Genomic DNA, 115,343 nt, shown 5'->3' on the forward strand with positions numbered 1-115,343 from the left:
GGGAAGCCCGCCCGTCGCGACGAATCGATCGACCGGAACGCCTCCATCGCGAAGCAGTTCTACGATCCACCGCAGCCCCATCGCCGACGCTTCCATCAACGCCAAATACAGATGCTCCGGCCCGTGATCCAGACTCAGCCCCGTGAACGCTCCACGCAGGGCTCCGTCCATCAACGGCGTTCGGCATCCGTTCATCCAATCCATGCACAACACACCATCCGCCCCCGGCGGCAACTTCATCGCGGCTTCGGCCAGCTTGTCGAACGAATCCAGTCCCAACAGATTTCGCAACCACGCAAACGCATCCCCGACCGCCGCCTGTCCGGTTTCGTAACCGAACAAATCGGGCAGGATGCCGCCTTCGACAACGCCGGCGACGCCCGGCACATCCGCAAACTGGGTCGCGTTCAGCATGTGACAACTGCTGGTCCCCATCACCATGACCATTGTCCCCGGGTCTGCCGCTCCTACGCCCGGCACCGCCGAATGAGCGTCGATGATGGCGGTCGAAACGGGCGTACCCGGCGCCAATCCCATGCGTTCCGCCATCGCCGCACACACCCCACCCGCACTCTGTCCGGGCGATCGCATCACACCAGGCAAACGATGGGCAATCGCTTCGGCAAGCTTCGAATCGACGGCCTCGAAGTAAGCCGACAACGGGTAACCCTCCGTCGCCGACCACATCGCTTTGTAACCCGCTTGGCACGTCGAACGCGTCAACGCGGCCGCATCACACCCGACCAATTGCCACACAAACCAATCACCGGCTTCGATCCACACCGCGGCAGCGCCGGCAACCTGCGGCGCGCACTGGATCGTTTCCAACATCTTTGGGAAGAACCATTCCAATCCGATCGTTCCGCCGTAGCGTTTTAAGAACGACTCGTTGCGATCACGGGCGATAAGGTTCATACGTTCTGTTTGCGAGATCGCGCCGTGATGTTTCCACAACTTCGGCCACGCCATCGGTTGATCGGCAAACTTTGGCAACTCGCACAGCGGAGTGCCCTCGATCGTCGTCGGCAACATTGTACAACTGGTGAAGTCGACGCCGACGCCAACAATTTCACGACTAACAATGCCGGCCTGCTTGATCGCAGCGCGAGTGGCGGCGATCGCAGCATCAATCCAATCGGCCGGCGATTGCAATGCGAATTTTGGCGGCAAGCGTGCGCTCGATCCGGGCAGCGACTCGGTGATCTGTCCGTGCTTAAAATCAACCGCAGCCAAACCCCGTTGGCGTCCCGTCGCATCGACCAGGATCGCCCGTACGGACTCGGTTCCAAAATCTAGTCCCAGTGCGATCGCAGTCATATTAAAGGTCTCGTCAAGAAACGTGGCAAGTGAAACGTCCGCCGCCCGCCGCGGATCAGTTTATCGACCGCAGCGTCGCCCGTCATTGCGATTGAACGGGGCCAGACGTTTGCGTCACGACTTTGCCCAGACCGATGATCATGATCGGCCCCAAGACGATCACCAACCAGGGATGAAACGGGCTGACGAACGATGCCAATGAATCGGGCCAGTACGTGGTTTGCGAAATCGACATCCACGCGATCAACACCATCCCCGCGACCAGCGCCGCGATCGCCCGCCGCCCATGAATCGTCGGCACAACGACTCCCAACAAAAACAAGCCGATGATGCCGGCCCCCAGCACTCCCGACAATAACCACCACACGTCAAGGATGCTGTCGGACAATCGGACCAACGTCAACGACATGCACGTCCCGAAAATCCCCCAAGCGACCGTCGAGATCCGCAAAACCCCGACGTGATCAGCGTCGGTCGAATCGGGTCGATACAAACGCTTGTAGAAGTCGCTCATCACTAAGGTTGCCGACGAATTCAACGATGTCGAAACGGTACTCATCGCCGCCGCAAACACCGCCGCGATCAACAGCCCTCGGGCACCCTGCGGCAGATGCGCGGCGATGAAGTGAGGAAAAACACGGTCGCCTAAATCGGTTTCCGACAACGACGCCGCTTTCGCATCGCGTTGGGCCACGTAGTCCGGCGCTTCGGTGTCCACGCCGGCTTGCATCAACCGTTGTTCGGCGACGATCTGGCGAACTTCGGCCATATCGGTCGGATGGGTGTCATAGTACGCGTACAGCGACGAACCGATGAACAAAAACATCGCGCTGACGGGAACGTACAACAACGCCCCGAACCAAACGCTTCGAGCCGCATCGCGATCGGTGCGCGATGCGATGTAGCGTTGGACATAACTTTGGTCGATGCCGAAGTTGCGCAAGTTGTCGAACAAACCGTACGCGAAAACAATCCAGATCGTCGGTTCCGAAACCGTCAACAGCGACGGACTTCCGAGCGAAAACTTACCGGCATCATTTGCCACGAGAATGACTTCCGACGGCCCGCCCGGCATTCCCATCAGTAGGATCACCAGTGCCAACAACGCGCCGGCCAACAACACCACCGCTTGAACTGCGTCCGCCCAGATCACAGCAACGATACCGCCGACGAAAGAATACAACGTCACCACAACGCCCGTGACGACAATCACCACACGGATGTCCCATCCGAACAAGATCGCCATTGGCAGCGCCATCAAGTACATGACGACACCGATCCTGGCGATCTGATAAAGCAAATAGAACCCGCTAGCGAACAAGCGCGCCCACAACCCGAAACGGACTTCCAACAACGAGTACGCCGATACTTCACCCGACCGGCGATACAACGGCAAGAAATATCGCACCGCGATCGCGGCCGCCGGTGGAATCGCCAGCGAGTACATGAACACGTTCCAGTTGGCGACGAATGCTTTTCCCGGCAGCGCTAGATAACTGATGCTGCTCAAGTAGGTCGCAAAGATGGAAAGCCCGCACAACCATCCCGGCAACGAACGACCCGCCGCCGAAAAATCGTCAGCCGACTGATTGCGTCGCCAGAAATAAAACCCCAATCCCATGATGCCGACGAAGTATCCGACCAAGACGGCATAGTCGATCCCATTGAAGAACATCACCGCCAACGGGGATCCGTGCGAGTTGAAAGGCATCACCAAAACCAGAAAAGGAACTCGTCAAGTCGGGGAAAGCACGATTCTATCGAGTTCATCCGGCTAAGATATCGTTTTCATCACCTCGATACCGTGCTTGAATCCGAAGGAGTCGCTTGTGAACCGCGTCAATCTGGCAGCTCTATTTTGCGTGGTGCCCATGTGCATCGCGATTTCCGCCTTCGTGACACGGCCTGATGCCGTCGTTGCCGCCGAACCGCCTTTGGAAACCCGTCCGAACATCGTCTGGATCATTCCCGATGACATGTCGGCCAATTTTTCGTGCTACGGCGAGACGGCGATCGTCACGCCCAACGTCGATCGCTTGGCCGACGAAGGCGTCAAGTTCACCCGCGCTTTCGTGACCGCGCCGGTCTGTTCGACGTGTCGGTCTGCGTTCATCACGGGAATGTATCAAACGTCCATCGGTGCACATCACCATCGCAGCGGGCGCGGGGCACAGAAGATCGCATTGCCAGCCAACGTAAAAATGGTTCCCAAACTGTTCCAAGACGCCGGCTATCACACGTCGATTTCGGGTTGGCCCGTCAACGGAAAGCTGGGCAAGACCGATTACAATTTCGCATGGAACCCCGACGTCTACGACGACAACGATTGGTCGTCGCGAGCAGAGGGTCAACCGTTCTTTGCACAGATTCAAACGCAAGGCGGCAAACTTCGCGGGAAAGATGCCAAGGGTTGGGACAAGACGGCCGCATCGGCGAAGGCCGCCTACGGTTTGCCAACTCCGATCGAATCGGTCCGACTGCCGCCGTACTACCCCGATCACCCCGACATCGTTCGCGATTGGGCCGCGTATCTTGATTCAGTACGATTGACCGACATGATGGTCGGCGAAGCGATCGAGCGTCTTAGCGCCGAAGGCGTGCTGGAAAACACGCTAGTCATCTTCATGACCGATCACGGGATCAGTCACGCGCGAGGAAAACAGTTTCTATATGACGAGGGGATTCACGTTCCTTTGGTGATCCGCGGCCCGGGAATCGAGGCGGGTTCGGTACGAGAAGACTTGGTCGAACACATCGACATCGCGGCAGTCTCGTTGGCGGCGGCCGGCATTGAGATTCCGTCGAACATGCAGGCCACGAATTTGTTGGCGAGCGACTACAAGCCTCGCAAAGCCGTCTTTGCCGCTCGAGATCGGTGCGATGAAACCGTCGATCACATTCGTAGCGTCCGGACGCAAGACTACAAGTACGTCCGCAACTTTCTGCCGCAACGTCCGTACTTACAACCCTGCGCCTACAAAGATGCCAAAGCGATTCTGATTGCGCTACGACAATGGCACGGCCAAGGGAAACTGAACGAAGTGCAACAATTGCTCTTCCAAAAGGTTCGCCCAAAGGAAGAGCTTTACGACTTGGTCATCGACCCGTACGAGACCAACAACCTTGCTTCGGATCCCGATGAATCGGCAACCTTGAAATCGATGCGCGGGATGCTTGACCAATGGATGAAAACGACAGGCGATCAAGGACGCCAACCGGAACCCGACTCGATGTACGACAGCGACATGGAAGTGTACTTGAAGTCGCTGCGCCGCAAAGGAACGGATTCGAACTTGAAAGAAGTCGAACAAAACATCGCGTTGATGAAACAGTGGGCCGCGGACGGAAAATGATGACTCCTATGCTTCAGCGAACAGCGATGCGATTCGTCACCGCGTTGATGGTTGTCCTGACCATCGGCCCGATGTCGTCTGCCGGGGCCGACGGTTGGCCTCAGGGCCCCGGCCCCGAATCGAACTTCCGTCGCCGCGACGCCAAAGCGCCGACCCTATGGAGCGCCGTCCGGAACGAGAACATCCGCTGGCGAAAGACGCTGCCCGAGACCGGACAGAGCAGTGTCGTCACGTGGGTCGACCGCATTTTCTTCACGACGATGCAACCCGTTACCCGGGACGCCACATTGGGTCAAAACATCGTCGGTTGGTGCTGTGACGCGGATACGGGCGAAACAGTTTGGAAACGGACAGTCACCGCCGATCATCCGCTGCAGCTTTCCGGCTGCTTCAGTGACAGCAGTTCGCCGTCGCCTGTCACCGACGGGTCAACCGTTGTGTTTTTCAACGCATCCGGGTCCATCGCGGCATTCGACTTCGACGGCAATCCTATCTGGCAACGGTTCGTCATGCCGGTCGGACGAACACAGCCGACGATCGTCGACGGAACAGTGCTGTTCATTCGCCAGACTTATCTGCCCGACGACCACGGACACTTCACTCACGACCACGCCGATGCGCCCGTTGATCAATGGACTCAGGTGCAAGCGATTGACTTGCAGACCGGCGCCGACGCGTGGAAGTCGTCATGCGGAGCCAACATGGGTTGCGTGCCATTGTTGTTGGATCGGTCCGACGGACGACGCGTCTTGGTGGTCGGTCGCGGCGGCGGACACTCGCCGCCTGAAAAACCCGAAGGGGTCTCGATGATCGACGCCACCGACGGCAAGACATTGTGGACTTTGGAACTGCCGGGCTTCATGAGCACGATGACGTATTCCCAGTTCGGCGACGACGTGTTGGTGTTTCACGCGGACAAGCATTTATGGGTCGACGCGGTGACGGGCAAGGTCAAGCGAGAAGTCTCGATCATGGAAAACGTACCGGTGCGGGCGCACGTCGATGGCCAATGGGTCGATCGACGAGAATCGCTCGATACCGAATCCGTCTCTCGCGCGATCATTCAACAATCCAACCTGCTGGTCGGAAAGTACCACTACTTTCGTTCCTACACCCAGCCATGGATCGGCCGGGTGAACTGTGCTAGCGGCGATGTCGAGTATCTGCAACTGCCGGTTCAATCCATGCCCGGCGTCGACCGCGCGCGTGACACGTGGCTTTGGGATCCGTCTGGCATGGATCCCGCCCTGGTTCAGCAACTTCTCGCCTCGGGGCGCAAGAGGAACAAACAATTGCCCATCACCCAGTGGGCATTCGCGCCCAATGACATGCTCAATTCACAGGGTTTTCGCGTGGCCGGTGACAATCGTTCGGAAGGCAACGGGTGGGGCCATCACGCGTCGGCGATCCCCACGGTCGTCGGCGATGCGTTGTATGTGTCGACGATGGCGGGAACGGTTTACGTGATCGATTGGAATGCCGAAGCACTGACAGAATCGGCGATCAAAGCGATAAACGATTTGGGCGTACCCGGCCAATCATGGAATCGCGCCAGCATCACGGCGTCGCGTGGCCGGCTATACGCCCACACGATCCACGAAATTCTGTGCATCGACGCACCGATGAAAACAATCTCGCCTCATCCGTAAAACTAAAAGCCTGGAAATCCGAGATTATGGCCCTCCATTCGCGCATCGCGAGAACCATTTTCTTACAATCGAACCCGCTTTCCCTTCGGTAGGCCAGAGTCAGACGTAGACGGCTCGCGAAAATCGAAGGCGTAAATGTGACTAGGGGATTTAGATGGTTCGTTTTTTTCTGTTGCTCGTGGCTTCCTTAACAACAATCTCATCATCCTACGCGGCAGTCGTCTTTGGGCTCGACGGAAACGGCAGCCTAAGCGGCGGTTCTCGTTGGAATGCTGCCCCGCGAACATTCTCGACCTCGCAAGGTTCGATAGAACGATCGCTGGACGGTGGCCTAAGGTTTTCGGTCTCCGGCGGAAACTACGAAGCGTTCCGGGATCAGTTCAACTGGTCGGTAACGCCTAGCGTTCTAGCGTTACGGATGCGTTTATTCCTTGGACGGCAACGGACCCGGTTACTGGCCTGGGAACGTCACTTTCTTTCGTTGAAGATCTCGGTACCGCAGTGAATTCCGGCATCGAAGCAAACGTTCGACTCGGTGCGGAGATCGATCTCTTTTCGGGCAACATTGGCACCGGATTTCGAGGCCAAGCCTACTTCAACGGAAGCAGCTCGGGCAGTGTAACGTTGACAAGCGGCGTTTCCGGATACTCCGGGTACTCGATCACCGGTGCGGACATCACGATGAACAACAACAACGTGTCATGGAACCTGAATACGTTTCAGACCATTCTTACGCACGAGATCGGGCATGCGATCGGGCTGGGCGACGTCGAAGATACTTTTGGCAACGGATTCATCGATAACAACTTCGACATAAACGACCCGCTGACGACGTTAACAGACTCATGGGCTAATTTGGTCAATCCGCTTGATCCTGGTAACTCGCCCGGCCTAGCACTTTACAACGTCCCAAATTCTTCGTCCGGCATCGATCGGGCTGGCGTCGATATTTTGATGGAAAGCGCCATACCGAATACCTTTTTCGTGAACGGCGCAACGCTCCAAAACGACGACTTTGGCGGGCGACAATTTTTGTACCCGCACGTGATGGCGGTTCCCGAACTTTCATCGCTCGCATTCGTTTCGTTCGGCGCAGTCGTGGCGCTGGGCTATCGACGCAATCGAAGGCGATCGATTCTATCGCATGGACCGATAGCGACGGATCAGTTGATTCGTTGAACTGTCGTGCTTCAGGTCCGATTTTGATTTCGGGTCGAGTTCGGGGATGATGTTCTTGGCCAGTACTTTGCCCAGCTCGACGCCCCATTGATCGAATGCGTCGATATTCCAAATGATGCTTTGCACGTAGACGCTGTGTTCGTACAACGCGACCAGTTTGCCAAGGATGGCCGGCGACATCACATCGGCGAAGATGGTGCTGGACGGTCGGTTACCTTCGAACGCACGGTGCGGCACCAGCCACGCCTCGGTGCCTTCGGCGGCAACTTCATCGGCCGTTTTTCCGAACGCCAGGGCTTCGCTTTGTGCCAACACATTCGCCATCAGAATGTCTTGGTGGTCGCCGATCGGATTGAGCGACTTTCCGAATGCGATGAAGTCGCAAGGAATCAAACGCGTTCCTTGATGGATCAATTGATAGAACGAGTGTTGGCCGTTGGTGCCCGGTTCGCCCCAGTAAATCATGCCAGTGTCGTAAGTGACTCGGTCGCCATCGGTCGTCACATACTTGCCGTTGCTCTCCATCGTCAACTGTTGCAGGTACGCGGGGAATCGCTTCAGGTATTGTTCGTAGGGCAGCACTGCCGTCGTCTCGCAACCGAAAAAGTTCGAATACCAAACCGCCAACATACCCATCAACACGGGCAGGTTTTCGGTCAACGGCGCGGTGCGAAAGTGCTGGTCCATTTCATGGAAACCGTCAAGCATTTCGCGGTAGTGCTTCGGTCCGATCGCCAACATCGTTGACAGTCCGATTGCCGACTCCATCGAATAGCGACCGCCGACCCAATCCCAGAACTCGAACATATTTGCGGTATCGATGCCGAACGCCGATACTAATTCGGCGTTCGTCGACAACGCGACGAAGTGCTTAGGAATCGCCGCTTCGTCGCCACCCAATCCGGCCAGCAACCACGTGCGTGCGGTGGTCGCGTTGGTCATCGTCTCGATCGTTGTGAACGTCTTCGATGCGACAATGAACAGCGTCTCGGCCGGATCCAAGTCGACGGTGGCTTCGGCAAAGTCAGTCGCGTCCACGTTGCTGACGAACCGCATGGTCAAGTTGCGATCGCTGAAGTGCTTCAGCGCCTCGTAAGCCATGACCGGACCAAGATCCGATCCGCCGATGCCAACGTTGACGATGTTGCGGATCCGCTTGCCCGTGTGCCCCTTCCAATCGCCGCCGCGGACGCGATCACAAAACTTGGCCATCTTATCAAGCACCGCGTGGACATCGGGAATCACATTCTCGCCGTCGACCATCACCGTGGCGCCCTTGGGTGCTCGCAGTGCTGTGTGCAATACGGCGCGGCCCTCCGTCAGGTTGATCTTCTCGCCCGTAAACATCGCTTCGATGCGACCTTGTACATCCGCTGCTTCGGCCAGTCCGACTAGCAAGCCCATCGTTTCTGCGGTGACTCGGTTCTTTGAATAGTCCAGGTACAAACCGGCAGCCTCGACCGTCAACGTTTCGCCTCGCGATGGGTCGTCGGCAAACATTTTCCGCAGATGAACGTCTCGGATGGCGTCGAAATGCTTGGCGAGCGATTTCCACTGGGGCAGCGACGTCAGGGCGGAAGCCATGGTTGATCCTTGTCGTAGATTGTTTCGGTGTTTCAGATTTGGAGCCGATAGGATAGCGGAAAAACCGATTTCATTGCGAAGGGTAGGGCAACGCGAGATGCGCTGGCGGCGATGCACGGATTCGTGACCTAGGCTTTCCACAGTCGCTGATGCTCGTCGGCGATCACGGGTCTCACAACCGGTTCAACCGGCACGATCCCTTTTCACCGTCCGCACTCGCGTGGTTGCGTCATGAATCCGCCGGTAAAACACGATCTATCGCCCGAAGCCAAACAGACATTCTCGGTCGTTGGTTTGTTGGCGACGGTATTGGTGGTCGGGATCCATTACAAGTCCGACGTCCCCGACCAGCCATTTGCTTCGCTGGCGACCGCGAATCAATTGGCGCAAGAGTTCGTTTTTGGCGGATTGGCTCGTGTTGCCGTACCGATTTTTGCTTTCGCCGCGGGGCTGTTCTATTTCCGAAGTGATGATGGAACCTTTGCCAGCTACAAAACCAAGTTGGCCGGGCGAACTCGCACCGTCTTGATTCCGTATTTCATCGTCGCATCCGTTGCGATGCTATTTTGGTTGTTTGTACGCCGGGCCGAAGGCAAGCCGATCGACGTCACCGCGCCCCAGTTCGTGACAACTTGGTTGTTGCGTCCTCCGGCCGAACAGCTTTGGTTCTTGCGTGATTTGATGATCTTGGTTGCGATAGCACCGGCGATCGGTTGGTTTTGTCGTCGCCCCGTCGCTTGTCGGATTTTTATTGGCGCGGTTGCGACCGCTTGGGTCGTGGATTGGCAAGTGTTTCCGATGTTGGCCGGATGGCGGTCGCTGCAGATGGAAACGCTGCTGTTCTTTTCGCTCGGGTGCATCGCCGTATCTCATTACGACGTGATCGAACGTATCGGCCGATCGCAGACGTCGACGATCGTTGCGGCAGTCACCCTTTGGATGTCGCTGGTGGTCGTCAAGATTCTGGTCCGCGCCAATTTTGACATGTGGTACTGCGACGATCACTCGTTGCCCGACGTGCTCTTGCACCAGGCATCCATCGTTGTGGGTGTGCCGGTGCTGTTTGCGATCGCGTGGCGAATGAGATCACCGTGGTTGGTCCGTCTATCGGGCGGATCGTTCTTTGTCTATTTGGTCCACGAGTTTCCGCTGCGAGCGGTTGCTCATCGCATCAGCGACCGCTTCATCGACCACGACTATTCTTGCTGGATTTTGACACCGCTGGTGTTGGTTGGTTGTTACACAGCAGTCGTTTTGATTAGCCGCTTTTGCCCCTCCGCTATTTCCATGTTGACCGGCGGACGTATCCCTGGCCTGCAAAGCAAGCCCGTTGGAAAGCTATCTCCCCTGAGCGAACCGAACTGATGGAATTTCTAGTCGCCCTATTTACTATCGCCGCTCTTGTGTGGCTGGTGCCCGTTTTGCAGTCCGGTCGATTGATGGCGGTTGCACTGTTGGTGTTGGCCGTGGGGACGGTGTTCGGTCCTGCGTTTTTTGCAATCGATGGCCCGATTCAAATCAGTCTCGACCGTGTCCTTTGGGGCGGCATGTTTGGGATGGCCGCGATTGGTTGGCGGATGGGTAACGTCACTTTCCCAAAAATGACTCGCATGGATTGGATGGTTGTTGGGATCGTCGGCTGGTTCTTCGTTCGAACATTGGGTGGTGGATCGGTTCCCGGCGGTTCGTCGCCGACGGCCCGATGGTTGTTTTACATCGCAATGCCGGCGGGGATGTATGCGATCGCTCGTATTATCAAGATCGATCAGAAAGACGTACGATGGTTGACGTTGGGTGCGATCGGGCTGGGGGTGTATTTGGCAGTGACGGCCCTGTTCGAAGTCTTTGGCTTGCACGCCTTGGTCTTTCCTCGCTTCATCGTCAACGCTGAACAGTGGGAATTTTTCGGCCGGGGCCGAGGCCCGCTGATGAACCCGTCGGGCAACGGTATGCTGATCAGCATCGCGTTGACGGCCGCGTGTTTGCACTTCGTGTACGCCGACCGTCAGATGAAGGTCCTGTACGCGGCGATCGCAGGCGTCTTGCTTTTGGGTGTCTACGCAACTCTGACTCGCAGTGCATGGATGGGCGGAATCGCGGCAGCCGGTTTGGTCGCCATGACGTATTCGCCACGTTGGGTCCGTGTGCTGGGACTGATGACGATTGTCTTGTTGGGCGGCGCGTCGGTGATGGGACTGAAGGAACAACTGGTACAGATGAAACGCGACAAAAACTTGTCGGCCGCCGATGCTCAAAAGTCGATGGCACTGCGGCCGTTGTTGGCGATCGTGGCCTGGGAAATGTTCAAAGACAAACCGATCGCCGGACACGGATTCGGCCACTACTATTCGCACAACGATCCCTATCACAACGACCGCAGCTACGACTTGCCGCTTGAGATGGCGCGCCCGTACAACCAACACAACGTATTCCTTTCCGTCGTGGTCGACACAGGACTTGTCGGCGCGTCCTTGTTTGTCGCGTGGCTGCTAAGCCTTGCCGGAACCGCGTGGCGACTGGCTTATGAACCGGCCAAAAAACCAGAGGCTCGATTCATTGGGCTGATATTGTTGGGCACGATGCTGGCCTATATCGCCAACGGGATGTTCCAGGACGTGTTGATCATTCCGATGGTCCACATGTTCCTGTTCTTCATCGGCGGAGTCGCAGTGACCGCGAAACAAAGCGGTATCCTGGTCACCGTTCCCGAACCGGCGTTCGCCACAGTTACGCGTCCGGCGCTGGCATAGCAGTTTCGATCAGCGAAGCGTTTTTGCTCGCGGAGTCCAGTCGGTGATCGGCGATTGATCGGCCAGCCGAAGCTCGCTTTCGCACTTCATGTCCTCGTCTTCGCCTCGCAGCCGAACGTGAACAATCACGTCCTCGCCGTTGGGTCGTTCGTCTTGCCATTGAATCGGAACATGAAGTCCAACGACCGGGTGTTGGCGAATCAGCGTTTGAACTTGGCCGCGAGTGAAATCCCAGCGACCAATGTTCGCTGCGTCCGCCGGCCGCGACGGATCAAGCACAACGATGGACAGCTCGGCATCGATGTCAAAGTTCGTGATATCCACAGGACGACCTGCCGCATCGATCGCGTTGACAACAATCACAGCTCCATCGACAACGCCATCGGTATGATGAGGCACCGAGAGCGTCGGGTGGATTTGCAGTTTTTCTGGCACGCCCATTTGAGCTTGAATTGCATCGGGCAACATGATCTGGCCGGGCGGCTTTTCGTCTTGGTTGCCCATCGGCGGAGGCAAGACTTCGCCCGGTTCGATCGGCGGAACGAGGGTATCGTTTTTACCCGGCGGCATAGGCCCACCCGGTGCCGGCAACAGTTCGGCGTCGCTGAAGTCATCTTCGAACGGATTCGTTTTCGAATTCGGCTTATCTAACGAACGCGTTGATTTGGACGACTTGGCATCCGGTTTGGGAGCATCGATGGCTTCGGGATCCGTCAACGCATCGGTATCGACGGGCTCGCCCTCGTCGAACATCGGCAAATCGTATTCGTCGGTTTCTAGTCCCTCGCCCAAATCGAATTCGGGCAGATCCGCTTGTGGATCGGCATACGGCGTCGGGATCCGATGGGCCGAATTGTGATCGCTGGGCGAATCGGGGCCGTATGGCTCGGGATGGTCATGGGGGCGAATCACCGACGGCGTCGGAATCCTGGCCTCAGCAACTTTCCGTCGATATTGTTCCAGTTGGTCGCGAAGCACACGGTTTTCGTAGTCGGCTTCATAGAGCTGGTCTTCCAAAACACGCGATTCCGACATCAACCGTTGGTTGTACAAATCGCGGTGAGCCCGGTTGTTGCACCCGATGGAGGCAACGATTAGTCCAAACGCTAGCAAGCACGCAAACTGCGAGCGGATGGGCAAACGGCGGGACTTCCTTGCACGCACCGGCGGAAACGTCAAATTCTTGGAATCGAAGAAAGAAGACTCAAGTCTTTCGATTAACAAGCCGACGTCCCCAACGTCAACGTCGTTTTAGCGAACCGCCACGCCGCGATCGTTCAGGCATTGTTCGTAGAGTTCCAAATGCTGCTGTACCACGCGGTCGCGGGTGAAGTGCTCGACCACTCGGGTTTTCCCGCTTTCGATCATTTGAGCAGTCTTATCCGGTTCCGAAATCACCGCTCGCAGTGCGGCTGCGAAACCTTGACGATCGCCCATCGGAACGACTCGCCCGTCGATGCCGTCGCGGACCACTTCGGGGCATCCGTTGACGTCACAGATCACCACCGGCAACCCCATGGCCATGGCTTCGACCGGTGCGATGGGCAGCCCCTCATAGCGACTGGCCAACAGGAACGTTCCCGTTTCGGACATGATCTTCAGGCCATCGTCGCGACTTTGGTGACCGTACATCCGCACGTTCGTCAGATTCTCGCGGGCGACCTGGGCACGAATCTCGTCCTCCATATCGCCGCCGCCGATCATGTGAAAAACAAAACCGTCGTCGGCCAGCATCGCGGCCAGTTCCAAAATCAGCTCGGGATACTTTTGATGCGTCACCCGCCCTAGCACGGCGACGTTTTTCGGATCGCGCAGCCCGTCGTATTGGGGAATGTCCGACAAACGCAGACCGTTACGAATGACGGTGCTTCGTGACGGATCCGGCACGAACCCCAGTTGCAGCCCGACTTCGCGATCTTTCTCGCAAACGTGAACCGTCTTGTAGACCGATCGGCTGATGTGCCGCTCGGCGCGTTTCCCCAGGAACCGAAGCGGTGCCGGTTTGGTGTAAAAGTGGTAGCCACGGACGGTGTACAGCGACGTCGGAAACCGAGCCTGATTGCCACCCCGCGTCCAGGCGAACGCGGCCCTTCCGCCGTGGACGTGAACGATGTCGGGATTGACCTGCTCGACAACGGCGCTGAGTTCGCGAACGATGCGCCGGTTCAGCCGTCCGCTAAAAAAGTCGAGGCCGTCACAAACTTGAGCGCCCAGAGCCGTTGCTTGCTCGATGGCGTACGAATCACGTTGGCTACAAAAGGCGACGTCGACGGATCGACCGAGCAAGTCTTCGGTCAGGGCCAACACGTTGGTGGTTCCGCCGCCGGGGACACCGTCGGCGACGACCTGTAGGACTTTCATTTCAGTTTCTTTGTTCCCATCCGCAACGGTTAGAGCGATAACAAGTTGGCTTAGGCCTTCTGCCTGTCATTCCGATTTTTGACAGACTAAAAAGCCTATCCTACTTCGACGATCGATCGTCATTTTTTTGTTCGCGAAAAAACGAAAACCCGATATCGGCCATCCCCTGCCAAGACGTATCACCCTTGCATTCCACACAATCAAGCGTCAACGGTAAAGACTGAAAACCAACTGAAAATTTTGCAAAAAAAAGCCGTTTTGACGCCGCGTCGGATTGATCTGCGAGGTAACTCTATGCGGATGAACGATTCCCCATCGCAATTTCGGAAGCCTCCATGAAGAACCTTGATAGTCGCCGAAGCTCGCCGATGGTTCGGCTTGCGTCAACGGATTCTCAAGTTGGTTCAACGGCTTGGGTCGGATGAACCAGACCGTCCGCCAACGCGTGATCGGATTTGCGACTCGCCGTACTCGAGGATCGCGTGAACACGCCCAGGCGTCTGCCGTGCTCGCCGTGGGCTACGTCGCTCAGTTGGTTTTCCAGATGGGCTACTTTCTGGTCCTGACGCGGATGTTGGGGGTCGAGCGTTTCGGTCAGTTTGCGACGGCGCTAGCCGCCATCAATCTGGTATCGCCGTTCGCAGGAATCGGATACGCGGAAGTCGCGCTGGTGCGAATCAGCAGCAACCGCGACGAAACCGGTTTGTGGGCAACCAACTCGGTCGCGGCGACCGTTTTCTTGGGGATTCCGCTCTCGATCGCGTTGGCCCTGGCCTGCTATCTGTTCAACTCGCCGCATTGGATCGATTGGTACTTGATGCTGGGGTTGGCTTTGGGGGAATTAACCCTTGTCCGCGGCTGCAACGTGCTGGCGAGAGTCCATCAAGCCAGACGCGAAATCACTCGGACTTCGATGATTAACGTCGCCATCGCAGCGGTCAAAGCCGTTGTTGCGTTTGGCTTGCTCATCGCCGGTCAGCATTCGCTGCTGCTGCTGATCATTTTCCTAAACATGAGCCTGCTGCCGCTGCTGGTTTATTTGTTCCATTCAATGACCCGATTTGCGCCCTATCACGGCATGAGTTGGTCAGCGCTAAACGCCAACATGGGCCTAGCGTTCTCGTTCACATCGGGCGTGTTTAGCAAAGCGGTCTACACGGACTTGGACAAGCTGTTCTTGGCACGCTGGACCGCACCCGAGATCGTCGGCATGTACGCGGCCGGTTACAAGATGTTGTCGCTCGCATTCTTACCCATCCGATCGATCCTCGAAGCAACCTTTCCGCGTCAAGTCGAACGTGCGGCGATCAGCGGCCGATCATGCGCCACATTTTCCTTGGGGCTGCTGGCAGCCAACGTTGGGCTGGCCAGCATCATGTCGGTCGCAATTTATGTGATGGCACCGTGGGCGCCGCTGATTTTGGGCAGGGACTTTACCGACTCGGTTGCCATCCTGCGAATCGGCTGCATTCTACCGATGCTACAAGCATCGCATTACAGCATGGGAAACTATTTGACGGCGATCGGGCGCCAAACCGTTCGCTCAACAACCCAAATGACAATCGTGGCCGCGTACGTCGTGATCGCGTTTTTGTTGATTCCCACCTATTCATGGCACGGCGCGATCTGGACCAGCTTGGCGTGTGAAGGCCTATTAGTCGTCTTGTTCGCGATCGCGTGTATGACGTTCAAAAAAAAATGACACAAAAGCCTTAGGATCGTGCGAGAACTAAGTGTCAACTATCACTCCGCGAACGTTCGTAAAATCGAAACTTTCGCGGCGCAAAAGACGACGAGAAAACCCCGTCGGTCCTATGCGTGTTTTCCAGTGGCATAAATGTTTTGCAGACTCTGAACGCCGTTTTCGACCGAGAAATCGGATTGTCGAATCAGGTCTAGGCATCGCTGTCGTTGGCGATCGTGGTGACGAAGCCGAATCAGCGACGAATCCCAAGGTTCGCTAACCGAAAGCCAGGTCACAAGTTCGGGTATGGCAACGGATTCTCGCGCGATCGCATCCGACAAGACACAAGGCAACCCCGCCGCCTGCGCCTCAATGATTGCAAGAGGCAACCCCTCGTACTTTGACGGCATGATGAAGACATCCATCGCTGCCGAAAGCAACCTTGGTACGTCGACACGATTTCCCGCGAATCGGACACGCTCGGCGATTCCAAGCTCCTCCGCTCGCGCCTCGATGTCACCGCGAAGCGGGCCGTCACCGAGCAGCAACAGAAACGCTTCGGGAATCTGCTTCACCACTTCGACGAACGTTTCGATCGTCAATCGATGATTCTTCACGTCGACAAACCGCCCCACTTGCCCAATAACCCACGCGTCCCTTGGGATCCCCAATTCCTTGCGTGTTTCGGACCGATCGTGATTTAACGAAAAAGGTTCGAGATCGACACTACAGTGCATCACCTGGCACAAACCTTGCTCCTTCCAGTTCTCACCAAAAAGCGACAATGCTGCTGGAATACTCGCAGCAATCCCCAGCGTCGCGTGCCGAAAAAGCAATCGCCGCATCATCCGCACATACAGCTTTCGACCGATACCGCTTTTTGAGTCGCGAATGGAAGAATCGGTATGTATATGCGCGATTCGGCACGCTATTCGTTGGCGGCTCGCCAACCGCATCACATACCCATTGAAATGGTTGTAGTGACTGTGGACGACATCATAGGGACCGTGTTCACGAAGGATTCGCGTCAACCGACCACCATAGCCCACCGCCGCTCGGTCGCCGGTATAGTAAATTTTGGATCCCAACTGTCTGACTTCTTCGTCGTAGTCGCCGGCCCGATCGCTTTCCAAAACAAAATCGACGGTGAACCGCGTTCGATCGATCGCCCGAAGCATGTGCATCAGCCACGTTTCAATCCCGGCGCGGTTGAGCGTACCCACGAGGTGAAGCACGCGAATTCGTCGTGTTGTCTCTGACGCCTCGGCGTCGTTCGATCGATGCATGATCGTGTATCCCAATTCTAAACGTTTGAACTCGACGATACCGCAGAACCAAACCCGCCGGAAAGCCCATCTTCATCCCAACTGAAAGTCCAAATACATGCAGACAGCGAGCCGACGGCGCTATCGGCGGATTTCGGGTGACGCTATTTTCGGGAAAACCGTGTTCGAATCCGTCGTTATATCCGCCTATGTTTCGACGACGATTAAAGGGCCTATCGGCGCGTTGTAAAGAAAATGTGCAATACTTGCATTGCCCCGACAAGGCTCGAATTGCGATTCCTCACCGTTCCACCGCCAAAGTTCGACTTGGTCTCTCCCATTCAAAGAACGACGCCATGCCTGCGATGAAATTTCCCGAAAGAATCAACGAACATGCCCGGGGTGAAAAATTCGATAACCTCCTGGTGATACCGATCACACAAACGGGCGCCATCAATGGCCGCGAGGATGCAATCACAGCGATGACGGCGGGTAAGCGAATTTTACACGTCGGATGCCTGGATCATATTCCGTTGATCGACGAAAAAATCAAGAGCGGAATTTGGTTTCACAAAATTTTGACGGACAGCGCGGAAACTTGCCTGGGGATCGATATAAATCAAGAGGGAATCGACTACGTTCGCAATTCGTACGACGTCACTAATATCATCAACGCCAATTTGATGACCGGTGAAGGATGCGAGCAATTTAACACCCAGGATTGGGACATCGCGATCTTCGGTGAAGTGCTCGAACATATTGACAATCCCGTATTCTTTCTGTCGCAGTTTCGAAAGTTTAGCCAGGGTCGGGTAAAGTCGATCATCGTGACGGTTCCCAACGCTTTTCGCCGCGCCAATGTCTTGGGCACATTCCGTTCGCGCGAACGGGTCAACTCGGACCATTTTTATTGGTTCACCCCATACACGCTCTTGCGTGTTCTTTTCCAATCGGGCTGGCACACTCGAACCCTCGAGCATTGCCAATTTGGGAAACCGCAGGGAATCATCGGACGTATGAAGTGGGCCGTGATTAGCCGCTGGCCCATGCTCGCTGATGACTTGGTGGCTACGGCCGATCTCGAAGCGATCGATTCAAAGAAACCGGCGGCGGAAGATCGTGGGAGATAACAATTATCAGTGTCACGTTGCGCTCCGGGAAAGTTAGTAGCATCGCAGCTTTCGTGGAGGGAAAGGCGACTTTAAAAAGGGTGCGACTGGCAAAAACCGCATTCTACCTAGTCGTCGTTTAAAACTTTTCGGACGTGATCGGTGTACTGCCGGATGAAGTTGGCGGTCGAAAATTCTTCTGCGTGTTGACGACACACTTGCCAAGAAAATGACGCCGGGTCGAACCGCTCCTGCGCATCGATCAGCGAATCGGGCGTTTGGTCGTCGAAGAACAAGCCCGTCTGGTTGTCGATAACCGTTTCCAAGGCACCGCCGGCTCGCAATGCGATCACGGGCGCGCCGGACGCTTGCGCCTCCACCGGTGTGATGCCGAAATCCTCGATGTCCGGAGGCTCGAACGCATCACAACTTTCGTTTTGTTCTTTCAAGGATGAAAACGGTTGTCGCCGAAGAAACTCGATGTTCGATTTCGCGGACGCTTGAAGTGCTTTCGATTCCGGGCCACCGCCGATGACAACCAACCGCTCGCAAGCGCAGTTGTAGGCATCGACCGCAGTGTCGATCCGTTTATAAGACACCAATTCGGAAATCATAAACCTGCATCGGACAAGCGATGCCCCAGATCGAACAAGGCGGTGAGTGTCGCGTGGAATCGCGTTACTTCTTGCAAAGCCGCAAAGCAAAAATGCGCGAGTTCGCCACGAGCGTACGAAGGCTCTGGCGCTTTGAATCGATTCATTGGGCTCTGGATCTGGATATTGCTTTACCCGATGAATCGAGTCGTATTCGCAGGGAAAACGCGGCCGCAAACGACACGTTCGCGACGGTATATCGTGTCTCTCGTCGAGCAAGACACTTCCAAGCATAGCTTGAAGCGGGAGCGAAAACTTGTCGGTTGGGACACCGACTTTCCTTCAAGAGCTACAGTTCCCGACCAGATTTCGATGCGCCCGCCACGTCCGCCACGCCCTCCCTCCCCCCCGGATTGTGGGGATTGTGTTTTATACTCTCATCATCAAGAGTGATCACCGCAGCTCTTTGGTGACGAGTGCGGCATAAAACAACTCTCGTGGGCAACGAAGAATGAGAATGACGAAGCACTTGAAAAACAGCAAATGTTACAATGATCATGTGTCAGCGAATAGAATGTCAGAAAAGCAAATCAGGAATGCTGCACGGAGATCAGTTCTCAAGTTAGAGTTGCTTGAAAATAGAATCGCCCTGTCGGCGAACTCGCTTCTGAGTATTCCCACCAACCTACCCGAGTCTTCGCATGCTGTAGATTCGACTGAAAACAATATTGTCCGTGACATTGCAACTGACGTGCGTTCTGCGAAAATTAATGCGGATGATTTGGGTGATTCTTATTGGCATCAGGGCGAGCAAATCTCGTTGCTGCAACTTCATGACGAGGTCGTCGTTGGCCTTGTTGAAAAGGAAGAAGATTCGGCGGGTGTCTTCTCACCGGCTAGCCAAAATGTGTACCAGGTAAATTGGGCGGATACTGTATCGCTCGGTCAGGGAAGAAGAATCCTCACGAAAAACCTTAACGTAAACTCGTTTCCTGCTCTTAGTAGGGAGGCAGCCGACGCCAGCTTGGCTTACCAATTGGACGAACGTGAAGATCTTTTGTGGTATGCCCCTGTCTTCTTCTCGCCGGAATACGACTCGAGAGCGGTGATAACGAATGAGGTTGTGGTTGCGCTGAATGATGCCGCAGACGCTAACGACGTTTTTGATACTCGATTTTCGAGTTATAAAAGAATTAGCGGTACTTCGAATCAGTTCGTAGCGATTCTGAAGAATGGGGCTGGGGCGTTAGTGTTACGACTTGCTAATGAGTTGACGATGGATTCCCGGGTAAAATGGGCATCGCCCAAAATTTATTCGGAAATCAAGTCGGCGGCGAGTCCGAATGACCCTCTCTTTAACCAGCAGGTGAACTTGCACAACACCGGCCAGATTGGGGCGGCGGACGGCGCAGATGCCCACCTACTCGAAGCCTGGGACGACACGACCGGGATCGGTAGTGATGTCGTCGTTGCAGTACTTGATACTGGCGTTCAAACTGACCATCCCGATTTAAACATTTGGGTGAATCCAGGCGAGACTCCAAACAGTGGCATTGACGACGATGGGAACGGCTGGATCGACGATCTCAATGGCTGGGACTTTTTTGACAACGATAACAATCCTAACCCGAATGTTTCCAACTCAGGTGGCACGGACAACCACGGCACGTCCGTAGCCGGGGTTGCTGCTGCAATAGGCAACAACAACCTTGGCGTCACCGGGGCTTCATGGGGTGCGCAGGTCATGCCCGTCAAGGTGTTCCGAAATGAAACATTTACGTCGTATACGGACGCGGCGCCTGCAATTTACTATGCAGCCGGTCGAACCAAAGATGCCACAGGAACCTGGGACGCCGCAGATATACTAAACCTGAGCTTTGGTGGCGGTGTACCCGAACAGGGATTCTCGGATGCACTTGCGTGGGCATCGGCGAATGGGAGAGGTGGGTTGGGTACATCCGTTTTCGTGGCGACAGGAAACTCTGCATCCTCGTTTGTGAATTATTCTCACAATCTTGATCGCGCCCATAATTATGCAGCTCAATGGCGGTATAGTGGGGGAGCGTCTGGGGGTGACACCAAATGGCTTGGACAATTTGTTTTTCCTGGAGACGGTTCCGTTGAACGATTTGCAACGAATCAATTACCATTTGGGTGGTCATCCGGGGGTGATTTGACGTGGACGATTGTTGATGATCCAGGTCACAATTATGGCGTCAGCCAGTTTGTCGCGAAAGCGGGGAACGTCACAGGTAGTGGTGTATCCATACTAACATCACCCACGTTTACAGTCGATCCTTTCCTCGGTGGAAGTGAATTGAGCTTCCAGGCATGGACAAACAACTCAGCTTCGTCCGATGACTTGAGTCTTTACATTTCCAAGGACGGTGGTCCGTTTGAGCTTGCGCTGGCACTCAACACTTACGACCCTAATTTTGGTTTAACTACCGCAGTTGCCTATCCGGCTAACCTGACCAGTACGATCGCAGTAGGCGCAAGTACTGATTGGGACTTTCGATCTGATTACAGCCAATATGGATTGGAACTTGACTTTGTTGCACCAAGCAACGGAGGCTTCTCCAATGTAACGACTACCGATAGAACCGGGCTTGTTGGCTACGGCGCCGGTGATTACACATCTCGTTTTAGTGGGACCTCCGCAGCGACTCCGTTAGCAGCTGGCATAGCCGCACTAATGCTTGCAAAAGCCCCCGAGTTGACCGCTTCCGAAATTCGTGAGGTGATGCGGGCATCTGCGGACAAGATTGGTGGCGTGGAATACACAAATGGTTTCAACAACTTTTATGGGTACGGGCGTGTTAATGCCGATTCAGCCCTTCGTCTGATCCAAACTTCTGACGCCTTGGTGAGCGAGCTCGATCCGGTAGCCGACACATTCGCTAGAGGAGGCGCTTATAGCATCGATAACTATGGGAGCGTTAATGGTCTATCTGTAAAGAAGGTTGGATCGCCAGACTTCACCCGCGAAGCATTTTTGAAGTTTGATATTTCGGGGCTCGATTCCGCAGCGTATGCAACTCTTTCGCTTTCGGTCTTGTCGCACGATCTAGGAATCAACCCGTTGGATCATGAACTCTACATCATCGACCCTGTTTGGGGCTCGAACACCGAGTCCGGCTTAACCTGGAGTAACTCACGATCACCAGCACTTCAGGGCACGCTTGCCGCGACCTGGACACTCAGTTCGACCTTGATCGCAAGCGGTTCACCCATTGAGATCAACTTGACCGAAGCGGTTCGGGCTGCACTTGCTGCTGGCCAGAACACGATCGCGTTCCGCATTGCGAGTTCTGGCGCGACGGATCGCGGTGTTATTTACCAGTCGAGAGAGTCCGCGATTGGAAAGCCAACCTTAACAATATACCCAACGCCTCGAAAGCAATCATTGTCGTCGGTTGCCGATACGTATGTTCGAGGAGGCGTTTATAGCACTGATAACTATGGGAGCGTTGATGGTCTATCTGTAAAGAAGGTAGGATCGCCAGACTTCACCCGAGAAGCATTTTTGGAGTTTGATATTTCGGGGCTCGATTCAGCGTCGTATGCAACTCTTTCGCTTTCGGTCTTGTCGCACGATCTAGGAATCAACCCGTTGGATCATGAACTCTACATCATCGACCCTGTTTGGGGCTCGAACACCGAGTCCGGCTTAACCTGGAGTAACTCACGATCACCAGCACTTCAGGGCACGCTTGCCGCGACCTGGACACTCAGTTCGTCCTTGATCGCGAACGGTTCACCCATTGAAATTAACTTGACCGATGCTGTTCAAGCTGCAATTGCTGCTGGACAAGACTCGATTGCCATTCGAATCGCGAGTTCTGGGACAACCGATCGCGGCGTTGCCTATCAGTCAAGAGAGTCTACGACTGGGAAACCGACCTTGAACATTTATCCAATTCCCCAAACGCAAATACTGTCACCAGAAGCTGACACGTTCGTGCGTGGTGGAGTTGTCTATAGCAATGACAATTACGGAAGCTTTAATTACTTGTCTGTAAAAAAGGTGGGATCGGAAGACTACACGCGCGAGGCATTTTTGAAGTACGATATTTCAGGTGTTGGCTCTGCCTCTTACGCGACGCTCTCACTTTCGGTTTTTTCACACGACCTCGGAATTAATCCGCTTGAGCACAAACTCTATGTTGTCGACCCAAATTGGGGATCCAGCAATGAGTCCAGCCTGACTTGGGGTAACTCGCGATCGCCAGCTATGCATGGCATCCTCGCCGCAACGTGGACAGTTAGCTCAGCGTCAATTGCAAGTGGATCACAAATAGAGATCAATTTGAGTGATGCTGTGCAAACTGCAATTGCGGCTGGACAGGACTCGATTGCGTTTCGAATAGTAAGTTCAGGAGCGACGGATCGTAGCGTGAACTATCGTTCCAGGGAGTCAACGAATGGACGGCCGATGTTGAATATCTATTCCTGATCATCTTCATTCGCATCTAACCGATTCGTTATTGAGCCCTGGCACGTATGGCACTCAATTTCAGCTCATTCGTGCGGTTGCCGGAACATATCTTGAACGTGATCGTTGTACTGTTTGAGAAAGTTAGCCGATGAAAAATTTTCGGCGTTGCTTCGGCAGGTCCGCCAGTCAAACGACGACGGATCGAAACGCTCGATCGCGTCGATCAATGAATCCGGTGTCTGTTCGTCAAAAAACAGTCCGGTCTGGTTATCGATGACCGTTTCCAAGGCACCGCCGGCTCGCAATGCGATCACGGGCGCGCCGGACGCTTGGGCCTCAACAGGCGTGATACCGAAGTCTTCGATGCCTGGAAACACGAACGCTTCGCACGTTTCGAAGTGTTCTTTCAAGGATGAAAACGGTTGTCGCCCGAGAAACTCGATGTTCTGTTTCGCGGACGCTTCGAGGGCTTTCTTTTCGGGGCCACCGCCAATGACAACCAACCGCTTGCCGGTACGGTTGTAAGCGTCGACGGCGATGTCAATCCGTTTGTACGACACCAATTCGGAAATCACTAAGTGAAAATCGCCTCGCGGGCGATCGGGAACAAAGTCGTCGGTTGCCACCGGAGGATAAATCACGGTCGATTCACGGTCGTAGTACTTCTTGATGCGGCCGGCGACGAATTTCGAGTTTGCGACGAAGTCATCGACGCTCTCCGACGACTTGCGATCGAACTCACGTAGCGACTGGGCAAACCGATCCAGCGCGATCCGGGCCGCGAACGAGGCTCGTTTGTAGTCCGAACCGAGTTCCCACAGATACCGTGGCGGTGAATGGCAGTAACAGACGTGCTTGGTCGACGGACCTTTCGGAATGCCTTTGATCAACGACGCATCGCTGGAAAGCAGCAGATCCACGTCATCGGGAACGCGCATGCCCGAAATCGCCCAGGGATGCAGCGGCAGCAAGTGACGATACGTACTCTGAATTTTCGGAAATCGGTTCAACCGGCTGGCATGGACCTTGTGTCCGCGCAGCCCCGGCACGTCGACGGTCGGATCGTGTACGAGCGTGTAAACATCGCTAGCGGGAAAGAGACTCGCCATTTGCTCGAGTACCTTCTCGCCACCTCGGTAACCGTTCAACCAATGGTGTGCCAGTGCAACTTTCATCCGAAAAGGCTCGCATATTCTTATACCCGTGGCAATGGCGATGATGCCCCGGAAGAATTGGTGAATTGAAGAATTGGTAGGGCGAGTATCCGCTGGAAAGCCTATGGTGACCGAAACAACACGATCAGGCGATTTTTGCCCGCCTTTGTTAGCTATCACTTTGGGTACCAGATGCCATGTCACGGACAACCGCGCGATTGACGCCTCAGCGAAGTGTCAGAAAATCGGCCGATCCGCGATCGCGTGAAACGGCCCGTTGGCGAGTTGTGATGATGTGGGTCGCCCGCGCGATCGTGATCGGTGCGCTGGCGTATGGAACATGGCTGAACGGAGCGACCGATGCCTCGACGCTTTATCGGATCGCGATCGCCTTGTCGACGGCGACACTGTTGACGGTAGTCGCTTCGATGGGGCAACCTTCGGTCCGGATGCCGCGAATCTTTTTCGCGCTATGGGTTGTTTGGATCGTATATGCAGCCGCACAAACGGCTCCCGTGAATTCGGTGACGCGGTACTTTTTTCGCGGCCCGGCTTCGATTCAGGATGAATTCGTCGAGCCAGGGCTAGCCGATTTATCGATCGATGTCTCCGGCGAAGGCGCTGACGAAGTCGTTGGCGAAGTCCCCGATGAATCGGTTTCCTCGCGATTTCAATATATTCCCAGAGGAACGGTTTCGTTGGACGAAACCCGCCGCGCGATCACGCCATACTTGGTCGGATTCGGGTTTGCGTTGCTGGCGTCGCGGCTGTTCACCACCAGCGCCAGCCGTCGCGTGCTGTTGTGGTGCATCGCGATCAACTGCACGCTGCTAGCGGCTTGGGGGATTCTGCAACGGGCGGGCGGTTCATCGGATCTGCTACCCGGACTGAGCAGCCCCTACTCGTCACCGGCATTTTCAAGTTTCATCTACAAGAATGCGGGGGCCGCGGCGATCTTGCCCGGCGCCGCTGCCGCGATATTGCTGGTCCTGATCAACCGATCTAGCATTCGTTCTCGAGCGGGATACCGAGGAAGCCACCCAATGCTGACGCGGCGAAACATCACATTGATGCTGGCGCTGGCAGTGATGGTGATTGGCCTTACCGTTTCGCTTTCGCGCGGCGCCTGTGTCAGCGCATTCATTGCGTTCGTGGTCGTGGCACTGATTCGCCGACGCGGATACGGACGAGTCGCCAAGTACTCGACCATCTTCTTCGCCGTCATGGTGATTGGTGTGTTTGCAAGTTCTTTCGTGACCGAACGATTGACGGAATCGATGCAGCGTCGACTGGGCGATGTGTCTCTCGACGCCCTATCGACTGACCAGCGATGGAAGCATTGGCAAGACGGGTTCACGACGGCGGTTTCGAACTTCCCGAGCGGCACAGGTTTGGGGACCTACGGCTACGCTACGTTGCCGTACCAAGAAGAGACCTTTCCGTATTGGTTCCGCGAAGCCCACAACCAATATCTTGAAATTTTCACCGAGATGGGTGCCATCGGTATCGTGATCTTGGTCGCGATGATTGTCTGGTTTCTTCGCTTGTGTCGTAGTGGCTTTCGTGACCAAGCAAACGGTTCGACGGTCGAATGGGCTTCCTTCGGCATCGCACTGGCCTTGATGGCCGGAATCCAGAGCGTCGTCGACTTTGTGATCGCGATTCCAGCGAACCTGTTCGTCTATGCCGTCTTTATCAGCACGGTGGCAACGCGATTGAGTTTGACCGTTGATCCGGCCAGCAAAGTGTCCCTGAAGAAAACCGAGCCGCGGAATGTGACCGCGATCGTGCGTCCGATTCTAATGGGCGTCGTCGCCCTAGCGTCGTTGGCACCCGCGATCTCACTGAGTCAGCAACGCGCGATTGCTGACAAGGCTCTCGACGAAACGATCCTATCGTCGGCGAACGATTCTCAAACGATTGAGTTCGCCAACGAGATGCTATCGCGACTGGACAAAGCGATTGTAGCGGCGCCCCGCAATGCCAGCCTTTGGGAACGACGCGCGTGGTGGCATCTAATCGCATATCGCGTCGGGTTGATGGAAGAACTCCAAAATCGCGGCGAGAATGTTGTTTGGACATCAACCGACCCGATCAACATCAACGAGTTCATCACGCTGACGCCAGCGGAAAACCGAGACGCGACACGAAACGTTTTTCGATCAACGGACTCACTTCGTCAATCGCTTGAACAGATGCAATTGAGCGCAAGCGAGGCGATTCGTTTGAATGCTCTGCAAACCAGCAGTTACTATCGGTCCATGCTGGTCGCCGAATTCACGGGCCTGGATCGGTCTTTTTGGAAGGACAAGTCGGCCCGCCTTTCCAACAACGATGCGAGACGCCTATTCGTCAACGGTTTGATGGCCTATTTGTCCAGCGATGACGAGCAGATGATCGACCAGTGGAATCGATCTCTTTCCATCGATGATCGAAACTGGAAGCCGATTATGCAGATTGCAACGACCCGCATGACGCCGCTGAGAGTGGCCGAGCGATTGGTTCCGTCCCGATCGCCGAACTTGATACTGGATCTGGCCGTGGCGAATGTTCCGGATCGTCAGACGGATCCAAAAACAATCCTGCCCACCGAGTTTTTTGATCCCAAGGTGGCTCGGGGACTGATCGAGTATTGCGAGACCGACTCTAGATTCGACAACCGCCTGCGATTCCAGACGCTCGCGCAACTGCATGAAAAGTTGGACGATTTCGCAGCGGCCGGTAAGTACTGGGACATGGCGCTGACCGAGGCGCCCGAAAATCCGGGTTATCGGATCCGTTTGATCGAGGCGTTGATGAAGCAGCAAAAATTCGCCGAAGCGTTAGATCAAGCGATCGTCGGACGATCACTGCATCCGAACGAAAAACGATTCCGCAGCTTGGTTGCTCAGTCACGTTCGGGTCTGGCAAACCAGCACTAGCGGATCCACCGACACAATCTAAACCTACCGCACAACAGGTTTGATTGTTGGAAGCGTGCGTTTTTCGGGGGAAATGGCTGTGGACCGCGAATCGGTCGAAAAACCTAGACGTGTAGAAGCACGTCTAGCTGGACAGCGCCACTTTGGATTAGCCGTCTGGGCGTCAGTCCCGGTTTTCACGGGTAGAACCGTGGCGAACGCCAAAGCGGCTGATGTGTTCGGAAGTGCCACGAATTTCGGTGAAACCCACCCAACGTGGCGCTGTTCAGCTAGTGCATTGTCAATATTTGAACGTGGGGTAGGCATCCTGCCTGCCAATGCGCAGATGTTGGAAATCGCAGGCTGGAAGCCTACGCCACGAAAGTGCCAACCCTAAATTTGAGTTCTGACAAAGCACGAGGCATTTGCACGCCTGCCAACGCCTGAACCGACGTTTCGCCTCCTTCTTGATCCAATGCGAAGTTCACTTATGCGAACGAATTCACCAGACCAACGACCCGGGAAACCGTCCATCGAAATAGATGTTTTCGCAATGCTGCGGCGGCGTTGGTTCCACCTCGTATTGGGAACGTGTTTGGGTATCGCGTTCGCACTATTGTATTTCTATGCGACGAAACCAACCTACGAATCTCATATTGAAATTTTGGTGGGACAGCGCTCCAGCGAATTGACCACCAGCGGAACGATGAGCAATTCGCAGGCCAGTGGCGACACGATCCAAGAAGACTTGCTGGCGACCCACGTTCAATTGCTGACCAGTCGTTTGCTCATCTCCGACGCCATCGCAACAGAGAATCTTGAAAAGCTGCCTTCCATCGGCGCTGTCGTGGCGGGTGGAGACAACGCGGTCGACTACATCATCGAGAACCTTGACGTTGCCCGCGGCGGAAAAGGCGCATCGAAAAACGCGATGGTCTTGTCGGCGACGTTCCGTGACCCGAATCCAGATGATGCAGCGACCATTTTGGCTGCCATCTATGGTTCGTACGAACGGTATGTCGAGAGCCACACCCAGGACACCAGCCGCGAAGCAGCCGAGTTAATCGACGCGGCACGCATCGAAAACGAAAAAGAATTGGATGCTGCCGATCGCGAATACCGTGAATTCATCAGTTCGGTACCTGTCTTGTTGGAGGGCGAACGTGTTCGCGATGTTCACAAGACTCGCCTGGAACAACTCGAGAGCGAACTGAACACCGTCCGCACTTCGTTGGCCGAAGCCAAGTCGCGATTGAAGGTCATCGAAGCGTTCACCGACGAGAACGAAACCTCGGTCAACGACTTCGATAAGCTGGCACTGTTAAGCCAGAAAGACGTCACGCGATTGAAACTTTTCTTGGATATGACACGGGGCGAATCCCAATCGGAAACGTTCCAAGCTGAACAACCTGCTCGTGCCGAGGCCGCGCGAGCCCAATACAGTCGCTTGCTTGACTTGTTGCAAAAAGAACGCACGCTCGTCAGCGTCTACGGAGTCAGCCACCCGTTGATCAAGTCGACGAGAGAAGAAATCGACGTGATCGAACGATTCGTTGCCGCCAACGCACCGGCCGCTCTGGAAGAAGAAAAGAGCACGATGAATCCTCGGACCATGTTGACCACGTTCACCCGATTGCTGAAAAACGACATCGCAGAATACGAAATGCGTGAAGCTATCTTGGTCGAAACCAGTAGCGAAGAATTGCAATTGGCCAAAGACGTCGAAAACGCATTCCTTGAAGGCAACGCCAAGAAGGCGAAAGTGACGCGCGCCCAGATTCGATACGACGAAGTGATCCGACGCCTGCAAGAACTGAATTTGGCGGGATCCTACGCCGGCTTCTCGACGGATTTGTTATCGAATCCGGAACCGGCCAAGAGTCCAGCTTGGCCGCGATTGCCGATCGTGTTGGTGTTGGGGTCGTTTCTCGGTTTCTTCCTGGGAATCGCCACAGGCATCAGCGCGGAACTGTTGGACACAACATTCCGTGACGTCGAGGACCTTGAAACGACGCTTCAGGCTTCGGCCATCGCACACGTTCCTTTGTTCAACCTTCGCAAGTTGCCGATTCCGTCGCCGGACCAGACTCCGCTAGCACCCTCGTTGGTGACGGCGCACTGTCCGCGTTCCGCGGAAGCCGAAGTCTATCGCGTCGCGCGAACATCGTTGATGATTCGTGCCGATGGCAGCGACACCAAGGTGTTGATGATGTCCAGCCCGCACCCTGGCGACGGGAAATCGACGACCATCTCGAACTTGGCCATTTCGTTTGCTCAAGCAGGTAAGCGAGTCTTGCTGATCGACTCGGACCTTCGACGTCCTGTGATCGCGGGCTTGTTTGGTGTCGATGGCGGCCGTGGCCTGGGTGACATTTTGATGGGCGAAGCAACGCTCGAAGACTCAACTGTCGCTTCGTCGGTCGAAAACTTGGACATCCTGCCTCACGGGAAAGCGACCAGCGTGCCCGCAGAACTCTTACAGTCCAATCGCATGAGTGTGTTGGTCCAAGAAGCACGGCGAACCTATGACTTGGTGTTGATCGATGCACCGCCTGTGCTTGCAGTGGCAGATCCTTCGATCGTCGCACCGCTGGCCGATGGTGTCATCTTGACCGTCCGGATTGCCAAAAATGGTCGTCGCCCCGTCGAACAAGCGGGACGCATTCTTAACGACAACGGAATCGTGCCGCTCGCCCTAATTGTTAACGGTGTCGATGCGGGCAAACGATCGTCGTACGGGTACGGCGGGTATCGTGCAAACGAATACGCCTACGTTGGAAAATATCACAACGAATATGCCGCAAGTGAACCTTCGTCGATCTCGACACTGCCTCGAGTGAAGGGCGCAACAAAGTCGGCCACCTCGTCGGGTTCGCCGAATGCCTCGCGTGCGGTGGTCCTTGGATCCGCGACCCCAACCCTGCCTGGCATGGCCAGCCAGAAGGCGGCTTTGGAATGAATTACCAAACTGTCGTAATCGCTTTCACGCTACTGGCAATCTTTGTTCCCCAGTTCGTGATCGCGGTTCCAGAGTTTGGCGATCAAATCAAAACAACCGACTTGTTCGCCGTGCTTTCGGTTCCGGTTGCGTTCTTTGCGTTCATGAATCGACGCTCGATGCAACTGGTTCAAATCGTTGCGATCGCAGTCATTTGCTTTTCCGCAACCGTTGTCATTACGAACATTTTCCAAAGCAGCGACCGTCGTCTCTATCAAGAGAACCTGCCGCACCTAGCGCGACTGTTCTCAATCCATTCGTTGTTATTCTTAGTCGTGGCGATGCCCACCGACAGGCAATTCTTATCCCGCAGCTTGATCGCATTCGGTTGTCTGGCCACATTCGCCAGCGTCTGTATCGCGGTTCTCTATCACTTTGGCAGCGGTGCCTTCGACGCCCACCAAACATTCGAGCGTGACGGTGGTGCGTCGGTTCACCGTCTTGGTGGTTTGGTTGGTGAATCCGGCGCGTACGCATTCAACGCAACGATGGGTTTCCAGCTACTGTTGGCCGGACTGGCGATGGTAAACAAGCGTCGTTTGTACTTCATCGCGTTGTGGATTGTCTTCCCAGTCTTGGTGGCATTGATCTACCACGAGTCGTTGGTTCGCATCTCGCTTCTGATGAGCATTTTGTTCTTTTTGATTTGCGTGACTGTGGTAAACCACTCCGCAACAGCCTTACGCGGTCTTCTCGCCGTCTCGATATTGAGTGTGGTGACCGTTGTCATCCTGATGTCCGCAGCGGGTCATCCGATCGGCGACATACAAATCGACCGCCTTGAATTCGACGGGGATGCGAATCGTCTATCATCTGGACGAGTTGCGAACTGGGTCGAGGCGGCTGACGTGTGGACGAGCGAACCGATGTGGATTCTATTCGGGATGGGGCACCGCGCATCCGACTTCGTCTTGATGCACCCCATCGAAAACATGGCCGTCTTTCATCTCGTGAACTACGGTTTGATTGGATCTGCGTTGTTTCTGATGCTGTACGGTTACATCTTCGCACCGATCTTCAAGCAAGCACTGCGAGGTGACTTTGCCGGAGGTGTCTTTTCTGCATTGATTTTGTCAGTGCTTGTTCAGTGGCAAGTCAACGATATCAACTTGTACTTTCAAACCTTCCCGATCGTGCTGTTCTTCTCGGCCTGGTATTCTTCGAACCTCCGATCGGGAGTCGACTCGTACGAGCAACCAGAATCGGAACCGTCACTCGATTCTCGACACGGTGAAGTTTACGAACTGAGGAACGCTCTATAAGTCTCGCGGACCGGTTCGGGCATCCGATCAAAGCTGCTACAATCGACTTTCCTCTGCTTTCTAAGATTCGTTGAATGGTTTCTTGGAGACGAATTCCGGTATCGCAACGCGCCAAGGAATGTCATGAAGATTGTTGCCTCTGCACTCAGCGATCGCGGATTATTGCGTGATGGGAACGAGGATCAGTATCTTATCGATGAGTCGCTCGGTCTGTATATGGTTTGCGACGGCATGGGAGGACACGTGGCCGGCGAAGTCGCGGCAGAGCGAGCCATCGAGTTTGCTTCGGAACACATTTCGGCACATTCCGAAGTACTCGAGTCGGCGGCAGGACAACCCGACAGGTACGTCCGCATTCAACAAATTGCTGAAGAAGCGGTCCAAACGGCCAGCCAGGAAGTCCACCAACTTTCTAGGTCATCGCCCAAGTACGCTGGCATGGGCACGACGCTGACCATGCTGGTGATCGTCGACGACAAAGCAATCATCGCACATGTCGGCGACTCGCGCATGTATTTGATGCGCGGTGGCGAGATTCATCAATTGACCGTTGATCACACGCTGGCCAATGAAATGTTTCTATGTGGCGGATTGACAAAAGAGGAAGCCGCAACGAGTCGCTATCAACACGTTCTGACGCGCAGCATTGGCCCCCACCAATTCGTCACCGTCGACACGCTGTTGTTTGACTTGATCCCGGGTGATCGACTGCTGCTCTGTTCGGATGGCCTAAGCAACTATTTTGCGGACGAGTCGGTGATCGCAGAATTACTCGCCCAGAAAGAAATCACCGGCCAACCGCAACAACTGATCGAGTTTGCCAAAGAGGCGGGCGGCGCTGACAACATCACGGCGGTCGTTGTTGATACGTTGTTGGATTCGGACGCGGAATCCGAACCGGACGCAGACGAACGCATGGAAGCTCTCCGCAACAGTTTCCTGGGTCGAGGGCTTTCGGTTCGTCGACTACTTTATCTGATCACGACGTCAACGGTGATCCATTGCAATGCGGGAAAAGAGTTTCTTGAGATGGGCGACAGGTGCCCGGGCATGTTCATTGTCCTCGAGGGTTCCTTTCGTTTCACCGATGACGATTCGTTTGAATCCAAATTGGTTAAAGGGGATTGCTTCGGCCAAGGCAATCTGATCTTGCCCGCGAAGTCGCACGCTCGATTGATTGCGAACGAACCATCGCGAATGCTGTTGATCGACCGAGAGAAATTCAACCGTCTTACGAAGCGAATTCCCCGACTCGGAAATGCGCTGCTGCGAAACCTGTCCCAACACCTCAGCAAAGCCATGGTCGCCTCAACCGATTTCAGCCCTGGCCGACGGAAAGATCTGGGAACGTCGTCATGATGCGTGCGACACACCCGCTACTCTCCCTGACTGCCGTTTTGATCAGCTTGTTCGGCGTCGCATCGGACTGCATCCCGCAAGAACCTGTTGACGCAGTAACGCCCGTGTCGGCTGATGCGGACATCCTGCTGAAGGTCGGCACGAAGCAGAGCCCGCCATTTGCGATCAAGCATGCCGATGGATCTTGGACCAGAATCAGCATCGAATTGTGGGAACACTTGGCCGACGAACTGGATCTTGAGTTCGAGTTCCAAGAATTGACGCTGCCAGAAATGCTGGTGGGTTTAGAAGAGGGGCGGTTGGATGCAGCCGTCGCAGCCATCAGCGTGACTTCCGAACGACACGAAAGGATCGACTTTTGTCATCCGCACTATTCCACCGGTTTGGGGATCGCGGTCAGCACTCGCGACCGTTCGACGCCCTGGAAATTGCTGGGCCGCGTCGTCACCAGTCGCTTACTTAAACTCGTCGCTGCGATGATCGTGACCGTGCTGGGTTGCGGATTTCTGTTTTGGCTATTCGAACGCAAATCGAACGCGACCATGTTTGGTGGCAAGAAACGTCACGGTCTTGGCATGGGATTTTGGTGGTCGATGATCCTGCTGCTTGGAAACAAGAGCTTGATGCCTGTCAGCACCATGGGACGCTTGCTTGCGACCCTGGCGATGTTTTCAAGTTTGATCGTGTTATCGATCCTGACCGGCGTGATCACATCCGTACTGACCGTTGGACAACTTGACACGGGAATCCGACGGTCCACTGATCTTTACAATGTTCGCGTTGCATCGGTCGCGGACAGCACAAGCGCCGACTATCTGAGACAACGTCACATTTTCTTCCGCGGCTATGAAAATCCGCGAGCAGCAATGGAAGCGGTCGACGCTGGCAACGCAGACGCATTTGTGTACGACGCGGCGTTATTGAAGTATTTGGCAAGCGACGAGTTTGCCAACCGCATCGACGTGCTGCCGGTGATCTTCAATGTTCAGGAATACGCCATCGCCCTGCCGCAAGAGAGCGAACTTCGGAAACCTCTGAACGAAGAACTGCTTCGCTACCGCGAAAGCGATGCGTGGGACGAACTTGTCTATAGGTATTTAGGAGAATGAGATGACGGAACGGAATCGACTTCGCACGGGATCGATACAAGTAGCCCTACTTTGCGTCGCCGCCTCGCTCGCGATGGCTCAGGACGAATCGCAAAATCCATCGCCGGAAGCTGATTCCATCCGGTTGGATGTACCAGATATGCTGCGCGTCGCCACACGAGAAGTCCCGCCGTTCGCGATGCGCAATGAAGCGGGACAGTGGACAGGAATTTGCATTGACCTGTTACGTGAAATCAAAGCCTCGCTGGAAATCGAATCCGGACACCCGATCGAGATCGAGTTCCGAACACTACCGCTTGCCGAGATGCTAGATGCTGTCGAAGAATCGCGGGTCGACATGGCCGCTGCCGCTATCACGGTGAATTACGAACGGGAAAAGCGGATGGACTTTACGCATTCGTTTCACACCTCCGGACTCGGTATCGCGGTGGGGGCGAGGCTACGCCAATCCGGATGGTCGGGAATCATTGACGCCGTCTTTTCAAAGACTTTCTTCCGCATCGTTTCGGGGCTTGTGCTTGCGATGCTAGCCAGCGCCGTTGGTATCTATCTGTTTGAACGCAAGGCGAATCGAGAGCAATTCGGTAAAGGCTGGGTCTCGGGAATCGCAGCCGGCATGTGGTGGGCGGCCGTGACCCTGACCACCGTTGGATATGGAGACAAGGTACCTCGCACGTTGGGAGGACGATTGATTGGCTTGATCTGGATGTTCGCCGGACTTTTCATCATCGCCGGGTTCACCGCGGCGGTTACCTCAGCACTGACCTTGACGGAGCTAAGAACTCAGATCAACGGCCCGGCCGACCTATCCCGCGTTCGAGTCGCAACCGTCGAAGGTTCGACGTCCGCCGATTACCTGCGATCGCGACACATCTTGTTTGCGAACCATGCCGATGTGGACTCCGCAATCAAAAGCCTGGTAGCGAACCAGTGCGACGCTGTCGTCTATGACGCAGCAATTTTGAAACACCAGACGTACCAAGAATGGTCCGGCAACGCCTACGTACTGCCTGCTTCGTTCGAGCGACAGAACTACGCGATCGCGCTGCCCACCGACAGCCCGCTAACGGAACCCATCAACCAGATACTGTTAAGAGAAACATCCAGCCCAAAATGGGAAGAAGTGCTGGCCACATACTTCGGCGAAAACCTGCCTTAGCGATGATCTTCTTTTCGCTATGCTCGTCGCAACGCAATCGCATTTAAAACTGACGCTTCTTGGATGTGCGTTTTTGCCGTCGACGCTGGAAGATCAATCCGCAGGCCGCTAGGCCGAACATCGCGAACGACGATGGCTCGGGAACGGCTACTGCAGAGACTTGGAAATCAAGCTTGTAAGTCGTCGCTGGTCCAGTCTGTTGGAGATAGACCGTATAGTCGCCGGGCCCCAATGGGCCTTCGGCGGGCAACCCATCCGCCGCGAACCCTCGACCGATGAAGAGATTGTTGTTCCCAATTCGAGGCAACAGATTTGTGCCAATTTGAGCCGCTGTTCCGACCAATAGGCCGCCCAGAAATTCGTCTCCACTAAGTGAATTTCCGTCAAACAACAATGTGTCTTCCGATACGGGAAATGTTGTGTCGTTTTCGATCGCGAAAAACATTCGGTTGAAGTGGGACGAATAGTCCACCAGCAGAATCCCCGTGAGCGATTGACCGGGAACAATTTGAAACCGAAAGACGTCGTTTCCATTCGCTGGGAAACCGCCTTCGACGCGATTGAGCCCCACATCGAACGCACCCAGATCCGTCGGATTGGCGGACTCTGTGCTGAGACTTTCGTTGACTTCAACGTAAGTGACAAGAGCAGACATGGCGGGACTTGCCAGGCTACTTGCGAAAAAGAGAGCGAACGCGGAAAGCATTTTGAGCATGGTATTGAGACGCCAGAATCAAGGTTTGCACGGGTGGCCGTGGGCGGCAAAGACAAGGCCATTAGTATAGCAAGCTCGATTCGCAATTAAACGATACGATGGCGGGGTTTCTTGATTTTCGAGGTTTATTTGGCCTGCTTGGTTCTGCCGCCTTCGCTGTGCGTGCGTGGATTCTCTACCTTTCCGAATTGGACATCCCCAATCGGACGCCGTATGGCGGATGGCTTATGCTCCGCGTGGGGGGATGCGATTGGGCTTCTGAAGCGTGGCGAGAAAGACCGGTACACGCGAGCGATTGGACATCCATCCAAACATCGAGCGGTGGCCGTGCAATGGCCTGCACCAAAGCGGAGCTGCTGCGGTGCCGGCTATGATGGTTGCAATCCGTGTTTCTCCGTGGAGTCGCTACTGTGTCTTCTATCTATATCCATCTCGGTTGCCTCTTCGGATTTTTCTTCGCCGCTGCAACCGCCTGGTCAGTCGAATCCCACACTCGCTGGCAAGCCGGTTTTTCACGTATTGATGTGACGCCCGTCGAACCAGTTCGCACGACCGGATACTCCGACCGTGATCGGCCGAGTGAAGGAGTCGACACGCCGCTGAACGTTCGTGCGATGGCGCTGCGACATGGCGACGAAGCCATTCACGTGCTGGTCACCGTCGACAGCATCGGTATCAGCGGAGTGCAGACGCAACGACTGGCATCCGATATCGAAACGGCTCACGGAATCAAACGCAACCGACTTGTCATCAGCAGCACGCACACTCACGCGGCACCCGACTTGGTAACGGGACTGGACAATATCTTTATGACGCCGCTAAGCGACGATGAATCGGCTGCCCGCCAGCGCTATTCCGAACAACTGGATGCCGCCATCCTGAGGGCCGTCGATGAAGCCATCGATGACTTGGCACCGGCCGGCTTGTCGCATGGCCAGGGGGCGATCGGCTTCGCGGTGAACCGTCGCGTGATCCAGGACGGACGCTGGGTTCAATTCGGCGTTCAAGCCGATGGCCCCGTCGACCAGAGTGTTTCGACGATTCGCGTTTCGGACGCAGACGGAAAAATCCGCGGAGTTCTTTTCAACTACGCGTGCCATTGCACGACGCTTCCCGGAAACTATTTCCGCATCAATGCCGATTGGGCGGGTTACGCGGCGACGCAACTTGAAAAGTCGCATCCGGATTGTGTCGCGATGTGTACGATCGGATGTGGCGCCGATGCCAACCCGGAACCTCGTGGAAAACCCGATATGGCGGCGATGCATGGGCTAGCGCTGGCTGGCGAAGTGAATCGTGTGATCAAGGAAGACATGCGACCGATCGACGAGCCGATCGAAGCCAACTTTGGTTTCGCAGGATTGTCGTTCGACTCGCCAACGACCGACGAATTGGCCGCGCGTGCCGCCAACGATGGGATTCAATACCAACGCAACGCGAAACATCTGCAAGAGACGCTGAAGGAACATGGGCGGTTGCCCGCCACCTATCCCGTACCGATTCAATCATGGCGTTTCGGCGATGACTTGACCATGATCTTCCTGGGGGGCGAAGTCGTGGTGGACTATGCGTTGCGATTGAAAAAAGAACTCGACGATCCGAGTCTTTGGGTGTCGGCCTACTGCAACGACGTACTCGGCTACATCGCTAGCGAGCGCATGCGTGGCGAAGGCGGCTACGAGTTCGATCGTTCGGCCGTCTTCTACAACTTGCCTGGACCGTGGGCGACCGGCAGCGAAGATTTGCTGATTCACCGAGTCCATGAGATTCTCGAATCCGCTGTAAAACCATCACCGCTTACGCCCGACGATGCTCTGAACAGTATCCGTGTTCCCGATGGGTTCGCAGTGCAACTGGTTGCTTCGGAGCCACTGGTACGCGACCCGATCAACATCGCGTTCGGTCTCGACGGCCGGTTGTGGGTTGTCGAAATGGGTGACTATCCGGGAACCAATGACAACGCAGTGCCTCGCGGAAAGATCAAGTTCTTGTCGGACACCGATGGCGACGGAGTGTTTGACGCGGCGACGACATTTTTGGACGGCATCGAGTTCGCCACGGCGGTGCATCCGTGGAAGGACGGCTTGATCGTGTGCGCGGCGCCCGACATCTTTTTTGCTCGCGATACCGATGGTGACGGTGTGGCGGACGAGCGGACGACTTGGTACACGGGCTTTCCGCTGGCGAACCCGCAACACCGCGTCAACGGATTCACTTACGGACTCGAACACGCGTTGCACTGTGCCAGCGGCGACAACCTGGGCGACTTAAAAGCGGTACGGACGGGCGAGACTGTGAACGCGTCGGGTCGTGACGTGCGGATCTGGCCGACGACGGGCAAGATCGATCTGATCAGTGGACGGACCCAATACATTCGCTCTCGAAATGACTGGGGCGAGTGTTTCGGGAACGACAACAGTCGGCCGATGTACCACTACCCCATCGAAGATCGCTATCTGCGACGCAATCCGGCCGCTGCGATCAGCAGTAGCCAGCAGCAACTGTTCAACCCGCCGTCGGCGCCGCCGGTGTTCCCGATCAGCAAAACGGCGGATCGCTTCAACGACCTGTTCGCGGCGAACCGATTCACTTCGGCGTGCAGCAGCGTTGTGTTTCGTTCAAACGGACTGGGGGAATCGCTTGCGGGTGCCGCGCTGGTTTGCGAGCCCGTTCATAACTTAACCCACCGCTCGAAATTGGTATCCGATAGATCGAGCTATCGGGCCGAGCGTGATGCGTCGGAGTTGCAAAGCGAGTTTATCGCGTCCACCGACCCTTGGTTTCGTCCGGTTCGAGCGATCGAAGGAACCGATGGCATGCTGTGGGTTGTCGACATGTACCGACAAGTGATCGAACACCCCGAGTGGATCCCCGAGTCGTGGCAAAAACAGGTGGATTTGCGCGCCGGTGCGGAACAGGGTCGAATCTATCGCGTGGTACCGAAGGGCACGTCGCCGAAAATTGAACTGCCGAATATCGCGGCGACTCCGGCGATCACCGTGGCGGCAATGTTGGATTCGGATTCGGGCGCGGTTCGCGATTTGGTTCAACAGCATTTGTTGTGTCACCCGGAAGCTGATGCCAAAGCGACACAGTGGCTGTTGGAGTCTTACTTGACCCGAGGCAAGACGCCTCAAACGCGACTGCATGCCTTGTGGTGCCTGGCCGAACGCGACGAGCTGACACCCATGCTGTTGAAAATTGCGCTTGCTGACCGCCATTTCGGCGTCGTTCGATCGGCGATCTTGCTGAGCGAGTCGCGTTTGGACGAGCACCCCGATCTGCTGACGGCGCTGGCGAAGCTTGCCGACCACGATGACGCGCGGGTAAAGCTGCAACTGGCGCTCACGCTTGGCGAAACGTCCGATAGCGAGGCAGGCGTCATTTTGGCTGAACTGGTCGACGATGCGACCACCGATGAATGGCTGGCGCGGGCGCTGATCACATCGGCGACGCCGCACGTGGACGTGTTGTTGCAAAAAAGTTTGGCCCGGATTCGCGATGGGTCGTCCGATGCCACCAGCACCGAAACGATTCGTTTGATTTCGCAGTTGATTCAAACGGCCTCGCAACACGGTTCCGGTGAAGCGATCCATCGCGTAACAGAGTCGTTGGATGCGGCGACCGAGGAATCGGAATGGGCGATACCGCTGGCGACCGCTTTGATGGATCGCCGGAACAAATCTTCGTCCGATGGCAAGTGGTCCGAAACGTTGGTCCGTGTCTATCGGCAAGCAGCCGAAACAGTCGCCAGCGACAACGCAAGCGATACACGTCGCTGTCAGGCGATCGGATTGTTGGGCCGAGGTCTCGCCGACGACGATCTCGACTCACAAACGATGGTCGATTTGATTTCGCCTCGCGTGCCGCTTGCGGTTCAGCTTGCCGCCGTCGCGCGTTTGGGGCAGATCGGACACGCGGCAGGCGGCGAGGCGTTGATCGCCACGTGGCCAACGATGTCTCAATCCGTGCGTGCCGCCACGATCCAACAAATGTTGACGAACGGCGAATGGACGACAAAGTTGCTTGCCGCGATGGAACGGGGCGAGATCTCGTCGCAAGAATTGAGTCCGGCCGCGAAACAGACGTTGCAAACGATTGGCAGCCCATCCTCCAAAGCACTGGCGCGGCGGTTGTTGGGCGATGTGGGTGCGACCGATCGCCAAGCGATCGTTGTGGACTACCTTTCAAAATTGAACGACGACGATGCCGATGTGACTCGCGGTGCGGAAGCGTTCAAGCGGATGTGTGCGGCGTGTCACGTCGCCGATGACCAGGGGCGGATGGCCGGCCCGAATCTGGTGAATCTGACGGACCGTTCGCCACGAGCTCTCGTCGAAGCCATCTTGGATCCGAATCGAGCGGTCGACCCGCAATATCGAAGCTACACCGTACTGCTCGAAGACGGCCGCGTGCTCAGCGGCGTGGTCGCCGAAGAAGCGGGCGAAAGCCTGACGCTGGTCCACGCCGACGGGAAACGAACCACGATTTCAAGACGCGATATCGACCAGATGCGAAGCACCGGATTGTCCTTGATGCCCCAGGGATTCGAATCCGAATTGCCGCCACCGCTGATGAGCGATGTGTTGAAATATGTGCGAGAGGCGATGGTGCGTTAGTCACTTTTGAATTCAACGTGACGCCAAGTGTTTTGGCCGTTTACGTCTCTTCCTTTCCCAACGTCGATGTGGCATCGATTAAGGTAGTCAGCAATCACAACCTTCAAGAGCGGATCACGTCGAATGGCCTCACGCAATCTCCGTCGCATTCGCAAGTTCCAACGCGTTTTCGAGTCACTCGAGGCACGCCAACTTCTCACCGCCACCTTGGCCGACGTCGTTACCGTATCTCCGCTGAGTTCGGCGTACGACGATGGCGGTTGGGTACAAGTTGGCTCGGTTGCGAAGCCGGAAATTGATACCGGCGGTCATTCGATCGTCACGTTGGGCGAGAACCAGTACTTTTTCGACATTCCGTTCCAGGAAAGTGTCGACACGCTTTCAACGATGGACCGAATCGCGGTTGACAAGGCAAATCGCTATCGATTGACGGCTGACTCATACGACATAACATCCCGAAAACGATTGCGACTGGGCTACATCGCCTATGACGGAGACGGCTTGCCGATTTCGCCGGCTCACGTTTCTAAGTACGCGGGTTCGACAGACACGGCCCTGCTGGCTCCGGTGCAACCGGGTGATACGTCTATTTTGGTCGGAAACGCCAGCGGATGGAGTCAGTCCGGCACCACCGGCACACGAGTACTTGCGTGGTTCGGATACCAGGATGGCGCTGGCACCGTTCATGCGGACTACACTTACACTCGCAACGTTCTCGGTACATCGATCCAACCGGCGTGGAATTCCGACGCGATCCAGTACGGTGTTGGCGACCGGATCACACTGAACCATCCGTGGTCCGGCCCGGCATTAGCCGCTGGGACTGCGATTCGTAACGCGATGGTCGACGACGGATCGTTTTCGATCCCCTTTGAAGTCACCGAACACGGAAACAATCTGGAATACCGTGTCACCTGGGGTCAGGGCCAGAGCATCCGCTTCGATGCGAGCCTTGGCGGTCGTGCGTGGAACCCAAGTAGTGGTATGCAACGCGGGCTTCCACCAGGAGTCGCTTCGATCTCGATCACATCCAACCTTCCCGTGTTCCGCGGCGTGTTGGTTCAAGAGAGCCCGGCGACGAATCACTCGCCGGTGCCGTTGACGTTTGGCGGACAAACGCGGTTGGTGGGTTCCCAGTCGATGCGAACGTCGGTGTCCGACCAAGCGACCCAGGTTGACCCGGCGATCGCCACGTCGTTGTCGGCAACTGTTTCCGTTCAAACAACGACGTCACAGCCATCTGCCGTCGACGTTCATTCGATTGGCTATCAAGCCTACGACGCCGATGGTTTGCTGATCGAGTCGCAACATAGCCAACGTTTCGGAGCATCCGTCGATACGATTTTGACGGCCGCTTTGCAGCCGGGCGACACACAAATCCACTTGCAGGACGCGACCGGATGGAACAACAACGGCGCCGACCCACGCGGTCGGTTGATTGCATGGTACGGATACACCGACGGCTCGGGCACGGCGCATCCCGATTATTCCTACACGCGCAACGTCGCAGGTGACCCGTCGGCGGGCTTGTGGGATGTGGGCGCGATTGTCGGCGACACGATCACGTTGTCGTCGCCTTGGGCGGGTCCAACGATTGCGGCCGGATCGGCCGTACGAAATACGTTTGCTGGTCAATCGCTGAATCCCGTGATTGCCGACCGATTGGTGCTGCCAACCAGCGCGACGCGAATGCAGTCTCCGTCGATGTCGGGATTCTGGGCCGACGGCACGCCGACCGATCACCAATGGCCGCCCGGAACCGACTCGATACGCGCGGCGGTCGAGTTGAACCAAACAAATTTCACGGCCGATGATCGCGTTGTGGTTGAGTCATTCTTGGTCGCCTCGTCGGTGATCACAACGTCGGTTCCGGTTTCGGGAAGTCACACGTTGACGCTGGACGTGTTGGCCAATGATCCGATCGCGTCGTCGACTGTATCGCTAGTGAACGTGACCGCGCCACGATTCGGGACGGCATCGATCCGACCGGACGGAAGCGTCGACTATCAATCGGCTCCGAACTTTGTCGGCACCGACACGTTCATGTACAAGGCGACAGATTCGGCAACGTCGCTGTCGTATCAAGAAACCGTTGTCATCGAGATCCGCGGCTCCGACGTGGCACTCGATCCGGCGCTGTCCCAAAGCATCGATTCGGCGGGCCAAACGGCATCCCAATCGAACCCACCGATCGCTGTGGATGACAGTGGACAACCAACGTTTCACGTCGTATCCGGTGCGACGCTATTGGCCGACGGTGTATCCATTGAGTCGGTCCTAGCCCACGACGGAACGAACGGACTTGGCCTGAGCGAACCGGTCGCCGTTTCGTTCGTCGACGGTCCTCGTCATGGAAGCCTGCGATTGGCGGCCGACGGAACGTTTACGTATCAATCGGTCGATGGCTTTGTCGGCACCGACTCCTTTCGCTACTCCATTTTCGATGGCGTCGACAGCGATACAGCGATGGTGGTTGTGGATGTTTTGGCGGACGAGGTCAAATTGGTGCTCGCGAATCTAAAGAGACTTGCGACGGCCGTACGCAACTACCACAGCGCCTTCAAGCAGCTTCCCGTTCAGAGCGGTTCGGGTACCGATGACTATTTCGATGCCGATGGCAAGCCGCACCTCAGTTGGCGTGTGCATTTGCTTCCATTCCTGGGTTACTACGACCTGTTTAACCAATTTCGCTTGGACGAACCCTACGACAGTTCCCACAACTTGCCGCTGGCTGCGCAGATGCCAGATGTATTCGGTGACGGGTCGGGAACGGCAACCGATCAAACACGGATCCAAACGATGGTATCGCTGCGGAGCCAGTTCGCATCGAATCCGCTGCCTGCCTGGGGACCAGTTGGCTTTAACCAAGACGAAGCCGGGACTAAGTTTCGAGACATTCTTGATGGGCTTTCAAACACGATCATGTTGATCCAAACGGGTGCCGAAAAGTCCGTTACTTGGACGGCACCAGAGGACGCGACCTTTGACGTCGATGATCCCATTGCCACCGTGGGAACCATCTCGCCCGACGGCGTCAACGTCGTCATGTTTGATGGATTCGGTATTCGCTTGCCTGCCGATATCGACACCAACGACTTCGGTTCTTTGGCGACTCGAAGTGGATGGTCGGACGAACCGCTGGTCAATGTTCGTGAAATCGCTCGCCAGATCGATGCGGTTGCTTACGACTACGGCGGTTCGCAGCAGGATGCGTCGCTATTTCAGATCAATTTAGCCCTTAACAATTACCATTCCGCCTATGCTCAACTTCCGCCCAATAGCGGATGGCCAAGAGACACCAACGGATTTCCGCTATTAAGCTGGCGCGTGTATTTGTTACCGTTCATCGAGCAGCAGCAACTGTATGAGCGATTCAACTTGGACGAACCATGGGACAGCCCGAACAACTTGCCGTTGCTGGACGAGATGCCGGATGTATTTCGCAGCCAGAGTGACGCCGTCGACTCCAACACGACCCGCTTTAAAATTCCATGGGGTGTGGGTGGCGCTTACGACAAGCGTGCCGATGGAAGTCCCGCCGTGCCGAAGTTTAGCGATTTCCGCGACGGTCTGGAAAACACGCTGCTGGTTGTCGAAACGGGAACAGACACCGCGGTTGCCTGGTCCAAACCCGATACGTTCGACTTCGACCTCGCAGACCCAAAGAATTTTCTGGGCAGCCTCCCCGACCCGTTCTTTCGCGCGATCGCCGCCGACGGAACGTTAATCCACTTACCGGCCGACATTGATGACGCGGTTCTATCGGCGTTGATCACCAAGAACGCTCAGACGACCTATGGCAACGGCAACGTACCGACCAGCGAGATCGTCGATGTGGAATCGCTGCGCACGAAATACACCTCGCTCAATTCGCCCGACGTTGCGATAGACCGCTCCAACGACATGAAAACGATCGGGCTGGCAACACACAATTTTCATTCTGCTTTTCGAGCGCTGCCGGTCATTGATTCACCCGAATTTTTTGACGCCGATGGACGACCGCACTTGAGCTGGCGAGTGCATCTGTTGCCGTTCTTGGGTCACCGGACACTTTACGATCAATTTGCCCTTGATGAAGGGTGGGACAGCGCAACCAACTTGCCGCTACTTCAATCGATGCCCGACGTGTATCGTTCGCTGGGCGATTCCTGGGATAGCGTCAAAACACGAGTGCAACGATTCGTCGACGGCGGAACCGAAGAGTTCGGATTTCGTAACGGCGCACCGTTCAGAAGCACCGGTGCCGCACCTCGGTTCCGAGACTTCCTTGACGGTTTGTCGAACACCCTATTGTTTGTCGAATCCGGCCCCGACGTCGCCGTGAATTGGACCCAGCCCGATGACATCACCTTCGACCCGGCCAACCCGTTTGCAAATATGGGTGACGTGGCGGACGGATTCTGGGCGGTCTACGCAGACGGTGCAGTCAGCTTTTTGCAAGATGTCCGTGACGAAGACATGGCACTGTTGATTCGTGCGAATGATCGAACGATTCCCTCGACGACTCGCATGAGGTTCTCGGCGAAGAAAATCGATGTGGTCGAAGGCGGCGGAATTGGTAGCGTCGAAGTCGTTCCCGTCGAAAGATATGCCAGCTCCGTCGCCGTGACGGTGGACGATCCGAGTGCTGTCGAAATTTGGCCCAGTGTGCTGACGTTGACACCCGACGATTGGACGGTGCCGCGATCGATTTCGGTGCGTGCGATCGATGACGCGTTGACGACCGGACCACGAACCGTGACGGTCACTGTCGGCGATCAGTCCTTTGAAGTTCTGATTCATGACGATGACACTGCGACGACGCCGACGGTGATCGCGACCGGCACGGCCTACGGAGGAACGACGGCGGCCTATGGCGAAAACGCGTTCGCCGCGCCACGTGCGGCGTTGCGGCCCGGCCAGGTGTCTCATGCGTCATCGGTCACCAACTACGTGCGTGGAATCAATCGTGTTGTGATCGACGTAGAAGGGCTGTCGGCGACCACGCTTGCGGCCAGCGATTTTGAATTCCGTATCGGCAATGATGACGATGGTTCGACCTGGGTGACCGCGCCCGCGCCAAGCGGTATCGAGGTCTTACCAGGAATCGGTGAATTGGGCACGGATCGAATCGCAATCGTGTGGCCCGATCGTGCGATCAAGAACACATGGTTGCAAGTCACTGTGAAATCCGGTGGTGCGATCGGTTTGCCGGCGGACCACGTCTTCTACGTTGGTAATCAAATCGCCGACGTCGACGGCGCCGCTCCTGGTCAAGCGATTCGCGTCAACGCGTTCGACACGATCGATATCCGATTCAACCAATCCGTCCAACCCAATTCGGCGGGGATCGACAACCCCTTTGACATTGACCGAAACGGTCGTGTCGACGCCTTCGACACCGTGATGGCGAGACTGAACCAAGCCGCGTCGGGAGAACTGCAAATGATCACCGCCCCCATGGTCGCGGGTCCACCGCCAGCGCCGACCGCGCGCGTCACCGCGGCCATCGAAGCGATCCTGACGACGGACGTCGCCATCGTGCCCGTTGCCGACGACCGAATCGTGACCCGCAGCGAGTTTCTGCGACGCAGGGGTGATTTCACAGTTTGGCAAAGAAGCCAGTCGACCGGCGATCGTCGCATCGATCGGACCGAAGCCGCCCAATCACGACGGGCGATCCGCGAGTTCTGGCGATTGAATCACGAAGTCACCGTAACGCAGATGGAAGACTTCTTCGCTTCGCTTCGCGGTGGGACCACGTCAATCGATTGACGTCGCGGCCGTTAGCTTGGATGTCAACAGGTACATCACCGGAGCAAGGACCAGCACGACAAGGGTGCTTAGGCTTAGCCCGAAGGCTAGGCTGGTCGCCATGGGCGATACGACTTGCGCTTCCTTCGAACGCTCTAACAGGATCGGTAACATTCCGGCCACTGTCGTCACCGATGTCAACAACACGGCTCGAAACCGGCGACGACCGCCGTCGATGATGGCATCGTGAACAGATAGCCCTTCGGCGACTCGGCGGTTGATAAAGTCGACCAAGACGATCGAATCGTTCACGACCACGCCGGCCAGCGCGACGATCCCAAAGATGCTGAACAGGGTCAGTTCGATGTTCATCACGATGTGACCCAGGATCGCGCCGATGAAACCAAACGGGATGATCGACAGCACCAAAATCGCTTGCCAACACGAATTGAACTGGATCGTCAGCAACAGAAACATCGCACCCAACACCACGAAGAATCCGATCGTCAAACTGTTGACCGTTTCGGTCGTCTGTTCTTGCTGGCCCGCCCATTCCAATCGGACGTTGGGAAATTCCTCTTCAAAATCTGGGACAAAGTTGTCGCGCATGTCGGCGACGACGTTGAACGCGTTGCCTTGATTTTCGTCGACGTCGGCGACCACCCCGATCGCCCGCATTTGATCGACACGTTTGATTTCGGAGTAACCGCGAGCGACTTCGACATCGGCAACTTCATCGAGCGGACGTTCGGTTCCGTCGCCGTTTCGAATGCGGATGCCGTTGAAGCTGACCAACGTGTTGCGGTCTTCCCGTGGATACCGCACTCTCAGCGGCACTTCGTACCGGCCTCGTTGCAACCGCATGACTTCTTCGCCGTAGTATGACGCGCGCACCGTTCCGGCGACGTCGGCCAACGAAATGCCCATCGCTTTGGCGTCATCGCGGACCTTCATGCGGTATTCCCACTTGCCCTGCCGTGTGTCGGTGGCGATGTCGGAAACGTACGGGTACTCGGACAGCTTTTCTTTGCATCGATTGATCGCGGCGTTGAGTTGGTCCAGATGCTCGGCGCCGGCCATCAAACGCATCTCGATCGGCAGCGACGCCGGACCTCGAGGCGACGCGCCGAACGCGACGGCTTCCGCGCCCGGAAACTTGCCCGCGGCGTCGCGCCACATCGTCACGATGTCGGCGCTGGTCACCGTTCGATCGCCGATGTCGTTCAGTTGGACGAACAGACCGCCCAAATGGCTGGCCGGAGACGAACCGACTTCATCACCCGACGAACCGACCGTTCGCTGGACGGCTTTGACGAAGCCTTCTGGGTCGGTCGTCAGCTGTTCGTCAATCGACTTTTGATTGACGACCATGATCGCGTCGTACAACTTTTTCGTTGCCGCGTCGGTGACCGAAACGGGCGTTCCATCGGGATACGTGACTTGGCACGTGATGAACCCAAAGTCGATCTTGGGCAACAACAAAAACGGCACCATACCCGACCGCACAACGCCGACGGAAAGGATCAACATGCCGGCGGCGGCCGACATGACGATAGCGGGATTGCGAAGCGATATTCGCAAAAGGGGAACGTAAACGCGATCGACGAAACGATTCAAAACTCGGGTTGTTCCGCTGCTAAGTCGCTCGATCAGCCATCCCAACGGACGCAACGGGAACAACACCCACTCGACCGCCGCCAGGAACAGACTGCGGCGATGCGACAGGTGGGCGGGAAGAATCGTCAGACTCTCGACCATCGAAATCATCAGCATGGCGCCGACGCAAAGCGGCAACACCACCGTCAACCGCTTGATGTTGCCTTCCAAGTACATGATCGGCAGGAACGCGATCACCGTTGTCATGATCGCCGTGATCACCGACGGCATGACCTCGGTGGCTCCGTCGATCGCCGCGTCACGGTAACTTTTGCCCATTTCGCGGTGCGCGTAAATGTTTTCGCCCACGACGATCGCATCGTCGACCACGATACCCAGCGCGATCAAGAACGCGAACATGGATGTCATGTTCAGCGTCTGGCCGCCGTAATACATATAGATGCACGCACCCAACAACGACACCGGGATGCCCAACGCGACCCACCATGCCAAACGCATCTCCAAGAACAGGGCCAGCACGATGAACACCAACACCAAGCCCATCCATCCGTTCTTGGTCAGCAAGTCTAGTCGACTCTTCACGCTGGTCGAACGATCACGCATGTGCAGCATCGTATAGCCGTCGGGCAGATTCGCCTTTTCACGATCGACGAACTCGCGAACTTCATCAGAAACGCGGATCAAGTCATCGGCGCTGGTCGTTTCCACCGACACGATCACCGCCGGCCGATCGTTGACTTCGTTGATGGCCGCATCGACCGCAAACTCGTCACGCACCAATCCCAAGTCGCCGACCGTCAACACTGCGCCACCCGGTTCGCTAACTAGCGGGATATTGGCGATGTCGTCACCAAGCTCGCTCTTGTCGCTGCCCCGCAACAGGATTTCTTGCGATCGGCCTTTCAGAGTACCGCCCGGCAATTCGATATTGTTGGCTCGCACGATCTCGGCAACCTGGCGTAGCGACAGGTTGTATTCGCGAAGGGTGGATTCGGGGATTTCGATGTCGATCTGGTAGTCCGGTGCGCCGACCAAATCGACGACCGACACCGATGGCAACGCCAACAAATCACTTCGCACCGACTCGGCGATTCGCCGCAGCGCCAAGGCGGCTTCCGAGACCGCGGCTTCGTTGCGACCTTCGCCCGCACCCGAATTCACGGGTCCCATGACGGCGACGCGGATCGCAGTGACGAAGTTGGTTTGCAGTCGAACGTCGGGTTTCTCGGCCAGTTCGGGGAAGCTTGGGATTTGGTCGATCAGCATCGTGACTTCGGTCAACACCCGCTGGGCGTCGTCTTGAGTCGTATCGCTGTCGAGTTCCAGCATGATCGATCCGAGCCCCTCGCGGGCCGTCGATGTCATCTCGTCAATGCCGTCGACGGTGCGGATCGATTCTTCGATCTTTTCCAAGATCCCTTGTTCGATCTCGTCGGGGCTGGCGCCCGGATAGACGACCGACACGTTCAAAACATACAGCTCGAAGTCGGGCCAAAAGTCACGGCGAAGTTGCGAGAAACTGTACGCCCCCAACAACAGCGTTCCCAGCATGACGACATTCATGGCCTGCCAATTTTTGACCGACCAAGCAACGATCGACTTCATCCGGCAGCCTTCTCGTTGGCGGCGCGCGATTCGTCAGCGACCTTGGATGGCGGCTTTCCGGAGGACAACAATTTCATTCCTTCGCTCGGGTTGCTGACGGGCGATATCACGACCGCTGCGGCCGTGTCGTCGAGCAAAAAGCCTTCGGCGTCAATGATGACACGGTCACCTTCGCGAGCGACGACTTCGATCGGCACGATGTGCAGCTTGCCGTCACGATTGATCCAAATTCGATTTCCCGGGCGGATCGCCATCTCGGGGCAACTGGCCAATGGGCGACGTGATTCCGCCTTCAACATCACCGACACAAACATGCCTCGCATCAAGCGATTGGGCCCGTCGTTGGATGCGGAATTCAGCGGCCGCGTCACCTGTTCCGGTGCATCGACTCGAAACAGACACGGATACGTTCGCGTTGCCGCATCGATTCCGACTCCATCGATGCGTTCCAAAACAGCTTGCCACTGGTACGTTCGCAACCCGAGTCGATACGCGATCGTCGCCGGCACGGGCGGGACTTGATCATCGGCGATCAAGTCGACGTCTTCGTCAATCGGATGCGTCGAGATCGGATGCGTAGGCCGCGCCGCGATTGAATTCCAAACGCGAAACATTTGATCGACCGTCAAGTTGGATCGAACTTCGACAACGGAGATGTCTTCGATTGTCACGAACGACGCACCAGCGCCGACGAACGATTCGACCTCGACCATTGATGCGACGACACGTCCGCGAATGGGTGATTTGATGACGGTCCGATCGAGATCCAGTTGGGCGCGAGCCAGGGCGACTTCGGTGGCAGCGCGTTTTTGAACGATCAGTTCGCGACCGGCGACGAGTTCCCGTTGGCGATTTTCCAGTTCGACCAGCGACGACTTCGCCGTCAACTCGGAACGCTTGGTCACATCGACTTCGGACATCGATGCGGCTTGCCGTTGGACCAGCGAATCGACGCGTGCGCGTTCGTCGGCGGCTAGCTTCAGTTGCTCTTTCGCCAGCGACAACAACTGTTTCGTGTTCTCGATGCTGACGTCAGTGGCCGCCAACTCGGCCGCTTCTTGGGCCTGTTGGGTGACCAGCCGGCGGACTTCCAATTCGTACTCCGTCGGATCCAATCGGACCAGAACTTCGTCGGCGGCGACGGTGCGACCGGGGCGGAGATTTTCTGACTGAAAGACGACGCGGCCAGCGACTTCGGTAGCCAGACGGATCTCACGCAGCGGCACGACGACGCCGTTGGCCGACAACGTGACCGGGCCTTGGTGTGGCAACAGCATCGCGGTCGTCACGACGGTGCCATCGGGCTTTGGCGGTTTCCCGCGGGTGGGCCGTTTGCGTTCGCCCAACAGCGAGTAGCCGAAAAAACAGCCGCCCAGGATCGCTGCCGAGACGATCAAATTCACGATCGCGTGGGTCGATGATCGTGGCGGTGGTTTTGGTGTCACGGGCGTCGTCGATGCCGAATCGGTATGCAAGCACTCACCTCTGGTCTCGGGGGTCGCCCAAGGCTTGGGTGCGACAGGGGAACTCGGTCCAATATTCAACCCCGCCAAGGTGCCGGGAGTTCCTATTGTTATTCGAGTCCGGCAAGATAACAGTGCCAGCGAAGGGGGATTGGCCGTGTTTCCCCGGGGCCGCCCTCAATAATGCGGCGGTTTCTCGTCCAGCGGGTCGCCAGCCGATTCCGGCGACTTATTTTTCAAGTCGCGGACTTGGTTGGTCAGCGTGTCGAGCTTGTGCTGGATCCGATCCGCCCGAAGCGCTTCCTCGGTCACGACTTCGTTGAGTTGTTCGTAGAGGCGTTGCACGTGCGCGATCTGGATTTCCAGCTCGATCAAACGAGCTTTGGCGTCCCGAGTCTCGTCGCTCATGATTTGATGTCGGCGAACGATCGCAGCGAGTAGGGAATGCCGACATAGTCGAGCACGCGACACAGGCCTCGCATCGCGACGCCGAATCCGTCGGGGCCACTGAAGCCGCCAAACTGGCCACCACCTTTGACGTGCGGTTCCAAATCCATGAACACGCCATCGGCACCACGGGCTGTCATCCGCGAATGCAATTCCGGCATGAAGTCCTTCATGTCTCGCAGGATCGCCTCGTGGCCGGTGTCGCCAATGTCGGCGGGCACAAAGTTGCTGAGGCTGGCTTCGTCGACGTGGTCGATGCGACCGGTCGGCGAAGGGTCGTGATAGTCCTTGATGTGGACCCAACCGAGGCTGGGCTTCATGGCCAAGTACTGGGCATACGTTTCGTCGGCCGTGAATCCTTGCGTCACAATGTTGGCACCGTCGAAGATCGTCAACATTGCCGGATGATTGACTTTGGCAGCGATCGTTTTTAGCAGATCGCCGGTTTGGCCGACCAAGTTCGCTTCGACTTCCAAGCCGAACGTCAAACCGCGTGAATCACAAAGCTCCGCGATTTGACTCAACTGGTCCGCGACTTGGTTGATGTGGTCGGCCGGTTCGGTGCCCTTGGGATGATAGAAAGCGAATCCGCGAAGCAACTTTGCACCGAACGCTTCGGCGCGATCGCACGCGGTGGTCACGTCTTGCTTCAAGTACTGGTCGAACGGAATGAACTTGTTGGACGTTCCATCATCGACGTCAAGCAACTTCACCTTGCCGATCGGCGACCCGATGCTGCTGACCTTCAATCCGTAATCACACTGCATTTTGACCAAGTGTTGGATCTCGGGGTCCGACAAATTCATCACGTTCTTGATGCCTTCCCCGGCATCGATGAAACGGATCGAATAGTATCGCAAACCGAGTGCGGCAAAGGCGCTGTACTGCTGGACAGCTTGCTTCTCGTTGGCCGCTTCATCGCTGAAGCCGCTGATCAATACGGGAGGAGTGGTCATGGTCAAAATGGGGTTTCAAGAATCAATGCGGATGGGACGGTATCCACGAGGACGCGAAATGACGGGGTCGTTTCAAGACCGTCGATTGTGCGTCTAGTTCTCGGGATATCGGATGATGATATTACTGTGCAGGCCGCCGCGGGGGGTCCAGCGGCTTTCGACGGTGGCGCTGCGAGGCTTTACGACGGCCAGAAAGTCGTCCATGATTCGGTTCGTGACGGCCTCGTAGAAGATGCCCTCGTTTCGAAACGCCTGCAGATACATCTTCAAGCTTTTCAATTCGACGCATACTTCGTCGGGAACGTAGCTGAAAACGATCGTTCCGAAGTCGGGTTGTCCCGTTTTGGGGCACACCGAAGTAAACTCGGGACAATGGTGTTCGATCGTAAAGTTCCGCGAAGGGCTGGGGTTGTCAAAGACTTCCAGGATTTTGCGAAAAGTATCTGAGTTACTCAATTTTCATATCTCGATTTTAATGACTTCCACGGGCGAAATTCGATTCTCGCACGGCATCGGCGGCCCGACCAGGGGTTCCGATGACGGGGCGCCCGCGGCAACGCTGGGGCTGCGAATCGCCGAGACGTTCGTCAGCCGACAAGGCGAGGGGAAGTTAACGGGCGTGGAGAGCTTCTTCGTGCGGACCAGCGGTTGCAACCTGCGGTGCTGGTTTTGTGACACACCGTATGCATCGTGGAAACCCGAGGGCCCGCGACAAACCGTCTCGACGATCGTCGATTCGGTTTTACAGTCGGGCATTTCGCACGTCGTGCTGACCGGCGGCGAACCCTTGTTGCCGGATGCCTGCGTCTCGCTTTGCCAGCAGCTTCGCGATGCAGGTTTGCACATCACGATCGAAACCGCGGGAACGATTGACCGCGACGTGCCATGCGACTTGATGTCGATCAGCCCCAAGTTGTCCGCCAGCGCACCCGATGCGGGGGATCACCCCCAGTGGCATCAACGCCACCACGATCGCCGCATGCCAATCGATTTGATGCGCCGATTGATCGATCGGTCGGACGACTTTCAAGTCAAATTTGTGATCGATTCACCCGCCGAATTCGACGAATGCGCGGGCGTCGTCGAATCGCTTCAAGTCCGACCCGATGATATCTGGATCATGCCCCAGGGCGTATCGGCCGAAGCGATGGATACGGCGGCAACTTGGCTGAAGCCGTGGTGCGAATCGGCGGGTTACCGATTCTGTGACCGGATGCATCTGCGTTGGTACGGAAATCGACGCGGAACCTAACCACGACTTTCTCCATTCTAAGCTGCTCGCGTGAGCCCAAAGTCTAGCAGCTTACGGACGGGTGCCGATAGTTTTCGAATCTCGGCAACGCGGCAACGCGGATGACCGATCATTGAGCAACGGTTTAAAATCACGGGGCACGCGAATCATGGTGGCTTCCTTGCCTAGGCTTGTAACTGTGGTAAGTCACATTTCTTGCGCAGGGAAGCTGCCTTCACCTCTATCAAACTGCCAGCTCGTAAACGAAAAAAGTCGAGCTTAGGGGGCAACGCCACTATGGAATTGTCGACCGGTGTCGGCCGCGGTCGAGAAACTTCAATTGTCGGTAAATCGATTCGACACGCGGCATCGCGAATCCGGCTTCGGCCGCGGCGCGGATCGGGTTACCCAAGATTGCGTCGATCTCCATCGGTCGAGCGGCCAAAAAGTCCAATCGCATGCTGCTGTCGTAGGGTACCATGACTTTTGTCACATCGATGGTCGTTGCGATGGCTTTTTCAGGGACGTGCACCCCGCATGCCGCGGCACCGGCGTGGACTTCGCGGACGAGTGATTCGGCCAGCGCAAGCGCATCGGGATCGTCAACCAGTTCTTTCGTGGACGCGTCGAGCACGACGGACAAGCCGTTGAACGGGATGTTCCACATCAATTTTTTCCAGCGAGTCTTCGGCAAGTCATCGGTGGTGTGCGCGTCGATTCCGGCCGACTGCATTTCGTCAGCGATACGTTGAACGCGAGAACTGACATCGATCGCACGGTCGCCGTATTCACCGAACACGATCCGGCCTTGGTCGATGTGGCGAATGTGACCGGGGCCGACTTTGTTGCTGCACAAAAAACAGCACCCGCCAAGCACGCGATCAGGACCGACGACGGCAACGCAGGCGTCTTCACTGCCAAGGCCGTTTTGCAGACAAAGCACCAATCCGCCATCGCGAGTCGGTGGGACCAGCAATTCATCGAGCAGATGATTTAGAGTTGTCTTCAAGCCTACGATCGTGACGTCGCACGGCGGCATCGTCGACGCCGACGCGTGGGCGTGAACGTCGGTTAAGTGGAAGTCGCCCAGTTTCGTCTCGACGCGCAATCCATGCTCGACGACATAGTCGTAGTCGCTATGAAATAGAAAGTGGACTTCAAAGCCGGCCCGCGCTAGAAGTCCACCATAAAGACCACCCAGGGCACCGGCGCCGATGATCGCGTATCGAAGTTTTTCCATGCGGCCGATTATATCCGAATCTACAAAACGTTCGGAATCCGAGATCCGCATCTGGGTTTCCCGACCGTCCACGCCAATGCGCGGACGTTCGGCTCATCACAGGGACGGCAGCCTATTCAGCAGCCGGACGATTGGGTCGGTCGCCGCCGGGGCGTCCGCCGCGATCACCACCGGGACGTCCGCCGCCACCTTCACGCATGCGGCTCATTGCCGTTTCCATTTCCGACTTGCTGATAGCGCCGTCGCTATCGGTGTCGACCTTATCGAGCCGGCTGGCAATTTGCTCAGGAATCTCGTCGCCGCTCAATTTGCCGTCACCGTTGGTGTCGCGTTGCTTGAACATGTTGGCGGCGAAGTCTGGACCGCGACCTTCCATGCCACCACGAGCACCATCTTCACCGCGTGGACCACCTCCACCACGCGGGCCACCTTCGCCGCGTGGGCCGCCTTCACGACCACCGCCGGCGAAACTGGGACGCATTTCCTCGGCTGACAGCGATCCGTCGTTGTTCTTGTCAAGCGTTCGCAATGCAACGGCCGCGTTGTCGATTTCGGCCTTGGAAAGAGCTCCGTCCTTGTCGGCATCCAGCGCCGCCAAGACGGGCATCATCCGCATCATCATTTCAGGGCCGCCTTGGCCTCGTTCACCCCCTCGTTCACCCCCACGTTCACCCCCTCGCTCGCCGCCCCGGTCACCACCAGGTCCGCCGGGACCGCGTCCACGTCCTTCGGGTGGTTGAGCCAAAGATGTTGTGGCGATCGCGAGTGTGGCAATCGATGCGGCGAGAAGCGTTCGTGTTGATTTCATCGTGGGGCTCCGGTTTTGTTGGTTTGGAAAAGGCGCGAACTGCGTCTTATTCAAACACCAGCCCCCGGGCCAGGTTTCGGGCCAGGCTCCGCTTGTGATGAAATTTAGTTCAAGACCGGACAAACGTCGAACCATTCGCGCTTTTGTTCTTCCATCCATTCGCTCGCTTCGGTGGGGCCCCAAAGGCCGGTCGGGTAGGTGAACAGGTCCGGGGCCGCGGGGCTCTTCCAGGCCGCGATGATGGGATCGATGATTCCCCACGCCAATTCGACTTCGTCGCTGCGCGCGAACAGGCTGGCGTCACCCTGAATCGCATCCAGCAACAGCCGTTGGTAGGCATCGGGAAGCTCGGTTCCGCTGGCCTGTTGGAAACTGAAATCCATCGTGCTGGTGCGCGTCTTCATTTCGGAATCCGGAACTTTGGTTTCGAAGTGCAACTGGATGCCCTCGGCCGGTTGAATCTGGATCACCAAACGGTTTCCGACGGGCGTTCGCGTTTTTTCGCCAAACAGGATATGCGGCACGTTCTTGAACTGGATCACGATTTGAGTCGTGCGGCACGACATGCCCTTTCCGCTGCGCAGGAAGAACGGGACGCCTTTCCAGCGCCAATTGTCACAATACAGTTTCAAGACCGCGTAAGTCTCGGTTTGGCTTTTTGGCGGGACACCTTCTTCTTTGAGGTAACCGTCGTACTGGCCGCGGATGGTGTTATTGGCAAAATCGCTGCCGACCATCTTTCGGACACTGTGCAGCACTTTCACTTTCTCGTCCCGGACCAACGAAGAATCGTATCGCGCTGGTGGCTCCATTGCCGTGATCATCATCAACTGAAGAATATGGTTCTGGAACATGTCGCGCAGGATGCCCGACGTGTCGTAGTAACCGGCGCGGCGACCGATCACGACCTCTTCGGCCACGGTGATTTGCACGTGGTCGACGAAGTTGCGATTCCAAATCGGTTCAAAGATGCTGTTGGCAAAACGCAGTGCAAAGATGTTTTGGACGGTTTCTTTGCCCAAATAGTGGTCGATCCGATAGATTTGATCTTCGCGAAAGACGCCGTGGATCGAATGGTTCAACGCTTGGGCAGTGGCCAAGTCGGTGCCGAACGGTTTTTCGATTATGACACGGCGATAGCCCTTGCTGTCGTCGGCCAAGCCGGCTTTGCCGAGCTGTCGAATCGCCTCTTCATACAACTGGGGCATCGTCGAAAGGTAGTACACCCGGCCGGAATGTTCTTCTGTTTCGATCGAGTCCAGAAAAGTCGCCAACGATTTGAAGTCGGCTTGGTCTTTGATGTCGCCGGCGTGATAGAAGATGTTCTCGCTGAAGGCTTCCCACGATTCAGCCGTGAAAAATTTGCCGACGAACTTTTCCGCCGCCGTTCGCAACGACTCACGCCATTGTTCGTGTTCAAATTGGCTTCGCGAGACGCCTACGATTTTCGAACCAGCAGCCAATCGTCCTTTGGCGAACAACCGATAGAGGGCCGGAACAAGCTTGCGACTGGTTAGGTCTCCCGACGCACCAAAAATTACGATCGTGTCTGCCATAGCCAGTTCTTCCCCAAGACAAGAATGGAATCAATGCGATTTTATCGTGCTCATGCACCGCTACACAGCTTACGGAAGCGAGGGGGGGACGGCGAGGGGAAGTAGATCAATGCGTCATCAGCTAACAACAAGAGCCGTCGCATGCCCATAAACGGGCAACCCCACGTGGACCCGCGACTCCGCTTGCGGGATGTCAGCTGCAACGCGGCTGACAAAGCGGCTGACAAAGCGAACACACGGTACACCCTGCGACGGCGTCGCAGGGCGACGAAGGTGACGAAGGGTGACCCGAAACCTGAGTCCGTTTGCCACTCAGGATCTCATCCGAGTGAATCCGGCCAACTGCAGTGCCCGGGTCGCCGCTGGGTGCCGCATGAATGCTTGCCAAACGCCGCCCGTTTCCAAATTATTGGCCATCGCCAGTGAGATTCCGGTGTCGATGCCGATCACGTCGGCGCCGATCCAGCCGGTGACGGGGTTGAACGCGTTCACGAATCCGTACCGGCCATAGACTTTTTCGCCATAGCGTTCGTGCTGGAATCTCAGCGTGTGCAGCGCCGCATTGGGCAACACGGCTAACCCGCCGGCCGCCGCGCTGGGGACCACCGTTCCATCGATGCCTCGGTCGGGCTCGAATCGGTCGACTTGGTACGGGCCGCCCCAATCACGATATCCGTGGGCGCTGTCGCTGCTGGTCAAACCCCAAACGTCGGCGCCGTAGTGGCCGAACTGGTTCGGGTACCTCGCGGCCAATTCGGTCATGAAGGCGATCTGGGCACGGTGGGCGCGAACCGAATTGTCCCAGTAGCTGCGGCCGCTCGGTGATCGAACGTTGCGGAAGTCAAAGTACGCCATGGGATACTGATGAACGAACAGCGGCGGATAGCTCAAGAAATCTTCGCCATCGAATCGCAGCACCGGTTCACGTCGCCACGCCTGCCAACACTTTGGCGGAATCGGATTGTTCGGCGCACCGATCGCCAACAACACCAATAGGATCAACTCGCTGTACGAATCCCATTGATACGGAAGCATCCCGCCCTCGGGTGTCCAACCCATGTGGAGCAGGTCGTTCGTGCCGAGCATCCATGTCCAATCGACGCGTTCATACAATTGGTTCGCCATTTCGACGATCTGCAAATCGTCGTGGAAGGTCGATGCGGCGCACATCGCACCGGCGATCATCAAAGCGGTGTCGATGGAGGAAGCTTCCGAGTTGCGGCGTCGTTTGCCATCCTTGCAGCTGAAAAAATGATAGACGAAACCGCGTTGGTGCTCGGCGATGTTCAAGAGCGACCGTAGCAACAGTCGAACGCGATCGACCGCTTCTTCTTGCGTGATGAAACCTCTATCCGCCGCGATCGTGTGCGCCGTCAAACCGAAGCCGCACGCCGCGCTGCTGGCGTACTTGGAAAACCAACTGCCGTCGGTCGATCCACGATCGGGGATCAAGCCGGTACCGGAATCCGCCGAGTCCGCGAAGTATCGATAGCAACGACGTTCCAAGTCATCCAGAAACACTCGATCGGCATCATTGGCTGGTCTGCCGCTCAAGGCATTGGTGATACTCGACATCGGCTCGGCCATTGCGCGTTCTCGCAGGAATTGACTAGCGACCAGTGGCAACGATAGTCCACCACCCAGAAAAGTGCGTCGCTTCATGGCGTGGTTCGAACGCGTCATTGCGCTGACCTAATTTACTGCGTGAAATTTCGTTTAGCGAACAGTCGGCATGCCGGGGGATAGCGGTCGGCGGTTGCCACTTTTGTCAGCACGGGCAACCGAAAGAGAACAGCGAGGTCGAAAATCGAGCAGCTGCTGACAATCCGAAACTTTTTCGCCGGGCATGTTCCGCCATTCTGTTTCGAACCGTCAAAACTTAAATCGACGTTTGTGGCAGCCCTTCGGCACCCTGAACGCGGCGTTCTCATCCAATGAACTATAGTTGGGTGTGTCTGATCGCCATAACGTGAACATGACTGATAGAGCCGCTATTTCAAGGTTTTCCGATTAGACCGTTCGGGCAAGTGCGGAGGGTGTTGGAGGAAACCTTTGGCACGCCGTTTGTTGCTATAGACGCCTGCTCGAAAAGGCGGAACCATGAGGGTCTCGTCTGCTGCTCCTCTTCTCTCTTCAATGTGACTGACTCATGGATTGCCATCCCAACGCAGAGGCTCTGCTCAACCTTTCTTTCCAACGCCACCTCCACCGGGGTGGTTGGCCTCATCCGCCCACATCGCGAAGCCCCCAGTCCATGCAAGCGATGAAAGTGACGGTCGGGTACTTGTTGAAGAGCGGGATGAACCAGAGTGACGCCATTGATGCGGCGAAACGAATCGTTGATATCGCTGCCGAGCGATCAATCTCGGGTGATCGCCGCGATGCCGTGATGGGTTTGGATCGGTTGGCGTTGGAAGTCGCCGTCGCCGCTCGGTTGGAGGCACTCGGCAAGGTTCAAACAGTCGTTCCACAAGAAATCGTTCGCCCGATGACGCAAGCAGCACCGACGCGTTTGGTGGCGCCGTTGCGTGCCGAAACTTGGCGTTCAGCGACGGCGTGGCTTCGCTTGGACCGCCTCTTCAAATTGAACGTGGGTGCGGCCGACAAGTCATGAGACGCCGGTCGATGCTGCGATCGTTGATCATCGCGGGGACTTCGGCGATCACGGTCACGGCTTCGTGGGCGTACACGCGGATCGTTGCCGGCGGCGTCGGTTTGAACGTGTTCGAAGTCGCCAGCATCATCTTATTCGCGTTGCTGTTCGCCTGGATTACGTTTTCGTTTCTGGTCGCAACCGCTGGCTGGATTCGTGTTCTCCGCTATGGGGCTTCTCGCTCGATTTCAACCGAGATTGATGGCCGCGATTCGAGTTCCCGGTCGTCGACGGCCGTGCTGATGCCGGTTTACAACGAATCACCGGACCGAGTGTTCGCCGGTATCCGAGCGATGTTGCGATCACTCGACGAAAACGGCGATAAGACCACGTTTGACTTCTATGTCCTCAGCGATACGACGGACCACGAAGTCTGGTTGTCGGAAGAACAGGCATGGTCGCGTTTGACGGCGGATCTTCCCGATGCGCGCGTCTTCTATCGACATCGACCTGAAAATCACGCGAGGAAAGCTGGCAATATCGCCGATTTTTGTTCGCGTTGGGGCAGTCGCTATTCCTACATGATCGTGCTGGACGCAGACAGTTTGATGGAGGGGCGTACCATGATGTCCATGGTCGATCGTATGGATGCCGATGACCAGATCGGCATCCTTCAAGTGCCACCGACGCCGGTCGGACGAGAGTCGTTGTTTGCTCGGGCGCAACAGTTTGCGGCTGCCGCATACGGGCGCGTGTTTGTCGAAGGGTTCGCCGCATGGACGGGTAGTGACGGCAACTATTGGGGGCACAACGCGATCATTCGCGTGGAACCATTCTTGGATCACTGTGACCTTCCGGTGCTTCCGGGCGTGGCCCCGTTGGGCGGCGAGATTCTCAGTCACGATTTCGTCGAAGCGGCGTTGATGTTGCGCGCCGGATGGAAGATCGAATTGGCGACCGACCTCGGCGGAAGCTACGAGGAATGCCCGCCGACGCTCGCCGACTATGCCGTCCGCGACCAGCGTTGGTGCCAAGGCAATCTGCAGCACGCGCGGCTCGTGATCAGCGAAGGGTTTCATCCTCTCTCACGATTTCATTTCTCGTCGGGTGTGATGGCCTATGCTGCTTCGCCAATTTGGATCGCTTTTACGCTGTTGTGCATCTTGGGTATGGCGGTTGAGCGGATTCGATCGGTGTCCCAGGAATCCATCCCGATCGGCGGTGCGATGGTTCTGTTCGCGTTGTCGATGACGCTGCTGTTGCTGCCCAAGGTGTTTGCGTTGCTTGCGATCACTTTCGATTCGAAACTTCGACGCTCGTTCGGCGGTGTGATACGACTTTGGGCCGGCGGCATGGCGGAAATTCTGATCTCGATATTGCTGTCGCCCATCATGGCAATGTTTCATACGCGATTCGTGCTGTCCGCATTGCGGGGAACGAGCGTGAAGTGGATGGCACAGCAACGCGACGAACATGGTGTGCGTTGGTCGGACGCGGTCAAACAATTTGGCCTGTTTTCCGCCGTCGGTACCAGCCTTGCGATCGCGACCTGGTTGGCGATTCCCAGGATGTTGATATGGTTTTCTCCCATGCTGATCGGGCTGGTGTTTTCGATCCCGATCGCAGTCGCAATGGGCAGCCGGTGGTGGGGACACGCGTTCAAGCGGATCGGGTTGTTGATCATTCCCGAAGAAACCACGATGCCACGTGTGTGTGAATATCAAATCGAATCGCATCGACAATCTTCATCGGTGTCAGATCACAAACACGTTTCGTTGTTTGAAACGGTGATTCGTGATCCCCAGTTTCACCTTCTCCACACTCACATCCAGCTTGCCACGGGTGGAAGCGTCGAACTGCCGATCAATCAATCCAAGGCGATCGAAGCGGCATACGCAGCGAGCGGGCCAAGCGGGATTCCGGTTGCCGTCCGGAGTGACTTGCTCTGCGACTTGAAGACATTGCGATCGTTGCACTTGGAGTCTCAGCGCTAGGGGGCAGACTGCTTTACAGTTCTGTTCCTCGACTTTGTCGCCCTGGCACGCCGTGACAGGGTTCCCAACGGCTTTGCAGTTTGATCGCCGCGCACGGCGTTGCGGGGCCACGTAGGGTTGCCCGAAAGGTTTATTGCGTGCCGAGTTGGCGTTGGCGTTCGGCGAAGCGTGATCGTTGTTCGTCGGTCAATTGACCAGAACAGTGCGGGCACTGGACGCCCGCGATGTAGTCGTCGGTTTGCTGACCGGCGGGCGTTACCGGCCAACCGCAACCGAAGCACATGACGTGGTTTGATTCCTTCAAGTCATGATCGACGGCGACGCGACCGTCGAACACGAAGCAGTCGCCTTCCCAACGCGATTGTTCGGCAGGGACCGTTTCAAGATATTTTAAAATGCCACCACGGAGATGATAAACGTTCTCGAAACCGGCGGCTTTCAATAGCGATGTCGATTTTTCGCACCGAATTCCTCCGGTGCAAAACATCGCGACTTTCTTATGCTTGGCCGGATCCAAATTCGAAGCGACGAACTCGGGAAAATCGCGAAAGCTTTCGGTGTTCGGATTGATCGCCCCTTCGAACGTACCGATCGCAACTTCGTAGTCGTTTCGCGTATCGACCAGCGTGACATCGGGGTCGTCGATCAACGCGTTCCAGTCTTCGGCGTCGACGTAGGTGCCGACGGAATCGAGCGGATCGATACCGTCCACGCCCAGCGTCACGATCTCTTTCTTCAACCGAACTCGCGACCGCCGAAAAGGCATTTCGTCGCACGTTGACCATTTCACATCCAGATCCGCCAGTCGCGGATCCAGACGCAAAAAGTCAAGCAGAGTCTCGATCCCCGATCTTGGACCGGCGACGGTTCCATTGATCCCTTCACCCGCCAGCAACAAAGTGCCACGCACATCAGAGCCGATCATGCATTGCAGAATCGGCTCGCGAAGCTCGACGTGATCGTCGAGCGGCACAAATCGATAAAGCGCGGCAACGGAAAACATCGGGAATAGATATCAGGTTACAGGTGTCAGGTTACAGCTTTGGCGACGTATGACCGTGGCGATGTGCTCGCCTGTAACCTGTCACCTGTTTGCTGTTACCTATGTCTAGACCAGCATTCGCAATGCGGCCATGGCCGCAGCATAGTCGGGTTCTTGAGTGACTTCAGCGACGATTTCTTTGTAGGCGACCTTTCCGTCGGAATCGAGCACGATGACCGCGCGGGTCAACAGCTTCAATTCTTCGATCGTCACCCCATAGCTGGTGCCGAATGCGTGGTCCTTGTAATCGCTGGCAGTTCGAATCTTGATATCTTCCGCACCACAGAAACGTGCCTGTGCGAACGGCAGGTCTCGTGTCACCGTGACGGTGTTGACCTTGTCGCCCATCTTGCCCAACTCTTCGTTGAACTTCTTGGTTTGGATCGCGCACGTTGGCGTATCCAAACTTGGTGCGACGCTGATCAGCGACGGTTTGCCTTTCAAGTCTGCCAACGTCAACGTTTGCAGTCCGTTGTCGGCGTAGGTCAGATTGAACTCGGGCGCGGCGGAACCCACGGCAAGATCGTTGCCTTCGAGTGTCATCGGATTGCCCTTGAACGTAATGACTCCAGTGCGTCCCATCAGTATCTGCTCTCGTTTTAGAGGTCGAAAAAGTTATTTTGCCCCCGAATTATGGTGGCACAGCCTATGAAAGTGAATGGGGTGGCTTAGCGGTAGCCGATGGACGCAATTGCCGGCAACAGGGTCAAGTTGACGAACGTCCCAATTGCAAGCGTCGCTGCCACCAAGGTCCCGAACGTCGCCGTCGGCACGAATTCACTTGTCGTCATCGCTCCGAAGCCGATCACTAGGGCAACCGTCGCCAAAACGACCGGAGCGCCAATGCCGGCCGCCGCTCGGACCGATGCCGCAGATCCGCCATGGCCGCGGCGTATTTGGCGGCGAAAAGCGGCTAAAAAGTGAACGGAACCGTCGATCGACAAACCGATCGAAACAGCCGCGATCATCGCCGCGCCCATATTGATTTTTCCACCCATCATCGCCACGGACGCCAGCACCACAAACACAGGCAGCAGATTGGGCAACAGAGCCGATGTCGCCAACCGCACCGACCGCGTCGCCACAACCAACAGCAGCCAAACCAACACGCCCGACGCGGCAAAGCATCGCCATTGATCACCAACCATTTGGCCCACCAAGCTGGCCATCATCACGTAATACCCGGTGACACGCCCGCCTCGCCCCACATCGCTATCGTTGACGGTCCGACGAACCTGATCAATCAACGCGGTCTTACGCCCAGCGTCGAGGTGCTCTTCGCTTCGCAGCATGATTCGAAATTTGGCCGACTCGTTGTCGTCGGGGTCGGACAACAGGGCCGCAAAAAAGACGGGCATCGTTACCTGCATTCCCGACAATCGCGTCGATGGCGAAACGAGTTTCAAAATTCCGACTTTCAATGCCACCGCATCGGCGTCGGCCAAACTGATGACTTTGGTCAAACGGGCACCGTCGACATCGATCGCCCTCAGTTCCTCTTCCAAATCGCGCACCGATTTCATGTACGCCTCGGTCAATTCATCCGGCGTGTCGAGCACGATGTCCCAAACACCGGCGCCCCCAAAATTCGATTCGACATTTCCGTAATCTTGAACGATCGCACTTTGCGGGCGGAAATTGTTCAGGAAGCTGGTCTCGACCTCGGCGCGCCCCAGTCCGATCACCGACGCGATTGCAATCAAAACGCCGGTTGCGATCACTCCACCGCGATTCCGAACCGACCAGGACGCGATCTGAAATGCCAAACGCTTCAGTCGCTCGCGGCCATGTGATTTTTGCTCGGTCGCGTCGGGCCAACGCGAGCCGGTCATTAAGATCAGCGGCGCAAACAACGCCAGCGAAAGAAAGACGGCGATCGATGCGATAGCAACCATGATGCCGAATTGGGCGACGGGCAAGATCCGCGAAATGGCCAACGCCGCGAATCCTGCGGCATCGGTGGCGCAAGTCCAAAAGATCGGAACCGACAACAACATCATCGCTTTGGTCATTGCGGCCCGTTGTGACATCCCACGCCGTCGTGCCGTGCGGAACGCGACACCCAGATGCAGGATCGCGGTAACGGAAACAACGGTCACGATTGCGGTCAAGATCGTCGACACCAACGAGAGCTCAATCCCCCACCAATGCATGATCGCTTTGGTCAGTGTGACCGACCACACAATCGACAGAGCCGCCAACGCGACCAAACGCAGATCTTGCAGCACGATCAGTAGCACCGCCGACAACAAGACGATCGTGGTCCAAGCCAAACGCGCGCCGTCGCGCTCAATCAAATCAAAGCCGTCGTGAACTAACACGGGTTCGCCGACCAAGGCAACGTTGTGGGATTCCAATTCATCGGACATTTCGCTGGCTAGCGTCCGAAGCGTTTCGATGGTTTCGGGCAAATGGTCCGGTTCCAACATCGCAACCACGGCGGCTCGATCGAGCGCGGACGAATGCGTGTAGCCGGCGAAGATTTCTAAAAAGCCGCGAGCCACCGGATCGCGTTTTCGAAACAGTGCCGCTGATCGGTTGAAGAGCGACGCCGGACGAAGTCTTTCGACCGCGGCGTTCAGTACCGATGGCGAAAGCACGCCCGCGACACCAGGGACGGCGGCCACTTTGGCTGACAAAGCTTCGTTGCGTACCAAGCCATCCGAACTTGCGAATTTGTCGTCTTCGTAGACGATCATGACCACCGCGTTGCCGCCGAACGCCGATTCGAGTTCCTGGTACGCCAACAGGGTTGGGTCGTCGGCAGCGAACATTGCGGAGATGCTGCGATCAAAATCGACTCGATTCGCGCTCGGCCACGCCGCCAGCCCGATGACCAGGCCGGCGACCAGACTGAACCAGCGGTAGCGTATGACCACATCGGAAACTTTCTTTCCGTAAGAGCGTGGGGGTGAGCGATTCACTATGATGTTCGATCTCAGTGGACGAAAACAAGAAACTCTTCGGCGGCGCACATTCTGTGATGATGGCAAGTCGGGCGACTCGTGGCGAGCGGACAGAGAAACCGACAAGGTGGATCTGGTACGTGTTTTTCGCAGCGATCCTGGTGCGTGGCGGCGTCGCCGGTGTCTGTCTTGCTCAATTTCGCGAGGACCCAGATGCCTACCGAGCGATCGCGACGACCCTTTCCCAGTCGGGTGTCTTCGGCCTGACTGGTCCCGATGGTGGCACCCGACCCACCGCATTCCGACCGCCTCTTTACCCTTACCTTTTGTCGTGGACGACGTCGGATGTCGTGCCCGTCGCCGTCCTGCACACGTTGCTGGGGGCCGCGACTGCGGTGATGGTGTTCCTGGCCGCTTTCCATGCGTTCGGTGATCAACGAGTCGGTGCGTTCGCCGCCGCGTGGGTCATCGTCGATCCCGTGTTGCTGCAACAGTCGACATTGGTGATGACGGAAACGCTTGCCGTTGCCCTGGTGTCGGCGACGTTGTACCGCATCAGCGTCGCGGTCCGACACGGTTTCGATTGGAAACAGTCCGTGTTCATCGGCGTCCTGCTTGCGCTTGCCTATCTATGTCGGCCGACGTTTTTGGTTTGGGCCGTGTTGATCATCGCAGGGTTGTTGTGGGCGGGTTATCGTCGGGCGTTTTCAAGCACAAGGACGCGTTGGGTTCCGTCGGTTGTTGTGACGATCATCATAGCGGGCACGATGGGACTTTGGATGATGCGCAACGAGCGCGCCGTCGGTCATCCGATGTGGGCGACGACGCACGGCGGTTACACTTTGCTGCTGGCCAACAATCCGATGTTCTACGACCACTTGCGATCGGAACGATCTCGGCAAGTCTGGGATGCTCAATCGTTTCTGGATGCGTACGACCATCGCTATGAAGGTGATCCGACGACCGAATCATTTTGGAAAGAAAATTGGGCCGCTGCCGGCGATCCGATCTATCCGTCCGATACAACGGAAGTCAACGATGACAGACTGTGCGGTGCTGCGGCGAAGGCTTTGATCGCACGCCAACCGGCGATGTTCGTTTGGTCGTGCTTCGTTCGTGTGTGGAGTCTTTGGACGCCGTTCCCTCACGTCACGCCGACCCGATCGGCCGCCGCAACGTTCGCGATCGGAGGTTACTATTTGGCGTTTGCCGGTGCCGTTTTGGTTGGGCTGTGGCGTTGGCGGCAAAGCAGTGTGCCGTGGCGAACGACTTTGTTTTGGTCCATCGCCGCGATGGTGGTTACGCTATCGGCGGTTCACGCGGTTTACTGGAGCAACCTGAGGATGCGTGCGCCCGCGATTCCCGGACTCGCGATCATCGCAGGCGCGTGTTTGTACGCGGTGGATCGCAACCGCAATCCCGAAGGAGCAAAGACCGATGTGGCCGACCTTTGATGGATTGCGAACGCTCAAGGGCCCCGAGGCGGATCTTGTCCGTGGTGCCGTTGGCACGATGTTGGATCACTTGATTGCCGAATATCGTGATGACGACGCACCATGGTCGTACGGCCTTGATTGGTTCGACATGTGGGAAGCCGACCAACGGATCTGGTTGCTCGAACAAGTCACACGTGGGCTACTGACGCGTCGACGCGAACTGCCGCCAGCCGCAATTTGGGAAGCGACCGTGGACGCAATTTTTTGCGAGACCATCGACTTGATCGAAATCGAAATCGCCGACCCCACGCTAACGACGGCGAAGCTTTCTTGGCGGCAGAGTGTTGTCGAGGTGTTCGAGCGACAACATGGTCGCCCACCGGAAATCGATATCGATTCGCGGGATCTGTCGAAGTGGCGTTCCGTCGTCGCCAGGATTTCGGAGTCGATCCTGGCCACACCGTCGTATCAGAAAGCCGAAGCGTTTCGAGATGCCGACATCAACCGGTTGAAGCGTTTTCTTGCCGAACGTGCACTACCGGAAGACTTCCTGGATCGGATTCCACCGATCCGCAGCGTCGCGGAAACTCAAGCATCGATCGACATGATCCAGAAGCTCGTGTTCGTTGACTAGGTGCGGTCGGCCGACCGGCTTGACGGTCGCTACTGCGATCGCCATTCGATGTATCGGTCGCGGTATCCGTGGTGCATCGACCATTGACGTGTGCCCGACGCGCCGAAGTAGCCGTACGAGTAAGGCGTCTTCCAGGTTTCTTGGCGTTTCGCGTTGGGAATGCTGGCGGTGACGGGTTGAATTTGGTGGTGCAGCCGATAACCGGGATGCAGCGGATGATTCGGCGGGCGATTGGGTGAACCATGGCCGGCCGACGCGCCGACACCATGCCCCAAGATTCCGTGCCCACTGACACCATGCCCAGCACCGCCGTTGGGGTTGGCAGTTGGCTGTGGGGTCGGAGCGGCGAGCACGCGGTGAGGGACTTGGGGTGGTTGCGGCGGTTGATCGCCCATGGCGAACACGTCGCCGACGCTTTCCATCGGTAACGGGGGCTCGGGGTAAGCGATCTCTTCTTGTTGATATTGAGCCTGTTCGACCGTGGCTTCTCTTCTCATACGGACCGGTTCTGGCCAGCGGACTCGCTTGGATTCCAACTCCGCCTGTTCGTCACGTTCCAACGGACTTTCGAATCGAACGGGCTCCCACGCGGGTGTCTGGGCTGCGGCGGGCTGTGGAATCCGTTGGCTTGCCGCAGCGACGACGACCAGGGCTACGATGAGCGAGTGTCCGCAAGTGTCGCGGATTCGCAAGTTTCTGGCGTGGGTCATGGACGGCAACTTTTCGGGTGGACCACAGTGACTAAAAAAACAGTGACTAAGAAAGACGTTGATCAAATCGGACGGTATCGGATGGAGCGTTTGGGCAAACCGTACCGATTCGCACACTTTCCTTCATCGTCGCGGCCATGGGTGCCGAGCCACATTTTCTGGGCAAAAATGACCGTTCGAAAACAAATAAACTGATCTGGAAATCAGTCGCGGATTCTTTGTACCGTCGCAAGTGAACGTTGTCCGATGGGGAGATGCTTGACGTTTGGGTAAGCATGGCGAGCTGGCCACGTTCCAGTCACCGCCCCCATCCTGTGTTGGCGATACAGAAACACGAGGGCGGCTTCGATGCTGCCGTAACCCACGGACAGTCGCAATCGCAAAAGAAGCACGGAAGCTATTCATGAACATTGAACGTCGCCATTTTATCGCGCTCTTCGGATCGCTTTTCGCAACCTCATCGGCAAAGCAAGTCTTTGGCCAAGCTCCACAATTCGTCGAGCCCGTGCATCGCGTGGCGGCGGTTCCAAGTGTTGAGCCGACGCCGGCACCCAGCCACGCGCACCCGTTGGATCGCGCCCTCGAAATCGCTCGCAGCGGGCTGTCGGGCTGTCGCGAGAACGTGACCGACTACACGGCACTGTTGGTCAAACGAGAACGCGTTGACGGAACGCTGGGGCAACACGAATTCATGGAAGCGAAAGTTCGCAACCGCAAAGTTTCGGGTGGCCAACTCATTCAACCGCTCAGCGTCTACTTGAACTTCGTCAAGCCGACCAGCGTCAAGGGGCGCGAAGTCATCTACGTCGAAAACAGAAACGACGGCAACATTGTCGCGCATGAAGGCGGTTTCAAGGGCAAGTTCTTGCCAACGGTCACGATCCCTGCGACGGGGATGTTGGCGATGCGAGGACAACGCTATCCGATGACCGAAATCGGCGTCGAAAACTTGATCGAAAAGCTAATCGAGCGCGGCACACGAGCTCGTCAAGAACCCGATGTACAATGCGAATTCCGAAAGAACGCACGCGTGAAGGATCGCGTCTGCACGGTGCTTCAAGTGACCAGCCCGACGAAGGTCGAAGGCCTTGATTTTCATCAAGCACAGGTCTTCATCGACGACGCATTGAACTTGCCCGTTCGCTACATCGCATACGATTGGCCGACTCGCGAAGGTGCTCCGTTGGAAGTCATCGAAGAATACAACTACCTCGACTTGAAGATCAACGTCGGTCTAACCGATGCAGACTTTGACCCGTACAACAAACAGTACGGCTTCTACAGCTAGGCGTGGCCCCTCAGACGCTGTTCGCGGGGATCGAACTGGAAAGCAGTTCGATCTCTGTCACAGCGTGCCAGGGCCACAAGCGTCACCAAAAACGCTCAGCCCGCATCGAATTCGTGGAACACTTGGTCGCCATCGAGCGCGTCGAACATCCGCGGCCCAAAGTAGGGCGACACGAGTGAGTTCAAGTTCAACTCACCGCGCCCGTACCGCAACTTCGCGTGGCCCGATGTGACTCCGATCGCCACGTACTTTCCGGGACCGGCGGTTTTGTCTTCGACCAACCACGGGCATCCGCTGGCACCGCCACCAAAATTGGTTGCCATGACTGGCGCGAAATCGCCGTCCGGCCCGTTCGATTGACCGAACAGGTATTCGCCTTCGCTCTGCCAAAGCTGTTTCCCGAAATCGAATCCGCTACCGGCCGGATAGCCGACGATGGCGACGCGGTTACGATCAAAGAAGTCGGCCTCGTTGATGACCTGGGTACGAATCTGGGTTCCGATCACATCACCGATATTGCGATCGACATAGCAAATCGCGATATCCAAATTGGTTGCCGGATTGGTCAAGTAATCGCGCGGAATGTAACCGCCCGTCACACGACACTTGGGGCGTTCATCCGCCGCGTAATAGTCGTACCCCGGATGAAACTCCAATGCCCGCGACCATGTACGTGTGGTTGAGTCGTACAAGTTGTGGGCGGCCGTCGCGATTGTGCTTGGACCCGTGATCCAAGCCGAACCCGACGCCAGCGGCAAGCGAGTGTCACCAGAAATCTGGATGAATAGCTTTCCGATCGCCCGCAATTGGTTCGCTTGAGGGCGCGCGACCTGGCGCGTTTGAAAGTACGGCGTTAGCGGCGATTGAGCCAGCGATTCGATGTTTGGAAATGCGGCCGACGGACGAACATTGTGGATCGTCTTGTCCTTGTCCGCCGCGAAGTCGAACGGGTCGATCGCGGATGGGTACGCCCCTGATTCAACCGGATAGACCGGCATCGACATCGGCACGCCAAAGTCATCGCCGCCGCGTCCGAGTCGCTGCAGACGTAAGCCTTTCGCAGTCAAGAACGGGTGTTCCGACTCGCCGGAGGAATGGCCAGCCGAATCGTCTGGGTTGGGCATGGAATCAACCGATCCGCTATCTCAGCGAGATCGCTTCCTGTAACGGTTGAAGCACGCTACTGACCAAGTACTCGTCGACCAAGTCGTGGCAAAGTGCCGCCAACCGTTCGAACTCTTTGGCAAACGTTTCGTCCGCGTTCAAGCTGTCATAGCGGCGAACGGTCAAGTAAACGCTGATTTGATCTTCACCAAATTCGCCCGTCTTGACTTGAAACGCATTGGTCCGGGACTCGAAGCTGACACGGCACTGAGTCTTGCATTCTTCGTCGAGCGCAAACTGGATTGCCGGTTCATTCGACAACAATTTGCCAAACGGCACCTGTAAAAAACGTTCCAACCCGGGCGGCACACCAATCGCTTCGGCCAGGATTTCATTGTGATTCCCTCGGTAGGCGAAGTCGAACCCCGCCATCACGGACAACGATTCACAGTCCAAGGGGCTGATCGACAAATCGTAGGGAACCAATTCTAAGACCGTACGGTGTTGGTCGACCGCCGACTCGTATGACTCGGGGTTCACGACGCCGCTGTTGACACGTTTGGCTTCGACAGATGTCCATCGATAAGCGTTCGCTTCCTTCTCTTCCTCGAGTACGTACTCGCCTTTTTCTCTTGAATAGAAGTTCTGCATCTTGGGATATCGGCGTCGAACTTGCTCGAAATAATGCAGCACCGACTCGCGGCCCTGCGGCACCTCCATTTCGGTGGAGAGGTTCATGTTCAGATAAAAATCGTCGCTGAGTTCGCCGTAAACGCTCATTCAGTCCTCGCTTGGGATAAGGGGGTGACGCCGGTCGGATCGCCTCGGGTGCATTCCGGCACGGGTCGCACCCCAGTATAGACACCGCGCCGACGTGGAAGAACGGGCGCGGATCTCGGAATCTGCTCAGATCCCGTAAAACGCCACGCAAAATCGATCCAATTGGGCTGGCGCGGTGCGGACGGAACATCCGAAAGGCCCGCAAACCCCAACCGCAAAGTCCGCTGAATCCGCTAAATCGCGTCGCCGGGCATGATCGGGTGATCGATTTGACGGCGCGACGCAGTCCACAGCAGCAGCGTTGTCAATCCGGATGCTGCGACGGCGCTTTGCGGCGTCCAGCTAAGAAAGATGCCCATCAGCACCTGGTCGAACTCCATCGCCAAAGCATGCCCAACCGCCATCGCAACGCCGATCAACCCCAACGTGATCGGGACCAGCAGCACGACCCGCCGCTGCCAATTCCAGCGGTGCGGGACCATTGCCAGCCCGACCAAAGCGACCGGACCCAGAGCGTAGATCGCTACCAGCGTCATCGGGTGCACCGCCAGTCGGCTGACCACGGTGGAAGCGATCGCGGCGATCGTCGTCGTGATCATCAGTCCGCGCAGGCTGAATTGAACCGGCGCCGGTTTGCGCGGGACCGCATCCGCCGACGAGGAGCCATCGACGTCCTGGACTTCGACCTCATGAATAGCGCCGTCCAAAAAATCGCTTTGCCAAACCGCGATCGCTCCGATCGCGGCGCCGACCAACATCGCGAACACGATGTTCTTACCCATGTTGGGGTAGTCGGCGAACAAACCGCCGTAGTGATTGCCGGCTTCCCACACGACCCATGGGAATCCGATCGCCGAATTCATCGACTGTGGGCGACCAATCAAGCCGGACCAATCGGACGATCGGAAAAAATAGGACACAGCGTTGACCGATGCGGTCAACAACAATCCGACGGCTAAACCGCGAAGAAACCAACGTTGCTTGGAAGTACGACGTTGTTTGGAAGCGTCGGGCTGATCGCTCGTAGCCATGTTCATCGTAGCCATGTTCATCAAAACGTCTCCAGCGACGGGGAGGTCGTGCAGATTGTTTGGCCGCTCTATCAGGAACGGCCCTCATTGTACGCCGCATCGTTGGCTACGACCATTCCTTTCGTGACGGTGATGCGGGTCGTGTCGATTGCGAAAACTTTCTGGGCAACTCTTTCGTCGAATGCCAAAGCGGCGATTACAAACGGCACCTAGAGTTTCGCGACTGAAAGATCATCGCTTCCCATTCGTAACGCTGCGACTGCTATGAAGAAAACCTACGGAATCGTATTGCCCCGAGAGGCGCATACGACGAGGCCGTTTGAGCACAGGTCGAGGCGAACGCTTCGCAACGGCTTGACCTTTTTTGGTGCGACATTCTTGATTGCAACCGCCGGTTACGTCTTGGCTGGGTGGAATTGGGTCGACTCGATCTACATGGTGACACTCACCATTTTCGGAGTCGGCTACGGGGAAGTCCATCCGATCGAAACGGTGTGGATGAAGTGGTTCACGATGGGAGTGATCTGCGCGGGGTGTTCATCGCTGATCTATGTGATCGGCGGCATCGTACAAATGTTGACAGAAGGCGAAATCGAAGAAATTATGGGCATTCGACAACGATCACGCGAAATCGATTCGCTGATGGATCACACAATCATTTGCGGCTACGGGCGAGTCGGCCAAATGTTGGCAACGGAATTGTCGCTGCAAGGGCAACAGCTGCTGGTTCTCGATTGCGACTCGCATCGGGTCGACCAGGCGATCGCTGATGGATTCTTGGCACTCGAAGGCAACGCCGTCGAAGACGAAGCACTGCAAGACGCAGGCATCTTTCGCGCCGCAACCCTGGCAACGGTTCTGCCTGATGATGCCGCGAACGTCTTCATCACACTTACAGCTCGCGACCTTTGTGAAACGATTTGCATCATCGCCCGAGCCGAATGTCCGACCACGGAACGGAAGCTGATTCGTGGCGGTGCAACGCATGTTGTCATGCCAGCCGCGATCGGTGCGATTCGTATCGCGCAGCTCGCATGCAACGTTGACGGCGGTCGGGAAAACTTGCCCGAAGATCGATACCGGATGTTGAATTCACAGGTGCGCAAAGACGCTTGCAAGGTCATTCTGCCCAGCACAACCGTCGGACCGGAAACCGAATCATCCGTCCAATTGGATGTCGCCGAGCTGGCCGAACTGGCTTCCGGGCTAACCAAGTCGATGGACAAACATGCCACCGATCGAGCGGCAGCAAAGTAGCAGGTCACGTACCACGTGATGGCTACCTTGCCTCGTCAACGACTCGGCATGGGATGCCGATACCGACTTGGTGAACTTTTCCGACGACGGTCGATCCCTCGCCACAGTTGAAGCCGATTTTTGGCGCTACCATGGTGATCGTGTGATCCGCCACGAAGGTTGGAATATTGGCCTGGCCCGTGTCACAATCCAATCCTGTGGGCAAGTCGATCGCGATCCGCATCGCCTCGGACGCGTTGGCGATGCGAACCCAGTCGGCGATCCGGCCACGTGGATTGCCGACCGCTCCGGTGCCCAACAAACAGTCCACGATCACCGAGTACGCGAGGATGGCTTCGGCATTTAGCGAGTCCTTGCGATCGCAGACTTCGATTTCAATTCCAAGATTGTCGGCGATCGTCGCATTGATCTTTGCGTCACCGCCGAGATCGGACAGCCCCGTGGTGGAAAACAGTTTCACTTTGCGACCCACGATGTCCAAATGGCGGGCGATGACGTAACCGTCGCCTCCGTTATTGCCTTTGCCACAAAGAATGGCGATCGATCCGGCCGGAGCCACCGTGTGAATGACTTCGGCGGCCGCCCGACCGGCATTCTCCATCAGGATCAGGCCCGGGATGCCGTACTTTTCGATCGAAATTTGGTCGACGCGACGAACTTGGTCACGCGAGAGCGGCAACGTACTCATGTTTCCAAATCCAACTTCACCAGCGATAATGGAGGTTCGGCGTCGTCGCCGCACGTTATGCTACCCCAACCCACTTTTGCCACCATGCCGCTGTACGAATTTCAATGCAAGTCCTGTGACATCATCGTCGAAGTGTTGGTGCGATCACCGGATTCGGCCGGAGTCCCCGACGATGCTGACTGTCCCGGCTGTGGCAGCCACGATTTAGACCGCGTTTTCAGCTTGCCGGCGTCGCCATCCGTAAAGTCGGGCAAGTCATTGCCAGTGGCGGCCAGCGGCGGTGATTGCGGTGCGCCGCGGTGTTGTGTTGGCGGCTGCCAGATGTAGGTGACCGAAACTTTCGCCCATTCGGCGGGTTGTAAGTTCAGCGGGTTGAAAATACTCGTTGCGATTTTGGCGAGTTTCGATACAAATTTTTTCTCACTGGCTTGAAAGTTCGTTTGGCTGTCACCGAATCCACCGCGCTCCGCTATCAACAATCCGATCCGGATGTTCGTTTGATGCTGCGCGTCCGTGATGATGACGCCAGCGCTTTTGCCGAGCTGGTCCAGCGTTACGAGGGCCGATTGGTAAGATTGATGCGAACGATCGGTCCCCGCGCTGACCTGGCCGAAGACTTGGCGCAAGAAACTTTCATGCGAGTCTTTCGAGCCCGAAAGACCTATGAACCAGGCGCCAAGTTTTCCACTTGGCTGTTCACCATCGCCGGCAACGTGGCGCGTAACTCTGCACGTTCGCTGGGGCGCCGGCACGAAGTTAACGAAGTGGACGCGCCGCCCGGCAGTCAAGCCGACACGGGGGCACAGTTGCTGGCATCGACGGCATTGGACGCAAGCGGTTTGATGCCGAACCGGATTGTCGAAGGCACCGAACGCGCCACCATCGTTCGTGCCGCGGTCGATTCATTGAGCGAACGACAACGGATGGCAATGATGCTGTCCCGATTCGAAAACATGAGCTATGTCGAGATCGCCGAGACGATGGACTTGACGACCAAGGCCGTGAAGTCGCTGCTAAGCCGGGCCCGTGTGAATCTGAAAGAAGCACTTCAATCTTATATCGAAGGCGGTGGTATTTCTGCCAACGGCGGGCAGACCGCGGACGATGACCAAGACGACGAGGTGATGTCGTGACGACGATGCCGGTCGCGGATGACATGCCGCTGGATCCCGATGACGAATTGCTTGTCGCTTACCTGGACGGCGAACTGGAACGAGCCGATCGCACTCGGTTGGAAAACCGATTGCTCGACGAGTCGGGTTTGCGTTCAAGGCTGCAGCAGTTGCAGTCAGGCTGGGACATGCTGGAAGAATTGCCCGATCCCGCACCGAGCGTCAAGCTGGTTGAAACGACATTGGAACTGGCCGTTGCTGACTTGGTCGCCGCCTCACCGGACCGAACATCCTGGTTCAGCCGATGGCGGTATCCGATCGGAATTTTGGGGTCCTGCTTGGCGACCGCCGTGTTGGCGATGGGCGCGACGGCGCTTGCAAAAAAATACGCGTTCCGCAACGAACTGCAAAGCTTGGCCATTGCCGAGAATCTGGATGCATACAACCAAGCTGTTGACTTAAATTTGATGCGTCAACTTTCGCGAGATGACCAATGGACGCGAATGCTCAACGCGACGGAGAAGGTAGACGGAGTGAACGAGGGCGAGGTCAAGATCGCCGATGTTGCGATCGATCAACGCGAAGCCGCCATCGAGTCGATGTCGGTACCCCAGCGGACTCAGCTCTACTCCCGCTGGGAAAGGTACAAGCGGCTGGAGGGACCCGATCGCGATCGGATCCAAGAATTTGCCGGTGTCGTTTCGCAGCAAACCGATCGCGAAACGCTGCTCAAAACAATGAAAGCGTATGCGGTTTGGCGTGAAAGCTTGCCAGCGGAAATGGTCGACCGCATTGAATCCAGCAGCGGTGACGCACAGAAAAAAGCAATTGCCGATGCAATCGATCGCACCATGGTTTCCATCTCCGAACGGTCCAGCGGCAAGCTGAGTGATGACGCGATCGAATCAATCTATTTCGCGCTGCGAAAAATATTGGACCAGCGACTCGAGCGGATGACGCCAGAGATTCAGACACGTATCGCGGAATTGAAAGACCGATTCGGAAGCGGGCAAGATGCGAGTTGGGGACTTCTCAACTTGATGTTTGGTCACCGTGACTCGCGTCGCCGTTCGCCGCCTTCCATGGCGGGCGGCGCGTTTGGCGAACGCCAGGATCCGCTGCGACAGGACGAACTTGGTGTGATTCGATTGATGTTGTCGCCCAGTGATTTGGAGTCGTTGATTGCATCAAGCGGTGGTGGTGATCCGCTGCTCGAAGCGATGACGTTGAAGACTTGGGCAGAGGAAGCCATCCGTCGCAAAGCACCTTGGCCTCGACGAGGCGACGAGACGATGCTGAGCCGCTATCTGGACATGCCCGCCGATGATCGCGAGGCAATCGAATTACTGCCGGCCGAAGAGATGCTTCGCGAATTGAGTCCGCCGTCTCGGCGATGAGCCCCGTTTTTGCCAGACGCGCGAATTAGAACTGGCTTAAGAAACGCAGGTCGCCGCTGTACAGGTCGCGAATGTCGGTTACCGAGTGACGACGCATACACAACCGTTCGACACCCAATCCGAATGCAAACCCGCTGTAAACTTCCGGGTCATATCCCACGGCTTCAAACACAGCCGGATCGACCATGCCGGCGCCGCCGAACTCGATCCACGTTCCGTTCCAAAAGAAGTCGACTTCGACACTCGGTTCGGTGAACGGAAAGAACGATGGGCGGAAGCGGATTTCGACGTCGTCGCCCAAATAGTTCGTCGCAAACACACGCAGCACTGTCTTCAAGTTCGCCATCGTCACGTTGCGATCGACGTACAGGCCTTCCATCTGATGGAACATCGGGAAGTGCGTGGCATCGGGTGCGTCGGGGCGGTAAACGCGGCCCAACGAGATGACGCGAATCGGTGGCTGGTTCGTTTCCATCACGCGAATCTGCACGGTGCTGGTTTGGCTGCGCAGAAGCTGTGTGCCTTCGATGCCCTTCGTCGCGCCGCTCTTTGCGAGCGTCTGGGCCGTCGACAAATAGAAGTTGTCCAGCGGATCGCGAGCCGGATGGTCTTCGGGAATGTTCAGGGCGACGAAGTTGTGGTGTGGGTCTTCGACTTCGGGGCCTTCGGCGGCTTCGAAACCCATTCGTCCCATGATCTCCGTCAAGTGCGTGATCGTTTGGGTGATCGGGTGGATGTGTCCGATCTTCGGTCGAACTCCTGGCAGCGTGGGGTCGAACGTAAGGTCGATGCCGCTAGAGTCGCCACCGCCGAGACGGCCTTGCGAGACTTCGAAGGCGGCTTGAACGTTCGACTTGAACGCGTTCAATCGCATGCCGGCTTCTTTTCGATCACTTGGATCGATCGAGCCCATCTGTTTCTGGACGTCTTTGAGGGCACCCTTCTTGGCGCCCAGGTAACGCACGCGAGCTTCTTCGAGTGAGTCGGCATCGGCGACCGATTCGAATGCCGTCGCGGCTTCACTCTCAAGTTGGTCGAGAGTGGTCAGAAAGTCCTTCAGCGACATGGTTGCCTAGATGCCCAGCAGGTACGTCAGGCGTACAAGCCTGACAATCGGTAAGACGAGCCGTTCCGGGCCCGAGCGGTCGCAGTGGTCGAAAACACAGTGGCCGAAAGCTATGCCGATGCTTCGGCGTGCTTGGGTTGGGGAGCCGTTTCGAGTGCCTTTTTGACGGCATCGCAAACGTCCTTGAAACCCGCCTCGTCATGGATCGCCATTTCCGAAAGCGTTTTGCGGTCCAATTCGATGCCTGCACACTTCAAGCCGAAGATGAATTCGCTGTAGCGAATTCCGTGTTGGCGAGCGGCGGCGTTCAAACGAATGATCCAAAGTTTACGGAAGTCGCGTTTCTTTACACGACGATCGCGGAACGCGTAGGCACCACTTCGCAGCAACGTTTCTTTAACGCTGCGCGTCAGTCTGCCGCGTCCGCCCACGAAGCCTTTAGCTCGCTTGAACAGACGCTTCTTGCTCTTGTGACGGGTTGAGCCGGTTGTGGTACGCATTGATCGTGATCCTTAACTTTGAAAGTTCATTCGGGTTTCCAATTCAGGCCCCATCGATCAGCTCGTGAACGGTTCTCGGAAACTGAGTTTCCTGAAAACGAGAATTCACGCGATCCGCGATGAAGTTTCGCCCAATCGGATGGGAATCAAATCCCTGGGGTGAAGATAAAAACGTCAACCGAGACGAATCTCGGCCGTCGGCCAAGCTAATAGCTGTTGCCTGCGAGGGCGTCTTGGATGGTCTTTTCCATGTGGATATGAGTCGCAGTCGTTCCGCGAAGGTTGCGGCGACGCTTGCTGCTTAGGGCTTGAGCCAAGTGGCTGGTGCCGCTGCTGCGGTGCATGGCTTTGCCCTTGGCGCTCAAGCGGAAACGCTTCTTGGTGCCCTTGTGGGTCTTGACTTTGGTTTTTGCTTTAGCCTTGGTCATGGCTGTTCCGGTCCGTCAAATTTCAGTTAAAATTGGCTGTTGATAGCTTCGCGAGCGGCATCCGCATCTGGGAAGCCCCGCAAGATAGCGGAGCCACCCCGATGTGGGAAGTGCTGTTCGCGAAAGCCGATATGTGCGATTCGGATTTGTGGCATCCAGAGCAAAGCCCCAAAGAGATGTGGCTGCCCAACCTGAATACGAGGAACCGTGCCGTCACTGTGACGCAAATCCGAAAGCGAATTTGCGGAATGTGAAAAGGGATACCGTGCAGCCGAGGCTAAGCTGGCACCACCCGATGTTAAGGCGGTAAAAGAGTCCGTTTTCTCGCCAGATCGCGAAATCACGTTTGACCGGACGGTTCGCGAGCTGCGAAAACATTTCCTCGCACAAGAGTCTGTATTGGCCCTGACATACTCACCAGCCGGCCGGTCCCGCTTGACGAAATTGGGGGATGCGACGTCCGTGTGCGTGGTGCTTTCGCCCGTTAGGAGTGCTTTGGGGTGTCACAATCATGCTAAAACGGTGTGCATGGGTGCTCCATTTTTTCAAACCATCCGATTCGCGGCACTGCTTTGCGCCTGCGTAACTTCGTTGCCCGCCGGCGCCGATATGCCGGTGACTCCCGCGCCCACGCCACCCCAATCGTCGGCCCAGATCGATTTGTCGGGTTCTTGGGAAGTCGTTTTGGATCGCCAACGTGTCTTTGATCCTTCCCTTGCCCAATCGGAATTGTCGCCTTCGCGGGACGGTGTGGCGACCGTCCGCATTCCTGGGGCGCTCCGCGACAGCGATTTGGGCGATCTTGTCGGCCCTGAAACGAAATGGATCGGTGGCATTCAAGAAAGGGTTTGGAGCCAGCCTCGGTTCGATCCGTATCGAGGCGCGGACAATTTTAAAGTCCCGTTTTGGTTGCAACCCGAGCGGCACTACGTGGGGGTGGCTTGGTACCGCCGACGAATCGAGATTCCGCCTTCATGGAACGGAAAACGCATCACGTTGCACATGGAGCGTCCGCACTGGCGTACCCATGTTTGGATCGACGACGACCACATCGGCGACGGCGAATCCCTGAGCACTCCACAGCAATTCGTTGTCACCGATTCGGCCACGACGGGAAGCCATTGGTTGACGATTGGCGTCGACAACAGCTTGGACAACATCGATGTCGGATTTAACTCGCACAGCGTCAGCGATCATACACAGACCGCGTGGAATGGGATCGTCGGCAACGTCAGCTTGATCGCCGATACAAAGCTCTCGGTCGCTCGCGTGGACGTCAACGCGATCCCCGGCGACTCGTCCGTCAGAGCGACAATCCACATCGCCAACGATACTGAATATCGCCAGCAAGCGTCCGTCCGTCTGCGAATCAGTCGCGACGACGAAGACCGTGAAGTCGACGGCGAAGCCGTCGTTGACGTTGACGTACCGGTGGGCAGCAGCGTCATCGATGCTGAAGTCGAATGGACGCGAACCCCGGAACATTGGAATGAGTTTTCGCCGGTCGTCTATCGTCTGACCACGTCAATCGAATCACCGGTAGAAGAGGATGCCGAATCCGAAGTTGCTGTCGCGCGCAAACACACGACAACGTTTGGCGTGCGGTCGATCGAGTCGATTGACGGCGCACTTCGATTGAATGGTCAGCCCATTTTTTTGCGAGGCACGTTGGAGTCGTGTGTCTTCCCTTTGACGGGATACCCGCCGACCGATTTGCCGTCGTGGCAACGGATCTTGCGTATCTGTCGCGATCATGGATTGAACCATCTACGTTTTCATTCATGGTGCCCTCCCGAATCGGCATTCGTCGCGGCCGATCAGATGGGGTTTTACTTCCACGTCGATTGTTCGAGTTGGCCGAACACCAGCACTCAATTGGGCATCGATCGTCCCGTCGATGCGTGGCTCTATCGAGAAGCCGAGCGAATCATCGCAAGCTTCGGCAATCATCCTTCGTTGATTTTGATTTCTGCTGGAAACGAACCGGGCGGTCCCGAATCCGGTGCCGATTTCTTGGGCCGCTGGGTTTCGCATTTCAAATCGAAGGAAAATCGAATCCTGTTTTCCGGTGGCGTCGGTTGGCCACAGATACCAGAGAATGAATTTTTTGTCGCACCGAGGCCACGCCTTCATCAATGGGGACAGGGAGTGGCTAGTCGCCTGAACGCGGAAGAACCCAATACCACGGCGGACTACGGCACGTTTGTCGAAAGCATTGCTTCGCCGATTATCAGTCATGAAATCGGGCAGTGGTGCGTCTATCCGAACTTGGCAGAGACAACGAAGTACACCGGAGTGTTGAAGGCAAAGAACTTTGAAATTTTCCGTGACTTTCTGGACAGCGCATCGATGGGAGACCAAGCCGACGACTTCTTGATGGCGTCGGGAAAGCTGCAGTCGATTTGCTACAAAGAAGAAATTGAGGCGTGCTTGCGGACGGAAAAGTTGGACGGTTTCCAAATGTTGGATCTGCACGACTTTCCCGGTCAAGGCAGCGCGGTCGTTGGCGTGTTGGACGCGTTTTGGGATCCGAAGCCATACATCGATGCCGCAGAGTTTCGGAAGTTTTGCGGCCCAACCGTGCCGCTTGCCCGCATGCCGCGACGCGTTTGGAACAATGCAATGTTGTTCGTCGCCGACGTCGAAGTATCGCACTATGGCCCCAGTCCGTTCACCGATGTCGTGCCCCGTTGGCAGATTCGACGTGGCGAAGAAGTGTTGGCTTCCGGCGAACTGGCGAAGCAGACGATTGTCGCCGCGGGCCTGCGCCGAATCGGACGCCTCGAATGGCCACTCGACAACATCAAACAGGCGTGCGAGTTGACGCTCAGTGTCTCGTTGCCGCCTGCGACGTCAAATGATCGCCCGATCGAGAACGATTGGCGTTTTTGGGTTTATCCTGAAGGATCCCGAAGCGACGAATCAATCACGGGTTCGCAATCGGATTTGGTGGTGACCCATTCGCTTGATGAAAAATCGATCAAAGGTTTGCAGGCTGGAAAGCGTGTCGTTTGGTTGGCCCGTCCGTCTTTGGTAAAGACCGATTTCACGATCGGTTTTTCACCGATATTTTGGAACACCGCGTGGACCAACGGGCAATCGCCACACACTCTGGGCGTGTTGTGTGATCCCGCGCACGCGGCCCTACGAGACTTTCCCACTCGGTTTCATTCCGATTGGCAGTGGTGGGAATTGATTTCACAGTCCGCCGCGATGCGAATCGACCAGCTACCCGGAGACGTCGAAACGATCGTCCAGGTGGTGCCAGACTGGTCGCGTCCGAAAAGATTGGCACTGGCGATCGAAGCAAAAGTCGGCGCAGGCAAGCTGATCGTCTGTTCCATCGATTTGGAAACGGACCTGGACCGACGTCCCGCAGCGAACCAGTTTCGGCAATCGCTGATGAAGTACGCGGCTAGCGATGACTTTGAACCGAATGCTTCGGTAACAGTCGAACAGCTGTCGAAATTGTTTCGCAAGCCGAGTCCGCTCGAGTCGATGGGCACGATCGTGACAAGCAGTAGTTTTCAAGCGGGCTATGGACCCGCGCTTGCGATCGATGAAGACCCGAAAACCTTTTGGCACGTGAATTGGTCCAACGGTGTCGCGAAGTTCCCGCACTGGTTGATGGTGGACCTCAAGGAAGCTCGGCCCGTCTCGGGGATTCACGTCCAGCCTCGCGTTGATAGAGGGCGAAGCCGGATCGCCGATTTCGAAATCCAGGTGAGTTCGGATGGCGAGCGGTGGGTCTCGGCGGCTTCCGGGACATGGGGCAACAGTCCGGCCAAGCAGTCCGTGAGGTTCGATCGGGTGCGAAACGTTCGATTCGTCAAGCTGATTTCGAAGCGTTCTCATGAACACGTCGAACAATCTAGTATCGCGGAGGTCGAGGTCTCTTTTGAAAACCCGACGGCGTTATCCGGAGCCGCAAACGGTAGCGAAACCTACAACGAAATTCCTGCCGAAGGCCAAGGAGAATGATCCGGCCAAATGCTCCGGATTCTTTTTTCGATCGTCACTACTTATGGACGATTTGCTTGGTTGCCGCTTTGGGCGGATTGTTGTTCGGCTACGACTGGGTGGTCATTGGCGGCGCGAAGCCTTTCTATGAACCCTATTTCGCGATCACCGACAATCCTTGGATGCAAGGATGGACGATGAGCAGTGCGTTGGTCGGCTGTTTGATCGGGGCCGTCATCAGCGGTGCGGCTGCGGACCGAATCGGACGCAAACGATTCTTGGTCATCGCGGCAGCATTGTTTGTTGTTTCTGCTCTGGGTTCCGCGGTGTCCAGCGGCCTGTTTGATTTCAACGCCTTTCGGATGCTTGGCGGGATTGGGATTGGCTTGGCGTCGAATCTATCGCCGCTGTATATCGCCGAAGTTTCGCCGGCATCGACGCGAGGCCGGATGGTATCGATCAACCAATTGACGATCGTGATTGGTGTTTTGTCGGCTCAAATCGTCAATTGGGCGATCGCACGCGACGTTTCCGAACTGGCGACCGCCTCGACAATCGCGGTTTCTTGGAACGGGCAACACGGTTGGCGGTGGATGTTCGCGGCGGAGGCGATTCCTGCGATCGTGTTCTTGGCCTTGTCAACGATCATCCCCGAGAGTCCGCGATGGTTGGTGCGCGTCGGCAACGTCTCGCAAGCAAAGTCCATCCTGGAACGGATCGGAGGTCCCGAATACGCCATCGCACAGATCAAGGGCATTCAAGAAACGCTGTTACCCCGTGATGATGCTGGCGAAAGTGGGGCAGTCGATTCGCTTCCGTGGCCGGCATTGATGATTGGGGTTTTTCTTGCGGTGCTGCAACAGTGGTGTGGGATCAACGTCATTTTTAACTACGCGCAAGAAGTGTTTGCGGCGGCCGGTTACGGCGTCAGTTCGATCATGCTGAACATCATCATTTCGGGCGTCGTGAATCTTGTCTTCACCGTCGTTGCGATGTTGACGGTCGATCTGGTCGGACGGCGAACCATGTTACTGGCCGGATCGGGCGGACTGGCGTTGATCTATTCGGCGCTTGGCGGGTGCTATTGGATGCAGAGCCAGGGCGTGCATGTGCTGTTGTTGATCGTTGCCGCAATCGCGTGCTACGCCATGACCCTAGCGCCCGTCGTGTGGGTGGTGATCTCCGAGATCTTCCCGAACCGAAATCGTGGACGAACCATGGCCATCGCTGTGTTCAGTTTGTGGACGGCATGCACCATTCTGACCTTTACGTTTCCATTCCTCAGTCGGTCGCTCGGCGCGCACGGCACGTTTTGGTTGTACGGCGTCATTTGTGCCGTCGGTTGTGCGGTGATCGCAAAGATTTTGCCGGAAACCAAAGGCCAGTCTTTGGAATCGATCGAGCAGTCGTGGAAGGGATGACCGTGGAGCCCGTCTGTAAAAGCAATGAGTGAGTTTGCCAGCAAGAAAAGGGTGCTTCCGACGAAAAAAGGGCCGGCACTCTCGGAAAGAATGCCGACCCTTCGATTTCGATCGCGATTGTCACATCAGGTGACAATCAGAATCAATTAGCAACCGCATCCGCAATCGCTGGCGACAGCACCACAACCGCAACCGGCGTCGGCCGATCCGCTGCTGATCACTTCGCTCGAACCTGCATTGCCACAGCCGCTGCTGACAGGAACTTGAACTTCTTGCGCGACCATGACGGTCTTGCAAACTTGAACTTCCTTCTGAACTTGAACCGGGACACACACGGTGTAGTCTTCGGTCTTGGTTTCCGGCACTTGGTCGACGACGGTGACGGTGTAAGGAACTTCTTCGCTGACAGTGTCGAACTCGGTGACGGTGTAGTCACGAGTCTTCGTGGTCGGAACCATGACGGTAACGTTGCGAGTACGAGTCTCGGTGTTCATGGTCGTTTGTGGGACCATGCGAGTGCGAGTTTCGGCAACCATCTTGCAAACGACTTGATCACGATTACGTGTTTCGGTCGTGTAGCTGGTGCGATTCTCGGTACGAGTACGTTGCTCGGTACGAGTCTTGTTGACCAAGTATTCTTGGGTACGTTCTTCTTGACGGCACTTTTGGATCGCAACTTGACGTGTGCGAGTTTCTTGACGCGTCTTCGTTACAGGAATGCTGCGAACGCGAGTTTCGGTGCGAGTCTTGCAGACGGGAACCATACGAGTCTTCGTTTCGGTGCGGTACTTGGTGACCGTTACGGGACGAGTGCGGTTTTCGGTGCGAGTCTTCGTAACGTTGTACGTGTACGGAACTTGAACTTGCTCGGTCGTGTAAGTCGTGTAAGGAACTTGTTCGCAAACGACGTTTGGAACCCAAACTTGACGTTGAACGATGGTCGTGCAAGGAGCAGGAGCCGGTGCAGCACCGCAACCACAGTCGCTCGAAGCAACCGAACCACAGCTGTCGCATTCGCCACAAGACGGTGCAGCAGCTTCGCAACCACAGGTCGCGACAGGAGCTTCGCAGCCGCAAGCAGCAGCAGGAGCTGCACAACCGCAACCGCTGTGACAGTGGTGGCTGAACAAACGGCCCAGCAGACCGCGAACCAGACCACGACGGCCGGCCGAGGCGCTGTTTCCGCTCGACAGCGACGAAACAGGAACTTCAACGCTTTGGCACTGATAGCTGCCCATGTCTCGGCTGACGGTGCGATACGACGTCACGGGAACGCGACGGCATTCGGTCTTCATGCCGGTCATCGTTTCGGTGTACGGAACGTTGACGGTGTAAGAGACTTCCGAAGTTTCGGTGTAAGGAACCGAAACGTTGTACGTTTGAGCGACTTGCTCGGTGTACGGAACGTTGACGGTGTACGACTGTTCGACGTTCTCGGTGTAAGGAACGTTGACGGTGTAGCTTTGCTCAACCGTTTCGGTGTAGGGAACGCTAACCATGTACGTGCGAGTTGCCGTTTCGGTGTACGGAACGCAAACGCTGTAAGGAACTTCGACCTGAGTCGTTACCGGTACTTGAACCGTGTAAGGAACTTGGATCGTTTCTTGAACAGGAACATTGACGGTGTATTCTTGCGCGACTTGAGTCGTCACAGGAACTTGTACCGAATATTCTTGAGTCGAAGTCGAAGGCACCATTTCGGTGTACGACTGAGTCTTGGTGACTTGACGCGGCACTTGCTTGTTGACGGTGCGCGTGCGAGTTTCTTGACGCGAAACATTGTTCATCACCGTATAGCTACGTTGACGAGTTTCTTGCTTCATTTCCGTCACGGTGACCATTTGGGTCTCGGTGACTTGTTGCGGAACCATCACGGTTTTGGTCGTGAAGGTCGGGCCACAAGCCGAACCGGACATTCCATCAGCCGAGCCTTCGACGATGACGCCATCGGCGTTTCCGCCACACGACGAACAGGGAGCTTCGGCCGCGGCCGGGGCAGCGTCACAGCACTGGGCGAATGCCGGAGCACTGCCGATCGTAGTCAACGCAAGTGCGGCGACGGTGAAATACAACTTCTTCACGGGTACAGATTCCATTAACGGGTAGGTGAACGGCTCAACAGTAAGATTCATCTGTTAAGCACCAATTGGTTTGATTCGATGAAGAATACATGGCTAGGAGTTGCCCTCAAACTTTCTTTAGCCCGTAAAGTCATTTCAAATTAAAACCCGTCTGATTGGGTGAACGCTTACGATTGTGACACCGTTTGCGCCTTTGACGATGGCTCCGGTGCTTCCGTTTGTATCGATTGCAGCGATAAGAATTGTGTCTTTGTCCGCGTTCCGGGGCAGAAACGGGCGAAACCAGTGGACGTGGATTCCCTAAGAAGCACCGCTGGTGACGGAGATCGACTTCAAGATGTCCCGAATCTCGGAACGCAGCTCAGGCGTCAGGAGCTGGAACTCGGGCGATTGATCCCGGCCCGACAAAATTGCGTCCAATTTTGTCATGACGCGGCTTTTGCATTCCTTTGGCAGCGCCGCGAACGCGTCGGAATGGATCAGATAGCTGCACGGATAGCGAAACAGTCGCGTTTGAAGATCAAATTCACGCAACGAACGGCCCTTCGCGTCACGTCGACCTCGTGCGGCAAATTCCGTCGCGAAATCGCTTGTCCCCGACACCGGGCTGGTCAACGTGAACTCGTCGCACATCAGCAAGTACCGAACGACGTTGTTGGCCGTTGCGTCGATGCGACGGTTTGCACTGTCGCTGATGGTGCCTTCGGGTCGCTCCAGCAATTCGTTCATTTGAAACGATTGATGCAGGGCTTGGCGCGTCTCGTAGTTGGCCGCGGCGATCGCGTTATGCATTTGCGTTTGATGTTCAAGAACCATCAACGCTACCAAATCACTGTGCGGCGAAAGGTAATTCTCGGTCATGATCCGATCGTCGAGATCGATTTCGTTCGCACCCGATTCTCGATCGAACGTCGTCTCGTCTTCGATACAGATCGTGTTACCCATGTGGCGCATGTCGCCGTGCGTGCCCGTCACGTACCAGCCGCCCCATCGTTCGCCAAATGGCGACGTGTGATCGGTCGTGAAGGTGCCGCTTCCCAACTTAGGACGCCCGGCGCCATCGGCGTAGACGCTGCGGACCAGGTATCCGGGAATGTTTTGGGTTCGCGATGATGCGTGGCAAGAAAGGCACTGGCCGCGATCGCGCACAAAGGTGGGTGCTTCGTTTTCTTCCTGCGACAAGGTGTAAAACACCGCGCCTTGTTGGGGGTCGGTCACCGCAAATTCCAAAACGTCGCCTCGCTGGCAATAGCCGACGTAAATGTCATCGTTGAAGTACACCGCACGTGGACGACGAGGGGAGATGCGTTGAAGTTGCAAAGATGTCTTGGAAAAGACCAACATTTGCGAACTGATCGGGACATCAAGGGCCTGAAGCGCGGACTGTAGGTAGCCGAACTTTTCGTCGTAGTCCAACTTCGCTGTACCAGACGCCAGACGTGCATTCAGTTTGGCAACGGAGTCGTGGACCGGCGCGTCCATGTAGTTGATCGGTGGCCTTTCAAAGCCACTGGACTGCGCCGTCGCCGTCGACAAATTGGAAGCCAGCACACCGACGGCCAAGGTGGCGAAAAGGATGCGTTGGACAGAGGCGATCACGACGTGGCTCCGGGAACATTGCTTGAATCGGAGGGGCAGGATAAACTTGTTTTGTATACACAAATATACAGATTCAGTATCTGCATGTCAATGTATAGGTTTGTTGCTTTCGCTTCTACAACATTCTGGTCACGCGACGACGATGCTTTCAAAAACTGCCGAATATGCCCTGCGAGCGGTGGCCTGCATGGGATCTCAAGTTGATCAGTCTCTCTCGGCCGACGTTTTGGCAGAGAAGACAAAGGTTCCCCGTCGATATCTGACGCGCGTGCTGCAAGACTTGGCAGCCGCCGGGCTGGTTCGGTCGCGGCCGGGCCCCGGGGGCGGCTACGAGCTCGATCGACCAATCGGCCAGCTCACGATCCTTGACGTCGTCAACGCGGTGTCGCCGTTGCAACGCATTCGATCGTGTCCGTTGGGGTTGAAATCTCACAAGAAGCTGTGCCCGTTGCATGCGGAATTGGACCGTTCGTATGCGGCGACCGAAGCGGCGTTCAAAGGTGTCACGATCGAATCGCTGCTGGGATCGACCAGCTCGATCGTTCCACTTTGCGAATCCTGATACGACTAGACTGGGGCAGACTTCGATCGCGCGCCCCTTTCTTTCTTTGGATTCTTACCTATGACCGTGCTTCGTATCCCGCTTTGCCGAATGGCTCAGGCACTCTTGTTTGTTTTCATGTTGACCTGCGTGAGTTCGTCGGCACTCGGTGGTGAACCGACCGAGCACACATTGATTTACAAGACCGTCATGGTCGACGGCAAGGAGAAGGAACTGAAGATTGACTGGACGCGGCCAGCCGATTGGAAGGCTTCCGATTCACGGCCCGCGGTTGTCTTCTTTCACGGCGGCGGTTGGACGGGCGGTGCACCGGGTCAGTTTGCGCAGCACAGTGTCGAGCTGGCCCAGCGAGGGATCGTTTGTTTTCGTGGCCAATATCGATTGCTAGACAAGAAGAGCAAAGACGCACCCGACATCTGTGTTGCCGATGCTTCCGACGCGTTTCGATATGTACGCGGGCGGGCATCCGAGTTCGGCATCGATCCCGATCGCATGGCGGCCGGTGGCGGATCGGCGGGCGGACACCTGGCGGCTACTCTAGGAATGATGGACGATGAAAAGTCAGACGTGTCACGAAAACCGGCGGCGTTGTTGCTGTTCAACCCGGTGTATGACAATGGACCGGGCGGATGGGGGACGGCGCGAGTCGGCGACGCATACCTGAAATACTCGCCCGCCCACAACATCACTGCGGACGACCCGCCATCCATCGTGTTTTTGGGAACCAACGACGCGTTGATCCCCGTCGCGACGGCAAAGAAGTTTCAAGCAAACTGCCAAGCCGTGGGCGTCGCCAACGACCTGCAACTGTATGAAGGTCAGGGCCACGGTTTCTTTAACGCCAAGAAGGGCGGTTCGGCCGAGTACTATCGTGACACGATGGACAAGTCGATCGGGTTTCTAGCGGGATTGGGCTGGATTGAAAAGTAGGCGGGCATAATGCACCGACAAAGGCGTGTTCAGCCGAGCGATTCGCTGGGTTCCGTGCAGAGGCTGTTGAGACACGCTTTCCAATTTTAAACGCGTCCCGTCCAGACGGGGCCTTCGTAGTCAGGGCCGTAGGTGGTCGATCCGCCGCCAACGAGCGAGTGAATCCAGCATTTGTCGATACAGCTTGGGCCAGCGAAACATCGCCCACACGACAAAGGGCAACAGCATGATCACGACCAAAACGGCCATGACTTCGAAGGCGAGTATGTAGTTGTCGATCTTACCGGCCAATCGAAGCCGGCGGAGAATCTGAACGGGTGCCGCGATCATCACTGCGATGACTCCCGTAAAGAGCAACATCTTTGCGATGCCAAACTGAAACCGATCGCCATGATGGTTTGCCGAACCGTTGCGGGCGCTCGCAGCGTCGCCGATGTATGAATTGGGCGTCCTACGCAGTCGCGGATCCAGTCGTGATCTGACCAGGATCGCTCCCCCCCAGCTTCCTACCACCGCAAACAAGAAGCCAACAAACTCTGCGGAGAGCGTGACCTCGCCGCTGTACACAAACCAAACGTCATGGATCGACTGACCCTGCCATACGATGTAGCGGACGTACGAACACGCTGCGCCGATCGTGGCGCCGAGAGAGAACCCGACGAAAAATCCCGTCACTGCCGCCTGCATGACAAGCCACGTCGGCGCGAGTGCAGCGGTCAAGATACGCATCACTGCCGCACCAAGCATCGCTCCCGTGGTGGCCCAAAGAATGACGAAAGCGACAGGCTGGAAGAAATATCCCCATGCCAACTGAATGTCCCAAACCAGCCAAGCCGCTGGCAGAAACGTAAACAACGTCGCAACCGTTGCGGAAGCCGCCGCGCCGCAGATCGCGCCGGTTGCGGTTCCATTGTCGCGAAATTGGCTGGTGTGGATCGCCAAAATCAAGGGATCGGAAAGGTCCTCATCCCCATCGCTCGGCATAGCGCCGCAGGTGCACTTCGCGTTATCGGTGTCTGTTTTTGCGAAACCGTCACGCAAAGGAATTCCGCAACGCGGGCATGCTTTCAACGGTTCGCAGACGGCTTTTTTGCGCATGATGGGATTCATGCTAACACGAATGCCAATCCGGTCAGGCACTTTTGTCCGATCGCGCGGTAAACAGGCTGCTAAGCCGCACGCTTGATTTGCACTGGGCCGCCGACCGTTTCGATTGCCAATTCTAGATCGTTGAATTGGAAGACCAAGTTCTTGAAGCGGGCTGCATCGCGGGTCGTCGACGGAAGGTCAAGATCTTCCAAGAACTCTTGAACTTCGTTGAGCGACAACCGCCCGATCATTCGTTCGGGCGTTACAGGGAACTCTTTCATCGATCGATACCGCTGTGAAGGGCAAGGAGTGGATCTGACGCGTCGCTCGCGTTCCTTCCTCTCTTCACGTTCGGCAGGTCATCGATCGCGTCCGAAGCGATCGCCCGGTCTTTCGACTCGTGACGATTGAACGGAAAAAAGCGTTGGTCAAAATGCGTTGGTCAGTGGTTCATGCTGCGACCGAAATCGGGGGCGCCACCGCCCTTGATCGTTGCGATCCACTGATCCAGTTGTGGGTTTTTCCAAAACTTGCCGCACAGTTCCAAGTATTCGAGCACCACTTTGGTCTCGCCGGCACGCAGGAGGGCGTCGGCTAGTTTCATACTTGGACCAAAGGAATTCAAATTCGGCGCCCCCGTCACGCGTCCGGATGCAAGCAGATGCTCGCAGGCGATCTTGGTCTTGCCATCGGCGATCGCCAAGTTCCCCAGGATCGTATGACCCTGGTGTTTCGAGTTTTCGTCGTCCGTCGCGATCAGTTGCTCAGCATACTGAGTCGCTTTGGCCGTGTTGCCGGCAACGTAGGCTGCTTTGGCCGCGTAGACTCGAGAATTTCGATCAGATGCACTCAGCTTCATTGCCGTTTCGAATTCGACCAGAGCGGCCGCCGCGTCTTTCTGCGTTTGCTTTTTCGATTTGCCGTACTGACTCAGCAAGTAAAGGTTACCCAATTGCTCGGCATACTGAGCCTCTTCCGGGGCGAGTGCCTTGGCACGTTTGAACAATGCCTCGGCTTCATCACGTTCGGAAAGCAGAAAGAACGCAGCGGCGTTGCCAAGGATCGTGGCGTTTTTAGGATGGTCTTTGGTCTGCTTCAACCAGACTTGTTTCACCTGCATGTAACCGACGGGATCAATCGATGCATGCATGTGAGCAATCGTGCGGCTCATCGATTCGGGATAGCGATCGACCAATTCGGCCATCAGATTGGCGTGCGGCTTTCGAAGCTCTTTGTTCATGATGTTCTTGCTTTGGTAATAGCCCAGCAACCGAAGCTTGGACTCGAGTTGCTCGGGCCCTTCGGTTTGTGCTTTCGTTTCCATCGCGGCAATCTGATCTGGTGTTAGTCGGCGTCCTTCGCTCGTCAGGGTGAGGAGCGCCGAAGACGGAATCGGCATCGAAAGAACTTCGTCGATGTCTTCGGGTTCCGCTTTCGTTGGATCAGAGGCGGTTTCCGTTTTTCGCGTGACCTTGACAACGACTTCTTTGCCACGGCGGAGTGTAAATCCGGTGGGGGTGAGTTCGAACTTGCTGCTGGCTTCGCCGAGCGAAACTTCATAGTCGCCCGATCGCAGTCGCTGGACCTCGGTGCCCGTCACGGTGTCGACGGCCAGGACTTTGACATAGCGATGGCCGTCGCCATCGATGGCTTTCGAGATCGTCACTTCGACACCGTCATCGAGCGCATCGATCTTCAACGTCCCTTTGTCCGTTTTGACGTAGATGACGCCGGCCGCCAGACAAGCGAATGCGGCCATCGCCAACGCGATCCACTTGATCGGTGGACGTCGCCCGTGCCCGACTCGCGCGGCCGTCGGTTGAGTGAACGGAAGGATCGCTGCTTCGACTTCGCAAGGTGTTTGGAAGCGGTCGTCGGGGTCTTTCGCCATCATCCGGCTGATCACATCCGACAATCCCATCGGTACGTCAGGACGCAGTTCGGAAACGACAGCGGGTTGTGTTTCGGCGTGATCTTTGATGCGGTCGGCGACCGAACCGGCGTCAAAGGGCGGTCGTCCGACGAGCAGGTAGTGCAGGGTTGCGCCAAGGCTGTAGATGTCGCTGCGAATGTCGGCCTGTCGTGCATCGGCGGCTTGTTCGGGCGCGATGAAATCGGGTGTCCCCATCAACGTGCCGGCTGACGTCAGTTTCGAGTCCGTGCTGCCTTGCTCGGCGGATGCCATCATCGTTTCCGATACCAACGACGCCAGGCCGAAGTCGAGAACCTTGACGGATCCATCGGGCGTCTGCATCAAATTGTGTGGCTTGATGTCTCGATGCACCATGCCTTGATCGTGTGCGTGCTGCAATCCGGCGGCGGCTTGCCCAATGGCGTCGCATGCCTGGGCCACCGGCATGGCTCCATCTCGCCGCACCCGTTGGGCCAAATTGATGCCATCGACGTACTCCATCACCAAAAAATGGACGTCGCCGAACTGGTCAGCATCGTAGGCGGTGACGATGTTACGGTGCGAAAGTTGAGCCGCCGTTTTGACTTCGCGATGAAACCGTTGGATGACTTCGGGGCGCCGCATCAGTTCGGGCTTGATGATTTTGAGCGCGACGATCCGATCCATCACACGATGCTTGGCCTTGAAGACGTCGCCCATGCCGCCGCGGGCGATCAGTTCGGCGATTTCGTAGCGTGGATTGTTTTGCAAATCGTCACGTCCATGACGATGTTCGTCATCCACACTTGAACGTTGCAACAGGACGGCGAAGCTGTCGTCGTCCGACATCGCCAAAAGGGTTTCGCAACAGGACTCGCATTCGCGGATATGGTCTTCCAGCGTCGCGATTTCAACCGCGGGCAACTGTCCCGTCGAGAACGCCTTCAAGTCATCATTTGTCGGGTGCATCATGTCGCAAAGCATGGGCCTTGTCTCCGATAGGGGTTGTATCGTTTCGGTGGGCATTCACTTAGGGAGTGCCGCAGCCGGCGACTTCTTTCAGCACTTTCTAACTTTTCTTTTCGGGTCCGGCCGTCGTGGCATGCTCGACAAGCCCGGCCGCTTCTTGCCGAAGACGGCTTAGAACTCGCGATTTCGCGATAAAGACCGCGTTGAGCGTCATTCCAAGTTCCCGCGCCGCGACGTCAGCCCGTGCTCCATCAATCGCGACTCGCTTGAAGGCGTTCCAGGTTTCCGGCGAAAAATGCCGTTCGGCTTGGATCATCAATTGGCCAGCCACATGGCGGTCGTGTTCGTCGTCCCAGAGCCGGCTCATATCACTGGCCGGGTCATCCAGTTCGGCCAAGCGGCGGACGACGTCGGATCCGTCTGCGGTGCGGGGGTGGCGATCGCGGGTACGCCAGAACGTCCGCAATCGGTGCACAAGAATCGTTTTTATCCAAGCCCGAAACGCACCCGTTCGTCCGTTGTGCTCGAACGTGCCGACCTCTTTGGAAACTACCCAAAGAACTTCCTGCGCCAGGTCGTCCGCGTCGCTGGGCTGGACGTCGTACTTTCGCATCCAGGCGACCAACAAGGGTCGATACAGGATATCCAGACGGTTCCAAATTTCGGAATCATCGGAGTGCTTGATTCGCTGTAAAAGCGATAGCGAGGTGTCGGCCATCGTTGGTCGAGTATCGGGAAAGGAGGTGATGCCGAACGGAATACTTCGATCGGTTTCACTCACCTTAACCGCTGACGGCGAACCACGTCATTCACATTCGGCGTTTACTCGCGGAAACGGTATCCGACACCCCGAACCGTTTCGATCAAATCGGCTGCATCGCCCATCTTCTTTCGCAGTGCTCGAACGTGGACATCGATCGTTCGTTCCAGCACCATCGTGTCTTCGCCCAGGGCCGCGTCGACCAGTTCGGCGCGTCCGAAAGCCCGTCCGGGTTGCCGAATTAACGTTTCCAGTAATTGAAACTCGCTTTTGGTCAGCTTCAATTGCGTATCGCCGATGCTGGCGACGAAGCGCCGGCGGTCGATCATCACATCGTGGTGGCTGACTTGATCCGCATCTTCAACAACCGGTTCGCGGCGACGCAGCAGTGCCTTGAGCCGTTGCAACAGTACCTTGTAACTCTCGACTGGCTTGACCACATAGTCATCGGCGCCGACGGCGAACCCGACGACTTGATCCGACTCTTCGCCCAGCGCGCTGAGCATCAAGATCAATGTGTCTTTCGTTGCTGGATTGGCGCGAAGCTGCTTGCAAACGTCGACACCGTTGAGAATCGGTAGGTCGACGTCCAAGAAGATGACGTCGGGCAATTGTAACTTGGCCAGCCTGATCGCCTCGCGTCCATCGGCGGCCCGGAAAACCTCGTATCCGGCTCGCTGAAGTTGATACTCCAACGTTTCCGCAAGCGGTCGGTAGTCCTCGACAATCAATACTGTAATTTTCGACATGTTTTCTTCGTTTTGCACACTCGTGCCGGACGGAAGCACGGCCGCGAAGGACCTCGGATCCGATGAAACAAGTTGCATTTCACTGCCAAGACGGAAGGTGGGGAAAAGTATGACAGATCTGTCACCGACGCTCGGTCGTCATCGTGAACGATGCGGCCCATCTGTGCATCCCACCAAAGCCCCGTTATTTGGTGAAGTTTTCGTTAATTCTTGGCACGCGACGACCCGTGCGTTGGCGACTTTTCCTCAACACACTTCGGCAAAAGGACCTCGAACTGAGCGCCTTCGCCGGGTCGGCTGCTGACCCTGACTTCGCCCCGCAGCGCGTGTACCAAGTTTTTGACAATCGATAGGCCAATGCCGGTGCCTTCGGGCAAGGCGCTGGTCCCATCGTCGCGCGCGATTCGCGATGTTTCGACGCGATAGAAACGCTCGAAGATTCTTTTTTGTTCGCCCGGCGGAATGCCCACGCCATCGTCTTTGACGACCAAGGCGATGAATCGGCCGGCGTCACCGATACTGACGTTTACGTTTCCGCCGGACGATGTGTACCGGATCGCGTTGCCGATCAGGTTGTTTACGATCGTCAATGTTGCTTCGCGATCACTCATCACACTTGCGGACTGCGACGGGTCAAAGTGCAGCCGGATCCCGTTGGCTTCGGCGACCGGTCGATTCGAACGCAAGGACTCGTCAATCACGTCGGCCAAATGGATGACTGAAATCGACAATTGCGAACGACCCGCTTGGGCTCGCGCCAACTTCATCATGTCGGCGATCAAGCGTTCCAAACGCAAGCACTGGATGTGGATCTGGCTCATGAAGTGTTTGGCGGCCGACGGGTCGTCTTCGATTGCCAATTCGACCGTTTCGGCATAACCCTTGATCGCGGCCAGCGGCGTTTTCAATTCGTGAGAGATGTTGGCCACGAATTCGCGGCGCATTTCGTCGACTCGGTTGGTTTCGGTTTCGTCGCGCAGCGAAACCAGGAACTGCATCGCGGGGCCCCCGTCGATGGGGTCGACGCGAACCTTGATCGGCCGCAGCGTCTCTTCATCACCGATCTCGACCATGAATTTCTGTGTCCCCTCGCCGGCGGATGCCGACTGAATGCTGCGAGCCAGATCGGGGATGCGAACGATTTCGGTCAATACACGTCCGTCGAGCGACTCGTGTCTGGAAACGGCCAACAAGCGACGTGCCGACGGATTGATGAGAAGGATATTGCCGCAGTGAGACAGCAGGATCACGCCGTCACGCATCATCTGCAGCGCCGATGCCGTCTGTTCCGCTTCCTGGTGCAGCTTCGTCCAGCGTCGTTGCCAATCGTCCGCATTTTCACGAGCGGCCGCGACGGCGTTTCGAATGCGAATCGATTGGTTGGCCGCGCGGTTCTTGGACCACCGGTCGCCCAAAGCCATGGCGGTGACGGCGGCGAACAACGTCCACCCGACCGACCCCGATGCCCATCCGACTGCGGCGCCGACAACGGCCGGAACCGCCACCAGAAAACTCGACGAGACGGGCGCCGAATCGGTCAAATCGTCGTAAGGCGGTGTTGGAGAAGACGGTGCAAGCACGCAATCGAACCGGGATGGGGAAGCGAGTCGACCGGGGCGGGCGCGTTCGACGTTTGACCGTACAATCATGGTCGCTCAGCCTGGATTCTGACACAGGACGCCAGCCGTTCCTAACGCAATATTCACAAATTTACCCTACTCAATCAACGTAATTCACCTCCTCATGGCCACCCCTCTTCGTGCCCCCGCCGGCAGCCCGAACTTTCCCGCGCTCGAGCAAGATGTCCTGAAGTTCTGGGACGAGCACGATATTTACGCCCAGTCGCTGGCCGCTCGCGCGAGCTGTCCGTCGTTCGTCTTCTATGAAGGTCCCCCGACCGCCAACGGCATGCCGCACCCCGGGCACTGTTTGACCCGCAGCATCAAGGACGTCTTCCCCCGCTACAAAACGATGAAGGGATTCCGTTGCGAGCGTAAAGCGGGCTGGGACACCCACGGTTTGCCGGTCGAAGTCGAAGTCGGCAAGGAAATGGGCATCCACAGCAAGGAAGACATCGAGGCCTACGGTGAAGAACCGTTCATCCAAAAATGCCAACAAAGCGTTTGGCGTTACATGCAACAGTGGCAAACGCTGACCCGCCGACTCGGGTTCTGGGTCGACCTGGAAGACGCCTACGTTACCTATCACCAGAGTTATGTCGAGTCGGTGTGGTGGAGTCTGAAGAATCTGTTCGACCGAGGACTGCTTTACCAAGGACACAAAATCGTATGGTGGTGGGCCCAAGGTGGGACGGCGCTGTCGGCCGGCGAAGTCGGCCAGGGCTACCGTGAAGTCGCGGACCCGAGTGTCTATGTGCTGTTTCGTTTGTACGACGACGCGGGCAAACCGACCAACCGATCGCTGGTCGTGTGGACGACGACGCCATGGACCTTGCCCAGCAATATGTACGCAGCGGTTCACCCAACCGATGTCGACTATAGCGTCGTCCGCGATTCCGAAACGGGCGAAGAGTTGGTGTTGGCAACGAAGTTGGTCGAAACGGTTGCCGGTAAACTGAAACGCGAGTTGGAAGTCGTCGAGTCGTTGTCCGGCGCGTCGCTGATCGGGCGGCGCTATCAACCGCCCTTCGATGACTACGTGACCGCGACTGGTGATCCGACAGGTAAACTTGCCGTTGGTGGTGATACTGAACACAAGTATTGGCGCGTGGTTGCAGCGGATTTTGTGACCACGGAATCGGGGTCCGGTATCGTTCACCAGGCTCCGGCGTTCGGCGAGGTCGACCATGAAGTGTTGGTGTCCGAGCGAAGTCGATTCGTACAATCCGATGCACCGGAGTTGTTGTGTGCAGTCGGTCCGGACGGGAAATTCACCGATGAATTTTTACCGATGAAGGGCACGTGGGTCAAAGACGCGGACAAGCCGATCATCCGCTTGCTGAAAGAATCATCGCTATTGCTGATGCAGGAACAGTATCTGCACGAATATCCATTCTGTTGGCGGGCCAGCGAAGATCCGTTGATCCAGTATCCGCGTCGAAGCTGGTTTATCCAGACAACGAAGTTTCGCGATCTGATGCTGAAGAACAATTCCAAGATTGGGTGGCAGCCCGAGCATATCCGCGACGGACGCTTTGGAAACTTCTTGGAATCGAATGTCGATTGGGCGCTGTCGCGTGAACGGTACTGGGGCACGCCGCTGCCGATCTGGGTTTGCCAAGCGACCGGACAAGCCGAAGCCATCGATAGCTACGACCAATTGTTGGCCAAGCCCGGCGTCACGGGAACAGAAGTCTGGGACGCCGCCAAAGCAGCCAACCCAGAATTGGTCGACGATTTGCGTGTCCACAAACCGTACATCGACGCGGTCACTTACGATTCGCCGTTCGAGAAAGGCGCGCGGATGAAACGCGTCACCGAAGTCATCGATTGTTGGTACGACAGCGGCGCGATGCCGTTCGCCCAGTGGGGTTGGCCACACAAAAATGACGAGAAGTTCCGCGACCAGTTTCCGGCCGACTTCATCAGCGAAGCGCTCGACCAGACCCGAGGTTGGTTCTACAGCCAGTTGGCAATCAGCACGATGTTGTTCGGCGAAGGCGCGGCGATCAGCGATTCGAAGGCTCTGGACGCCGAGACGCGCACGACTACGCCGACGCTTGCTGGTTTCGATACCGACTATCCGATCCCCTTCCGCAACTGCATCGTGCTTGGATTGATGCTTGGCGAAGACGGGAAAAAAATGTCAAAGAAGGACAAGAACTTCCGCGAACCTGCCGAGATTTTTGACAAGTACGGTGCCGACGCGCTGCGTTGGTTCTTCTTCAGCAAACAAACGCCTTGGACTGCGATCCAATACAAGGAACAAGCGATCAAGGATTCGATCCCCGAGTTCTTGCTGCGGACTTGGAACACGTTCAGCTTCCTGACCATCTATGCCGAGATTGACGGATTCGATCCCACGACAGCCGTCGGTGCGGATGACCAACTGTCGCCCGCTTCGCTGGCGTCGGCGCCAACGTATCGCGATGCTTCCAAACGAAGTGAGATCGACCGCTGGATCTTGTCGGAACTGAACCAAACGATCGCAACGGTCACCGACAAGATGGACGCGCTCGACAACTACAACGCATGTAAAGCGATCACGGCTTTGGTCGACGGGCTGAGCAATTGGTATGTCCGACGCAGTCGCGATCGGTTCTGGGCCAAAGAAACGGACTCGCAAGACAAGGCCGACGCATACTGGACTTTGTACGAGACGCTGTTGGAATTGGCAAAGCTGGTCGCGCCGTTCGTTCCATTCTTGTCGGAAACCCTGTGGCAGAACCTGACCGCGCCGTTCGGTGATCGCGTCAAGAAAAGCGTTCATTTGTGCGACTATCCCGTCGCCGACGCCTCGCGTATCGATGCGAATTTGTCGGCATCGATGACGCTGCTTCGCGAGATCGCCTCGATGGGTCGGGCGGCACGTGCGGAAGCAAAATTGAAAGTGCGGTTGCCACTGTCGCGGGTCGAGGTGGTGCTGACAAATGATGCTCGGATCGCTTGGCTACAGAATCACGACGAACTTGTGCGTGAGGAACTGAACGTCAAATCGGTCGAGTACACGACCGAGGGCGACCAGTATGTCCAATACACCGTCGTGCCGAACTTTAAGCGGTTGGGCCCCAAAGTTGGCAAGCAAATTCCTGCGGTCAAAGCCGCACTCGCGAAAGCCGATGGCAACGAATTCTTGCAACAACTGTCGTCGCAAGGTTTCGTGACACTGTCGCTTCCGGGTGGGGACGTGAAATTGGATAGCGACGACATCGAAGTTCGTTTGCAAGCTCGCGAAGGTTGGGCAGCGGCTCAGGGGACTCAATGCGTTGTGGTGCTGAACACCGAAGTCACCGATGAACTGCGCCGTGAGGGTGTGGCAAAGGACTTGATTCGGACGATTCAAAGCCAACGCAAGGTAATCGCGTGCGAATACACCGATCGCATCCGCGTCGGCGTGGTCACCGATGAAGATGAAGTGACCGCCGCCATCGCCGAACACGGCGAAATGATCCGCAGCGAAACGCTTGCCGATGCTTTGGCGATCGGTGCGATCGACGCAGTAACGCCGGTCGAAACCGAATCGGGGAACGTCTATGTGTGCAAGGTGACCGCGTGAGTCACGAACCCGATCATATGCCAGTCGCCGTTTTCTTAAGCGGCGGCGGTCGAACACTGGAAAACTTGATCGTCCACCGTGACCAACACGGCTTGCCGATCGACCTTCGATTGGTGATTAGCAGCAGTGCCAAAGTCCGTGGTGTCGAGGTTGCTCGCGCGGCGGGCATCCCGACGCAAGTGATTTTGAAGAGTCAATTTCCGAGCGACGAAGCGTACTGCCAAGCGATGTTCGACCCGTGTCGCGGCGCCGGCGCGACGTGGGTGGTGATGGCGGGCTTCTTGAAGCATGTTTTGGTTCCGGCGGACTTTGCAAACCGTGTCATCAACATCCACCCGTCGTTGCTGCCCGCGTTTGGTGGTCCTGGAATGTATGGTGATCGGGTGCACGCTGCGGCGATCGCACGTGGCGTCCAAATCAGCGGTTGCACGGTCCACTTCGTCGATAACCTGTACGACAACGGCCCGATCATCTTGCAGAAATCGTGCCCCGTAAAACCCGACGACACGCCAGACTCGTTGGCCGCACGTGTCTTCGATGTCGAATGCGAAACGTTACCCGCCGCCATCAAAAAGCTAGCGGTCGATGCCCGCACCCAGTCGCGAAGCGACGACAGGCGATAGCCTTGGACGCCAGTCTCAGGAAAACAAACGACGAAACGCATCGAAGTCGCGAAGCGACGACAGGCGTTATGGCGGGATACGCATGCCGTCGCTCTGCGACTGGGTTGCTATCGTCGCTCTGCGACTGGGAACCGCATCGCGAACTACGGCGAGAAGATTAGGATGGCCAAGTCGTCGGGTTTTCCCGGTTGGCCGTCTTTTTGTTCGTTCATTCGGCGGGTCGCCAGATCCGTCAGTGCCGCCATGCGTTTTTCTGGCTTGCCGCTCTTTGCCAATTCGACCACTTCGCCCAGGTGCAAGTTGTCGAACAAACCGTCGCTGCCGACGACGACGGAATCTCGCGCCGACAACAGGATCGCGGGTCCGATTTCGATGTGCATGCTTCGTGAACCGACCAAGTTGGACACCAGGTGGCGCTCGTCGTGGTGCATGGCCGCCTGTTCGTCCAGCATCCCCGACTCGATCGCATATCCGACCGGCGAATGAGGCGTCGACTTCCATTTTAACGAACCGCGTTGCCCAATCATCAAGGTCATCGAATCGCCGACTTGGTAGGCACGCGCCATCCGGTCTTGGATCTCGACCACCGCCAACGTCGTCGCCGCGCCGATTCCCAAATCCAAAATTTCGTGATTGGCCCGTTCGATGCCGTCCAAAATCGCCGGACGAAGATCCGCAAAGGGTGCCGCCTGCTGGACACCTTCCATAATCGACTCAACCGCGATGGCCGAAGCCTTGTATCCGAGCGGGCAACCGCCAACGCCGTCGGCGACCACCATGACGATGCCACCCGACGAAGTTTGGATCATGGCCGCCGAGTCGTCATTCGGTTCGATCTTGCCAGGACAACGCCGACAGAAGACGGCGACATGACCATGTACAACGTCGATAACGTCTACCCGGTCCATATCGGACTCGACAAAGACACGACGAATCGATTGAGTGGTTGTTGTCAGCATGGTTTTAAGTTGAGTGATGGTCCAATAGCCCGGAGGGGGGCCCGAGCCGCCGGTCGGGCAATCGACACGCAAAATGTCGCCAGCATTGTGGCCGAATCCCGTTGTCGCGTGCTAGAGCTATTTCATTGTAGCCCTCAGCCCATCACCTTCTGGCAAATCGAATTGCCTTCAAACGCACTTTTTCCCAGTCTGCTAGCAACGCGTTCGCGTCGCGATACCTGTGACGAGGGAGGATTTCGAGGGTTTTGCGGATCACAACGATTAAGTCCGGATGCGCGCGCTTTCGAAGGTTTGCGGACCCCGCCATCGGCCAGGTGAACGGATATTCAGGCCATTTGCTTGAAAACATCCGGTACGCGATCAATCCGATCGAAAAAACGTCGGATCGTGCCGACGGTTTCCCCATCGCCTGTTCGGGTGCCATGTAACCGACAGTACCGGTGCCGCTGGCGCTGATCGTTTTTTGGGCTGCTTTGGCGATCCCAAAGTCCGCCAGCCTAAGGACGTTGTCGTCGAACAACAGAATGTTCTCGGGCTTGATGTCACAGTGGATCACACCACGCTGGTGAGCGTGTGCGACGCCACTGATGACCTGTTCGATCATGTTGAACGCCGTCTCAAAAGCCATTCTTTTGGACAAACGATCGTCCAGCGTCCTTTCGGCGAGCGGCGACACGATCACAAATTGGCCATCGATGAACGAGGCGTCGCGGATCGGCAAGATGTTGGGATGATCCAACTTCATCGTCAGCCGTGCTTCGCGCCGAAATTCTTCCAACATGCTCGGCGATACCAGCTCGGCCGATGGGATCTTCAGCGCCACCTTGATCCCCAGCAACGTATCGGTTGCCGCGTAGACTGTTGCGAAACCGCCCGAGCCCATCCGTCGGTCTAAGCGATACTTTCCGATCCGCGAACCGATGCGAAGCTTCGCAATCGTTGTCGCTTTGTGGGTGGGTCGATGGATCGGGACTTTGGACAAGGCGTGTGCTCGGGGGAGTGATCAAAGTACGCTCGCAGCGGTATCCCAATATCTTCGTCGGGATCACAACCTTGTCTACAGCAACGGCGCTCTTTTGCGGATCGCGTCTCAAGATCGTGTTACCTTCGTACGGGTTGGGCGGCTATCAACTGGCTTCCAATCTGAATGCCTAACAAGCTGTAGCCATAGGCTTGGAACGATGACAAGAACGGCTCAAACGACGCACTCATCGACGCACTGATCAGTCCGTAAATCGGCACGCACGCGACCAACATGCCGGCGGCACCGACCAACCATCGACGTTGGTTCGTCGGCATCGCAAAAGCCGCCGCGACCAACACGGCTCCGCCCATCCAGTACGCCGCAATCAGGATCGCCAGCAACAAACCGTCCGTCCACCATCCGATCGCAAAACCGAAAACGGCTAGCCCCAAGCACGGAGCGATCAGATTGGAAGCCCACCGTTCGGTACGGTTCAACAGGTGTTGCCCGAACGGGTGAAACCGAAGCACGGTGTTGAACAGCGGATTGGCGATCCAGGTCAGCACGACGAAAACGACATAGAAAAACAGGATCGGCAGAATCAGCGGCCCCAGCGTGGGGATCCGATTGGCAAGCGAACCGAGAACCTGCATCAGCAACCAAGCGCCAAAAATCAGTCCGAATGCCGCCCTCGAATTCAGTCGCCCCATCGCGACATAAAATCGGTGAATTTGGCGAAACACGAAGCTGCGATTGTTCATCGCCGTCATCAATCCCTGGCGGGCCATCTCGTCGTGCGGGTCTAATCGCAGAGCTTCGCGAAACGCGACCTGAGCCTCTTTGTGTTGGCCGTTGTTGACCAGCGTCCAGCCGAGTGCCGCGTGCGAGAGCGCGTTGTCGGGGTCTCGTGCGAGATTCGCGCGCGACGCCGCGATCGCTTCATCGCCCCGTCCGAGTCGCTCTAGCGTGATCGCCCGCAAGTTCCCGCAATCGATGTGTTCGGCGTCGACCGATAAACCCTGTTCCGCCGCATCCAAGGCCGCTTGATAGTTGCTTTGCCCCAACCGAGTCCGTGAAAGGACGGCGTGATAATCTGCGTCGTAGGGGTCCAGCCGCAACGATTCGAAGATCGCCGTTTCGGCTTCCGGGTATCGATTGCGAGTCAGCAAGCATTGGGCCATCGCAAAGTGCGTGAACGGCGAATCCGGTTCGATGCCGACCGACATCTTCGCTTCCTCGGTGGCTTCGTCCCAGCGCGAATCGTCCGCCAAAATCACCAGCGCCAACAGCGCATGCGCGTGAGCATCGCGTGGTTCTTCGGCCAGCATCCGACGCAAATCGTTCTCGGCAAGATCCATGCGTCCGGTACCGGCCAGCATCTGTGCCCGCTGATATCGATCGCTCATCGTTTGATCTTCAAATAGTCAAGAATGTCGTCGTACAAACCGCCTTCGTTGGCATACAACGCGTGGTTACGAGCCGTCGAGAACCACTCGCGAGTCGACGGGCGGACTTCTTTGGCCGACGCTAACAAGTCCTTCGTCGTGATCGGTTTGGGCATGCCCGTTTTGACCGCTTCGTGCAGCTTCGCTTCGATCGCCCGGTCGACGACCGCTTTGATGTCGGCGCCCGAGTACTCGTCGGTCTTCGCCGCGATCTTTGACACATCGACGTCATCGGTCGGCTTGCCGGTTAACTGCAACTGCAAAATTTCCGCACGCGCGGCGGCATCGGGCGGCGGGACAAACACGATCCGGTCAAACCGCCCGGGGCGCCGAAATGCCGAATCCAGGTGCCACGGAGTGTTGGTGGCTGCCAAGCACAACAGCCCGTCGTTGTTCGCTTCGATGCCATCGAGTTCCGACAAGAACTGGTTGATCAGTTGCCGGCCACCGCTGCGTTTCATGTCACTGCGACTGGCTCCCAACGCATCAACTTCGTCAAAGAACAACACGCACGGCTTGCTGCGGCGTGCCTGTTCGAAGATCGCGTGCAAGTTCTTTTCGCTGTTGCCGATCCACATGTCTAACACGTCACTGATACCGATCGACAAAAAACCGGCTTTGACTTCGCCCGCGGTAGCTCGCGCAAGGTGCGTCTTGCCGCATCCGGGAGGCCCATAAAGCAGGATACCGCCGCCGACTTTCTTGCCGTATGCAGCGAACATTTCGGCGTGTTCGATCGGGTAAATGATTTTGACGCGGATATCTTCTTTGACCGATTCCATGCCGCCGACCGATTCGAACCCTTCGGTCGGACGAAACATTTCAAATTCGGGATCATCGTCGTCGTAGTCGCCTTCCTGCCACGCGGCGCCTTGCGGTTCGGATTCTTCGTCCTGTTCGCGGAAGTCGCTGATGCCCAGCAGACTCTCCAGTTCGGCATCCGCTACGTCTTCATTTCGATCAACGGCATCGCGATAGGTCGACACGGCACCGCGAATATCGCCGCTTCGTTGCAGCAGCCGGGCGTGCATGACCATCGCCCGCGGATCGGCGTTCTTGCCGGATGCCAACGTTTCGACGATCGCCATCGCGTGCGAGTCTTTTCGCTGACGAAAATAGATGTCGGCCAGCGACAATTGCAACACGACATCGCCGGGGTGCCGCGAAAGCGATTCGCGGACGTTCGTTTCAGCTTCTTCGTACCGCATCAAATCGACCAGCAGCCGAGTCAATTGGTTTGACAGTTCGATGTTCTCGGGCGAGACCGCAACGGCGCTCCGAAGTGCTGCGATGGCGGCTTGGTTGGGATCGGTCACAGTTCGAACGGCTCCGCAGATGCGTGAGGGGAATTGAGTTTTTTTTATTCGGCCGTCGATGAAGGCTCAACCGGCAATACTGATTCGGACGGGTCGACTTCGATCACTTTTTCTTTTGCCGGTTCCGCTGCTGATTCCACTCGATGGAGCGTCCCAATGGCGACGGTCGTGCCAGCGGCGCCGATCAAGAACAATGCAACAGGGATGAGCAATCCGCTGCGAGAAGATTCAAACCGTGCAAATGGATCGTTCGACATCGGGGCCGCGCGGAGTGGAGAGAGTTTGTCATTCGCCCTCAATCGTAAGCGAAATCAGGACAGCCGGTTAGCCGACGCAGCCTCGACGAGGTCTTTTTGCCTGGGCGAAGAACGCGTGCAAGAGTTCCGGGCCACACCAGTTTGTAACCCGCATACCTCCACGTCACGTTTACTGAGTTGCCTGGATGAAATTTGCCGCCTCTACTCGCATTTTCGTTGTCGCTTCCATCGCGATCGCCACGATGTCCGTCGCCAATGCCCGCAGTCCCATGAACCGATACCGGGGCAATATGGGACGTTCGTCGGCACCGACCCGCCAAGTGTATTCACCGCCCACGATTCAGCCCTCTGCGATTCAGCAATTCGGGACTCAGCCTTCCGTGACAACGACGACGATCAACGATGCCGAACGGATGACAAAGCTGTATGGCCCCAGCATCCTGGATCGCGACTTGAAGTAACGATAGCCTTCCGTCACTGGGTACCTGGACGCTTCAATTCGGTTGAATGTCAACGCTGGTTTCGTCCAGTTTTTTGAGCCGAACATCGGACATCCGGTACTTCACGATTTCTTGACTCACGGGGGATCTGCGTGCGTTACTGTAACGCCCGATTTGCACCAGATGATCCGTTTGCAGTGGCACACTGACTTCGGTGAATTGTTTTCCGTCAATAAACGTTCGATAACCGTCGGGGAACGCATCGATTCGCAGTTCGGATCGAATGGAAGGCTTGGCTCTTGTGAGCAGTCGGAAGTTGCCTTTCCCCTCCTCCCAGGTGACTTCCGGCAACTCGTCCTGCATGAAGCGTCGAAACCCAGGCTGAACGGTCAGTATCGGACCTCGTTTGTCGGTCGCATAAGCGGCGCCGCTTGTCGCACCCACTAGCAGTGACACGCCGTAGGGATCGCCCACCAAGCCTTTTTCTACCGGTATCAACTCGATAACCGCACTCAATCGCAGCGGCGGATCCAATGCCAACGGAATCAGAAGGACCGCCTGGCGTACCGTCGCAGAAACTTGAAACTCGACGAATCCAGACGCGATCGTTTCCACCGCTTCGGCCGACACATCGCTTGGGATCGAGTCGCTTGGGGACGAGTCGTCGGCGACCTCGTTCGACGGTTCGCTTGCATCAGCATTGGCCGACGGAAGGGTCGTTCCGTAATTGAACTCGGCGTAGTAACCGATTTCGAAACAATCACGCAGGTCCTGTTCCGTCAGGACAATTTCCTCGCCATCGTTTAGCGTTCGCAATCGGCTGGATCGTCGTTGGTACCTCGCAAGACTCTTGGAAAGCTCTGAGTTTTCGGTCACTTCCTGGCGGGCTTCCTCGATCGCCATGTCCAAACGACCCAGTCGGGCATCGTCAAGCGGTTCGTATGTTGCGTGCAACGCGTCGTGGATATCCAACCAGGAGTCTTCGCGTTCCGACTGGACCACTTGGATTGAAAACTGTTTGATTTCCTCGGTATGCGCATTGAAAAAATGCATGGCGTTGCTACTGATCCGATCACCGTAAACCGACAAAAGCCAATTCAAATCGTCAAAATCGCCGGCCTGCCAAAGCGTAGCGACGATCGGTGGCAGGCTTGATTCGCGAACCTCGGGATGGGCGTCGGCCATCGAAAAAGCTTGCAACCGATCAACGACGGTCTTTGCAACTTTGCGAATGCGCGCGTTCTGGCCTAGTCGTTCCGTGCAGGCTGCTTCATGGATGCGAGTGTACAACGCGTCGCTATACTTGAAGAAAACGCTGCCGATCATCTTTTCGCCGCCCACACACATCTCGGCGAACCAGAGTTGCTTTTCGGGCGATCCGCCCCACTTGGTCTTCATCGCCGAACGACTGGTCTCCCACGCGAGCTTGTTGTCCACAGCCGTGGCTAGGCTATGGCGGAACCATTCGTCGTCGGAACGTGGCGTTGTGCCAGACCAGTATTGAAGTGCCCCCAACTTCGCTGGCAGGATGGTGTGACGCGGTTCGATCGACCAAGCTTTCAACAAATGGTCCGCCGATCGTTTCGCGAAGTCACCGAACTGATCTAACCTTTCGGGATCGGTTTCGTTGATGTATTTGGTACCGCGATAGGTGGCGGCAATGTTCGTCAGTATTAACGACACCAGCAGATGGCGCAATTCGGGCGCTACCGCCGGATTTTGGCATCGGTCCAATTCGATCAGCAAGTCGACTGCCGCGGGCGAATTGGTCGCTGATAAAAGATTGTAGGTCTCGGTGAATTGGAACGAAACGATCGGGTATTCCGGCTTCGTTGTCTCGATCCACTCCCACAACCTAACCGCGAAAGGGCTGTACTCGGAGACAGCCTCGGCGTACTCGATTGGTTCGACCGAACCTCTGGTAAGTCGAAATGAGTGGTAGACGAAAGCGGTCGTGGGGATCGACATCGTGCGATCTTTGCGGTGTGCGAACAACGCCCTTGCCACTTCATGGAATGAGTCATCATTTTCGGGCAAGTTGCGAAGCAGACATGCCAAAACGAGAGGATCATTGACGCCCGAATCTCTCGCTTCTTGCAGGACGACAAAGTCTTCGGAATCGTACTCGCTTCGCGAAACGGTTGCGAAAAGGATGCGATCAAGAGCCTCGGTCACATGCGGGGGAACTCGATTCGAACTTGACCGATCCGCGGCTAGTTCGCCGATCATCGCATCGGTCATTGGCTTGCAACCTCGCAGCAGGTCCGAGTACGTGAAAGCATTCGGCCCGATGAAGGGAGTGGTGTAAGGATCGGCGAGTGCTTGATCGAGATGCGGATCGGCGGCACGCACTCTGGCTTCCGTCCGGTCAACGTCTGCGAGGATATCGACACAGTCGGCCGACAACCGATCCAAAATGCGCATCATCTCGGCCGAAGCGAACGCCTCGCTGGGCGGTTGCAGTCCCGGCATGTACTTGGCGTACTCCGGCGGCGGACCAGCGGGCTGATATTCAATCGGTCCGGCCGATGGGTATTTTGCCTGCAACCACCAAGACCAGCCGCCGATGATTGCCAAGACCGGAACGGCAAAAAGCAACATCTTGAACAAACGGGAACGAGATCGCGTTTGCCCGTCAAGCTGATTGGTCATCGCGAGTTTCTCCGAAAAGGAAGACTGCAAAGGCCGACCCGTCCAGCCTGCTGCTGGAAAAACTCGAAAGTCTCTATGCCCACCATCATTTCGATCGCATCTCTATCGCTCCCATGATATCCGGGAATGCCTACGCGGGGGGACTCCGAGGCGAGCGATCAATACGTGGGATAGGCTTCCAGCCTGTCTAGCGAGAAACGACAGGCTGGAAGCCCATCCCACGTATCAAATCCGTCCGTTGTTTTCACGCGACGCTAAGTGACTGCTTCCAGCTTTGCCAACACTTGCCCGCCGGCGATTTGCTGGCCGACGCTTACGCATATTTCCGCGATCTTGCCTGCGGTCGGTGATGCGATTTCAATTTCCATTTTCATCGCTTCCAGGATCAAGATCGTGTCGCCTTCGCGAACGTTGTCACCGGCTTCGGCAACCAGTTTGAAAACGGCGCCGGGCATTTGAGCCGTCACGTCGGTGGTGGCTGCCGCGGCGGGCGCCGTCGACGCGGATTTTCCGGACGAACGAGGCCGCATGTCGACGCGGTAGACTTTGCCATCGACGGTTGCCGTGTTGCCTTCGAATGCCATGAAGACTTCGCGTCCGTTCACGGTGACGGTGTATTCGGCCGGTCCCGTTCGCGGAGCCGCAGATTTTTCCGTTGCCGCGTCACGATCGATCTTCCGGACACCGACTTCCGCTTCGCCCTTGAGGAACTTGATCCCTTTCTCTTTGCATGCTGCCGCGATGAAAATGTTTTCATCGGTGGTCGGCAATCCTTCGGCTTCCAAAATCTTTTTCGTCGCTGCGATGCCCTTGTTCGGGTCGGCGTCGTTCAGTTCCAAAACCGGCCGCGTGGTCGGTTCGATTTTCAGTTGCGTTTTGGCAAGCTCGATCACGTCGGCATCGGGCGGGACGGGCGTTTTTCCAAAATATCCCAGCACCATCTTGCCGTACGGTTCGGCGATCTTTTTCCATGGCCCGAACATCACGTTGTTGAACGCTTGCTGGAAATAGAACTGCGACACGGGCGTGACCGAGGTGCCGTAACCGCCTTTGCGGACCACGTCGCTCATCGCCAAGATGATTTCCGGATACCTATCCATGATGCCGTTGTCGCGAAGCATTTGCGTGTTCGCCGTCAACGCGCCGCCCGGCATCGGACTCCACGGGATCAGCGGTTCGACGGCGGTGGCTTCGGGCGGCAAGAAATAGTCCTTCATGCAATCCTTGAACACTTCTTCGGCCTGGCGGACTTTTTCGACGTCAATGTCCAATTCGTACTCGGTCCCTCGCAGCGCGTGCCACATCACCAAGATGTCCGGCTGGCACGTTCCACCGCTGCACGGCGCCATCGACAAATCGATCGCATCGGCGCCCCCGTCGATGGCGGCTTTGTTGGCCAGCACCGACACGCCCGCGGTTTCATGAGTGTGAAAGTGAATGAAAGTATCGGCGGGCAACATTTTCCGCGCCGCGCGAATCGTTTCATAGACCTTCGACGGTACCGCCGTTCCGGATGCATCTTTGAAACAGACCGCGTCGAACGGAATGTCGGCATCCAAGATGTCTTGCAACGTCTTGGCATAGAACGCCGCATCGTGGGCACCGGTGCATCCCGGCGGCAATTCCATCAACGTCACGCAAACTTGATGCTTCAGCCCCGCGTCGACGATGCATTGGCCGCTGTAGATCAAGTTGTTGACGTCATTGAGCGCGTCGAAGTTGCGGATCGTCGTCATGCCGTGTTTCTTGAAAAGATCGGCATGCAGTTTGACGATGTCGCTGGATTGCGAATCGAGCCCGACGACGTTCACACCGCGGGCGAGCGTCTGCAAATTCGCATCCGGTCCGGCCGTGGCGCGAAAGGCGTCCATCATGTCGAACGCGTCTTCGTTGCAATAGAAGTACAGAGACTGAAACCGCGCTCCGCCGCCAGCTTCGAGCCAATCGATGCCCGCGTCCCGCGCCGCTTCCACCGCCGGCAAGAAGTCTTTGGTAAACACCCGAGCGCCGTAGACCGACTGAAAACCGTCCCGAAACGCAGTGCACATGAAGCGAATTTTTTTCATCAGACCGGGAGTAGGTTTTAGGTGTTAGGTAATAGGTTTTAGGCAATTGTGTGTTTGGTGAGTTCTTTAGCGGACGGGTTACATTTTGAAGCGACGCGAATTTTGCTGTCGCCTGCTACCCAACTTCCTAAAACCTAACACCTAACACCTATTCCCTACTTCGTCAGTACCGACCACAACACACCGGCGGCGATGGCGCTGCCGACGACGCCGGCCACGTTGGGAGCCATCGCGTGCATCAGTAGGAAGTTGTGGGGGTCTTCTTTTTGGCCGACCATTTGCACGACGCGTGCCGAATCGGGAACTGCCGATACGCCTGCGGCGCCGATCAGTGGGTTGATTTTCTCGGTCAAAAACAGATTCATGAACTTGGCAAACATGACTCCGCCGGCCGTGGCCACGGAAAACGAGGTGGCACCGAGTCCAAAGATCAACAACGAACCGGGCGTCAAAAACGTGTCTGCTTGTGTGCTGGCGCCTACGCTGAAACCCAGCAAGATCGTGATGATGTCGATCAGCGCCGTTCGTGCCGTGACGGCCAACCGTTCAGTCACCGTGCTTTCTTTCAACAGGTTGCCAAAGAACAGCATCCCCAACAACACGATCGCGCCGGGTGCGATCAACGTGGTGATCAAAAACGCGACGACGGGAAACAACATCCGCTCGCGCCGTGACACGTGGCGAGGCGGTTTCATACGGATCAACCGTTCTTCTCGCGTCGTCAGCAGCCGCATGATCGGTGGCTGGATGACGGGAACGAGTGCCATGTACGAGTAGGCTGCAATCGCGATCGCACCCAACAAGTGCGGCGCCAACTTTGCGGACAAGAAGATCGCGGTCGGTCCGTCGGCGCCACCGATGATGCCGATCGCGCCAGCTTCCTGAAAGTTGAAGTCCAAGAACAATGCACCGACGAACGTCAAAAAGACGCCGATCTGTGCCGCTGCACCCAACAGCACCAGCTTCGGGTTCGACAGCATTGTCGAAAAATCGGTCATCGCGCCGATCCCCAAAAAGATCAGCGGCGGATAGATGCCTTGTTTGACGCCGAAGTACAGGTAGCTCAGGACGCTGCCGGGTACATATTTGACCTCGTTCCCCTCCAGCAACCACTTCGCTTCGTCATAAACGCTAAGCGACATGCCGGGGATGATCGGGATGTTGCCGACGATTGCGCCCATGCCGATCGGAACCAATAGCAACGGTTCGTAGTCTTTTCGGATCGCCAATGTGATGAAGCCGATGCCGATCAGGATCATGATCGCGTTGCCCCACGTCATCGACGCAAAGCCCGTCGTTTTCAAAAACTCAAACAGAATGTCCATCGGTGTTATCGATCTTCCGTTGGCTTGGTTTGGTTTTCGTAGTTCTTAAGTTCGCTGTGCAGAACAAATCCGATCGCGGCAAGGACCGCGTCATCTTCTTTGGCTTTCGATTCCGGCCGCGAGGGTGGGCCGCCGTGTTCGATCTCCGGACAGTAACGATCCAGAAGCGCCGCCAATCGTGGCATCGTGGCGATGAACATCGTCAACAACAACAGTGCCGCAAATACGATCGCCAAACCAGCAACCGCGATCGAAAAACCGCGTGCATAAACCGATTCGCCGACCAAGGCGACCGAGTACGAAACTTCGCCGACTCGGAAACCCGGCGACGCGATTTGGCCAAAAACCAACGAAAAACACTGCGACATCGATCGTCATGTCCGGCGCGAAAGGGGAGCGGGCGAAGCCGACAAGTGCTCGCAAGGGGAGAAGCTAACGCATTCATCCTTGCGGTTCATCCCCGTGACGGCCAGGAAACACTACAATTCGGACTCCACGACGGATGTGGCGTCGAAAACGTGATCCGTTGTTGTGGTTCTTGTCACCTTTTCACTCGGGTTGCTTGTGGACATGCCCTCACCGACAAAGGCATCTTTGCCCAAGACGCCGTCTTTTGAGCCGGTTCAAACCAGCCGAATGTTGCCGCGGATCTCGTTTCGTTGGATGTTCGGCCTGACGACGATCGGCGCGATTTTGGCGGCCGTGGGCAAAGCCGCTGGCAGTGGCGGTGCGATCGCAGTCTCGTTGATGTTCGCGGTGGGGTTTATTGTCGCGTGCTTTGCGGCGTATGCGTTCGTCTTCTTCATCGCGCTCAGCGTCTCGTCGCTGTGGCATGGCGAAGTCGAAGACGCTTTGAAGGGAAGTCCCTTTGCCGCTGACCAATTGCCGCCGCAAATTTTGCCACCTCGGGAGAGTCGTTCATGACGCGGTTGCTTGCCAACACACCGATCGCTTTGGCAATGTTGTTCGCATCTTGCATCGGTTCGTGCATCGTGGCGAATCGTGGACGCGCTGATTCCATCCTCGGCGAGCAATTGTCGACGTTTACGATCCCATCGCCCGGCGCAAAGGTGCTCGGGTTTCGATGTGACGTAACAGTCGGAAACGTCATGTCGGCTGGATACGTTCCGGTCGAAATATCGCTTCGCGGCGTCGGCGTGTTTCCAGCAGACCGCCGTTTGACAGTACGGATCCAGACACAACCGGAGGGCCAAGCGCCGCCACGCAACGGTTTGACGATCAACTTGCCGATCGTCGCGACTCAAGGTTCGTCGGTCGTAACGGTGAATCGCTATGTGCCGAAGTGGTCGGCTGGCGTTTCGTGGAACGTATCGATCTGGGAGGACGGCCGGCCGTTACCTGAATACGAAGCAAACATTGGCAATCGACTGCCGGCCAACGGATTTCGATTTCGCCAACTCTTGCCGGACGAAACGGATTTTAATTCTGTTCTTGTCATCAAAGACGACGTCGCCACGGTCGACACATTGCCGGAAATGCAATCGATGTTGAACGACTTTTCGTTCGCGTACGGCCGATCATCACCGGTTCCTACGAAGGCAGAGGACCCAACGTTTTACGAGAACATGCTTCGTTCGAATTGGATGTCGGCGATCGGCCAATCGGAGTTGCCGACGGATTGGCGAGGGTACAACAATCACGACGCCGTCCTGTTGGATCCGGTCGCGATCGAGCAAGTTCGGTCGAACCCGGCTGGGCTTGCGGCACTGCGAGACTTCGTTCTAGTGGGCGGAATCGTGGTGGTTTACGAAGCTGGGGAACCAAACGAAACCCTAAAATCGTTGGACTTCGCTTGGACTGACGATGCTGCCGCGCGGCAGCAGATCGGGCCGATGGTGGCACAACTGGAAGCGATGCAAAAGAGTGAAGACAAAGAGGCTCGTGAAGAATTGGCAGCCATCAAGTCGCATATCCAGGAGATTCAAGAAGCCGAAAAAAGCGGCAGCAAGAAAATCGCAACCGAGTCGCCACAGCCCGGGGCACTTCCGACCGCTGCCCAGCCCAACGGGCTGATGTACGGCACGGCAGTGGATGGCGAAGCAGCGGTCACGATCTACGGAGAACTCGAATACTGGTTCCCCACCGACCTAGAGAATGCGATCGAGTACCGCGACAGGGCAGAAAAAGAGTTGGCCGAAATGCGCCGTTCGTCGCCGATCAATTTGTCGATGCCAAGTCCCGACGTCTTCATGCAGCCCGTCGGCGCTGGCATGGTCATTGGTACGACCGCCGGTATCAATGAACCAGATGATCAGTCGAAATGGAGCGTTGTTCACGGTTTGTTTGGCTACCGGATTTCGCCGATGTTGCGACGGGGGATTGACCCGATGATTGGCGATCGTCGTTTTGACCGCTGGTTAATTCCCGGTGTCGCCCAACCGCCGGTCTATACGTTCATGGCGTTGCTTGTTGGTTTCGTTGTCCTGGTTGGGCCCGTCGCCTATCGTAAAACGTCCAAGAGTGGTCGCAGCTATTTGATGTTTGCGATCGCACCGTTGTTGGCGATGCTGACCACGACCGCCATGTTTGCTTATGGCATCGTGTCCGATGGGTTCGGTACTTCGACTCGAATACGGCAATTGACATTCATTGACGGTGGGTCGGGCGACGGCGCCGAACGGGTACGGGCAACCTACTTTGCCGGGATTCGTCCCAGCGATGGGATCCAATTCCCAGCGATCGCCGAAGTCATGCAGTATCCAGAAGGCAGCACGGATTCGTGGCAGGATCGTTTTTTTGAGTCTCCATCGATTATCGGTGCAATCAGCATTGACGAAGAAATTCAACGCTTTGATTCGTCGTTTCTGCCGTCCCGCCAACAGTGTCAATTCATTTTGCATTTGCCCCGGCGAGGCGTCGGCCATGTCGAGTTGGTCGCCGCGACAGAGGGGACGCCCGACAAAATAAAAA

81 protein-coding genes (2 of these 81 only partly in view) are annotated in these 115,343 nt (G+C 56.6%); 35 read left to right on the forward strand and 46 right to left on the reverse strand.

All coding sequences use genetic code 11. The features are described from left to right. Positions 1 to 1,317, reverse strand: partial view of a ribulokinase gene (locus Poly51_RS02100; RefSeq protein WP_146453739.1) — the 5' portion only. It extends 285 nt beyond the left edge of the window; the window shows 1,317 of its 1,602 coding nt (coding positions 1-1,317); the start codon lies at positions 1,315 to 1,317; its stop codon lies beyond the left edge, outside the window. Between the two features lie 82 nt (positions 1,318 to 1,399). Continuing rightward, positions 1,400 to 3,028, reverse strand: coding sequence for a sodium:solute symporter (locus Poly51_RS02105; protein WP_146453742.1), 1,629 nt, complete (start codon positions 3,026 to 3,028; stop codon positions 1,400 to 1,402). Between the two features lie 118 nt (positions 3,029 to 3,146). On the opposite strand from Poly51_RS02105, the gene Poly51_RS02110 reads away from it, so the two are divergent. From Poly51_RS02110 to Poly51_RS02120, 3 genes are all read left to right on the forward strand, one after another. Beyond that, positions 3,147 to 4,670 carry a sulfatase family protein gene (locus tag Poly51_RS02110; RefSeq protein ID WP_246114208.1) on the forward strand — a complete coding sequence of 508 codons (1,524 nt, stop codon included), beginning with the start codon at positions 3,147 to 3,149 and terminating at the stop codon, positions 4,668 to 4,670. 8 nt (positions 4,671 to 4,678) lie between these two features. After that, on the forward strand, positions 4,679 to 6,319 hold the full coding sequence (locus Poly51_RS02115) for an outer membrane protein assembly factor BamB family protein (protein WP_186775281.1): 1,641 nt from the start codon (positions 4,679 to 4,681) through the stop codon (positions 6,317 to 6,319). 501 nt (positions 6,320 to 6,820) lie between these two features. Continuing rightward, on the forward strand, positions 6,821 to 7,498 hold the full coding sequence (locus Poly51_RS02120) for a hypothetical protein (protein ID WP_146453747.1): 678 nt from the start codon (positions 6,821 to 6,823) through the stop codon (positions 7,496 to 7,498). Here Poly51_RS02120 and pgi read toward each other — a convergent pair. Continuing rightward, the gene (gene pgi, locus Poly51_RS02125; protein WP_146453749.1) at positions 7,457 to 9,082 is read right to left on the reverse strand and encodes a glucose-6-phosphate isomerase; all 1,626 of its coding nucleotides are present in this window, start codon (positions 9,080 to 9,082) and stop codon (positions 7,457 to 7,459) included. The two genes, Poly51_RS02120 and pgi, sit on opposite strands and share 42 nt — an antisense overlap. A 231-nt stretch (positions 9,083 to 9,313) precedes the next feature. Here pgi and Poly51_RS02130 point away from each other — a divergent pair, with 231 nt between their 5' ends. Beyond that, on the forward strand, positions 9,314 to 10,447 hold the full coding sequence (locus Poly51_RS02130; protein ID WP_146453752.1) for an acyltransferase family protein: 1,134 nt from the start codon (positions 9,314 to 9,316) through the stop codon (positions 10,445 to 10,447). Then, on the forward strand, positions 10,447 to 11,832 hold the full coding sequence (locus tag Poly51_RS02135) for an O-antigen ligase family protein (RefSeq protein WP_146453754.1): 1,386 nt from the start codon (positions 10,447 to 10,449) through the stop codon (positions 11,830 to 11,832). Before Poly51_RS02130 ends, Poly51_RS02135 begins: the two co-directional genes overlap by 1 nt. Positions 11,833 to 11,841: 9 nt before the next feature. Here Poly51_RS02135 and Poly51_RS02140 read toward each other — a convergent pair whose 3' ends face one another. Beyond that, positions 11,842 to 12,867: a hypothetical protein gene (locus Poly51_RS02140; protein WP_146453755.1), complete on the reverse strand. Its 1,026-nt coding sequence runs from the start codon at positions 12,865 to 12,867 to the stop codon at positions 11,842 to 11,844. A 216-nt stretch (positions 12,868 to 13,083) separates the two neighbouring features. Then, the gene (locus tag Poly51_RS02145; RefSeq protein ID WP_146453757.1) at positions 13,084 to 14,193 is read right to left on the reverse strand and encodes a glycosyltransferase; all 1,110 of its coding nucleotides are present in this window, start codon (positions 14,191 to 14,193) and stop codon (positions 13,084 to 13,086) included. A 421-nt stretch (positions 14,194 to 14,614) separates the two neighbouring features. On the opposite strand from Poly51_RS02145, the gene Poly51_RS02150 reads away from it, so the two are divergent. Next, the gene (locus Poly51_RS02150; RefSeq protein ID WP_146453760.1) at positions 14,615 to 15,895 is read left to right on the forward strand and encodes a lipopolysaccharide biosynthesis protein; all 1,281 of its coding nucleotides are present in this window, start codon (positions 14,615 to 14,617) and stop codon (positions 15,893 to 15,895) included. Between the two features lie 110 nt (positions 15,896 to 16,005). Here the strand turns inward: Poly51_RS02150 and Poly51_RS02155 are convergent, their stop codons facing one another. Next, a complete protein-coding gene (locus Poly51_RS02155; protein WP_146453762.1) occupies positions 16,006 to 17,163 on the reverse strand; it encodes a glycosyltransferase in 1,158 nt (385 codons plus the stop codon). A gap of 344 nt (positions 17,164 to 17,507) precedes the next feature. Between Poly51_RS02155 and Poly51_RS02160 the strand changes: the two genes are divergently transcribed. After that, a complete protein-coding gene (locus Poly51_RS02160) occupies positions 17,508 to 18,272 on the forward strand; it encodes a class I SAM-dependent methyltransferase (RefSeq protein WP_222435770.1) in 765 nt (254 codons plus the stop codon). A 107-nt stretch (positions 18,273 to 18,379) separates the two neighbouring features. Here the strand turns inward: Poly51_RS02160 and Poly51_RS30255 are convergent, their stop codons facing one another. Beyond that, on the reverse strand, positions 18,380 to 18,865 hold the full coding sequence (locus Poly51_RS30255) for a glycosyltransferase (RefSeq protein ID WP_186775282.1): 486 nt from the start codon (positions 18,863 to 18,865) through the stop codon (positions 18,380 to 18,382). A gap of 496 nt (positions 18,866 to 19,361) precedes the next feature. Between Poly51_RS30255 and Poly51_RS02170 the strand changes: the two genes are divergently transcribed. Continuing rightward, a complete protein-coding gene (locus Poly51_RS02170; RefSeq protein WP_186775283.1) occupies positions 19,362 to 23,300 on the forward strand; it encodes a CBM96 family carbohydrate-binding protein in 3,939 nt (1,312 codons plus the stop codon). A 65-nt stretch (positions 23,301 to 23,365) separates the two neighbouring features. Here the strand turns inward: Poly51_RS02170 and Poly51_RS02175 are convergent, their stop codons facing one another. After that, on the reverse strand, positions 23,366 to 24,457 hold the full coding sequence (locus tag Poly51_RS02175) for a glycosyltransferase (protein WP_146453770.1): 1,092 nt from the start codon (positions 24,455 to 24,457) through the stop codon (positions 23,366 to 23,368). Between the two features lie 176 nt (positions 24,458 to 24,633). On the opposite strand from Poly51_RS02175, the gene Poly51_RS02180 reads away from it, so the two are divergent. The 6 genes from Poly51_RS02180 (at position 24,634) to Poly51_RS02205 (ending at position 35,223) form a co-directional block, all read left to right on the forward strand. Then, positions 24,634 to 27,357: an O-antigen ligase family protein gene (locus tag Poly51_RS02180; protein WP_146453772.1), complete on the forward strand. Its 2,724-nt coding sequence runs from the start codon at positions 24,634 to 24,636 to the stop codon at positions 27,355 to 27,357. Positions 27,358 to 27,811: 454 nt separating this feature from the next. After that, positions 27,812 to 30,295 carry a GumC family protein gene (locus Poly51_RS02185; RefSeq protein WP_146453775.1) on the forward strand — a complete coding sequence of 828 codons (2,484 nt, stop codon included), beginning with the start codon at positions 27,812 to 27,814 and terminating at the stop codon, positions 30,293 to 30,295. Continuing rightward, positions 30,292 to 31,596 (forward strand): O-antigen ligase family protein, encoded by a 1,305-nt coding sequence (locus Poly51_RS02190; protein ID WP_146453777.1) that lies wholly within the window; start codon positions 30,292 to 30,294, stop codon positions 31,594 to 31,596. The genes Poly51_RS02185 and Poly51_RS02190 overlap by 4 nt, the downstream gene beginning before the upstream one ends. 123 nt (positions 31,597 to 31,719) lie before the next feature. Next, entirely contained in the window at positions 31,720 to 32,955 is a 1,236-nt protein-coding gene (locus Poly51_RS02195) for a protein phosphatase 2C domain-containing protein (RefSeq protein ID WP_146453779.1), read from the forward strand. Next, on the forward strand, positions 32,952 to 34,064 hold the full coding sequence (locus Poly51_RS02200) for a transporter substrate-binding domain-containing protein (RefSeq protein WP_146453781.1): 1,113 nt from the start codon (positions 32,952 to 32,954) through the stop codon (positions 34,062 to 34,064). Before Poly51_RS02195 ends, Poly51_RS02200 begins: the two co-directional genes overlap by 4 nt. A gap of 1 nt (position 34,065) precedes the next feature. Next, the gene (locus tag Poly51_RS02205) at positions 34,066 to 35,223 is read left to right on the forward strand and encodes a transporter substrate-binding domain-containing protein (RefSeq protein ID WP_146453783.1); all 1,158 of its coding nucleotides are present in this window, start codon (positions 34,066 to 34,068) and stop codon (positions 35,221 to 35,223) included. Positions 35,224 to 35,266: 43 nt separating this feature from the next. On the opposite strand, the gene Poly51_RS02210 is transcribed toward Poly51_RS02205, so the two are convergent. Then, positions 35,267 to 35,878, reverse strand: coding sequence for a PEP-CTERM sorting domain-containing protein (locus Poly51_RS02210; RefSeq protein WP_186775285.1), 612 nt, complete (start codon positions 35,876 to 35,878; stop codon positions 35,267 to 35,269). Positions 35,879 to 36,348: 470 nt separating this feature from the next. Between Poly51_RS02210 and Poly51_RS02215 the strand changes: the two genes are divergently transcribed. Together Poly51_RS02215 and Poly51_RS02220 are read left to right on the forward strand one after the other, a co-directional pair. Next, positions 36,349 to 40,557 (forward strand): neutral/alkaline non-lysosomal ceramidase N-terminal domain-containing protein, encoded by a 4,209-nt coding sequence (locus tag Poly51_RS02215; protein WP_186775286.1) that lies wholly within the window; start codon positions 36,349 to 36,351, stop codon positions 40,555 to 40,557. A gap of 123 nt (positions 40,558 to 40,680) precedes the next feature. Further along, entirely contained in the window at positions 40,681 to 46,311 is a 5,631-nt protein-coding gene (locus Poly51_RS02220) for a DUF1559 family PulG-like putative transporter (protein ID WP_146453790.1), read from the forward strand. On the opposite strand, the gene Poly51_RS02225 is transcribed toward Poly51_RS02220, so the two are convergent. The 5 genes from Poly51_RS02225 to queF all read right to left on the reverse strand — a co-directional run bounded on the left by Poly51_RS02225 (position 46,300) and on the right by queF (position 52,834). Continuing rightward, a complete protein-coding gene (locus tag Poly51_RS02225; protein ID WP_146453793.1) occupies positions 46,300 to 49,512 on the reverse strand; it encodes an efflux RND transporter permease subunit in 3,213 nt (1,070 codons plus the stop codon). The genes Poly51_RS02220 and Poly51_RS02225 overlap by 12 nt on opposite strands. After that, positions 49,509 to 50,915, reverse strand: a complete 1,407-nt coding sequence (locus Poly51_RS02230) for an efflux RND transporter periplasmic adaptor subunit (RefSeq protein WP_146455104.1) — start codon at positions 50,913 to 50,915, stop codon at positions 49,509 to 49,511. Before Poly51_RS02230 ends, Poly51_RS02225 begins: the two co-directional genes overlap by 4 nt. Before the next feature lie 237 nt (positions 50,916 to 51,152). After that, entirely contained in the window at positions 51,153 to 51,383 is a 231-nt protein-coding gene (locus Poly51_RS02235; protein WP_146453795.1) for a SlyX family protein, read from the reverse strand. After that, a complete protein-coding gene (locus Poly51_RS02240; RefSeq protein ID WP_146453797.1) occupies positions 51,380 to 52,378 on the reverse strand; it encodes a TIM barrel protein in 999 nt (332 codons plus the stop codon). Before Poly51_RS02240 ends, Poly51_RS02235 begins: the two co-directional genes overlap by 4 nt. A gap of 93 nt (positions 52,379 to 52,471) precedes the next feature. Beyond that, the gene (gene queF, locus Poly51_RS02245) at positions 52,472 to 52,834 is read right to left on the reverse strand and encodes a preQ(1) synthase (protein WP_146453800.1); all 363 of its coding nucleotides are present in this window, start codon (positions 52,832 to 52,834) and stop codon (positions 52,472 to 52,474) included. A gap of 19 nt (positions 52,835 to 52,853) precedes the next feature. On the opposite strand from queF, the gene Poly51_RS02250 reads away from it, so the two are divergent. Then, on the forward strand, positions 52,854 to 53,630 hold the full coding sequence (locus Poly51_RS02250) for a 7-carboxy-7-deazaguanine synthase QueE (RefSeq protein ID WP_146453802.1): 777 nt from the start codon (positions 52,854 to 52,856) through the stop codon (positions 53,628 to 53,630). A 274-nt stretch (positions 53,631 to 53,904) separates the two neighbouring features. Here the strand turns inward: Poly51_RS02250 and Poly51_RS02255 are convergent, their stop codons facing one another. The 4 genes from Poly51_RS02255 to Poly51_RS02270 form a co-directional block, all read right to left on the reverse strand. Further along, positions 53,905 to 54,849 carry a putative 2-dehydropantoate 2-reductase gene (locus Poly51_RS02255; protein WP_146453804.1) on the reverse strand — a complete coding sequence of 315 codons (945 nt, stop codon included), beginning with the start codon at positions 54,847 to 54,849 and terminating at the stop codon, positions 53,905 to 53,907. Positions 54,850 to 54,961: 112 nt separating this feature from the next. Beyond that, on the reverse strand, positions 54,962 to 55,657 hold the full coding sequence (locus Poly51_RS02260; RefSeq protein ID WP_186775287.1) for an EF-hand domain-containing protein: 696 nt from the start codon (positions 55,655 to 55,657) through the stop codon (positions 54,962 to 54,964). A 104-nt stretch (positions 55,658 to 55,761) separates the two neighbouring features. Continuing rightward, positions 55,762 to 57,213, reverse strand: coding sequence for a glucose-6-phosphate dehydrogenase (gene zwf, locus Poly51_RS02265; RefSeq protein WP_146453808.1), 1,452 nt, complete (start codon positions 57,211 to 57,213; stop codon positions 55,762 to 55,764). A 312-nt stretch (positions 57,214 to 57,525) separates the two neighbouring features. Continuing rightward, entirely contained in the window at positions 57,526 to 58,875 is a 1,350-nt protein-coding gene (locus Poly51_RS02270) for a glucoamylase family protein (RefSeq protein WP_146453810.1), read from the reverse strand. Between the two features lie 487 nt (positions 58,876 to 59,362). On the opposite strand from Poly51_RS02270, the gene Poly51_RS02275 reads away from it, so the two are divergent. Then, positions 59,363 to 59,827: a hypothetical protein gene (locus Poly51_RS02275; protein ID WP_146453812.1), complete on the forward strand. Its 465-nt coding sequence runs from the start codon at positions 59,363 to 59,365 to the stop codon at positions 59,825 to 59,827. An 11-nt stretch (positions 59,828 to 59,838) separates the two neighbouring features. Continuing rightward, the gene (mdoH, locus tag Poly51_RS02280) at positions 59,839 to 61,800 is read left to right on the forward strand and encodes a glucans biosynthesis glucosyltransferase MdoH (RefSeq protein ID WP_186775288.1); all 1,962 of its coding nucleotides are present in this window, start codon (positions 59,839 to 59,841) and stop codon (positions 61,798 to 61,800) included. A 130-nt stretch (positions 61,801 to 61,930) separates the two neighbouring features. Here the strand turns inward: mdoH and trhO are convergent, their stop codons facing one another. The 3 genes from trhO to Poly51_RS02295 all read right to left on the reverse strand — a co-directional run bounded on the left by trhO (position 61,931) and on the right by Poly51_RS02295 (position 65,766). After that, positions 61,931 to 62,803: an oxygen-dependent tRNA uridine(34) hydroxylase TrhO gene (gene trhO / locus Poly51_RS02285; RefSeq protein ID WP_146453816.1), complete on the reverse strand. Its 873-nt coding sequence runs from the start codon at positions 62,801 to 62,803 to the stop codon at positions 61,931 to 61,933. 105 nt (positions 62,804 to 62,908) lie between these two features. After that, the gene (gene tpx / locus Poly51_RS02290) at positions 62,909 to 63,424 is read right to left on the reverse strand and encodes a thiol peroxidase (protein WP_146453818.1); all 516 of its coding nucleotides are present in this window, start codon (positions 63,422 to 63,424) and stop codon (positions 62,909 to 62,911) included. Positions 63,425 to 63,510: 86 nt separating this feature from the next. Further along, positions 63,511 to 65,766: an efflux RND transporter permease subunit gene (locus Poly51_RS02295; RefSeq protein WP_186775289.1), complete on the reverse strand. Its 2,256-nt coding sequence runs from the start codon at positions 65,764 to 65,766 to the stop codon at positions 63,511 to 63,513. Between the two features lie 17 nt (positions 65,767 to 65,783). Here Poly51_RS02295 and Poly51_RS02300 point away from each other — a divergent pair, with 17 nt between their 5' ends. Together Poly51_RS02300 and Poly51_RS02305 are read left to right on the forward strand one after the other, a co-directional pair. Continuing rightward, a complete protein-coding gene (locus tag Poly51_RS02300) occupies positions 65,784 to 67,202 on the forward strand; it encodes a glycosyltransferase family 39 protein (protein ID WP_186775290.1) in 1,419 nt (472 codons plus the stop codon). After that, complete coding sequence (locus Poly51_RS02305; RefSeq protein WP_146453824.1) at positions 67,186 to 67,818, forward strand: hypothetical protein; 633 nt, start codon at positions 67,186 to 67,188, stop codon at positions 67,816 to 67,818. Before Poly51_RS02300 ends, Poly51_RS02305 begins: the two co-directional genes overlap by 17 nt. A 29-nt stretch (positions 67,819 to 67,847) precedes the next feature. Here Poly51_RS02305 and Poly51_RS02310 read toward each other — a convergent pair whose 3' ends face one another. Next, entirely contained in the window at positions 67,848 to 68,528 is a 681-nt protein-coding gene (locus Poly51_RS02310; RefSeq protein WP_146453826.1) for a hypothetical protein, read from the reverse strand. Positions 68,529 to 68,931: 403 nt separating this feature from the next. On the opposite strand from Poly51_RS02310, the gene Poly51_RS02315 reads away from it, so the two are divergent. Then, positions 68,932 to 69,816 carry a DUF1571 domain-containing protein gene (locus tag Poly51_RS02315; RefSeq protein WP_146453828.1) on the forward strand — a complete coding sequence of 295 codons (885 nt, stop codon included), beginning with the start codon at positions 68,932 to 68,934 and terminating at the stop codon, positions 69,814 to 69,816. Positions 69,817 to 69,911: 95 nt separating this feature from the next. Here Poly51_RS02315 and Poly51_RS02320 read toward each other — a convergent pair whose 3' ends face one another. From Poly51_RS02320 to Poly51_RS02330, 3 genes are all read right to left on the reverse strand, one after another. Then, a complete protein-coding gene (locus Poly51_RS02320) occupies positions 69,912 to 70,940 on the reverse strand; it encodes a trypsin-like serine peptidase (protein WP_146453830.1) in 1,029 nt (342 codons plus the stop codon). 16 nt (positions 70,941 to 70,956) lie between these two features. Next, on the reverse strand, positions 70,957 to 71,700 hold the full coding sequence (locus tag Poly51_RS02325) for a hypothetical protein (RefSeq protein WP_146453832.1): 744 nt from the start codon (positions 71,698 to 71,700) through the stop codon (positions 70,957 to 70,959). Between the two features lie 233 nt (positions 71,701 to 71,933). Beyond that, positions 71,934 to 72,752 (reverse strand): hypothetical protein, encoded by an 819-nt coding sequence (locus Poly51_RS02330; RefSeq protein ID WP_246114209.1) that lies wholly within the window; start codon positions 72,750 to 72,752, stop codon positions 71,934 to 71,936. Positions 72,753 to 72,995: 243 nt separating this feature from the next. Between Poly51_RS02330 and Poly51_RS02335 the strand changes: the two genes are divergently transcribed. Continuing rightward, positions 72,996 to 73,988 carry a potassium channel family protein gene (locus Poly51_RS02335; RefSeq protein ID WP_146453834.1) on the forward strand — a complete coding sequence of 331 codons (993 nt, stop codon included), beginning with the start codon at positions 72,996 to 72,998 and terminating at the stop codon, positions 73,986 to 73,988. A 22-nt stretch (positions 73,989 to 74,010) separates the two neighbouring features. On the opposite strand, the gene Poly51_RS02340 is transcribed toward Poly51_RS02335, so the two are convergent. Next, on the reverse strand, positions 74,011 to 74,676 hold the full coding sequence (locus tag Poly51_RS02340; RefSeq protein ID WP_146453836.1) for an NAD(P)H-hydrate epimerase: 666 nt from the start codon (positions 74,674 to 74,676) through the stop codon (positions 74,011 to 74,013). Positions 74,677 to 74,760: 84 nt separating this feature from the next. Between Poly51_RS02340 and Poly51_RS02345 the strand changes: the two genes are divergently transcribed. From Poly51_RS02345 to Poly51_RS02355, 3 genes are all read left to right on the forward strand, one after another. Next, entirely contained in the window at positions 74,761 to 75,003 is a 243-nt protein-coding gene (locus tag Poly51_RS02345) for an FmdB family zinc ribbon protein (protein ID WP_146453838.1), read from the forward strand. A gap of 173 nt (positions 75,004 to 75,176) precedes the next feature. Further along, on the forward strand, positions 75,177 to 75,809 hold the full coding sequence (locus tag Poly51_RS02350) for an RNA polymerase sigma factor (protein ID WP_146455108.1): 633 nt from the start codon (positions 75,177 to 75,179) through the stop codon (positions 75,807 to 75,809). Further along, entirely contained in the window at positions 75,806 to 77,185 is a 1,380-nt protein-coding gene (locus tag Poly51_RS02355; protein WP_146453840.1) for an anti-sigma factor family protein, read from the forward strand. Before Poly51_RS02350 ends, Poly51_RS02355 begins: the two co-directional genes overlap by 4 nt. A gap of 25 nt (positions 77,186 to 77,210) precedes the next feature. Here Poly51_RS02355 and pheS read toward each other — a convergent pair whose 3' ends face one another. The 3 genes from pheS to rpmI all read right to left on the reverse strand — a co-directional run bounded on the left by pheS (position 77,211) and on the right by rpmI (position 79,179). Then, entirely contained in the window at positions 77,211 to 78,251 is a 1,041-nt protein-coding gene (gene pheS, locus Poly51_RS02360; protein ID WP_146453841.1) for a phenylalanine--tRNA ligase subunit alpha, read from the reverse strand. Positions 78,252 to 78,361: 110 nt separating this feature from the next. Then, the gene (gene rplT / locus Poly51_RS02365) at positions 78,362 to 78,751 is read right to left on the reverse strand and encodes a 50S ribosomal protein L20 (protein ID WP_146453844.1); all 390 of its coding nucleotides are present in this window, start codon (positions 78,749 to 78,751) and stop codon (positions 78,362 to 78,364) included. A 206-nt stretch (positions 78,752 to 78,957) separates the two neighbouring features. Further along, positions 78,958 to 79,179: a 50S ribosomal protein L35 gene (gene rpmI, locus Poly51_RS02370; protein ID WP_146453846.1), complete on the reverse strand. Its 222-nt coding sequence runs from the start codon at positions 79,177 to 79,179 to the stop codon at positions 78,958 to 78,960. A gap of 528 nt (positions 79,180 to 79,707) precedes the next feature. On the opposite strand from rpmI, the gene Poly51_RS02375 reads away from it, so the two are divergent. Further along, entirely contained in the window at positions 79,708 to 83,160 is a 3,453-nt protein-coding gene (locus tag Poly51_RS02375; RefSeq protein ID WP_146453848.1) for a discoidin domain-containing protein, read from the forward strand. Then, on the forward strand, positions 83,157 to 84,560 hold the full coding sequence (locus Poly51_RS02380; RefSeq protein ID WP_146453850.1) for a sugar porter family MFS transporter: 1,404 nt from the start codon (positions 83,157 to 83,159) through the stop codon (positions 84,558 to 84,560). The genes Poly51_RS02375 and Poly51_RS02380 overlap by 4 nt, the downstream gene beginning before the upstream one ends. Positions 84,561 to 84,706: 146 nt before the next feature. Here the strand turns inward: Poly51_RS02380 and Poly51_RS02385 are convergent, their stop codons facing one another. Continuing rightward, positions 84,707 to 86,641, reverse strand: coding sequence for a hypothetical protein (locus Poly51_RS02385; RefSeq protein WP_146453852.1), 1,935 nt, complete (start codon positions 86,639 to 86,641; stop codon positions 84,707 to 84,709). Positions 86,642 to 86,941: 300 nt separating this feature from the next. Then, positions 86,942 to 88,219 carry a hypothetical protein gene (locus Poly51_RS02390; protein ID WP_146455110.1) on the reverse strand — a complete coding sequence of 426 codons (1,278 nt, stop codon included), beginning with the start codon at positions 88,217 to 88,219 and terminating at the stop codon, positions 86,942 to 86,944. 163 nt (positions 88,220 to 88,382) lie between these two features. On the opposite strand from Poly51_RS02390, the gene Poly51_RS02395 reads away from it, so the two are divergent. Further along, a complete protein-coding gene (locus Poly51_RS02395) occupies positions 88,383 to 88,802 on the forward strand; it encodes an Rrf2 family transcriptional regulator (protein ID WP_146453854.1) in 420 nt (139 codons plus the stop codon). Between the two features lie 117 nt (positions 88,803 to 88,919). Then, the gene (locus Poly51_RS02400) at positions 88,920 to 89,732 is read left to right on the forward strand and encodes an alpha/beta hydrolase (protein WP_246114283.1); all 813 of its coding nucleotides are present in this window, start codon (positions 88,920 to 88,922) and stop codon (positions 89,730 to 89,732) included. 120 nt (positions 89,733 to 89,852) lie between these two features. Here the strand turns inward: Poly51_RS02400 and Poly51_RS02405 are convergent, their stop codons facing one another. From Poly51_RS02405 to Poly51_RS02430, 6 genes are all read right to left on the reverse strand, one after another. Continuing rightward, positions 89,853 to 90,842, reverse strand: a complete 990-nt coding sequence (locus Poly51_RS02405) for a hypothetical protein (RefSeq protein ID WP_222435771.1) — start codon at positions 90,840 to 90,842, stop codon at positions 89,853 to 89,855. Between the two features lie 59 nt (positions 90,843 to 90,901). Next, positions 90,902 to 91,102 carry a hypothetical protein gene (locus Poly51_RS02410; protein WP_146453860.1) on the reverse strand — a complete coding sequence of 67 codons (201 nt, stop codon included), beginning with the start codon at positions 91,100 to 91,102 and terminating at the stop codon, positions 90,902 to 90,904. Positions 91,103 to 91,263: 161 nt separating this feature from the next. After that, on the reverse strand, positions 91,264 to 93,696 hold the full coding sequence (locus Poly51_RS02415) for a serine/threonine-protein kinase (protein WP_186775291.1): 2,433 nt from the start codon (positions 93,694 to 93,696) through the stop codon (positions 91,264 to 91,266). An 85-nt stretch (positions 93,697 to 93,781) separates the two neighbouring features. After that, positions 93,782 to 94,399: an RNA polymerase sigma factor gene (locus tag Poly51_RS02420; RefSeq protein WP_146453864.1), complete on the reverse strand. Its 618-nt coding sequence runs from the start codon at positions 94,397 to 94,399 to the stop codon at positions 93,782 to 93,784. 104 nt (positions 94,400 to 94,503) lie between these two features. After that, on the reverse strand, positions 94,504 to 95,190 hold the full coding sequence (locus tag Poly51_RS02425; protein ID WP_146453866.1) for a response regulator transcription factor: 687 nt from the start codon (positions 95,188 to 95,190) through the stop codon (positions 94,504 to 94,506). A 203-nt stretch (positions 95,191 to 95,393) separates the two neighbouring features. Then, on the reverse strand, positions 95,394 to 96,839 hold the full coding sequence (locus Poly51_RS02430) for a sensor histidine kinase (RefSeq protein ID WP_146453868.1): 1,446 nt from the start codon (positions 96,837 to 96,839) through the stop codon (positions 95,394 to 95,396). A gap of 94 nt (positions 96,840 to 96,933) precedes the next feature. Here Poly51_RS02430 and ileS point away from each other — a divergent pair, with 94 nt between their 5' ends. Both ileS and purN read left to right on the forward strand, forming a co-directional pair. Continuing rightward, complete coding sequence (gene ileS, locus Poly51_RS02435) at positions 96,934 to 100,365, forward strand: isoleucine--tRNA ligase (RefSeq protein WP_146453870.1); 3,432 nt, start codon at positions 96,934 to 96,936, stop codon at positions 100,363 to 100,365. A 17-nt stretch (positions 100,366 to 100,382) separates the two neighbouring features. Continuing rightward, entirely contained in the window at positions 100,383 to 100,988 is a 606-nt protein-coding gene (gene purN / locus Poly51_RS02440; RefSeq protein WP_146455112.1) for a phosphoribosylglycinamide formyltransferase, read from the forward strand. A gap of 143 nt (positions 100,989 to 101,131) precedes the next feature. Here purN and Poly51_RS02445 read toward each other — a convergent pair whose 3' ends face one another. The 5 genes from Poly51_RS02445 to Poly51_RS02465 form a co-directional block, all read right to left on the reverse strand. Further along, positions 101,132 to 101,947, reverse strand: a complete 816-nt coding sequence (locus Poly51_RS02445) for a PP2C family protein-serine/threonine phosphatase (RefSeq protein ID WP_146453872.1) — start codon at positions 101,945 to 101,947, stop codon at positions 101,132 to 101,134. A 142-nt stretch (positions 101,948 to 102,089) separates the two neighbouring features. Continuing rightward, positions 102,090 to 102,929: a serine/threonine-protein kinase gene (locus tag Poly51_RS02450; protein ID WP_146453874.1), complete on the reverse strand. Its 840-nt coding sequence runs from the start codon at positions 102,927 to 102,929 to the stop codon at positions 102,090 to 102,092. 119 nt (positions 102,930 to 103,048) lie between these two features. Beyond that, a complete protein-coding gene (locus tag Poly51_RS02455) occupies positions 103,049 to 104,317 on the reverse strand; it encodes a tetratricopeptide repeat protein (protein ID WP_146453878.1) in 1,269 nt (422 codons plus the stop codon). After that, a complete protein-coding gene (locus Poly51_RS02460) occupies positions 104,314 to 105,672 on the reverse strand; it encodes an ATP-binding protein (RefSeq protein ID WP_146453880.1) in 1,359 nt (452 codons plus the stop codon). The genes Poly51_RS02455 and Poly51_RS02460 overlap by 4 nt, the downstream gene beginning before the upstream one ends. A 44-nt stretch (positions 105,673 to 105,716) precedes the next feature. Continuing rightward, a complete protein-coding gene (locus tag Poly51_RS02465; protein WP_146453882.1) occupies positions 105,717 to 105,929 on the reverse strand; it encodes a hypothetical protein in 213 nt (70 codons plus the stop codon). A gap of 185 nt (positions 105,930 to 106,114) precedes the next feature. On the opposite strand from Poly51_RS02465, the gene Poly51_RS02470 reads away from it, so the two are divergent. Further along, positions 106,115 to 106,390 (forward strand): hypothetical protein, encoded by a 276-nt coding sequence (locus tag Poly51_RS02470; RefSeq protein WP_146453884.1) that lies wholly within the window; start codon positions 106,115 to 106,117, stop codon positions 106,388 to 106,390. A 33-nt stretch (positions 106,391 to 106,423) separates the two neighbouring features. Here Poly51_RS02470 and Poly51_RS02475 read toward each other — a convergent pair whose 3' ends face one another. The 4 genes from Poly51_RS02475 to Poly51_RS02490 all read right to left on the reverse strand — a co-directional run bounded on the left by Poly51_RS02475 (position 106,424) and on the right by Poly51_RS02490 (position 112,780). Next, on the reverse strand, positions 106,424 to 109,021 hold the full coding sequence (locus tag Poly51_RS02475; protein WP_146453887.1) for a hypothetical protein: 2,598 nt from the start codon (positions 109,019 to 109,021) through the stop codon (positions 106,424 to 106,426). 254 nt (positions 109,022 to 109,275) lie between these two features. Further along, the gene (locus Poly51_RS02480) at positions 109,276 to 111,087 is read right to left on the reverse strand and encodes a biotin attachment protein (RefSeq protein WP_186775292.1); all 1,812 of its coding nucleotides are present in this window, start codon (positions 111,085 to 111,087) and stop codon (positions 109,276 to 109,278) included. A gap of 155 nt (positions 111,088 to 111,242) precedes the next feature. Further along, a complete protein-coding gene (locus Poly51_RS02485; protein ID WP_146453891.1) occupies positions 111,243 to 112,412 on the reverse strand; it encodes a sodium ion-translocating decarboxylase subunit beta in 1,170 nt (389 codons plus the stop codon). A 5-nt stretch (positions 112,413 to 112,417) separates the two neighbouring features. Beyond that, positions 112,418 to 112,780 (reverse strand): hypothetical protein, encoded by a 363-nt coding sequence (locus Poly51_RS02490; protein WP_146453893.1) that lies wholly within the window; start codon positions 112,778 to 112,780, stop codon positions 112,418 to 112,420. A 268-nt stretch (positions 112,781 to 113,048) separates the two neighbouring features. Here Poly51_RS02490 and Poly51_RS02495 point away from each other — a divergent pair, with 268 nt between their 5' ends. Both Poly51_RS02495 and Poly51_RS02500 read left to right on the forward strand, forming a co-directional pair. Continuing rightward, positions 113,049 to 113,336 (forward strand): hypothetical protein, encoded by a 288-nt coding sequence (locus tag Poly51_RS02495; RefSeq protein ID WP_222435772.1) that lies wholly within the window; start codon positions 113,049 to 113,051, stop codon positions 113,334 to 113,336. Then, positions 113,333 to 115,343, forward strand: the 5' portion of a protein-coding gene (locus Poly51_RS02500; RefSeq protein ID WP_146453897.1) for a hypothetical protein. The gene runs 428 nt beyond the window's last position; the window shows 2,011 of its 2,439 coding nt (coding positions 1-2,011); the start codon lies at positions 113,333 to 113,335; the stop codon falls past the right edge of the window. The genes Poly51_RS02495 and Poly51_RS02500 overlap by 4 nt, the downstream gene beginning before the upstream one ends.

The sequence above is a fragment of the Rubripirellula tenax genome (genome assembly GCF_007860125.1).
In the GTDB taxonomy this organism is placed as follows: Bacteria; Planctomycetota; Planctomycetia; order Pirellulales; family Pirellulaceae; genus Rubripirellula; species Rubripirellula tenax.

What these genes read in the sequence shown, in the direction of transcription:
- Poly51_RS02105 (WP_146453742.1), bottom strand. Translation starts at nt 3,028, where the DNA reads ATGCCTTTCAACTCGCACGGATCCCCGTTGGCGGTGATGTTCTTCAAT.
- Poly51_RS02115 (WP_186775281.1), top strand. Translation starts at nt 4,679, where the DNA reads ATGCTTCAGCGAACAGCGATGCGATTCGTCACCGCGTTGATGGTTGTC.
- pgi (WP_146453749.1), bottom strand. Translation starts at nt 9,082, where the DNA reads ATGGCTTCCGCCCTGACGTCGCTGCCCCAGTGGAAATCGCTCGCCAAG.
- Poly51_RS02130 (WP_146453752.1), top strand. Translation starts at nt 9,314, where the DNA reads ATGAATCCGCCGGTAAAACACGATCTATCGCCCGAAGCCAAACAGACA.
- Poly51_RS02135 (WP_146453754.1), top strand. Translation starts at nt 10,447, where the DNA reads ATGGAATTTCTAGTCGCCCTATTTACTATCGCCGCTCTTGTGTGGCTG.
- Poly51_RS02140 (WP_146453755.1), bottom strand. Translation starts at nt 12,867, where the DNA reads ATGTCGGAATCGCGTGTTTTGGAAGACCAGCTCTATGAAGCCGACTAC.
- Poly51_RS02145 (WP_146453757.1), bottom strand. Translation starts at nt 14,193, where the DNA reads ATGAAAGTCCTACAGGTCGTCGCCGACGGTGTCCCCGGCGGCGGAACC.
- Poly51_RS02150 (WP_146453760.1), top strand. Translation starts at nt 14,615, where the DNA reads ATGAACCAGACCGTCCGCCAACGCGTGATCGGATTTGCGACTCGCCGT.
- Poly51_RS02155 (WP_146453762.1), bottom strand. Translation starts at nt 17,163, where the DNA reads ATGCATCGATCGAACGACGCCGAGGCGTCAGAGACAACACGACGAATT.
- Poly51_RS02160 (WP_222435770.1), top strand. Translation starts at nt 17,508, where the DNA reads ATGAAATTTCCCGAAAGAATCAACGAACATGCCCGGGGTGAAAAATTC.
- Poly51_RS30255 (WP_186775282.1), bottom strand. Translation starts at nt 18,865, where the DNA reads ATGATTTCCGAATTGGTGTCTTATAAACGGATCGACACTGCGGTCGAT.
- Poly51_RS02170 (WP_186775283.1), top strand. Translation starts at nt 19,362, where the DNA reads ATGACGAAGCACTTGAAAAACAGCAAATGTTACAATGATCATGTGTCA.
- Poly51_RS02175 (WP_146453770.1), bottom strand. Translation starts at nt 24,457, where the DNA reads ATGAAAGTTGCACTGGCACACCATTGGTTGAACGGTTACCGAGGTGGC.
- Poly51_RS02180 (WP_146453772.1), top strand. Translation starts at nt 24,634, where the DNA reads ATGTCACGGACAACCGCGCGATTGACGCCTCAGCGAAGTGTCAGAAAA.
- Poly51_RS02185 (WP_146453775.1), top strand. Translation starts at nt 27,812, where the DNA reads ATGCGAAGTTCACTTATGCGAACGAATTCACCAGACCAACGACCCGGG.
- Poly51_RS02190 (WP_146453777.1), top strand. Translation starts at nt 30,292, where the DNA reads ATGAATTACCAAACTGTCGTAATCGCTTTCACGCTACTGGCAATCTTT.
- Poly51_RS02195 (WP_146453779.1), top strand. Translation starts at nt 31,720, where the DNA reads ATGAAGATTGTTGCCTCTGCACTCAGCGATCGCGGATTATTGCGTGAT.
- Poly51_RS02200 (WP_146453781.1), top strand. Translation starts at nt 32,952, where the DNA reads ATGATGCGTGCGACACACCCGCTACTCTCCCTGACTGCCGTTTTGATC.
- Poly51_RS02205 (WP_146453783.1), top strand. Translation starts at nt 34,066, where the DNA reads ATGACGGAACGGAATCGACTTCGCACGGGATCGATACAAGTAGCCCTA.
- Poly51_RS02210 (WP_186775285.1), bottom strand. Translation starts at nt 35,878, where the DNA reads ATGTCTGCTCTTGTCACTTACGTTGAAGTCAACGAAAGTCTCAGCACA.
- Poly51_RS02220 (WP_146453790.1), top strand. Translation starts at nt 40,681, where the DNA reads ATGGCCTCACGCAATCTCCGTCGCATTCGCAAGTTCCAACGCGTTTTC.
- Poly51_RS02225 (WP_146453793.1), bottom strand. Translation starts at nt 49,512, where the DNA reads ATGAAGTCGATCGTTGCTTGGTCGGTCAAAAATTGGCAGGCCATGAAT.
- Poly51_RS02235 (WP_146453795.1), bottom strand. Translation starts at nt 51,383, where the DNA reads ATGAGCGACGAGACTCGGGACGCCAAAGCTCGTTTGATCGAGCTGGAA.
- Poly51_RS02240 (WP_146453797.1), bottom strand. Translation starts at nt 52,378, where the DNA reads ATGACCACTCCTCCCGTATTGATCAGCGGCTTCAGCGATGAAGCGGCC.
- Poly51_RS02250 (WP_146453802.1), top strand. Translation starts at nt 52,854, where the DNA reads ATGACTTCCACGGGCGAAATTCGATTCTCGCACGGCATCGGCGGCCCG.
- Poly51_RS02255 (WP_146453804.1), bottom strand. Translation starts at nt 54,849, where the DNA reads ATGGAAAAACTTCGATACGCGATCATCGGCGCCGGTGCCCTGGGTGGT.
- Poly51_RS02260 (WP_186775287.1), bottom strand. Translation starts at nt 55,657, where the DNA reads ATGAAATCAACACGAACGCTTCTCGCCGCATCGATTGCCACACTCGCG.
- zwf (WP_146453808.1), bottom strand. Translation starts at nt 57,213, where the DNA reads ATGGCAGACACGATCGTAATTTTTGGTGCGTCGGGAGACCTAACCAGT.
- Poly51_RS02270 (WP_146453810.1), bottom strand. Translation starts at nt 58,875, where the DNA reads ATGAAGCGACGCACTTTTCTGGGTGGTGGACTATCGTTGCCACTGGTC.
- Poly51_RS02275 (WP_146453812.1), top strand. Translation starts at nt 59,363, where the DNA reads ATGGATTGCCATCCCAACGCAGAGGCTCTGCTCAACCTTTCTTTCCAA.
- mdoH (WP_186775288.1), top strand. Translation starts at nt 59,839, where the DNA reads ATGCTGCGATCGTTGATCATCGCGGGGACTTCGGCGATCACGGTCACG.
- trhO (WP_146453816.1), bottom strand. Translation starts at nt 62,803, where the DNA reads ATGTTTTCCGTTGCCGCGCTTTATCGATTTGTGCCGCTCGACGATCAC.
- tpx (WP_146453818.1), bottom strand. Translation starts at nt 63,424, where the DNA reads ATGGGACGCACTGGAGTCATTACGTTCAAGGGCAATCCGATGACACTC.
- Poly51_RS02305 (WP_146453824.1), top strand. Translation starts at nt 67,186, where the DNA reads ATGTGGCCGACCTTTGATGGATTGCGAACGCTCAAGGGCCCCGAGGCG.
- Poly51_RS02310 (WP_146453826.1), bottom strand. Translation starts at nt 68,528, where the DNA reads ATGACCCACGCCAGAAACTTGCGAATCCGCGACACTTGCGGACACTCG.
- Poly51_RS02315 (WP_146453828.1), top strand. Translation starts at nt 68,932, where the DNA reads ATGAACATTGAACGTCGCCATTTTATCGCGCTCTTCGGATCGCTTTTC.
- Poly51_RS02320 (WP_146453830.1), bottom strand. Translation starts at nt 70,940, where the DNA reads ATGCCCAACCCAGACGATTCGGCTGGCCATTCCTCCGGCGAGTCGGAA.
- Poly51_RS02325 (WP_146453832.1), bottom strand. Translation starts at nt 71,700, where the DNA reads ATGAGCGTTTACGGCGAACTCAGCGACGATTTTTATCTGAACATGAAC.
- Poly51_RS02330 (WP_246114209.1), bottom strand. Translation starts at nt 72,752, where the DNA reads ATGAACATGGCTACGATGAACATGGCTACGAGCGATCAGCCCGACGCT.
- Poly51_RS02335 (WP_146453834.1), top strand. Translation starts at nt 72,996, where the DNA reads ATGAAGAAAACCTACGGAATCGTATTGCCCCGAGAGGCGCATACGACG.
- Poly51_RS02340 (WP_146453836.1), bottom strand. Translation starts at nt 74,676, where the DNA reads ATGAGTACGTTGCCGCTCTCGCGTGACCAAGTTCGTCGCGTCGACCAA.
- Poly51_RS02345 (WP_146453838.1), top strand. Translation starts at nt 74,761, where the DNA reads ATGCCGCTGTACGAATTTCAATGCAAGTCCTGTGACATCATCGTCGAA.
- Poly51_RS02350 (WP_146455108.1), top strand. Translation starts at nt 75,177, where the DNA reads ATGCTGCGCGTCCGTGATGATGACGCCAGCGCTTTTGCCGAGCTGGTC.
- pheS (WP_146453841.1), bottom strand. Translation starts at nt 78,251, where the DNA reads ATGTCGCTGAAGGACTTTCTGACCACTCTCGACCAACTTGAGAGTGAA.
- rplT (WP_146453844.1), bottom strand. Translation starts at nt 78,751, where the DNA reads ATGCGTACCACAACCGGCTCAACCCGTCACAAGAGCAAGAAGCGTCTG.
- rpmI (WP_146453846.1), bottom strand. Translation starts at nt 79,179, where the DNA reads ATGACCAAGGCTAAAGCAAAAACCAAAGTCAAGACCCACAAGGGCACC.
- Poly51_RS02375 (WP_146453848.1), top strand. Translation starts at nt 79,708, where the DNA reads ATGGGTGCTCCATTTTTTCAAACCATCCGATTCGCGGCACTGCTTTGC.
- Poly51_RS02380 (WP_146453850.1), top strand. Translation starts at nt 83,157, where the DNA reads ATGATCCGGCCAAATGCTCCGGATTCTTTTTTCGATCGTCACTACTTA.
- Poly51_RS02395 (WP_146453854.1), top strand. Translation starts at nt 88,383, where the DNA reads ATGCTTTCAAAAACTGCCGAATATGCCCTGCGAGCGGTGGCCTGCATG.
- Poly51_RS02400 (WP_246114283.1), top strand. Translation starts at nt 88,920, where the DNA reads ATGTTGACCTGCGTGAGTTCGTCGGCACTCGGTGGTGAACCGACCGAG.
- Poly51_RS02405 (WP_222435771.1), bottom strand. Translation starts at nt 90,842, where the DNA reads ATGAATCCCATCATGCGCAAAAAAGCCGTCTGCGAACCGTTGAAAGCA.
- Poly51_RS02410 (WP_146453860.1), bottom strand. Translation starts at nt 91,102, where the DNA reads ATGAAAGAGTTCCCTGTAACGCCCGAACGAATGATCGGGCGGTTGTCG.
- Poly51_RS02415 (WP_186775291.1), bottom strand. Translation starts at nt 93,696, where the DNA reads ATGCTTTGCGACATGATGCACCCGACAAATGATGACTTGAAGGCGTTC.
- Poly51_RS02420 (WP_146453864.1), bottom strand. Translation starts at nt 94,399, where the DNA reads ATGGCCGACACCTCGCTATCGCTTTTACAGCGAATCAAGCACTCCGAT.
- Poly51_RS02425 (WP_146453866.1), bottom strand. Translation starts at nt 95,190, where the DNA reads ATGTCGAAAATTACAGTATTGATTGTCGAGGACTACCGACCGCTTGCG.
- Poly51_RS02430 (WP_146453868.1), bottom strand. Translation starts at nt 96,839, where the DNA reads ATGATTGTACGGTCAAACGTCGAACGCGCCCGCCCCGGTCGACTCGCT.
- ileS (WP_146453870.1), top strand. Translation starts at nt 96,934, where the DNA reads ATGGCCACCCCTCTTCGTGCCCCCGCCGGCAGCCCGAACTTTCCCGCG.
- purN (WP_146455112.1), top strand. Translation starts at nt 100,383, where the DNA reads ATGCCAGTCGCCGTTTTCTTAAGCGGCGGCGGTCGAACACTGGAAAAC.
- Poly51_RS02445 (WP_146453872.1), bottom strand. Translation starts at nt 101,947, where the DNA reads ATGCTGACAACAACCACTCAATCGATTCGTCGTGTCTTTGTCGAGTCC.
- Poly51_RS02455 (WP_146453878.1), bottom strand. Translation starts at nt 104,317, where the DNA reads ATGAGCGATCGATATCAGCGGGCACAGATGCTGGCCGGTACCGGACGC.
- Poly51_RS02465 (WP_146453882.1), bottom strand. Translation starts at nt 105,929, where the DNA reads ATGTCGAACGATCCATTTGCACGGTTTGAATCTTCTCGCAGCGGATTG.
- Poly51_RS02470 (WP_146453884.1), top strand. Translation starts at nt 106,115, where the DNA reads ATGAAATTTGCCGCCTCTACTCGCATTTTCGTTGTCGCTTCCATCGCG.
- Poly51_RS02475 (WP_146453887.1), bottom strand. Translation starts at nt 109,021, where the DNA reads ATGACCAATCAGCTTGACGGGCAAACGCGATCTCGTTCCCGTTTGTTC.
- Poly51_RS02480 (WP_186775292.1), bottom strand. Translation starts at nt 111,087, where the DNA reads ATGAAAAAAATTCGCTTCATGTGCACTGCGTTTCGGGACGGTTTTCAG.
- Poly51_RS02485 (WP_146453891.1), bottom strand. Translation starts at nt 112,412, where the DNA reads ATGGACATTCTGTTTGAGTTTTTGAAAACGACGGGCTTTGCGTCGATG.
- Poly51_RS02490 (WP_146453893.1), bottom strand. Translation starts at nt 112,780, where the DNA reads ATGTCGCAGTGTTTTTCGTTGGTTTTTGGCCAAATCGCGTCGCCGGGT.
- Poly51_RS02495 (WP_222435772.1), top strand. Translation starts at nt 113,049, where the DNA reads ATGTTGCCGCGGATCTCGTTTCGTTGGATGTTCGGCCTGACGACGATC.